The 115,343-nt window shown below is 44.8% G+C and carries 108 protein-coding genes, 1 pseudogene and 1 riboswitch (2 of these 110 only partly in view); of the genes and pseudogenes, 41 read left to right on the plus strand and 68 right to left on the minus strand.

Features of this window, described 5'->3' with window-relative positions; translation table 11 throughout:
• From mnmG to rpmH, 6 genes are all read right to left on the minus strand, one after another.
• Nucleotides 1-7, minus strand: partial view of a tRNA uridine-5-carboxymethylaminomethyl(34) synthesis enzyme MnmG gene (mnmG, locus tag NW199_RS04065; RefSeq protein ID WP_258333699.1) — the start only. It extends 1,895 nt beyond the left edge of the window; only the first 7 of its 1,902 coding nucleotides appear in the window; it begins with the start codon at nt 5-7; its stop codon lies off the left edge, out of view.
• Between the two features lie 61 nt (nt 8-68).
• Nucleotides 69-1,454 carry a tRNA uridine-5-carboxymethylaminomethyl(34) synthesis GTPase MnmE gene (gene mnmE, locus NW199_RS04070; RefSeq protein WP_258333700.1) on the minus strand — a complete coding sequence of 462 codons (1,386 nt, stop codon included), beginning with the start codon at nt 1,452-1,454 and terminating at the stop codon, nt 69-71.
• 456 nt (nt 1,455-1,910) lie between these two features.
• Nucleotides 1,911-3,620, minus strand: coding sequence for a membrane protein insertase YidC (gene yidC / locus NW199_RS04075; protein ID WP_258333701.1), 1,710 nt, complete (start codon nt 3,618-3,620; stop codon nt 1,911-1,913).
• 36 nt (nt 3,621-3,656) lie between these two features.
• Nucleotides 3,657-3,911, minus strand: coding sequence for a membrane protein insertion efficiency factor YidD (gene yidD / locus NW199_RS04080; protein ID WP_249091657.1), 255 nt, complete (start codon nt 3,909-3,911; stop codon nt 3,657-3,659).
• Nucleotides 3,908-4,363: a ribonuclease P protein component gene (locus tag NW199_RS04085; protein WP_258333702.1), complete on the minus strand. Its 456-nt coding sequence runs from the start codon at nt 4,361-4,363 to the stop codon at nt 3,908-3,910. The genes yidD and NW199_RS04085 overlap by 4 nt, the downstream gene beginning before the upstream one ends.
• A gap of 29 nt (nt 4,364-4,392) precedes the next feature.
• Complete coding sequence (rpmH, locus tag NW199_RS04090) at nt 4,393-4,533, minus strand: 50S ribosomal protein L34 (RefSeq protein ID WP_205049323.1); 141 nt, start codon at nt 4,531-4,533, stop codon at nt 4,393-4,395.
• A 654-nt stretch (nt 4,534-5,187) separates the two neighbouring features.
• On the opposite strand from rpmH, the gene dnaA reads away from it, so the two are divergent.
• The 8 genes from dnaA (at nt 5,188) to NW199_RS04130 (ending at nt 15,155) form a co-directional block, all read left to right on the plus strand.
• On the plus strand, nt 5,188-6,531 hold the full coding sequence (gene dnaA, locus NW199_RS04095; RefSeq protein ID WP_258333703.1) for a chromosomal replication initiator protein DnaA: 1,344 nt from the start codon (nt 5,188-5,190) through the stop codon (nt 6,529-6,531).
• A 116-nt stretch (nt 6,532-6,647) separates the two neighbouring features.
• Nucleotides 6,648-7,766 (plus strand): DNA polymerase III subunit beta, encoded by a 1,119-nt coding sequence (gene dnaN, locus NW199_RS04100; protein WP_022472444.1) that lies wholly within the window; start codon nt 6,648-6,650, stop codon nt 7,764-7,766.
• Nucleotides 7,767-7,888: 122 nt separating this feature from the next.
• Nucleotides 7,889-10,378 (plus strand): DNA topoisomerase (ATP-hydrolyzing) subunit B, encoded by a 2,490-nt coding sequence (gene gyrB, locus NW199_RS04105; protein WP_258333704.1) that lies wholly within the window; start codon nt 7,889-7,891, stop codon nt 10,376-10,378.
• Nucleotides 10,379-10,427: 49 nt separating this feature from the next.
• Nucleotides 10,428-11,393, plus strand: coding sequence for a 5'-nucleotidase (locus tag NW199_RS04110; RefSeq protein WP_249091653.1), 966 nt, complete (start codon nt 10,428-10,430; stop codon nt 11,391-11,393).
• Nucleotides 11,394-12,016: 623 nt separating this feature from the next.
• Nucleotides 12,017-12,718: a BON domain-containing protein gene (locus NW199_RS04115; RefSeq protein WP_258333705.1), complete on the plus strand. Its 702-nt coding sequence runs from the start codon at nt 12,017-12,019 to the stop codon at nt 12,716-12,718.
• A gap of 27 nt (nt 12,719-12,745) precedes the next feature.
• On the plus strand, nt 12,746-13,492 hold the full coding sequence (locus NW199_RS04120) for an ABC transporter permease (RefSeq protein ID WP_258333706.1): 747 nt from the start codon (nt 12,746-12,748) through the stop codon (nt 13,490-13,492).
• Nucleotides 13,489-14,199, plus strand: coding sequence for an ABC transporter ATP-binding protein (locus NW199_RS04125; RefSeq protein WP_022472292.1), 711 nt, complete (start codon nt 13,489-13,491; stop codon nt 14,197-14,199). Before NW199_RS04120 ends, NW199_RS04125 begins: the two co-directional genes overlap by 4 nt.
• Before the next feature lie 11 nt (nt 14,200-14,210).
• Nucleotides 14,211-15,155, plus strand: coding sequence for an ABC transporter substrate-binding protein (locus tag NW199_RS04130; RefSeq protein WP_258333707.1), 945 nt, complete (start codon nt 14,211-14,213; stop codon nt 15,153-15,155).
• 43 nt (nt 15,156-15,198) lie between these two features.
• Here the strand turns inward: NW199_RS04130 and menA are convergent, their stop codons facing one another.
• From menA to NW199_RS04145, 3 genes are read right to left on the minus strand one after another with little or no spacing between them, the layout of a single operon-like run.
• Nucleotides 15,199-16,125, minus strand: a complete 927-nt coding sequence (gene menA, locus NW199_RS04135; protein WP_022472290.1) for a 1,4-dihydroxy-2-naphthoate octaprenyltransferase — start codon at nt 16,123-16,125, stop codon at nt 15,199-15,201.
• On the minus strand, nt 16,125-16,391 hold the full coding sequence (locus NW199_RS04140; RefSeq protein WP_258333708.1) for a YbeD family protein: 267 nt from the start codon (nt 16,389-16,391) through the stop codon (nt 16,125-16,127). Before NW199_RS04140 ends, menA begins: the two co-directional genes overlap by 1 nt.
• Before the next feature lie 7 nt (nt 16,392-16,398).
• Nucleotides 16,399-17,574, minus strand: coding sequence for a D-alanyl-D-alanine carboxypeptidase family protein (locus tag NW199_RS04145; protein ID WP_249091647.1), 1,176 nt, complete (start codon nt 17,572-17,574; stop codon nt 16,399-16,401).
• A 138-nt stretch (nt 17,575-17,712) separates the two neighbouring features.
• Between NW199_RS04145 and NW199_RS04150 the strand changes: the two genes are divergently transcribed.
• The 3 genes from NW199_RS04150 to NW199_RS04160 are packed head-to-tail and all read left to right on the plus strand — an operon-like array spanning nt 17,713 to nt 20,041.
• Nucleotides 17,713-18,465 (plus strand): biotin--[acetyl-CoA-carboxylase] ligase, encoded by a 753-nt coding sequence (locus tag NW199_RS04150; RefSeq protein WP_258333709.1) that lies wholly within the window; start codon nt 17,713-17,715, stop codon nt 18,463-18,465.
• Complete coding sequence (locus NW199_RS04155) at nt 18,462-19,226, plus strand: type III pantothenate kinase (RefSeq protein ID WP_022472286.1); 765 nt, start codon at nt 18,462-18,464, stop codon at nt 19,224-19,226. Before NW199_RS04150 ends, NW199_RS04155 begins: the two co-directional genes overlap by 4 nt.
• Nucleotides 19,223-20,041, plus strand: coding sequence for an SPOR domain-containing protein (locus NW199_RS04160; protein WP_258333710.1), 819 nt, complete (start codon nt 19,223-19,225; stop codon nt 20,039-20,041). The genes NW199_RS04155 and NW199_RS04160 overlap by 4 nt, the downstream gene beginning before the upstream one ends.
• Here the strand turns inward: NW199_RS04160 and NW199_RS04165 are convergent.
• The 4 genes from NW199_RS04165 to NW199_RS08755 are packed head-to-tail and all read right to left on the minus strand — an operon-like array spanning nt 20,038 to nt 23,264.
• Nucleotides 20,038-20,463: an HIT family protein gene (locus NW199_RS04165; protein WP_258333711.1), complete on the minus strand. Its 426-nt coding sequence runs from the start codon at nt 20,461-20,463 to the stop codon at nt 20,038-20,040. The two genes, NW199_RS04160 and NW199_RS04165, sit on opposite strands and share 4 nt — an antisense overlap.
• A 13-nt stretch (nt 20,464-20,476) precedes the next feature.
• Nucleotides 20,477-20,731: a hypothetical protein gene (locus NW199_RS04170; protein ID WP_258333712.1), complete on the minus strand. Its 255-nt coding sequence runs from the start codon at nt 20,729-20,731 to the stop codon at nt 20,477-20,479.
• An 11-nt stretch (nt 20,732-20,742) separates the two neighbouring features.
• Nucleotides 20,743-22,140 carry a M20/M25/M40 family metallo-hydrolase gene (locus NW199_RS04175; RefSeq protein WP_258333713.1) on the minus strand — a complete coding sequence of 466 codons (1,398 nt, stop codon included), beginning with the start codon at nt 22,138-22,140 and terminating at the stop codon, nt 20,743-20,745.
• 11 nt (nt 22,141-22,151) lie between these two features.
• A complete protein-coding gene (locus NW199_RS08755; protein ID WP_309148113.1) occupies nt 22,152-23,264 on the minus strand; it encodes a septal ring lytic transglycosylase RlpA family protein in 1,113 nt (370 codons plus the stop codon).
• Between the two features lie 227 nt (nt 23,265-23,491).
• Between NW199_RS08755 and gatC the strand changes: the two genes are divergently transcribed.
• From gatC to gatB, 3 genes are read left to right on the plus strand one after another with little or no spacing between them, the layout of a single operon-like run.
• Nucleotides 23,492-23,779, plus strand: coding sequence for an Asp-tRNA(Asn)/Glu-tRNA(Gln) amidotransferase subunit GatC (gatC, locus tag NW199_RS04190; RefSeq protein ID WP_022472280.1), 288 nt, complete (start codon nt 23,492-23,494; stop codon nt 23,777-23,779).
• The gene (gene gatA, locus NW199_RS04195; protein ID WP_022472279.1) at nt 23,779-25,239 is read left to right on the plus strand and encodes an Asp-tRNA(Asn)/Glu-tRNA(Gln) amidotransferase subunit GatA; all 1,461 of its coding nucleotides are present in this window, start codon (nt 23,779-23,781) and stop codon (nt 25,237-25,239) included. Before gatC ends, gatA begins: the two co-directional genes overlap by 1 nt.
• A gap of 14 nt (nt 25,240-25,253) precedes the next feature.
• Nucleotides 25,254-26,699, plus strand: coding sequence for an Asp-tRNA(Asn)/Glu-tRNA(Gln) amidotransferase subunit GatB (gatB, locus tag NW199_RS04200; protein ID WP_022472278.1), 1,446 nt, complete (start codon nt 25,254-25,256; stop codon nt 26,697-26,699).
• A gap of 52 nt (nt 26,700-26,751) precedes the next feature.
• Here gatB and pyrE read toward each other — a convergent pair whose 3' ends face one another.
• Nucleotides 26,752-27,429, minus strand: a complete 678-nt coding sequence (pyrE, locus tag NW199_RS04205; protein WP_249091779.1) for an orotate phosphoribosyltransferase — start codon at nt 27,427-27,429, stop codon at nt 26,752-26,754.
• Between the two features lie 69 nt (nt 27,430-27,498).
• Here pyrE and NW199_RS04210 point away from each other — a divergent pair, with 69 nt between their 5' ends.
• The 3 genes from NW199_RS04210 to NW199_RS04220 are packed head-to-tail and all read left to right on the plus strand — an operon-like array spanning nt 27,499 to nt 30,343.
• Nucleotides 27,499-28,266: an exodeoxyribonuclease III gene (locus NW199_RS04210; protein WP_022472276.1), complete on the plus strand. Its 768-nt coding sequence runs from the start codon at nt 27,499-27,501 to the stop codon at nt 28,264-28,266.
• Nucleotides 28,267-28,268: 2 nt separating this feature from the next.
• Nucleotides 28,269-28,958, plus strand: a complete 690-nt coding sequence (locus NW199_RS04215; protein ID WP_258333714.1) for a pseudouridine synthase — start codon at nt 28,269-28,271, stop codon at nt 28,956-28,958.
• 2 nt (nt 28,959-28,960) lie between these two features.
• Nucleotides 28,961-30,343, plus strand: coding sequence for an AmpG family muropeptide MFS transporter (locus NW199_RS04220; RefSeq protein ID WP_258333715.1), 1,383 nt, complete (start codon nt 28,961-28,963; stop codon nt 30,341-30,343).
• A gap of 4 nt (nt 30,344-30,347) precedes the next feature.
• Here the strand turns inward: NW199_RS04220 and NW199_RS04225 are convergent, their stop codons facing one another.
• Nucleotides 30,348-31,019: a YecA/YgfB family protein gene (locus NW199_RS04225; RefSeq protein WP_258333716.1), complete on the minus strand. Its 672-nt coding sequence runs from the start codon at nt 31,017-31,019 to the stop codon at nt 30,348-30,350.
• 66 nt (nt 31,020-31,085) lie between these two features.
• Here NW199_RS04225 and NW199_RS04230 point away from each other — a divergent pair, with 66 nt between their 5' ends.
• A complete protein-coding gene (locus tag NW199_RS04230; protein ID WP_258333717.1) occupies nt 31,086-31,412 on the plus strand; it encodes a DUF1840 family protein in 327 nt (108 codons plus the stop codon).
• On the opposite strand, the gene NW199_RS04235 is transcribed toward NW199_RS04230, so the two are convergent.
• Genes NW199_RS04235 through fmt form a run of 7 tightly spaced genes read right to left on the minus strand, consistent with a single transcriptional unit; the run spans nt 31,409 to nt 40,033 of the window.
• Nucleotides 31,409-32,881, minus strand: a complete 1,473-nt coding sequence (locus NW199_RS04235) for a TrkH family potassium uptake protein (protein ID WP_258333718.1) — start codon at nt 32,879-32,881, stop codon at nt 31,409-31,411. The genes NW199_RS04230 and NW199_RS04235 overlap by 4 nt on opposite strands.
• Nucleotides 32,882-32,892: 11 nt before the next feature.
• On the minus strand, nt 32,893-34,290 hold the full coding sequence (gene trkA, locus NW199_RS04240) for a Trk system potassium transporter TrkA (protein ID WP_022472270.1): 1,398 nt from the start codon (nt 34,288-34,290) through the stop codon (nt 32,893-32,895).
• Nucleotides 34,291-34,331: 41 nt separating this feature from the next.
• On the minus strand, nt 34,332-34,979 hold the full coding sequence (locus NW199_RS04245; RefSeq protein ID WP_022472269.1) for a response regulator: 648 nt from the start codon (nt 34,977-34,979) through the stop codon (nt 34,332-34,334).
• A 29-nt stretch (nt 34,980-35,008) separates the two neighbouring features.
• Entirely contained in the window at nt 35,009-37,162 is a 2,154-nt protein-coding gene (locus NW199_RS04250) for a sensor histidine kinase (RefSeq protein ID WP_258333719.1), read from the minus strand.
• On the minus strand, nt 37,159-37,752 hold the full coding sequence (locus NW199_RS04255; RefSeq protein ID WP_258333720.1) for a DUF4390 domain-containing protein: 594 nt from the start codon (nt 37,750-37,752) through the stop codon (nt 37,159-37,161). Before NW199_RS04255 ends, NW199_RS04250 begins: the two co-directional genes overlap by 4 nt.
• A gap of 14 nt (nt 37,753-37,766) precedes the next feature.
• Nucleotides 37,767-39,074 (minus strand): 16S rRNA (cytosine(967)-C(5))-methyltransferase RsmB, encoded by a 1,308-nt coding sequence (rsmB, locus tag NW199_RS04260; RefSeq protein ID WP_258333721.1) that lies wholly within the window; start codon nt 39,072-39,074, stop codon nt 37,767-37,769.
• Nucleotides 39,071-40,033, minus strand: a complete 963-nt coding sequence (gene fmt / locus NW199_RS04265) for a methionyl-tRNA formyltransferase (RefSeq protein ID WP_258333722.1) — start codon at nt 40,031-40,033, stop codon at nt 39,071-39,073. The genes rsmB and fmt overlap by 4 nt, the downstream gene beginning before the upstream one ends.
• Before the next feature lie 114 nt (nt 40,034-40,147).
• On the opposite strand from fmt, the gene NW199_RS04270 reads away from it, so the two are divergent.
• A complete protein-coding gene (locus NW199_RS04270; RefSeq protein WP_258333723.1) occupies nt 40,148-41,044 on the plus strand; it encodes an alpha/beta fold hydrolase in 897 nt (298 codons plus the stop codon).
• Here NW199_RS04270 and def read toward each other — a convergent pair.
• Nucleotides 41,041-41,562, minus strand: a complete 522-nt coding sequence (gene def, locus NW199_RS04275; RefSeq protein ID WP_022473455.1) for a peptide deformylase — start codon at nt 41,560-41,562, stop codon at nt 41,041-41,043. The two genes, NW199_RS04270 and def, sit on opposite strands and share 4 nt — an antisense overlap.
• 77 nt (nt 41,563-41,639) lie before the next feature.
• On the opposite strand from def, the gene NW199_RS04280 reads away from it, so the two are divergent.
• Both NW199_RS04280 and NW199_RS04285 read left to right on the plus strand, forming a co-directional pair.
• Complete coding sequence (locus tag NW199_RS04280) at nt 41,640-42,503, plus strand: DNA-processing protein DprA (RefSeq protein WP_258333724.1); 864 nt, start codon at nt 41,640-41,642, stop codon at nt 42,501-42,503.
• Between the two features lie 110 nt (nt 42,504-42,613).
• Nucleotides 42,614-45,085, plus strand: a pseudogene (locus NW199_RS04285) (DNA topoisomerase III); the annotation flags it as partial.
• A gap of 40 nt (nt 45,086-45,125) precedes the next feature.
• Here NW199_RS04285 and paeA read toward each other — a convergent pair.
• Nucleotides 45,126-46,469 carry a polyamine export protein PaeA gene (paeA, locus tag NW199_RS04290; protein WP_022473458.1) on the minus strand — a complete coding sequence of 448 codons (1,344 nt, stop codon included), beginning with the start codon at nt 46,467-46,469 and terminating at the stop codon, nt 45,126-45,128.
• A 227-nt stretch (nt 46,470-46,696) separates the two neighbouring features.
• On the opposite strand from paeA, the gene NW199_RS04295 reads away from it, so the two are divergent.
• The 6 genes from NW199_RS04295 to NW199_RS04320 all read left to right on the plus strand — a co-directional run bounded on the left by NW199_RS04295 (nt 46,697) and on the right by NW199_RS04320 (nt 54,240).
• Nucleotides 46,697-47,722 (plus strand): amino acid ABC transporter substrate-binding protein, encoded by a 1,026-nt coding sequence (locus NW199_RS04295; RefSeq protein ID WP_258333725.1) that lies wholly within the window; start codon nt 46,697-46,699, stop codon nt 47,720-47,722.
• Between the two features lie 27 nt (nt 47,723-47,749).
• Nucleotides 47,750-48,961: an amino acid ABC transporter permease gene (locus NW199_RS04300; RefSeq protein ID WP_258333726.1), complete on the plus strand. Its 1,212-nt coding sequence runs from the start codon at nt 47,750-47,752 to the stop codon at nt 48,959-48,961.
• A gap of 9 nt (nt 48,962-48,970) precedes the next feature.
• Nucleotides 48,971-50,047 (plus strand): amino acid ABC transporter permease, encoded by a 1,077-nt coding sequence (locus NW199_RS04305; protein WP_258333727.1) that lies wholly within the window; start codon nt 48,971-48,973, stop codon nt 50,045-50,047.
• On the plus strand, nt 50,040-50,525 hold the full coding sequence (locus NW199_RS04310; protein ID WP_258333728.1) for an AtaL-like protein: 486 nt from the start codon (nt 50,040-50,042) through the stop codon (nt 50,523-50,525). Before NW199_RS04305 ends, NW199_RS04310 begins: the two co-directional genes overlap by 8 nt.
• 46 nt (nt 50,526-50,571) lie before the next feature.
• A complete protein-coding gene (locus NW199_RS04315) occupies nt 50,572-52,848 on the plus strand; it encodes a Tex family protein (protein ID WP_373691792.1) in 2,277 nt (758 codons plus the stop codon).
• A gap of 108 nt (nt 52,849-52,956) precedes the next feature.
• The gene (locus NW199_RS04320; RefSeq protein ID WP_022473463.1) at nt 52,957-54,240 is read left to right on the plus strand and encodes a M20/M25/M40 family metallo-hydrolase; all 1,284 of its coding nucleotides are present in this window, start codon (nt 52,957-52,959) and stop codon (nt 54,238-54,240) included.
• Nucleotides 54,241-54,318: 78 nt separating this feature from the next.
• Here NW199_RS04320 and NW199_RS04325 read toward each other — a convergent pair whose 3' ends face one another.
• Nucleotides 54,319-55,623 carry a solute carrier family 23 protein gene (locus tag NW199_RS04325; RefSeq protein ID WP_022473464.1) on the minus strand — a complete coding sequence of 435 codons (1,305 nt, stop codon included), beginning with the start codon at nt 55,621-55,623 and terminating at the stop codon, nt 54,319-54,321.
• 134 nt (nt 55,624-55,757) lie between these two features.
• On the opposite strand from NW199_RS04325, the gene NW199_RS04330 reads away from it, so the two are divergent.
• Entirely contained in the window at nt 55,758-57,362 is a 1,605-nt protein-coding gene (locus NW199_RS04330; RefSeq protein ID WP_022473465.1) for a peptide chain release factor 3, read from the plus strand.
• Between the two features lie 44 nt (nt 57,363-57,406).
• Here the strand turns inward: NW199_RS04330 and hydE are convergent, their stop codons facing one another.
• From hydE to NW199_RS04435, 21 genes are all read right to left on the minus strand, one after another.
• Nucleotides 57,407-58,519 carry a [FeFe] hydrogenase H-cluster radical SAM maturase HydE gene (hydE, locus tag NW199_RS04335; protein ID WP_258333730.1) on the minus strand — a complete coding sequence of 371 codons (1,113 nt, stop codon included), beginning with the start codon at nt 58,517-58,519 and terminating at the stop codon, nt 57,407-57,409.
• Nucleotides 58,520-58,530: 11 nt separating this feature from the next.
• Nucleotides 58,531-59,775: a [FeFe] hydrogenase H-cluster maturation GTPase HydF gene (hydF, locus tag NW199_RS04340; protein WP_258333731.1), complete on the minus strand. Its 1,245-nt coding sequence runs from the start codon at nt 59,773-59,775 to the stop codon at nt 58,531-58,533.
• Between the two features lie 92 nt (nt 59,776-59,867).
• Nucleotides 59,868-60,533, minus strand: a complete 666-nt coding sequence (locus NW199_RS04345; RefSeq protein WP_022473468.1) for a cytochrome b/b6 domain-containing protein — start codon at nt 60,531-60,533, stop codon at nt 59,868-59,870.
• Nucleotides 60,533-60,880 carry an iron hydrogenase small subunit gene (locus NW199_RS04350; protein ID WP_022473469.1) on the minus strand — a complete coding sequence of 116 codons (348 nt, stop codon included), beginning with the start codon at nt 60,878-60,880 and terminating at the stop codon, nt 60,533-60,535. Before NW199_RS04350 ends, NW199_RS04345 begins: the two co-directional genes overlap by 1 nt.
• A 17-nt stretch (nt 60,881-60,897) precedes the next feature.
• Complete coding sequence (locus NW199_RS04355) at nt 60,898-62,253, minus strand: [Fe-Fe] hydrogenase large subunit C-terminal domain-containing protein (protein WP_022473470.1); 1,356 nt, start codon at nt 62,251-62,253, stop codon at nt 60,898-60,900.
• A 227-nt stretch (nt 62,254-62,480) separates the two neighbouring features.
• On the minus strand, nt 62,481-63,776 hold the full coding sequence (locus NW199_RS04360; RefSeq protein ID WP_022473471.1) for a coproporphyrinogen III oxidase family protein: 1,296 nt from the start codon (nt 63,774-63,776) through the stop codon (nt 62,481-62,483).
• A 39-nt stretch (nt 63,777-63,815) separates the two neighbouring features.
• Nucleotides 63,816-65,657 carry an AMP-dependent synthetase/ligase gene (locus NW199_RS04365; RefSeq protein ID WP_258333732.1) on the minus strand — a complete coding sequence of 614 codons (1,842 nt, stop codon included), beginning with the start codon at nt 65,655-65,657 and terminating at the stop codon, nt 63,816-63,818.
• A gap of 85 nt (nt 65,658-65,742) precedes the next feature.
• Nucleotides 65,743-66,528, minus strand: coding sequence for an ABC transporter permease (locus NW199_RS04370; protein ID WP_022473473.1), 786 nt, complete (start codon nt 66,526-66,528; stop codon nt 65,743-65,745).
• 2 nt (nt 66,529-66,530) lie between these two features.
• Entirely contained in the window at nt 66,531-67,436 is a 906-nt protein-coding gene (locus NW199_RS04375) for an ABC transporter ATP-binding protein (RefSeq protein ID WP_258333733.1), read from the minus strand.
• Between the two features lie 5 nt (nt 67,437-67,441).
• On the minus strand, nt 67,442-68,167 hold the full coding sequence (locus tag NW199_RS04380; RefSeq protein ID WP_258333734.1) for an energy transducer TonB: 726 nt from the start codon (nt 68,165-68,167) through the stop codon (nt 67,442-67,444).
• Entirely contained in the window at nt 68,164-68,568 is a 405-nt protein-coding gene (locus NW199_RS04385) for an ExbD/TolR family protein (protein ID WP_258333735.1), read from the minus strand. The genes NW199_RS04380 and NW199_RS04385 overlap by 4 nt, the downstream gene beginning before the upstream one ends.
• A complete protein-coding gene (locus tag NW199_RS04390; protein WP_258333736.1) occupies nt 68,569-69,213 on the minus strand; it encodes a MotA/TolQ/ExbB proton channel family protein in 645 nt (214 codons plus the stop codon).
• Nucleotides 69,214-69,224: 11 nt separating this feature from the next.
• Nucleotides 69,225-69,734 (minus strand): flavodoxin family protein, encoded by a 510-nt coding sequence (locus NW199_RS04395; protein ID WP_258333737.1) that lies wholly within the window; start codon nt 69,732-69,734, stop codon nt 69,225-69,227.
• An 18-nt stretch (nt 69,735-69,752) separates the two neighbouring features.
• The gene (gene hutX, locus NW199_RS04400; RefSeq protein ID WP_258333738.1) at nt 69,753-70,250 is read right to left on the minus strand and encodes a heme utilization cystosolic carrier protein HutX; all 498 of its coding nucleotides are present in this window, start codon (nt 70,248-70,250) and stop codon (nt 69,753-69,755) included.
• Nucleotides 70,243-71,739, minus strand: a complete 1,497-nt coding sequence (locus tag NW199_RS04405; RefSeq protein WP_258333739.1) for an ABC transporter ATP-binding protein — start codon at nt 71,737-71,739, stop codon at nt 70,243-70,245. The genes hutX and NW199_RS04405 overlap by 8 nt, the downstream gene beginning before the upstream one ends.
• Before the next feature lie 17 nt (nt 71,740-71,756).
• Nucleotides 71,757-72,530, minus strand: a complete 774-nt coding sequence (locus NW199_RS04410) for an energy-coupling factor transporter transmembrane component T family protein (RefSeq protein WP_258333740.1) — start codon at nt 72,528-72,530, stop codon at nt 71,757-71,759.
• A gap of 3 nt (nt 72,531-72,533) precedes the next feature.
• Nucleotides 72,534-73,076 carry an MptD family putative ECF transporter S component gene (locus tag NW199_RS04415; RefSeq protein WP_258333741.1) on the minus strand — a complete coding sequence of 181 codons (543 nt, stop codon included), beginning with the start codon at nt 73,074-73,076 and terminating at the stop codon, nt 72,534-72,536.
• 21 nt (nt 73,077-73,097) lie between these two features.
• Entirely contained in the window at nt 73,098-75,206 is a 2,109-nt protein-coding gene (locus tag NW199_RS04420; RefSeq protein ID WP_258333742.1) for a TonB-dependent receptor plug domain-containing protein, read from the minus strand.
• Between the two features lie 52 nt (nt 75,207-75,258).
• Nucleotides 75,259-76,662 (minus strand): heme anaerobic degradation radical SAM methyltransferase ChuW/HutW, encoded by a 1,404-nt coding sequence (gene hutW, locus NW199_RS04425; protein WP_258333743.1) that lies wholly within the window; start codon nt 76,660-76,662, stop codon nt 75,259-75,261.
• 177 nt (nt 76,663-76,839) lie between these two features.
• A complete protein-coding gene (locus NW199_RS04430) occupies nt 76,840-78,672 on the minus strand; it encodes an ATP-binding cassette domain-containing protein (RefSeq protein WP_258333744.1) in 1,833 nt (610 codons plus the stop codon).
• Between the two features lie 7 nt (nt 78,673-78,679).
• Complete coding sequence (locus NW199_RS04435; RefSeq protein WP_258333745.1) at nt 78,680-79,963, minus strand: penicillin-binding protein activator; 1,284 nt, start codon at nt 79,961-79,963, stop codon at nt 78,680-78,682.
• A gap of 1 nt (nt 79,964) precedes the next feature.
• Here NW199_RS04435 and rsmI point away from each other — a divergent pair, with 1 nt between their 5' ends.
• Complete coding sequence (rsmI, locus tag NW199_RS04440) at nt 79,965-80,873, plus strand: 16S rRNA (cytidine(1402)-2'-O)-methyltransferase (RefSeq protein WP_258333746.1); 909 nt, start codon at nt 79,965-79,967, stop codon at nt 80,871-80,873.
• Here the strand turns inward: rsmI and ttcA are convergent.
• From ttcA to NW199_RS04460, 4 genes are read right to left on the minus strand one after another with little or no spacing between them, the layout of a single operon-like run.
• Nucleotides 80,870-81,772, minus strand: coding sequence for a tRNA 2-thiocytidine(32) synthetase TtcA (gene ttcA / locus NW199_RS04445; RefSeq protein ID WP_258333747.1), 903 nt, complete (start codon nt 81,770-81,772; stop codon nt 80,870-80,872). The two genes, rsmI and ttcA, sit on opposite strands and share 4 nt — an antisense overlap.
• Nucleotides 81,765-82,148 carry a dihydroneopterin aldolase gene (locus tag NW199_RS04450; RefSeq protein WP_258333748.1) on the minus strand — a complete coding sequence of 128 codons (384 nt, stop codon included), beginning with the start codon at nt 82,146-82,148 and terminating at the stop codon, nt 81,765-81,767. The genes ttcA and NW199_RS04450 overlap by 8 nt, the downstream gene beginning before the upstream one ends.
• Before the next feature lies 1 nt (nt 82,149).
• Nucleotides 82,150-83,226 carry a tRNA nucleotidyltransferase/poly(A) polymerase-related protein gene (locus tag NW199_RS08760; protein ID WP_309148114.1) on the minus strand — a complete coding sequence of 359 codons (1,077 nt, stop codon included), beginning with the start codon at nt 83,224-83,226 and terminating at the stop codon, nt 82,150-82,152.
• Nucleotides 83,227-83,228: 2 nt separating this feature from the next.
• The gene (locus tag NW199_RS04460) at nt 83,229-85,352 is read right to left on the minus strand and encodes a lytic transglycosylase domain-containing protein (RefSeq protein ID WP_258333749.1); all 2,124 of its coding nucleotides are present in this window, start codon (nt 85,350-85,352) and stop codon (nt 83,229-83,231) included.
• A gap of 35 nt (nt 85,353-85,387) precedes the next feature.
• On the opposite strand from NW199_RS04460, the gene NW199_RS04465 reads away from it, so the two are divergent.
• Nucleotides 85,388-85,948 carry a 5-formyltetrahydrofolate cyclo-ligase gene (locus tag NW199_RS04465; RefSeq protein WP_258333750.1) on the plus strand — a complete coding sequence of 187 codons (561 nt, stop codon included), beginning with the start codon at nt 85,388-85,390 and terminating at the stop codon, nt 85,946-85,948.
• Nucleotides 85,949-85,956: 8 nt separating this feature from the next.
• On the opposite strand, the gene ahcY is transcribed toward NW199_RS04465, so the two are convergent.
• Both ahcY and NW199_RS04475 read right to left on the minus strand, forming a co-directional pair.
• On the minus strand, nt 85,957-87,351 hold the full coding sequence (gene ahcY / locus NW199_RS04470) for an adenosylhomocysteinase (protein WP_249091605.1): 1,395 nt from the start codon (nt 87,349-87,351) through the stop codon (nt 85,957-85,959).
• A gap of 29 nt (nt 87,352-87,380) precedes the next feature.
• A riboswitch (S-adenosyl-L-homocysteine riboswitch) is annotated at nt 87,381-87,458 on the minus strand.
• 41 nt (nt 87,459-87,499) lie between these two features.
• A complete protein-coding gene (locus tag NW199_RS04475) occupies nt 87,500-88,873 on the minus strand; it encodes a tryptophan--tRNA ligase (protein ID WP_258333751.1) in 1,374 nt (457 codons plus the stop codon).
• Nucleotides 88,874-89,027: 154 nt separating this feature from the next.
• On the opposite strand from NW199_RS04475, the gene NW199_RS04480 reads away from it, so the two are divergent.
• Complete coding sequence (locus tag NW199_RS04480) at nt 89,028-89,681, plus strand: nitroreductase family protein (protein ID WP_258333752.1); 654 nt, start codon at nt 89,028-89,030, stop codon at nt 89,679-89,681.
• A gap of 56 nt (nt 89,682-89,737) precedes the next feature.
• Here the strand turns inward: NW199_RS04480 and metK are convergent, their stop codons facing one another.
• A complete protein-coding gene (gene metK / locus NW199_RS04485; RefSeq protein ID WP_258333753.1) occupies nt 89,738-90,910 on the minus strand; it encodes a methionine adenosyltransferase in 1,173 nt (390 codons plus the stop codon).
• Between the two features lie 145 nt (nt 90,911-91,055).
• Here metK and NW199_RS04490 point away from each other — a divergent pair, with 145 nt between their 5' ends.
• The 5 genes from NW199_RS04490 to dksA all read left to right on the plus strand — a co-directional run bounded on the left by NW199_RS04490 (nt 91,056) and on the right by dksA (nt 95,750).
• A complete protein-coding gene (locus NW199_RS04490; protein WP_258333821.1) occupies nt 91,056-91,961 on the plus strand; it encodes a lysophospholipid acyltransferase family protein in 906 nt (301 codons plus the stop codon).
• A gap of 9 nt (nt 91,962-91,970) precedes the next feature.
• Nucleotides 91,971-92,867, plus strand: a complete 897-nt coding sequence (locus tag NW199_RS04495) for a lysophospholipid acyltransferase family protein (RefSeq protein WP_258333754.1) — start codon at nt 91,971-91,973, stop codon at nt 92,865-92,867.
• 10 nt (nt 92,868-92,877) lie between these two features.
• Complete coding sequence (locus NW199_RS04500; RefSeq protein WP_258333755.1) at nt 92,878-94,083, plus strand: class I SAM-dependent rRNA methyltransferase; 1,206 nt, start codon at nt 92,878-92,880, stop codon at nt 94,081-94,083.
• 48 nt (nt 94,084-94,131) lie between these two features.
• Nucleotides 94,132-95,136 (plus strand): CobW family GTP-binding protein, encoded by a 1,005-nt coding sequence (locus NW199_RS04505; RefSeq protein WP_022473498.1) that lies wholly within the window; start codon nt 94,132-94,134, stop codon nt 95,134-95,136.
• 191 nt (nt 95,137-95,327) lie between these two features.
• Nucleotides 95,328-95,750, plus strand: a complete 423-nt coding sequence (gene dksA, locus NW199_RS04510) for an RNA polymerase-binding protein DksA (protein WP_022473499.1) — start codon at nt 95,328-95,330, stop codon at nt 95,748-95,750.
• Between the two features lie 73 nt (nt 95,751-95,823).
• Here the strand turns inward: dksA and sppA are convergent, their stop codons facing one another.
• The 7 genes from sppA to gpmA form a co-directional block, all read right to left on the minus strand.
• Nucleotides 95,824-97,629 carry a signal peptide peptidase SppA gene (gene sppA, locus NW199_RS04515; protein ID WP_258333756.1) on the minus strand — a complete coding sequence of 602 codons (1,806 nt, stop codon included), beginning with the start codon at nt 97,627-97,629 and terminating at the stop codon, nt 95,824-95,826.
• 26 nt (nt 97,630-97,655) lie between these two features.
• Nucleotides 97,656-98,411 (minus strand): pyrimidine 5'-nucleotidase, encoded by a 756-nt coding sequence (locus NW199_RS04520; protein WP_258333757.1) that lies wholly within the window; start codon nt 98,409-98,411, stop codon nt 97,656-97,658.
• A 35-nt stretch (nt 98,412-98,446) separates the two neighbouring features.
• Complete coding sequence (locus NW199_RS04525) at nt 98,447-99,370, minus strand: FtsK/SpoIIIE domain-containing protein (protein WP_258333758.1); 924 nt, start codon at nt 99,368-99,370, stop codon at nt 98,447-98,449.
• Nucleotides 99,371-99,443: 73 nt separating this feature from the next.
• Nucleotides 99,444-100,571 carry a metallophosphoesterase gene (locus tag NW199_RS04530; RefSeq protein WP_258333759.1) on the minus strand — a complete coding sequence of 376 codons (1,128 nt, stop codon included), beginning with the start codon at nt 100,569-100,571 and terminating at the stop codon, nt 99,444-99,446.
• A gap of 28 nt (nt 100,572-100,599) precedes the next feature.
• Nucleotides 100,600-102,075, minus strand: a complete 1,476-nt coding sequence (locus NW199_RS04535) for a S41 family peptidase (RefSeq protein WP_249091593.1) — start codon at nt 102,073-102,075, stop codon at nt 100,600-100,602.
• Nucleotides 102,076-102,084: 9 nt separating this feature from the next.
• Nucleotides 102,085-103,506 carry a murein hydrolase activator EnvC family protein gene (locus NW199_RS04540; protein ID WP_258333760.1) on the minus strand — a complete coding sequence of 474 codons (1,422 nt, stop codon included), beginning with the start codon at nt 103,504-103,506 and terminating at the stop codon, nt 102,085-102,087.
• Nucleotides 103,503-104,252 carry a 2,3-diphosphoglycerate-dependent phosphoglycerate mutase gene (gene gpmA / locus NW199_RS04545; RefSeq protein WP_249091592.1) on the minus strand — a complete coding sequence of 250 codons (750 nt, stop codon included), beginning with the start codon at nt 104,250-104,252 and terminating at the stop codon, nt 103,503-103,505. Before gpmA ends, NW199_RS04540 begins: the two co-directional genes overlap by 4 nt.
• A gap of 183 nt (nt 104,253-104,435) precedes the next feature.
• Between gpmA and NW199_RS04550 the strand changes: the two genes are divergently transcribed.
• From NW199_RS04550 to NW199_RS04565, 4 genes are all read left to right on the plus strand, one after another.
• Nucleotides 104,436-104,840 (plus strand): rhodanese-like domain-containing protein, encoded by a 405-nt coding sequence (locus tag NW199_RS04550; RefSeq protein WP_022473507.1) that lies wholly within the window; start codon nt 104,436-104,438, stop codon nt 104,838-104,840.
• A 36-nt stretch (nt 104,841-104,876) separates the two neighbouring features.
• Nucleotides 104,877-105,389: a protein-export chaperone SecB gene (secB, locus tag NW199_RS04555; RefSeq protein ID WP_258333761.1), complete on the plus strand. Its 513-nt coding sequence runs from the start codon at nt 104,877-104,879 to the stop codon at nt 105,387-105,389.
• Between the two features lie 82 nt (nt 105,390-105,471).
• On the plus strand, nt 105,472-107,373 hold the full coding sequence (locus NW199_RS04560; RefSeq protein ID WP_022473509.1) for an ATP-binding protein: 1,902 nt from the start codon (nt 105,472-105,474) through the stop codon (nt 107,371-107,373).
• Nucleotides 107,373-108,071: a response regulator gene (locus NW199_RS04565; RefSeq protein WP_022473510.1), complete on the plus strand. Its 699-nt coding sequence runs from the start codon at nt 107,373-107,375 to the stop codon at nt 108,069-108,071. Before NW199_RS04560 ends, NW199_RS04565 begins: the two co-directional genes overlap by 1 nt.
• Nucleotides 108,072-108,086: 15 nt before the next feature.
• Here NW199_RS04565 and trmL read toward each other — a convergent pair whose 3' ends face one another.
• Genes trmL through rsmD form a run of 7 tightly spaced genes read right to left on the minus strand, consistent with a single transcriptional unit; the run spans nt 108,087 to nt 113,714 of the window.
• Nucleotides 108,087-108,557: a tRNA (uridine(34)/cytosine(34)/5-carboxymethylaminomethyluridine(34)-2'-O)-methyltransferase TrmL gene (gene trmL, locus NW199_RS04570; RefSeq protein WP_258333762.1), complete on the minus strand. Its 471-nt coding sequence runs from the start codon at nt 108,555-108,557 to the stop codon at nt 108,087-108,089.
• The gene (gene rpoH, locus NW199_RS04575; RefSeq protein ID WP_258333763.1) at nt 108,550-109,482 is read right to left on the minus strand and encodes an RNA polymerase sigma factor RpoH; all 933 of its coding nucleotides are present in this window, start codon (nt 109,480-109,482) and stop codon (nt 108,550-108,552) included. The genes trmL and rpoH overlap by 8 nt, the downstream gene beginning before the upstream one ends.
• 32 nt (nt 109,483-109,514) lie before the next feature.
• On the minus strand, nt 109,515-110,426 hold the full coding sequence (locus tag NW199_RS04580) for a cell division protein FtsX (protein ID WP_258333764.1): 912 nt from the start codon (nt 110,424-110,426) through the stop codon (nt 109,515-109,517).
• The gene (locus NW199_RS04585; RefSeq protein WP_258333765.1) at nt 110,423-111,118 is read right to left on the minus strand and encodes a cell division ATP-binding protein FtsE; all 696 of its coding nucleotides are present in this window, start codon (nt 111,116-111,118) and stop codon (nt 110,423-110,425) included. Before NW199_RS04585 ends, NW199_RS04580 begins: the two co-directional genes overlap by 4 nt.
• 12 nt (nt 111,119-111,130) lie before the next feature.
• Nucleotides 111,131-112,603 (minus strand): Ppx/GppA phosphatase family protein, encoded by a 1,473-nt coding sequence (locus NW199_RS04590; protein WP_258333766.1) that lies wholly within the window; start codon nt 112,601-112,603, stop codon nt 111,131-111,133.
• The gene (coaD, locus tag NW199_RS04595; RefSeq protein WP_258333767.1) at nt 112,600-113,088 is read right to left on the minus strand and encodes a pantetheine-phosphate adenylyltransferase; all 489 of its coding nucleotides are present in this window, start codon (nt 113,086-113,088) and stop codon (nt 112,600-112,602) included. Before coaD ends, NW199_RS04590 begins: the two co-directional genes overlap by 4 nt.
• The gene (gene rsmD / locus NW199_RS04600) at nt 113,085-113,714 is read right to left on the minus strand and encodes a 16S rRNA (guanine(966)-N(2))-methyltransferase RsmD (RefSeq protein WP_258333768.1); all 630 of its coding nucleotides are present in this window, start codon (nt 113,712-113,714) and stop codon (nt 113,085-113,087) included. Before rsmD ends, coaD begins: the two co-directional genes overlap by 4 nt.
• Before the next feature lie 6 nt (nt 113,715-113,720).
• Here rsmD and ftsY point away from each other — a divergent pair, with 6 nt between their 5' ends.
• The gene (gene ftsY / locus NW199_RS04605; RefSeq protein ID WP_249091583.1) at nt 113,721-114,647 is read left to right on the plus strand and encodes a signal recognition particle-docking protein FtsY; all 927 of its coding nucleotides are present in this window, start codon (nt 113,721-113,723) and stop codon (nt 114,645-114,647) included.
• 36 nt (nt 114,648-114,683) lie between these two features.
• Here ftsY and NW199_RS04610 read toward each other — a convergent pair whose 3' ends face one another.
• On the minus strand, nt 114,684-115,343 hold the 3' end of the coding sequence (locus NW199_RS04610) for an AsmA family protein (protein WP_258333769.1). 1,587 nt of this gene lie beyond the right edge of the window; only the last 660 of its 2,247 coding nucleotides appear in the window; its start codon lies beyond the right edge, outside the window; its stop codon occupies nt 114,684-114,686.

The following is a 115,343-nucleotide window of genomic DNA, read 5'->3' on the forward strand; positions in this document are numbered from 1 at the left end:
AATCCATTTTTTCCTCGTTTCACGTGAAACAGATTATTATTGATTTACAATTTATTTAATAAAATCAATTACTTACCAATACAAAATCTACTAAAAATCATTCCCAATAAATCATCAGGGGTAGTTTCACCAAGAATAAATCCTAACGATTCATTACAAAGACGTAATTCCTCTGCCAATAAATCTAATGGGGGATTTTCAAGATTAACAAATTGATTGGCTAATTTTAAGTGTTCATAAGCCTCTTTAAGCGCTTCTAAATGACGTTCTCTCGCTAAAAATGTCGATTCAGGTTTATTTTCCCAACCAACAAGAGTAAGTAATTTTTGTTTTAATTCAGGAATACCTTCACCCGTTTTAGCAGAAATACCGATCCACTCCCCTTTCCAATTAATTTCGGCATTTAAATCACACTTATTGAAAACCTGCAGAACCGGAACACCAGCTGAAACCCTCTGCATCACTTGTTTTAGTATTTTTTGCCCTTCTTCATCGGAATTTTCATTCGTCGCATCAATTAAATGCAGCACAATATCAGCGCTTTCTACGGCTTGTAGAGTTCTCTCAATACCGATTGATTCAACCTTATCGGTCGTTTCACGCACGCCAGCCGTATCAACTAGTCTTAAAGCCACCCCTTCAATTGAAATCTGATTCTCAATTTTGTCCCTAGTGGTACCCGCTACATCGGTCACAATAGCCACATCCGAACCACTCAACTGATTCATAAGGCTCGATTTTCCTACATTGGGACTGCCCACCAAAACTACTGTTACCCCCTCTCGCAGGATGGAGCCTTGCTGTGACTGGTGCATAAGCTCCTCAAACTCTTTTGTAATACTCAAAAGACGTTCACGAGCCTGTGTACTTTGGATAAAGTCAATTTCTTCCTCTGGAAAATCCAAAATAGCCTCAATTAAGGCCCTAAGTTCAATAACTTTATCCCCCACCTTATGAATACAAGACGAAAAAGCTCCACTTAATGAACGAGACGCTGCCCGAGCTGCCCCCTCTGTTGTGGCGTCAATCAAATCAGCAACGGCTTCGGCCTGTGATAAATCAATTCTCCCGTTTAAAAATGCTCTCTTGGTAAATTCGCCAGGCTCTGCTAAACGTAATCCTTTGCTTTTACCGACACGTAAAATCTCTTGAAGAAGTAACTTCAAAATGACAGGGCCACCATGAGCTTGTAGCTCTAATACGGACTCTCCAGTGTAAGACTTAGGCGCAGGAAAATATAAGGCCAACCCTTCATCAATCTGGTTTCCATTGCGATCTTTAAACGGACGGTAATGAGCATATCTAGCTTTAAAATGCTCTGAAGGACCAAAAAAATCTTTGATAAAGCCCTCAATAAAGCTATCATCTGCTGATAGTCTCACAATGCCAACACCACCTCTTCCGGAAGCGGTAGCAATTGCAACAATAGGATCTTTGTCAGAATAAATTGGCATATAAACCTCTGAAAATAAGGCTAATTATCGCACCGTACTGTTCGTCTTTATCAACTCAATGATAAATTTTGCTAAATTTTTACCATGAACAATTAATTTCCAATACCTATGTCACTTAAAGATAATGAATCCCCTTTTTTTGGCAACGCCCTGATTGGGGCCTGTTTCGCTATTGCTGCATCAGTACCCGTTTCTGCTTACGTCGCTTCTTTTATTGGTGATAGCTATGAAGTACGTGTCATGGTATATGGGGCCATTTTGCTTTGGGTTATTTCAGGCGCTATTACTATCTTTTTCAAGACGTATAAATCCGAGAAAAAACGACTTTCATTAAGGTTCATATTGTTGTGGTTCGCCTCTGTCTGGCTGTGGCCTCTACTGGTGTTTTTGGGTCAATCAAGGCAATAAAAAAGAGGCCCGTCCAGAGCCTCTTTTCATCATCAAAAGACCTTATCTTTAAGAGATTGTTCTCTTGATTCTTTCCTTCTCAATCTGCTTGTTGACGTACCATTGTTGCCAGATGGACAAGACGTTATTCGTCAACCAGTACAGAACCAAACCAGAAGCAAAGAAGAAGAACATCACACCAAAGACAACAGGCATAATCATCATAACTTTAGCCTGAGTCGGGTCAGTCGGACGCGGACTGATCTTCATCTGAATGATCATTGTAGCGACCATCAACAGCGGAAGAATCAAATACGGATCCGGGCTGGCCAAATCATTGACCCAAAGCAGCCAGCTAGCCCCACGCAATTCCACTGTGGCCAACAGCACCCAATACAAGGCCAAGAACACGGGAATTTGAAGCAAGATCGGGAAACAACCGCCGGCAGGGTTAATCTTTTCGCGACGATACAGTTCCATCATTGCTTGATTAAGCGCTTGCTTATCATTGCCATATTTCTCTTGAATAGCCTTCATACGCGGAGCGACATCACGCATACGAGCCATGGACTTGTAGCCAGCAGCCGAAATCGGATAGAGAATTGCCTTAACTAACACGGTCAACAAAACAATAGCCCAACCCCAGTTACCGACCAGTCCTTGAAGGAAAGCCAACAACCAATAAATCGGCTTAGCCAAGAAAGTCAACCAACCGTAATCCACCACCAAATCAAGGTTCGGAGCAATGTACTCTAAACGGCGCTGATCTTGAGGACCGACATAAAGCGTGCTGTCAACCACTTTTTCAGCTCCCGGAGCAACTTCTCCCACCGCAACGATAGAACCGATGGCATAAAGATGCTTATCAAGCTGACGAGTATAAAGTTCACGGTTAATGTCTTGCTGAGGGACCCATGCTGTTAAGAAATAATGTTGCAACATGGCAATCCAACCTTCATTCGACTGAGAAGGAAGATCGGTGTCATTATCCGCGATGGAATCAAAATCAATCTTTTGGAACTTTTCAGCTTCTGTATAAGCAGCAGGCCCCGTAAACGTATTGTAGAAAGCGCTATCGCTAGCCACTTTACCGTCGTCACGTGTCAACTGCATATAAACAGACGGAGAAATAGCCACATTGCCCTTGTTACGCACTTCGTGCTTAACGTCGATACCATAATGTCCACGATGGAACACATACGTTTTAATCAATTCAACGTTGCCTTGAGAAGCAGCAAAACTCACATTAAGAGTATCCTGTCCCTCTTTCATATCCAACGTGTCACTGATTAAGCGGAAGGCTGTGCGATGGTTCGGGAAGTTGCCACCGACAAGACCGGTCTCTGCCTTATAAACATGCTGCGCAGAGGTGTCAAACAAAACCACATTACCAGCGTCTTGTTGCTCTTCCTCACCCAAAATTAAGCCAGGCAAGCCCCGCGTTTTCCAATCCGGCGTTTGACGTTCCTTTAATAACTCTGCACGAGCTACTGAAGCGCCATTAGCATCAAAAGTGATTTTGAAAAGATCAGTGGTCACAACTACCGGTTGGGTAATCGTTACATTGACTTCAGATGCAACCGCTTTGCTGTCAGCAGGAACCTTTACATCCCCAGCTGCTGCCGTGGTGTTTGCATTTTCAACCACTTGTTCCTGAACGGCTTCAGGAGTTCCAAAGAAGGATGGATTACCGTTGCGCACCTGCCATGCATCCCAAAGCATGAAAAGGGCCAACAAGAAAATCATCCACAAAAAAGCACGTTGTAGTTCGCGTCCCATATGGACTCTCTTATCTATCGTTGAAATAATGAAAAATCAGTTATGGTGTCTCCAAGGAAACCATTGAAAAGACGCCGGCACCGGGTCGTAACCATGGCCCCCAAAAGGATTGCAACGAACAATCCTCGCCACCATTAACCAACTTCCTTTTAAAACTCCAAAACGTTCAATGGCCTCTATTGAGTACTGTGAACAGGTCGGATGAAACCGACACTCCCTGCCGATCCAAGGTGATAGCACGAGTTGGTAAAACCGAATACATGCAATCAGTACGGACCTCGGGGCATTCACTTTGATTCCCTCGATGAGACAGACACTTTGGACAAAAAATACCCAAAGAGTTTTTCAATGTCGTTTCGAATTAAAATTTTTCTTGCCTTCTTACTTAAGTCTTGTTGACTGCAATCTGGCAATTTACGCTTCAATCGGCAATTAATATCTAAACCATATTGTCGATCTGCAAGCGCTTGAATAAGTGTTTGACGACTCGTTCGGGCTTTTTCTCGCAACAATCGTTTCACTAATGCCCTTTCGACTGATAAATGAGCATTTTGTTTACCAACGGTAAACCCAAAGCGGACCAATCCGATTTGATCAGTCTTTAAGGCACTAATTGTGAAAAAATCCGAATAGCTTCGGATTAATTTCGTTTTGTTTGCAGACAAAACCGCCCCGAACTCCGCCGATTTTATCAAACGGATACTTCGAGGCAGCCCATTCGGTTTATTAACCGTAGCATTCACGGCCAACTTCCGCCGTGAGATTCTCTCAATTAGAGAGCGAGAACGTGACGTCCCTTGGCGCGGCGAGCAGCCAAGACACGACGACCGCCCTTGGTACGACTGCGAACCAAGAAGCCATGCGTACGAGCACGCTTGACCTTAGACGGTTGATAAGTACGTTTGGTAGCCATGACGACAATCCTTAAAAAATATTGGATAGTAAAAATCTTACAGAGATCACTGTAGGGATCCCGAACACAGACCCCTCCCCGGCCTTTCACTTCGGCCTTGGTTGTTTCAGATCCGTGAAAAACATGGTATTACACATCAAAAACCTATGTTTTGTCAAGTTTTTTAATATCTTAGGGAATCTTTTCACTAGAACAAGTGAATCTGAATTTGTTAGTAGGAAAAACACTAGGTTTAGGTAAAAAAATTTTTTATCCAATATCTAGTGTTTTTATTAGTAGTGGTAAAAATATTTTGAGTTATCCACAGTTGACTGCCTATTATTTAAGCAACCTCAACAAAACAGAGCCTTTTTTTTATCAGTACAATGACTCAAAGCTTCCTACATCCGGGAGGCTTTTTCGTCTGAAAGTTATCTTTTTTTATATAAAAACAATTAATAATTATTTGTTTTTATTGGAATTTGTCAATTTGACAAATTAAAAGACTATTTTTCTAGTCGCTGAATCTTTAAATCATTAGCTTCGACGGCTATTGGTGTGGCGCTCTTACTTTCTCTAGCGTCTACGAATATGTGAGGGGATACGGATGTAGTTTTCCCCGTTGTTATTCTTACTTTGTTTATAAAAAATATAAAAGTTGCTCGGAGTGTCTTTATGAATTTCTGGGAACAATGTTTAATCCAGCTGGCCAATATTATTGACCAACAAGATTTTGAGCGCTGGATTAAGACTCTCGTCTGCATTAATTGGGACGAAAAAAATCGTACCCTCATTTTAGGGCATAGAACTTTGCAAGCTATTGATACGATTGAGACTCACTTCAGTACAAGGATCTCTTCGGTTGCATCAGCTATTGCCCACGATGCCGTAACCGTTCAGTACCACCAAACAGAAGGAATAGTGGAAGCGGCGCAGGCACAATTAGATTTAGTCCCGGCAGAAAATACTCAGGAAACGCTTTCTGAGCAAGCTTACGCTTGTGGTTTGCGTTCACAACAAACATTTGAGAACTTTGTTGCCGGTTCATCTAATCAACTAGCCTACGTTGCCGCGAAAAGTGTAGGGGATAATCCTGGAAAAAATTACAACCCGCTCTTTATATATGGGGGAGTGGGGTTAGGAAAAACGCACCTTATGCACGCAGTAGGGAACCAAATGTTGAAAAACAATCCCGAGGCCCGTGTGCTTTGCGTGGGTACACAGACATTTATTAATGATTTCACCACTGCTGTTAGGGAAAATAACTACGCTCCGTTTGATCATAAATATCAAAATTTGGACGCTCTGTTTATCGATGATATTCAGTACCTTGGTGGTAAACGACAAATTCAACAAAAACTTTTTGAAGTTTTTGAAAAATTGGTCCCCCACGGCAAACAAATCATTTTTACGAGCGACACTTACGCTAGAAGCCTAAAGGATATGGACGAACGGCTAATTTCTCGCTTTACTTCCGGCTTATCGGTCGAGGTGGAGCCCCCGGAATTAGAAACCAGAGTCGCAATTTTGCAGAAAAAATCCTTTGCTCAACGCTTCGACTTGCCCGATGATGTTGCCTACTTTATTGCACGGCATCTCAAAAGTAACGTCAGAGAGTTGGAGGGGGCTCTCAACATTGTCATCGCCTTTGCTAAGTTCAACAATGAAGGACGAGTTACTGTTGATAAAGCAAGAGAGGCCTTACAAGGAATGCTCGTTGCCTCAACAGCCCAATTAACCGTTGAGCGCATTCAAGGTATGGTGGCTGAATACTTCAAGATTTCTTTAGCGGAAATGTATTCCAAAACTCGTGTTAAGAAAGTGGCCGTCCCCAGACAAATTGCAATGTACCTCTGCAAAGAATTGACTAAAAGCAGTTTGGCCGAAATAGGGGAGCGTTTTGGTAAACGTGACCATACAACGGTTTTGCACGGTGTTAAAAAAATTACCGATGCTCGAGCTAAGGACAAAGATCTGAATTACCAAATTCACGTTCTAGAACAAATGCTTAAAAATTAAGACGAATTAGGAAATTTCGTCCTCCCAAATCCTTATAAAATCCACTAAAATTGGGAGGTTAAACGGCAGGTGATTTGCCTGTTGAAGATGGTTTACTTGTTTAAAAGGATAAGGGAATGTTGATCATCAAGAGCCCGCGAGAAGCTTTCGCAACTCCGGTTCAGGCTGTCAGTGGGATTGTCGGAAAGCAACGCCAAACGCTGCCCATTTTGTCCAATATTTTGATTTCTAAGGTTGGCACACGCGTTGACTTTACTGCAACTGATTTAGACATTGAAATCAAAACTTTTGCCGACATTGGAGCAGAAGGTCCGGATATCAGTGTGACAGTGGATGCCGCTAAGTTACAGAGCTTGATTAGTGCACTTAATCACGGCTCTGAAGTGACGTTGTCTCAGCCCAGTCAGTCTGACCCGACAGTTGAGCTCAAACAGGGAAAGAGTACATTTAAGCTCAACACATTGCCGGCAGACGAGTTCCCGAATCGTCCTGAAGCTCAATTCACACAAAGCTTTGCTATCCCTGCCAATCAAATTCGTCATCTTCTCCAGTTGGTTCATTTTTCAATGGCCCAACAAGACATCCGTTATTTCTTAAACGGTATGCTGTTATCTGTAGAAGGTGATGTCATTCGTGTGGTCACCACAGATGGTCACCGTCTGGCTTACTGTGAAGGCAAATTAGAATCTGCACTGACACAAAACATTCAATGTATTGTTCCCCGCCGCACAGTCATGGAAATGCTTCGTTTGATTCCTGATAGCGATGAGTCCATCACTATTGCTATCTCTGAAGCAGAAATTCGAATTACCTGGGGCAACATTACCTTGTCTTCAAAATTGGTGGAAGGAAAGTTCCCGGACTACAACCGTGTCATTCCGGTCAATAACACCAATATCTTTGTTATTAAGCGTGATGTCTTACTCGGTGCTTTAAAGAGAACCGCTATTTTGGCTAATGCCAAGCTTCGCGGTGTCAAGTGGGAACTTAAAAATAACACCCTGACAATTCAAAGTACCAACTCTGACCAAGAAGAAGCCAAGGATGTCTTGGACATTGAATACAACGGCATTGACATCGAAATTGGTTTCAACCTTTTGTACTTGCAAGATGTTTTGAATAACTTGCGCAGTGAAGAGGTTCAATTTGCATTGCATAGCAACACTGGTGCAATGCTTGTAACCATGCCTGATAATTCTTCGTTCAAGTATGTTGTTATGCCGATGCGCACCTAATGCGCGTGCGTAGCGTGATTTCATGTATAACACACCCGCTCTGGATACCTTCAGAGCGGGTGTCCTGACAATTAAGAGAAGCAATTTTTAGACTGTTTTTAAGTTTTTAAGAGAAAAAATTTATGAGTGAAGCTGATAAAAAACTCAATCCGAATGACTATGGTGCAGCCTCTATCGTAGTATTGGAAGGACTAGAAGCCGTTCGTAAACGTCCCGGTATGTATATTGGTGACACCGCAGACGGATCTGGTCTTCACCATCTAATTTATGAGGTTGTCGATAATTCGATTGACGAAGCATTAGCCGGCTTTGCTGATGAAATTGTCGTCACATTACACACAGATGGCTCTGTCTCCATTGAAGATAATGGTCGTGGCATTCCGACTGACATCAAGATGGACGATAAACATGAACCTAAACGCAGTGCAGCTGAAATTGCTTTAACCGAACTGCATGCAGGCGGAAAGTTTTCTGAAAATAGCTACAAAATTTCAGGCGGACTTCACGGAGTCGGCGTCTCTTGCGTTAACGCATTGTCTACATGGTTGAAGTTGACCGTTTGCCGAGAAAATAGAGCTCACTTTCTCGAATTTGAACGAGGCAAGCTGATCAATCGACAAACCGAAATTATCCAAACGGTCAATGGCCCGGTTGAAGTGTCGCCTATGATTGATTTGGGACCGACTGATAAACGCGGAACGCTGGTCCATTTTTATCCTGATAAAGAAATCTTCAGCGACATTACCTTTAGTTTTGAAAGACTCTCTGAACGCTTGAGAGAACTGTCGTTTTTAAATTCCGGCGTCAATATTCTTTTACTGGATCAAAGAACCGGAAAAGAAGAACGTTTTCATGCACAAGGCGGCGTAAGAGGCTTTGTTGAATACATCAATCAAAATAGAGTTGTTTTACATAAAACACCGTTTTATGCCTTAAAAACCGTAGAGTCTCAAGGCGTACCGGTTACGGTCGAAGTGTCAATGCAATGGAATGACACTTATAACGAACGCTTGACTGCTTATACCAATAACATTCCCCAAAAAGACGGGGGAACGCACGTCACTGGTCTTAGAAGTGCAATGACCAGAGTCATTAAGAATTACGTTTCTAAGGAAGGCTTGGATAAAAAACTTAAAAATGACATTGATGGTGAGGACATGCGAGAAGGTTTGACTTGCATCCTTTCTGTCAAGGTACCGCAGCCAAAATTCAGTTCGCAAACGAAAGATAAACTGGTTTCAAGTGAAGTCAGACCCGCCGTTGAAGATGTCATTAATACGGAGTTAGCCAGTTACTTGGATGAGAATCCGGCTGAAGCTCATGCTATTTGCGAAAAAATCGTTGCTGCTTCCCGTGCGCGAGAAGCGGCTCGAAAAGCTCGCGACATGAGTAGAAAATCAGTACTGATGTCAGGGTCCCTGCCTGGAAAACTGGCTGATTGCCAAGAGAAAAATCCGGCTTTAAGCGAACTTTTCTTAGTCGAAGGTGACTCCGCAGGCGGTTCTGCCAAGACTGGTAGAAATCGTAAGAATCAAGCTATTTTGCCTTTGAGAGGCAAAATTTTGAATGTTGAAAAAGCTTCACACGAGAAGTTACTTGATAGCGAACAAGTCCGTACCTTAGCTTTGGCACTGGGATGTAGCATCGGTAAGGATTTTGATATCGAAAAATTGCGCTATCACCGCATCATTATCATGACTGATGCTGACGTGGACGGTGCACATATTTCAACATTGCTGTTGACCTTCTTCTACCGTCAAATGACGCCTTTAATCGAACGCGGTTATGTGTACATTGCTCAGCCCCCGTTGTATAAGATCACGGTCAATAAAAAAGATATTTATGTCAAAGATGACCATGAATACAACAAGGTTATCTTAGAGATTGCTCTCAAAGACGCTGAGCTTTATAGAAATGAAGAAGCGTTCCAAAAAGGAGAGAAAATCTGGGGAACTGAGCTTGAAAAATTAGCCGACAGCTACATTCAAAGTTCTGAGGTTCTTCAACGTTTGAGTTTGGTGATTGATCGATCTGTACTCCTAGCAATCACTGCTGGTGTGAAGATTAATCTTGACACATTTGAGAACGCACAACGTTCGGCACAAGCCCTTATGGATCAAATTCGCGATAAACACTTAAAGGTGATCGCCAAACAAGACGAAGAAACTCACCGTGTTTATCTGGCTATTGAAAGAATGGTCTATGGGAATGTCCGGCACTCCAGAATGGACGCTCATTTCCTAAATACAGCGGATTACTCTTTGTTGGTAAAAACCGCTCAAGATTTACAGGGAATTGTGGCTGAAGGCGCCTGTGTAGTTCGTGGAAATAAATCCCATCCCGTTAAAAACTTTGAAGAAGCTATTCAGTGGCTGATGAATGAAGCAAGTTCTGGATTGACTCGTCAACGCTACAAAGGTTTGGGAGAAATGAACGCTGAGCAATTAGCCGAAACAACGATGCAGCCAGAAAATAGACGGTTGTTGAGAGTTCGTTTGGAGGATGCGGCCAGTTCAGATAATGTCTTCTCCATGTTGATGGGAGACAATGTTGAACCAAGAAGACGTTTCATTGAAGATAACGCGCTCTTTGTGAATAACATTGATATTTAATACACTTGCGGGAGATTAAGTCTCCCGCTTTTTTTTAGGATAAACAACAATGCCTGATACTACACACGAAAAATTAGTTGTCGCCGTTTCCAGCCGAGCATTGTTTGATTTAGAGGCTGAGCACAAAATATTTGAAGATCAAGGTATCGAAGCTTATAGAGACTACCAAACTCAGCACGTACAAACGCCTTTAAATCCTGGTGTTGCCTTTCCTTTTGTCAGGCGTTTATTGAGTCTAAATGAATATTTTCCAAAAGAGGAAGAACCTTTCAGAGTTATCGTTTTATCCAGAAATAGTCCCGAATCCGGCCAACGTTTCTTTAATTCTTGTAAATACTACAAACTGCCCATCCGAGGAGGGGCTTTTACCTCTGGACAGCCAACATTTCCCTACATGAAGGCTTATGGAGCATCGTTATTTTTAAGTGCCAATAGTAAAAGTGTTTTAGAAGCCACTCAAATGGGGTATCCGGCCGGTTTGGTGCTTCCTTCAAAGGCCAAAGATGATCAGGAAGATAAAGGATTACGAATTGCCTTTGATTTCGATGGGGTTGTCATTGATGACGACAGTGAAAAGCAATACAAACAATCAGGGTTAGAGGGTTTCCAAGATTATGAAAGTAAACATGTTGACTCACCTCATAACGCCGGCCCTTTAACCGAACTTTTTAAAAAGTTAGCCTACTTTCAACAATTAGACATGCAGAGAAGGGGAAAAGAAGATCCTTATTATCAGCCGGTTATTAGGATCTCGATTGTCACATCCCGAGGAGCACCAAGCGAAGAAAGACTGATTACAACACTAAAAAGCTGGGGAATGAATGCCGCAGAACTTTTTCTAATGGACGGTATGCCCAAGCAGTTTGTCCTTGAACAGCTTCGCCCTCATATTTTCTTTGATGACCAAATTCAGCACTTACAGTCTGCAGCTCATGCTGTTCCAAGTGTATTAATTCCTTTTGGTGTAACGAGAGAAAATTCTGTTAAAACATTGTTAGAAAAACAATCAGACTAATTAAAAGATTTATCCACAAAGTTATCCACAAAAAATAAAGGTCCTCAATCCCGCTAGTGTCAGGGGATTGAGGCTTTATTATCAATATTCTGAGTATTATCAAATTTACACTTTTTATTTATAAATCAAATAGATATAACATATACGCATAATTTTGCGAATTATAAATTTTTGTCCGAAATAACAAAGACTTAAATAGGTTATCCCAAATAATCCACAAAGTTATCCACAATTTTTTAGTAAGAAACAAGGGGGATTGATGACATTTGTGATGAAAAGTTATTAATAAGTCATATTTTTATTTTTAATTAATAGTCATAATAATAAGCGAAACTTTTTCGGTGGATAAGTTCTCTTTTGTTTTATTTTTCAATTAATTAGACTGTTTATTATTTGATTGATTTGTCTGTGTACATCGTATGAATAAAATGTGAGTTTTTGTGGATAACTTTTAAGCTTCTATCTTTTTTGATTGTTATCCACATTTTTAAATAAATATTCACAAAGATATCCAGGCCTTTTACACAAGAGCAATAAATCGTGATAACTTCTCAAATAATTAAATCATTCTCATTGATGCGTAATGCTACTATACTGAGTAGACACGTAAAGGTTGGATAAATATGCGTATTAAATCTATTATTTTGTCGCTATCTGCAGTTACTCTCGGTGTTACCGCTTTGAGTGGTTGTGTTCCTGTTTTGATCGGCGGTGCAGTCGGTACAACGGCCTTTGTTACGACCGATCGTCGTACAACCGGTGCTCAAATGGCCGATGAGGTGATGGAAAAGAGGATTCATTATGAAATTTCTCAAGCCATTCCAAATAATCTTCACTTGACTGTAACTTCTTACAATCGTCGTATTTTATTAACAGGTGAAGTCGGAAGTGAGAGTGACAAACTAACAGCTCAGCGCGTGGCTCAGAATAGTTTAGAAGTCAGTTCTGTTGTCAATGAATTAATGGTGGGGCCTGTGTCCTCTGTGACACAAAGAATGTTTGACTCTACATTGGCCGGTAAGGTAAGAACACAGTTGATCACCACATCAGGAGTATCTTTAAATCAAATGAAGGTAACTGTTGATCGTGGCATTGTCTATCTGATGGGCCTAGTCACTCAGGAAGAAGCACAAAAGGCTGCTGATATAGCTTCCCGTGTTCCGGGTACTAAATCAGTCGTCACAGCGTTTGAAGTGTTAAGTACACGAGAAGTCCAAGAACGTCTCAAATTATTGTCTCAGCCTCAAGCTGAAAAACCGGCCTACACGACAACGAATAACATTGTTGAAGAACCAGTTTCTTCTACGGAAGTGCGTTTGCAATAACGGTTTTTATCGTTTGCGGTTAGCGACGTGCGTTCAGTGATTCTATCTTTATGGATGCCTGTAGCGCTTTTTGCGCTATGGTGGTTTGCGTCCGCTTTTTCGTGGGTTAATCCTTATCTATTGCCCCGCCCGGAGGCTGTTTTTGCGGCGTTTATAGAGCTTTGTGAAAATGGTCTTCTTTGGGTGCATGTTCAATCCAGTCTAGGAAGAGCATTTGGGGGATATATCATTGCTGCATTAATAGCACTACCCATGGGCTATTTTTTTGCAAAGTATGAAACTCTTCATACTCAATCCCGTTTGATTCTTGAAAGCTTGCGGATGATTCCTCCTCTTTCCTTAATTCCTTTACTCATTTTATGGTTGGGAATAGGGGAAACTGCTAAATTAACCATCGTCCTTTTAGCCAGTTTTTTTCCTATTTATCTAAATGCTTATAGTGGATTTAAGCAATTAGATTACCGTTATGGGGAATTAGCTGAAACTTTGAATTTAAGTACTTTTGAGAAAATTCAACACATAGAGTTTCCAGGGGCTTTGCCTGCAGTTTTTACCGGGTTGCGCCTTGGATTCGGCTACAGTTGGAGAGCATTGGTCAGTGCTGAATTAATCGCCGCCTCTTCTGGGCTTGGTTATTTAATTTCTGATGCCTCCGAGATGGCTCGTACCGATCAAGTGTTTGTTGGCATTTTTATGATTGCCATCTTGGGTATTTTGGGAGATTTCCTTTTTCAGAAGGCACTCTTTAAAGTCGCTCCTTGGAGTAAAAAATGACGATAGCAAGCGTGCAAAATGTCAGTTTTCGCTACCCGGGGTACGAACATTGGATTCTTAAAGATTTTTCTTTAGAACTGTACGATCGTGAAGTGTTGGCCATTATAGGAAAAAGTGGCTGCGGTAAAAGTACTTTGATTCGTTTGATCTCTGGTTTGCTCATGCCAACAAAGGGGCAAATTCAAATTGAGAGCAATAGAAGAGTTGGGGTCGTTTTCCAAGATCATCGGTTATTGCCTTGGAAAACGGTTTTCGAAAATGTTGCGTTGCCAATTCGAAAAGAATCTCGAGAAAAACAGAGAAAAACCGTTTGTGAGGTGCTCGAGTTGGTGGGATTAAGCCACACAGAAAATTATTATCCTTCAGAATTATCAGGTGGGATGGCTCAAAGGGTTGCTCTGGCTCGTGCATTAGTGCAGTCCCCAGATATTTTATTGATGGACGAGCCTTTTGGTGCTCTAGACGCTATAACCCGAGCGCAAATACAAGTCGACTTTGAGCGAATCCAACAGCAAAAGAAAATGTCCGTTGTTTTGATTACTCATGAGGTCAATGAAGCAGTTCGTTTAGCTGATCGGGTAATGGTTTTGTCTCAAGCAAAGGTAGTGGATACGCTGAATATAGATTTACCGCATCCCCGAACAGTAACCAATATGCACGTTGTTGAATACGCAGCAAAAGTTTTGAATCTTTTAACTCATTCTTAGTGAGGCAGGAAATGACATTGAAAAAATTATTACTCGTTACCGCGATGGTCTTGGCAGGATCGTTGTCAGCAGCACAAGCAGCTACATCTGAAATTAATGTTGCTTACGTGAAGTCACCTTTTAATCTTCAAAATATTGTGATGAAACAAAACCAGCTTTTGGAAAAAGAATTTCAAAAGGACGGTATTAAGATTAATTGGGTATCCATTAATTCAGGAGCTCAACAAGCTCAGGCTATGGCTGCGGGGTCGCTTGATGTAAGTGCTGTTATGAATACAGCATCATTATTGATGGCTAATGGGGCAGGCAATAAGATCTACATAGCCACTGGGGTTGCTCGTCCGACCCAAGTATTTGCTGTAGTGGGTAAACCCGGCAAGCAGATGAAAATCGAAGATTTAAAGGGAAAGAAAGTAGCAGGACCCAAAGGAACAGCGTTACATCAAATCTTGGTGGCTGCCCTGAATTCAAAAGGCATGAATATCAAAGATGTTGAGTTTCTCCAAATGGATCCTGCCAAAGCACAAGCAGCCTTGTTGGGTGGGCATGTGGACGCCGCTCTGCTAGCAGCAGGATTGGTTATTAAGGCCAACGCTTCTGGGGCAAAGACCATTGTTACGGCAGACGGTTATGTTAATCCTTTATTGGTCATGGCTGCTAGCGAAAAGTTTGTTAAGGAAAATAAGCCCTTGCTAGAAAGAATTGTCAAAGTTCATAGACAAACCACTAAGTGGATTGGTGATAACTATGAACAGGCTATTGCCATGGGAGCAAAAGAAGAGGGCGTGAGCTTGGATGACGCAAAGAAGTTAGCACAATGGAGTCACTACTTTGATGTCATTACCGATAACGATATGAATAGCCTTAAATTAGATCAAACTTTCTTGATTGAAAATGGCATGATGCAAAATAAGGTCAATACTGATCAATTAGTCCTGCCTATGGCCCGCCAATAATCATTGAGGCAAGCGCTGAAATCTAAATAGGTTTCAGCGCTTGTTACACGAACCATTTCAAATAAGCATGAATCAAAGCACCACAGGTTAAAGTGAGTGCAAAAAAGACTTCTAATTTAACGGTCGCAAACAAGGTACCGTTTAACTCATATCCTGTTTTATTTGTGAGTTCCTGTGGTAATTTCCACGCTTTCCATAAAGAAATAAAAACTAAAAGATAGGGATAGCGAGTCCAATCCATGGCGACAATGCATAAGATTAAACCATAGGGAACAAATAACATTAATCGGTATGCAGCAACGGTAAGCGATTTCCCTAAAACAACTGCCATGGTGTAGCGATGGATAGATTCATCATGCTCACGGTCTCTGAAATTATTAACACATAAAACCGCAGAGGCAATGAGTCCAAGCGCACACCCAACGATAAGAATAGTGACCGAGATATCTTGGACCTGCAAATAATAGGTGCCAATTGCAGCTACCAATCCAAAAAAGATAAAGACAACAATTTCACCATAGGGAGTATAGGCAATCGGGCGAGGTCCTCCCATGTATAAGTAAGCGGCAGCAATAGAAGCGACTGTTACTAATAAAAAGAACCAATGCGTCAGGTAAATGAAATAAATAGTAATCGCAACGCCAATAAGAGAAGCGATCAAAATTCCGATTTCTACCTCTTTAATACTTAAGAGTCCCAATGAAGTCGCTCTTGGCAAACCTTTTCTGTTTGTTCTTTCCGCCTTTCTCTTGGTATACCCAGAGTCGTTTTCCATGTTGGTAATCGCTTGCATAACAATGGCCAGTAATGCCGTTAATGCAGCCGTAACCGGATTAATGAATCCAGTGTCAGACAAGCAAACAGCTAAAGATGCCAACACAGGAGCGACGGCCACGCCAAATGTCTTTGGGCGTATGGCTAGTAACCAAGCTTTTACAGAGTGGGCGGAGACGTTCTCAACATCAGTCATTAGAGAACAACCTTGACCATCGGATGATGTGTTAATGCCATATAAATTGAATCGAGTTGTTCTCGTCCAGTGGCATGTACGACAATATGCAAAGCCTCATAACGACCTTGTTTACTCGGCCTTCTCGCTATTGTTTCCGGGTTAAACAAAGGATCAAATTCCTTAACTAACCCCCCGATGGTACTGGCAAATTGGGGATCAGCAAATCCCATAACCTTAATGGGGAAATCACAAGGAAATTCAAGCAATTCTTTTTCTTGTTTCATAATAGCTCTATTGTAATCCGACCAGTGCTTTTAGGCGTTGATATTGCCGACGCCAGAAGTTTGATTTTTGAACATCATGTAATGCAACTAATTCACTTTTAGCCACTATTTTCTTGTTGAAGTATACGGTTATTTCGCCTATGCGTTCTCCTTCTTTTATCGGAGCAACCAGAGGATCCAGACGAGATACTGTCGCCGAAAAACCCTTCATTCCTTTTTGAAGAATAGCGTCACGCGGAAGCGTAACATAAACGTTTTCTTTCACACCTACACGGACTTTTCCATCATCGGTTAATTCAACCGGCAAACGGTCAATCGTTTCGAGAGCAGGGTAAAGCAGTAAAGTTTTATAGTTATCAGCACCCCAATTGACCAGTTTCATTGTGTCATCGGTATTTTGTCGGTCGCTTTCAGCTCCTAACGTTACAGCTAACAATTCACGCGAAAATCGTGTATCTGCCTCAACATAATCACGTGAGTAATAGATAACACTATCCCATGATTTCATCTGAAAATGTGAACGGTGTAAGCCGCGAATGGACTCGGTTCGCCACAAAAAACTGTTGCTGTTATTGTGGTTCAATACACCATTATTGAGACTTTTAATCGTCCAAATATCACTGAGTTCCGGACAATCGTTTAACAGGGCGTTGGCCAAAATCAGTGTGTCGCGAGCGGTAGAGTATTGATTTTTATCGTTGGTGCCAATTAAAGAAGTGTAATGAGTGTTTTTCATGCCTAGCTTTTTGGCATTTTCATTCATTTTCTCAACGAAGCGATCAATCGTTTGGTAAATCCCCTCGGCTAGCGCTACCGCCGCATCATTAGCCCCCATGACTGCAATGGCTTTTTCAAGATCCGATACTGTGACGGATTGGTTGGGCTCTAAATAAAAACGAGCGGCATTTAATGGAGGAATAGACAGTGCATCGTTATTTACGGTAATAGAAGATGTGCGACTGATGATTTTTTCATTTATCGCTTTTTCTGCTGTATACAGCACCATCAGTAAAACGGTATTTCCCGGATTGGTACGGACATCTGCATTTTTATTAGCCAGCGTAGTGTGCGTTAACCGATCGACGAGAATCCAGGATTGAGATTTCAATTGTGGTGCCGCCGCATTCGCTACACTCACGAAACCCAATAAAATACAGAGGAAAGAAAAAAACAGTCTTATCATTCGCTAAACGTCAGTGAATTCTTAAATGGAGTCAACCGTCGATATTTTAAATGTAAGCGGGTAATTTTAAAGGCTTTTTAAATCTTTTGTTACGCTCATTAGCAGTTTTTTCATTGACTTATTAAAGGATCAACAACCATGGAAAATACTTTAAGTATTCAATATGAATGTGTGCCGGAGACGGGGTCAACGAATACAGATCTGCTAAACAGAGCAAAGAAAGAAATTTTGTCCGCTATTGTTGTTCGCCGAGCAATCAATCAAACAAATGCGAGAGGAACCAGGGGACGACACTGGGATGGAGGTGATCATTGCCTGATGTTCTCTGTAGCCGTGTCGATTGGACGAGATTTGCGTGAGATTAGTGGTGTGACGCTGGCAATTGGTACAGAAGTAGCTGAAAGTTTGCGAAAACAAGGAGTCAAGGCTGAGGTAAAGTGGCCCAATGACATCCTTTTAAACGGAAAAAAGTTAGCAGGCATTCTTGTAGAAACAACCAAAAGTCCGGATCACCGTTTTGTGCTGGTTGTCGGGATTGGATTGAATTTAAAGGACGGCTTAAGAGATGATGGGTACGGCCGCGCTTGTCTTGCTGATGCACTGCCTGTATCTGACATTGAAAAGACTGAGTTTTGGTTAAAGCTTTTATCTTCAGCAGTCGTTTTTGCCATCAATAACGTCCGTTCTGAAGGATTAAAACGAACACAAGCGCTCTGGGATACAATTGCAGCTTATAAAAACCAAACCGTGAGTGTCCTTGAAGAAGGTTGTGAACCTTACGATGCTCTTGTGTTGGGAATTGATGAGACAGGTCATTTGCTGGTCCGTACCAATCAGGAAATAAAGGTCTTGCAATCGGGCAGCATCAGTATTCGGTCTAAGAAGAAATGAATTTATTAATTGATCTTGGCAACACGGCGCTCAAGTGGGCGACAACGGATGATCCGGAATCTCCCCATACCATTGTGCATGGTGGAACACATAACTTTTCAGAGAAGTTATTGTCTTCATTGGAAAAAATTCCTTATAAGCATGTCTATGGTTGCTCTGTGGCTTCCAGGGACCTGACGTTATCTGTAACTCGTCTGATTGAGTCTTTGGGTTCAAAAGTTACTTGGTTAAAAGCTCAAGAGCGCTATGACGGTCCATTTTCTTTAATTAATTCCTATAAAACAGCAACACAATTAGGGTCAGACCGTTGGCACGCAGCTATTGGTGCCATTTATTTTTTGCCAAACAGGCCCCTTTTAGTTGTTCATGTTGGGACGGCAACAACTGTGGATTGCGTCTTTCCTAAAGGTGAAGCAATGGTCTTTGCGGGTGGAAGAATTGCTCCTGGTGTTGTTTTAATGAGAGACAGTCTTGTTACAGGCACCGCTACGTTACCGAAAGCAGATGGAGAGTATGAGGATTTTCCAACCGATACCATGACCGGAATTGTGACCGGTATTGTGGATTCTCAATTAGGATTAATCGAGAGGGGAATGAGAGTAATGCAGCAACACGGCTTTGAACCGACTTTGGTTTTGGCAGGTGGTGCTGTCAGTCGTTTTGCACCCTATCTACAAAAAGAATTTCCTAATAGCATTATCAAACACAATTTAGTGCTGAGGGGTTTAGCACTACGTGCCAATGGCGAGTTTGTAAGATGAGAGCATTGGCAATAATCCTGTGTCTACTGTGTGTGGTCATCTATGCTTGGGATGGTCTTAAGGATTGGGTAATAGAACCGCAGGAAGTTTCCGCTCATTACACTGATCGTGCTCAGCAGGAGGTTTTTCCTGAGGCAATGGGCAACATTGAGCCCGTTCAAAATCTGCAAGATTACATTGAGCAATATCAGAAGAAAGCTCAAAAAATATCGGCTCCTGTGGTCCTAGAGAAGCCCGATCAAGAGAAAGAAAAAGATTTGATCGAAGATTCAGCCGCACAGAAAAATTTTGATTCTTTGTCTCAAAATCTACCAATTGAAAAAGTCGGATCTAAGGTTGTTTTAACCGATCAACTACCGGTTTGCTACAAAATGGGTCCCCTTTCCAGACGTGTCTTGCCTGCCATCAACCGCTCAATCGAATCCGCTAAGCTTTTGGAAGTGGTCCGTGTTGAGTCCGTTTTATCTGCCGACTCACATGTTGTTTTTATTATTCCGACTACTACCCAAAAAGGGGCGGCAGCATTAGCTGATCAGGTGAGAAAAAAGGGTTATCGTTCAGCAAGCGTTATTCATTCTGGGCCTCTATTAAATGCTGTTCAATTAGGCAGTTTTTCAACACAAGAACAAGCACAGCAATTTCTTGAAAGCGCAAAGGCTCGGCTTAAAATGAACGACCTTCGCATGACTCGAATAATTGGCAGCCCAACCGACAAAGTGAATTTGATTTTTGCAGCGCTGTCAGATGAACAAATTGATGCGCTGAAAGGACTTGCCAAAAAACATGGGCAAGTCCTCAGTGAGTGTGGCTCTTAAAATAGTCTGTTCAGACGATTTTGAATTTCAACTGCGGCGTTGTTAGCTTTAATTTTTAGCTGTTGTACTTTCTCCTCAGCCACTTTTCTTTGTTTCAACCCCCAAATTGACTCAGGAAAATGAGAATCGTCCCGATACCGGGCAATGATGTGCCAGTGTAAATGAGGAACCATATTGCCAAATTGTGCCCAATTGATTTTATCGGGCTGCATTTGTTCTCGGACTACTTTTTCCACAGTTAAGAGAACTTTTTCCAACAACTGCCGCTCATCATCGGTCAGATCCGACATTTCAGCAATATGTTTATTCCAAATAACTCTGAAGTAGCCAGGAAATAGAGGGTCATCCACCTGAATGACTCTTAAATCTTTATTTTTCCAAACAACATTTTCCTTTTGCGGATGACATAAAACACAATCCATCGTAATCTCCACATTAATGAATCGGTCGATAATATGAACCTGATTTCACAGGTTCTCCGGCAACTAACTCAACTCCGCCAGCTCCGTCATCGATTATTTGAAAATCCCATTTTTTACGACCGCTTGAATCTTCAAGCCAGGCAGCCAAAGGCCAATCCAGTTCATCTAAATTGCCGTTGATAAAATCTGTTGCTTCCAACACGGTGGCAAAGTTTTCAATAAATTCACCATAATCAACGATAACCTCTGTTACAACGTCCCGTCTCATTGCCTTTTCTCCTAAGGACAGCGATGCAGAGCTTCGGCAATTACTGCGGATAGCTTTTGGGTGTACTCAATATCAAGGGACTCGTCAGGGGCGTGAGCATTCGATTGGGGTCCCAAAACACCGGTTAAAACAAAGGCACCAGAGGGGAAGAGTTCTTCAAAAGTATTAATAATGGGAATAGATCCTCCTTGACCTAAGAAGACAGCTTCTTTGCCGAAAATTCTTTTCGCTGCGTCATCAAAAATGTTTTCTATTTCTTCTGAATTACCCTTGGCTGACCAGCCCGGGTGGTTCTCTGGGTATTGCCAAGTCACCTGACAGCCATAAGGAATATTGGTTGTTAAAGTCTGTGCAATATCATTTTGAGCCTTTTCAAAATCAATATCTGGAGGCAAGCGCATGGACAGTCTGAAGGCAACAGAACTCTGAATTACATTTCCGGCATCTTCGATTTTCGGCATGCCGTCAACTCCGATTATCGTCAAAGCAGGTTTCCACGTTTCTTGAATGAGGATTTCATGGTTAGTGGTGCACTTTGTTTTGACGGCCGGCAATAACGGAGCGTGATTCCAAGAAAGATCGCCCAACACATCACTTGCTTTTTTCAATTGCTCAAGGCGTCTTTTAGGAATATCCGTATAACACGAGGAAATTTTCACAAATCCGGTTACTGGGTCGTGAAGACGGGCCACTAAAGCATGTGCAATTGAAAAAGGATCGGGAACCATGCCGGAGTAGGTACCGGAGTGCACTCCGTAATGCATACTTTGTACCCGTAATGTTCCGGAAATTACTCCTCGGACAGATGTGCTGAGCCAAACATGATCGTAGTCACCGCAATGATTATCCAAAATAATGAAAAATTTAGGCTCTCCAAACCGGTGTTTGAGCTTACGTAAAAAATACGGTAAATCGTTTGATCCCGATTCTTCTTGTGTTTCAAAAATACCGATAACTCTCGGGTGAGCTAGATTGAGTTTTTCTAAGGCATAGACTGAAGTCACCATTGAAAAAAGGCTGTAACCGTCATCAGCCGCTCCTCTGCCGTATAACTTTCCGTTTTTGACAACAGGCGTCCAAGGACCTAACCCTTCACTCCAGCCACCAGCTTCTGGTTGTTTATCTAAATGCCCATAAAAGACAACGCTTTCGGCAGAGTTGTCCCTTGTAGCGGGAATATCTACAAATAAACACGGCGTTCTGCCTTCCTCTCTGATAATTTCAGTTTGGGCTTGCGGTAAGCATTCCTGTACCCACTTTTGTCCCAACTCACAACATTGTTCTAAAAAACCATGCTCCTGCCACAATCTGTCGTAGGCCGTTGATTTAGCCGGAATTTTTATGTATTCCATTAAAGCGGGCTGGGCTTTTAAATTCCAGAACTCGTTGACTGTTTTTTGCAATTGCATTTTGTGCTCTCCTATTGCAGTTGTACCGGCACTAGCTTTTTGCCCAAAATTTCACCTAGTGATTGTGCTTCCAAAGAGGCGGCGTCTTTGGAGGAAAATTCACCGATAACCACTCGATACAAACTGCCGTCTTGATGAACGTTGACGCTTCGTCCTATTTTTTGTTGAACCGTTTGAGCATAGTTTCTAGCATTGCTCTCAGAACCAAATGCTCCGGCTTGAATACTCCAATGATTGGAGGCGGTTGCTCCGATCGCAGCGGAAGATAAATTAACTTCAGTGCTTACCATGTCGTGTTTTGCAGCTTCCGTTAAATTGACGGCACCTTGCAAGTCATTAGGAACATCGTCCAACGTAAAGGATGTGGTTGAAGAGGGTTCAATCACAATGGTATTAGGAGGTGGAAGCTGCTGAACTTGTGTTTGTTTATGTTCTTCCTGCTTTTGTTTAACGGTCTTAACAACCGTGGCTGCGGTACCGATGACGCTAGCAATAGCAGCAATGTCAGCACTGTTTTCGGTGATTTTTGAATCATCAATCAGTTGAATAATTCCACCTGCGGTGGCCGGAACTCGTCCGTTTTTAATATCAGCCATGCGGATTCGCTCCACTTTGACAGGAGCGGTTCCATTTTTTACGTATCCCAGTTTGCTAGCCGCGGCGTACGACAAGTCAATGATGCGGTTGTCGACAAACGGTCCACGGTCATTCACTCTCACAATGACACTTTTCCCGTTATTCAAGTTGGTTACTTTGGCATAACTGGGAAGTTCCATGGTTTTGTGAGCTGCGGTCATGGCGTACATGTTGTATGTCTCGCCGGTCGAAGTTTTTCTTCCATGAAATTTTTTCCCATACCAAGAAGCGGTGCCACGCTGAGTCATGGGTTTATCACCAGTGATTGGCACGTACCGCTTTCCGCCGACGGTATAGGGTTTATTTGCTCCGCTATGCGGTTTTTCATATTTTGGGGTGGCATCAGGGAGATTGCTGAAATTGGAATCAGCAAAAAATCCGGAAGGAGGGCCATCATCTTGAAAATATCCGCCGCCTCCGGAACAAGCTGACAGTAAAACAGCAGAGGCGATAATGGTAAATCCTGATAATAAACGGTGCTTTAACATGACTGTTGAGTATTGAAATTGTGAAATGATTATTGCCCAAGTTTTTCGTAAAAGCAAAGCAGCGAAACATCGTGAAACTTTTCTTGTCAATATCATGAACTGAAAAGAAGGAGAGTTATGAGCCAAGGCTTCATATTGAATTCCTAAATACATTAAAAAATCATTAGAATTCACAGGTTAGCGTGGCCCTATTGAGGGCTTTATGAACTGTTTTATTGGATTAATCTATGACACTGGCTCTTGAAGATATTCGCCGAATCGCCAACCTCAGTCATTTGGAACTAAATGACGAGGAGGCTGTGCGCATGCAGGGCGAATTAAACAATATTTTCAAAATGATTGAACGCATTCAGGCTGTAGATACCGATGGGGTTGAACCGATGCCGCACCCTCATGATGGTTCTCAGCGTCTTCGTGAGGACATTGTGCGAGAGGTCAATGATCGGGAAAACAATATGAAGAATGCTCCCGAACAAGCAGATGGTCATTTCTTGGTACCGCAGGTGATTGAATAATGTCGAACGAACTTTTTCATGCTTCAGTGGTTGAGCTCAGTGAAAAGCTCGCCAAAAAAGAAATTTCAGCCGTGGAATTGGCCAAAGTTTATTTGGATCGTATTGAACAAAACAAAGATCTGAATGCTTTTTTGGATGTTAGAGCAGAGGCTACGCTGCAACAGGCTAAGCAAGCGGACGCCAGGATTGCATCTGGTGATGCGACTCGTTTAACGGGTATTCCTATCGCGCATAAAGATCTTTTTGTGACAAAAGAGTGGGCCACGACCGCTGCCAGTAAGATGCTTGATGGGTACATGAGCCCGTTTAATGCGACCGTTGTTGAAAATCTGAATCGAGCCGGCATGGTTTGCCTCGGTAAACTCAATTGTGATGAATTTGCAATGGGCGGCGGTAACGAAAATTCTGCCTATGGCAAGGTTTTGAATCCTTGGAATAAAAACTGTGTTCCTGGAGGATCGTCTGGCGGCTCTTCGAGTGCTGTGGCTGCAAGTTTAGCTCCGGTGACTACTGGTACGGACACGGGTGGCTCTATTCGTGAACCGGCGGTTTTCACCGGTGTGACAGGGTTAAAACCAACCTATGGACGTCCGAGTCGTTGGGGTGTTATTGCTTTTGCCTCAAGCCTTGATACCCCGGGGTTATTGGCTCGTTCTGCAGAGGATTGCGCTTGGGTCATGAACGAGATGATCGAGTTTGATCCCAAAGACTCTACTTGTGTAGATCTGCCTAAAGAAGATTTCACCCGCTACCTGAATATGAGTATGGATGGGGTGAAGATCGGTGTGCCTCGCAGTTGGTTTGCGAAGGGCTTGGACGATGAATTAGCTGGCAGTATCGAAGAGGTGATTAAGACCTACGAACGAATGGGAGCCAAAATCGTTGATATCGAGTTGCCGACGGTCGATTTAGGCGTACCTGTTTATTACGTGGTGGCCTGCGCTGAAGCGTCTTCTAACCTTAGCCGCTACGATGGCGTGCGCTACGGTTACCGAGCCAAGCACTACACCGATATTCAAGACATGATTAAGCGCAGTCGTTCAGAAGCGTTGGGTGCTGAACCTCAGCGTCGAATCATGATCGGAACATACGTTCTTTCTCATGGCTACTATGACGCCTACTACATTAAGGCTCAACGTGTGCGTCGTCTGATTGCCAATGAGCTCAACGCAGTTTGTAAGGATGTCGATGCTATTATCAGCCCGGCGGCAACCGGTCCTGCTTACCGTTTCGGAGAAAAGAGTGACCCGGTTCAAGCTTACTTGAGTGACCTTTATACAGTGCCGATTTCTTTGGCTGGGTTACCGGGCATGGGACTGCCTTGTGGAATTCACTCCAACGGTTTGCCGTTGGGTTTCCAATTGGTCAGTGCCCGCTTCAATGAAGCTAAGCTTTTGGGTATTGCTCATCGTTATCAGTGCGAGACGGATTGGCACAAACGCATTCCGGCCGGTTACTAAAAAGGAAGACAGTTATGCAATGGGAAGTTGTGATCGGTCTTGAAACTCACGTTCAGCTTTCGACCAAAACGAAAATCTTTTCAGCCGCTTCAACAGATTTTGGTGCGGAACCCAACACACATGCTTGTGTTGTGGATTTAGCCTTACCGGGAACCCTACCTGTTTTAAATAGGGGAGCTGTTGAAAAAGCTATGAAGTTCGGTTTAGCGATTGGAGCTAAGGTTGCTTCCCGCTCCATCTTTGACCGAAAAAACTATTTTTACCCTGATTTGCCCAAGGGTTATCAGATCAGTCAGTTTGAGTGGCCAATTGTCATCGGCGGTCAAGTATCTTTCATGGTTACACCCAAGAAGGGTGAACCGTATATGAAAACACTCAATTTGACGCGAGCTCACCTTGAAGAAGATGCCGGTAAGAGTGTGCATGGTTTGGAGGTCGGACAAAGTGGTATCGACTTAAATCGTGCTGGGACTCCCTTGTTGGAAATCGTGACGGAGCCGGAACTGCGTTCTGCAGAGGAAGCCGTGGCTTATGCAAGAACTTTGCATGCGCTGGTTGTTTGGCTTGGCATCAGTCACGGAGATATGCAAAACGGTAATTTCCGTTGTGACGCCAATGTCAGTGTTCGCCCTGTTGGACAAAAAGAGTTCGGCACGCGTTGTGAGATTAAGAACCTGAATTCATTCCGATTCTTGCAGGAAGCTATTGAATATGAGGTTCGCCGTCAGATTGAACTAATTGAAGACGGCGGAAAAGTTGTTCAAGCCACAAGACTCTACAATCCAGATACCGGTGAAACGCGTGAAATGCGTTCCAAAGAAGATTCAATGGACTATCGTTACTTCCCGGATCCGGATTTGCTCCCGTTGGATATTTCCGACGATTGGCTTGAGCAGGTTCGCTCTGAGATGCCGGAATTGCCCGAACAAATGCGCGCTCGTTTGATCGGAGAATTCGGCTTGTCTGAATACGACGCTTCCATCTTAACTTCTTCGAAGGCATTAGCTGACTATTACTTGTCAGTGGCAGATAAAGTTAGTGATAAGAAGATTGCAGCCAATTGGGTGATGGGAGAAGTATCAGCTGCATTGAATCAGTCAGAAATGACTGTTGAGACTTTACCGGTTACCCCGGAGAAGCTTTCTCAATTGATTACCCGTGTGTTGGACAATACCGTCAATAATAAGGGAGCTAAGAAGATCTTTGCCGCTATTATGGATGGTAGCGAGGAAAGTGTGGATGCTCTGATTGATCGGTTGGGCTTGAAGCAAATTTCGGATACTGGAGCAATCGAAAAGATTGTTGACGAAGTTATTGCTAATAATCCCAAGAATGTTGAAGAGTTCCGCGCCGGTAAAGAAAAGGCTCTCAACGGTTTGGTCGGACAGGTGATGAAGGCCAGTAAAGGTAAGGCTAACCCCGCTCAGGTCAATCAACTGTTGCGTAAAAAATTAGCCTAATAAAAAAAAGCCTCTTGGTTATCAGCCAAGAGGCTTTTTTCAAAATTGTTTGTTAGGCACCGTAACGATCCCGGTAGTCTTGGACCGCTTTTTTATAGGCCCTGGCCTGTTGAGCCATGGGGGTATCTTCGTCCATAAAGGCCAATAAGTCTTTCAGATTGATGATAGAAATAACGGGCATATGGAATGTGTTAATCACATCCTGAACCGCTGAAACTTCTGTCATTTGTTCTGCATTTCCACCTTTTTCCATGCGATCAAGCGCAATCAGAACGCCGCTGGCTTGAGCACCGGCCGCTTGAATTAATTTGACGGATTCACGAACGGATGTTCCGGCGGAAATAACGTCATCAATAACGATGACTTTGCCCTTAAGAGGAGCACCGATGATCATGCCGCCTTCCCCGTGATCCTTTGCTTCTTTGCGGTTAAAGGCATAGGGGATGTCACATCCCATCTCTGATAACTTTACTGCAACGGCCGCAGCCAAGGGGATGCCTTTGTATGCTGGGCCAAAGATCATATCAAACTCAATTTTGCCTTCTTTGCGAGCGGTAAGAAGAGTTTGAGCGTAAAACTCAGCTAATTTTCCCAATGTTTTACCGGTATTAAAAAGCCCAAGATTGAAAAAATAAGGCGAGAGACGACCGGCTTTGGTTTTGAATTCACCGAAACGAAGCACATTTGTATCAAGAGCAAATTCAATAAATTGATGTTGTAAAGACATAATAGAAGTCCGACAAAAATTCTAACGATTAAGGATAATTACCCCAACGTTCAAATTTTAATGAGAAAAAACATGTTACGCATAATCACCTTCAATGCAAATGGCTTGAGATCGGCTGCAAAGAAAAATTTTTGGCAATGGTTCGATCAACAACAAGCCGATGTATTGTGTGTGCAAGAACTCAAAGGACAAACCTCGGATTTTAGTTCGGAGGTGTTGCATGATCAGGGCTATCACCTCTATATGCATACAGCACAGAAAAGAGGGTATTCCGGCGTAGCGCTTTATTGCAAACAGGAGCCTATCTCGGTTCAGATTGGATTTGGAAATGAAGAATTTGATGCTGAAGGCCGCTATGTCTGTGCAGAGTTTGATCATTACAAAATTGTTTCGGTCTACTTTCCCTCAGGCACAAGTTCTTCTGAACGACAGTTGGCTAAATATCGTTTCTTAGACGCGTTTTGGACGCATCTCCAAGAATTGAAAAACAGTGAAAAAGACATCGTATTTTGCGGTGATGTCAATATCGCTCACAAAGAAATCGATCTTAAGAACTGGAAAGGCAACTTAACTCATTCGGGTTTCTTGCCCGAAGAAAGACAATGGCTGACGAATCTTTTTTCAGAAGGCTGGGTAGATGTGTTTCGATTGTTGGAACCAACAAAAGAACAATACACATGGTGGAGTCAGAGAGGACAGGCTCGTGCCAAAAATGTTGGTTGGCGAATCGATTATCAAATCGCAACAAGTGATCTGGCTCAAAAAGCTCGTCGTACGTCGGTTTATAGTGAAGAGAAATTTTCTGACCACGCGCCTCTGATCGTTGACTATGAGGTGTGAGAATGCGGCTCGAACAGATTCTTTTTACGCAAGGTTTTGGCACACGTCATGAATGCAGGGGACTCATCGTAAACGGTCACGTAACGATTAATCAAACGGTTGTTGAGGATCCCCAAAGTGATTTTGACGTCAATGGTCTGGTTTTTAGTGTGGATGGAGTGAATTGGCCTTACGTTGAAAAAGCGATTATTGCGATGAATAAACCAACCGGTTATGAATGCTCGCGAAAGCCATTGCATCACCCTTCCGTTTTATCACTGCTGCCTGCTCCTTTAAGAAATCGGGGAGTACAACCGGTTGGACGTTTAGATGAAGATACCACCGGTCTTTTAATACTGACGGATGATGGTGCCTTGATTCATCGTTTGACACACCCCAAAAAGCATGTCTCCAAGATCTATCGGGTGACTGCTAAACATGCGATGACTCAAGAGATGTTCGAGCGTCTATTAGAAGGGGTTATGCTCGATGGTGAGCGTGAGAAAGTAGCTGCGGATGATCTGGTCCAAATTGATGATTATGTTTTTGAAATGCAAATAACTCAAGGGAAGTACCATCAGGTTAAGCGTATGGTGGCGGCCGTGGGCAATCGTGTCAGCGCCCTTCATCGGGTAGCTTTAGGTAACTATCATTTGCCTGATGATCTCACAGCTTCGAAATGGCGCTTTATTCGACGAGAGGAACTGATTTAAAGATGTTTTTACTCTCTAAAGCCTCGCAACATCCTTGGTTGGCAGCTTTACGCGTATACACCAAAGCGCCGGCTCTGAGAATGTTTTTTCTGGGCTTTTCCTCTGGTTTGCCATTGCTTTTGGTTTTAGGAACGCTGTCGTTTTGGTTAAGAGAAGCTGGAATCGAACTCAGTACAATCGGTATGGTCACTTGGGTGGGATTGGCTTACGGATTTAAATGGCTGTGGGCGCCCCTCGTCGATAAGCTTCGTATCCCTTTTTTGACCTCTTTAATGGGGCGAAGACGATCCTGGCTTTTATTCTCCCAATGTGTGGTTTTATGCAGTCTACTGGCAATGGGTTTTACAGATCCTCAGAAGAATCTGTCGTTAATGATTGGTTTTACAGCGCTGACAGCCTTTGCTTCAGCTACCCAAGATATTGCTTTGGACGCCTACCGTATTGAAAGTGCTGACTTATCGGAGCAAGCTGCATTAGCGGCAACTTATCAAACTGGCTATCGACTGGCCATGATATGGGCCGGAGCAGGAGCCCTAGCCTTAGCGGCCTTTTTTACAACGGTGGAAAGTGGTTACGACCCGCAGGCCTGGAAGGCTGCCTACTGTGTAATGGCTTTGAGTATGGCTGTCGGTGTTGTGACGGTTGTATTGTCCCCGGAACCAAGAAACAATGTAAGAGAAATAACCTCAGAGCAGACCGTTAAACATCGCTTGGAATGTCAACAGAAGCATCCTCATTGGTCTGAACGGATGGTTAATCTGTACGTGTGGTTTTATGAAGCAGCTTGTATGCCGTTTATGGATTTTTTCATTCGTTTCCGTTGGCACGCTGTTATTGTTTTGTGCTTGATTGCAACGTACAGGATCTCAGATGTTGTAATGGGTGTAATGGCCAATCCTTTTTATCAGGATTTGGGATTTACAAAAGAAGAGGTCGCCGCGGTTTCTAAAGTGTTTGGTGTTGTGATGACGTTGTTAGGCGCATTTCTGGGCGGACTTATCAGTGCCCGTGTGGGCGTCATGAAAACTTTATTTTTAGGCGGATTGCTCTCAGCTTTGACCAATTTACTCTTTTCATGGTTGGCAACCCAAGGGCATCATCTTCCTTATTTAGTATTAACAGTGAGCGCTGATAACCTGGCGGCGGGAATCGCATCAGTGGCTTTTTTAGCCTACCTGTCGGGTTTGACCAACGTAGCCTACACCGCCACACAGTATGCTTTATTCAGTTCAATCATGTTGTTGTTGCCGAAGTTTTTAGCTGGCTTTTCCGGTTTTGTTGTAGAAAGTGTCGGCTATAACTTATTTTTTATCGGAACCGCTGTTATCGGTATCCCTGTCTTAATATTGGTCGTTTGGGCCGGTCAAATAAACAATAAAAGGTAAGTTATTATCGATGTTTTGATCGACGATATGGTTTTTCGGTTTTGTGAGTTCTTTTTTCAGAAAAGCCTCGGGTAATGGCCGCTATTTGTTTGATGCAAACGGCAATATCTTCAATCGCATCATCGAGATTTTCTAAGGGTGATTCAGATAAAAGTTCATCTCTTACGGAGGCAAAATCTCCGATTTCCTCATCAGGCAGGTGACGCCATATGCCAACAAGACAGGAGCTGATTGTTGAGTCCTCTGAGTCCAATAGACCACTCCAATTTTGCGCGGCAGCTAAAAAACCAGAAGCAAACGGTTGCAAGGCAATAATTTCGTCTTCACCCTCTAAAGGCTGACCATTTTCATCTTCCGGTTCGAAAACGATCGGATCGATAGGTTTTAATTGACTAAGACGTTGGTTTATTTCACGATAGCGTCTGTAAACGAGTTCTTCGAGCCGAGTCTGTCGTTTTTCATCCAACTTAGAGGCTTTAGCCGATGGCGCAGTGAAAATCATGGGCATCCACTCTGCAGGGCTTACTTCTTTTGGTAAAAGACAAAGAGCGGTTAGGAAACCATCGGCTTGAGAAGCATCCATTGGCATGCTCTCTTCATCGAGTTGAGCAAGTAATTCGTCAAGCTCAACAAATTCTTCTTCTTTTAATGGGGATGAAAACGCAGGACGTGTCATGTGGATCACTTAGAATAATGAGTTTAGAAGCATTATAGTGAAGCTAATTTCCTAGAGGAGAGTGAGATGGCGGTTGTTGTTTTCCGTTCTAAAGTTAGTGGCGAAGTCATCATGATGCGAAATCATGTTGAACCAGTGTTTAAAGAAGCAGGGATTATTTTCCACGAAAGAGGAGCCTTTTTAGCGCAAGATCTGCCTTCAATCATTGCCTCATTGGAACAAGTTATCGAATCCATTGCTCAGTCAGAAGTGCCGGAAGACGAGGATGAAGCTAAAGAAAAGCCCGCAATGTTAGCTTCTGTTGCCATCAAAACTCGGTTTTATGCACTTTTGAAACTATTAAGAAAGGCAGCCGATAAGGGGGTCAACGTTCACTGGGAACCGCTTACCTAGCTTCGCCAGAAAGATCTCGTAAAGATTACAAAGACAGTGAAAAGTTCCAAACGGCCGACAAACATACAAAATGATCCCACCCACAGATGCATGGGATTGCACGATGCGTAATTGCCGGCGGGGCCCACTGAGCCAAGGCCTGGGCCGGTGTTGGCAATACAGGCGAGAACGGTTGAGAAGGCTTCAGTTAAATTGACGCCAGAAAACATAATCAGCAGGGTGCACACAAGAACGACGGAGACATGTAGTGCAAAAAAGGCCGATACGTTAGCGGCTAAATTATTGGAAATGGTATGTTTCCCCAGTCTTAACGGCAGAAAATCTCGCGGTCGAAGTAATGTGTGAAGACAGAGGATAGCTTGCTTTACAAAAATGAGCATGCGAATCATTTTGACACCGCCGCCCGTTGATCCGGAACAAGAAGCAAAAAGACTGCCAATTAAGAGTAAAAATCCCAACGATGATGGCCAGAGTTCATAGTTTTCGGTTGTATAGCCTGTTGTTGAGAAAAGGGAAGCCACATTGAATACGGCATGTCTTAGTGTAATTTCCCACGTCGGATAAACGTGATTAAAAGTTAATACGCCAAAAACAATAGAAATACCGATCAATAAAACAAAAAGCCAAGAACGCGCTTCAATATCGGTGAAATAGGCGGAAATAGAACGTTGTCTCCAAGCGGTGAAATGCAAAGAGAAGTTAAAGCCGGAAAAAACAATAAAAGCGACGGCAACCATTTCAATAGCTGGAGAATTAAAGTAGCCAATACTTTGATCGTAAGGTGTAATTCCGCTTAGGCTCATGGTTGTAAACATGAACATAACCGCATCATCCCAATTCATACCGGCCCAGTGATACGCCGTTACACAAGCGGCCGACGCAAGGATGTAAATGCCGTAGAGAGCCTTGGCTGTATCTGCAATACGGGGTGTGAGTCGATCGTCTTTGAATAGATTGGAATTCTCGACTTTAAATAGCTGAGCTCCGCCGACACCCAATAGAGGCAAAATGGCGACAGCTAAAACGATGATCCCCATGCCTCCTAACCAAGAGAGCAAACAACGCCAATAGTTAAGAGAAAGAGGTAAATCAGCCAGATTGGTCAGAGCTGTAGCTCCTGTTGTGGTCAGACAGGAAACTGCTTCAAAAAATAGTCGGTAATAGGGGACTTCAGGTAACAACAAAACCAATGGGATGGAGCCGAAGACGGCGGCTGTGAACCACGAGAGCGTCACCAGTAGAAATCCGTCCCTGGGTTCGAGTTCACGCTTAAAGCGCTTGGTTGAAAAAAGAAACAACAAGCCGACAAGCAAACTGATGGCAGCAGAAGTAAAAAACTCCGAAAGGACGTTTTCTCCATCCCGGTAGGCAATAGCAATGGGCAGCAGTTGAGCGGCCGCTAAAATGATGAGCAGAGGCCCTAACGCATTAAGTACCGGGAAGAGGAGGCGTTTTAAAGTTCGGAGCATGGTGAACTCTCTTAGAAGAAGCCAACGTCCACTTCAAATAAGTGTTCAATGCGTTGGATCACTTTTTTGTTTGGAACAAACAAAATCAAATGATCATCGTCCATAACGGTAAGATCGGGTTCGGCCATGAGCACGTTGGCATCATCTCCTTCTCCCCGAACAATAGCTCCCACAGAGACACCTTTCGGAAAGGCAATTTCTTTTAATGCTTTGCCGACAACCTTTGAACTCTTCTTGGTGCCGTGGGCAATAATTTCCAAAGCTTCGGCCTTGTCTTGGTAGAGCTCTTGGGCATTAACAACATCGCCATAACGAATATGTCTTAATAATTCACCGAGTGAGGCCTGGGTAGGTGACACTGTAACATCAACCTCGGTTCCGCGTACCAAGTCAGAATAGACTTGATTTTCCAACAAAACAATGCTGCGCTTTGCTCCCAGACGCTTAGCCAGTAGCGCCGCCATGATATTGGTTTCGTCATTGTTCGATAATGCAACCACGACATCGGCCTGATCAATCCCTTCTTGCATCAAGGTCAACGTATCATCATGTTTGACAAGAGATACGGAGACACGGTTGCTGGTGAGACGATGAGAGAGGTCTTCAGCAATTTCTTTTTTCCCTTCAAAAATTTTGACTCTTCTTTTTGAGCGGGTGGGCTCAAGTTTGTCGGTTAACAGCGCCGATAACTCTCCTCCATTGATTAGTACGATTGTCTCGGCTTTTTCGAAAGGATGAAACGCTTCAATCACCGTTTCAGCGCAGTCACTGGAAACCAAAACAGTGATCTCATCATCCGCTTCAATGACAGTGTCATTCCGACATTCCAACCTTCTATTGCGGCGATATATGGAGATAAAACGCATCTTCGCCTGAGGCAATAACCGAAAAGCTTCTTCCAGAGTTTTTCCGGTAAGAGGGGCGTTTTCGATGGAATTGACTGTAAAGAGGGTTAACTTGTCATCGGCAAAGTTAAGAACCTGCTGGGCAGCAGGGAAGGTAATGAGCTTCGAAAATTGTGTAACGAGAGCCAGTTCAGGCCAAATAACACTAGTGGCCCGAAAACCTTCATCACCTAAAATTCTGGGGTAATGTCTGAGTTCGCTGTCTCTGACTCGTGCAATGCGCATAGGAATGTTAAAAATTTGCGCTGCCAAAGTACAGGCCACGAGGTTTGTTTCGTCGTTGGCAGTCACGGCGATCAGTAAGTCAGCATCCATTGCGCCGGCACTGCTTAATACTGACGGTGAACTGGCGTCTCCGACAATACCTCTGAGGTCGAACCGTTCCTGCATCAAAGCAATGCGCTCGGCAGATTCATCAACGATCGTAATATCGTTGGCATCACTGACCAGTGTTTCAGCAACGGATCGGCCAACGCGGCCGGCTCCCAAAATCAAAATCTTCATAAGTTATGGTTACAAGCTTAGTCTGCGTCCCCAAGAAAAAATCAAGACTCTTCCTTTGTCCACTCAATGCCCAATTGTCGTAGCTTTCTGTAGAGATGCGTACGTTCAAGTTGAGCTTTGGCAGCAACACGGGTCATACTGTAATTTTCTTGTTCGAGAAGGTGTGCAAAATAAGCACGTTCAAATTGATCCCTTGCTTCTCTTAGGGGAAGTGAAAAATCAACTAACTCTCCAAGAGTATGAGAGAGTGTTTTTTCTTTGGCAGCCTTTTTCTCAGCGGAGTCCGAAGCAGCCTGTTTTAAAGCGGCTGTTCTTTCCATCGTTTGCTTTGCGGCCAACGCAGCCCTTAAGGCTTCCGTCAACGTTTTTATGGAAGTGGGTTTCTCTAAAAAAGAATAAGCCCCGAACTTCGTAGCTTCTACAGCCATGTCGATGTTGGCATGTCCCGACATCATGATGACCGGGCAAGGAAGAGGTCCTTGAGAAGCCCATTCTTTAAGCAACGACATGCCATCGGTATCTGGCATCCAGATATCGAGCAAAATCACATCGGGGGAACATGAGCGCAATGCTCGTCGGGCTTCGGCACTATTGGCAGCAACAGTAACGGTATAACCCTCATCGGAGAGAATTTCACTAAAAAGTTCTCTGATTCCGACTTCGTCATCTACAACAAGAATGTTTGCCATTTAAATAAATAAGAGTCTGAGAAAAAAGGTCAGGCTAAATTGACAAAACCAATTGTAACTATAGCACCATTTGATTTCTGCTCATTGGAATCGGATCCATTAGCCAACGTGATCCAACCTCCATGTTCTTCAATAATTTTTTTCACCATGGGTAAACCTAAGCCGGTACCAGTGTCTTTGGTGGTGATGTAAGGCTCAAAAGCGTGTTCCAGTATTTGCTCGCTAAAGCCCGGTCCATTATCCCGAATTGTGAGGATAACAGTTTTCTCCTTACCATCACGTTCTAAATGCGTGGATAGGTAAATTTTGCATTCGGCTTCATTTTTAGAGGCTTCTTTGGCGTTTGATAAAAGATTGTGAAGAACTTGTAGTAACTGGGCGCGATCCGCCAAAATTTCAGGAATGTTATCCTCTAAAGATAACGACACAAAACCCCCAGCCTGTCGATAAAGTAATGCAACATCATCGAGCACAGCGTTTAAATTTAAAGGCCTTAATGTGGGTTTAGGAAGTTTTGCGTAATCCCGGAAGTCATTGACCATCTGCTTTATGGAAGAAACCTGCTCAACGATCGTGTTGGTATAGCGATTTAATAAAATGATGTCTTCCTCTGGCAAATGTTTGGAAAGTTTTATTTGCATGCGTTCGGCCGCTAACTGTATGGGGGTCAATGGGTTTTTGATTTCATGAGCCATACGTCGAGCGACCTCACCCCAAGCAATAACTCGTTGGGCGGCAACAGCTTGTGTCATATCATCAATCACGATCAGGTAACCGGGACCATCATTAAGAGGAACGGACGAAGTCCGAAGCATGAGCGTGAGTGGCTCTTTTTTGCTGTCTACCGATAGCGAAGCGTTTTCCTGCTTAACCGTCCGTGAGTTTTCTGAAAGCATCGGTAATATCAGATTCGCAAGATCGGGATTTGCCTCTTGGAGCGAAACGCCAATTTGTAAAACGCTATTGCCAAGGATTCGAACGGCTCCCATATTGGCAGAACGCAAACGTTTTAGATGATCCAGTACGATGATGCCTGTGGAGAGATTTTCCAAAATTCTTTCCCGGAAAATATTGGATTGTTCCAACCTCTCTCTTCTGCTTTCTAATGTGTCCATCGCATCATTAACACGTCGAACCATCACATTGAAAGCACGTGTTAACTCATTAATTTCATCGGCTCCGGTGAACTCTTTAATGGGTTGGAAGTGGCCACCGGTTACTCGACGTGTACCTTCCGCCAGTTGCCGAATCGGCGCAGTCATTCGGCTGGCGAAGGAAAATGCCGCTAAAACAGCGCAGAGAACAGCTAGGATCAACGTTAAAATCAACGACCAGTGGTAGATAGTTTGCAACCCACTTCTTGAGAAAATAATCTGTTGATAGTCTCGAAGGCCATTTGTGACGGCGTTAATGTTATGGGCAACGGATTCCGGAATTTCAATACTAACCTGCAGAAAAAGTTCATCGGGAGATGAGTGATTATTAATGGGGACAATTGTTCTGATTCTGAGCAGGTTTCGTTGAAGATCAGTTGAATCGGCGTCCTCCTCCAGATTAGAAAAATAGCCCTGTTGCCGTACAGTCTGAAGATCCCTTATTGATATAGCAAGATTAATAGAACCCAAAGGAGAAGTTTGAGTAATGATTTGCCCGTTGCCGTCAATTAAAAACAAAATGGCCGAATTCGTCAGATCGCTCATACGCATCAACTCATCACTCATCTCCTCAAATGAAATGGTGCTGAGCCTATCCGCAATGGTGCGGGTGGTGACAAGTTGATCATTTTGGATTCTCAATAAAGAATTTTGTGCAAGAGCTACGCCAGAATCCAAAGCGGTTTCCACTCTTGAATCAACACCAGAGTCAAAAGCTTGCGAGATTAGGTGCGTGGAAATGGTGTAAATCAGCAATGACGGTAAAAGGGCGACCAGAGAAATGGTGCAGACAAGCGATGCCAACATTCGTGAGCCGAATTGTTTTTGGCGAAACCGCTTAATGAGTCTGGAAATTAATGAGATAACGGCAACCAATAAGCCGAAAACAACCAAAGCATTGATGACTAAAAGCAAGGGGAAATAAGGTTCAAGCTTGTGGGAGGTAGAACCGGCGGAGGTTAGTAAGAACAATAAAACCACCACTATGGCAAGACCGATACTCGCACCGTATCTTAGGCGATATTTCATTGCTCGCTATCCTTCTGGGGATTCGTGACACTTTGGTCAAAATCAACCGTATGCCAATCAGAAGTCAGATCCCAATCGTTTTCTCCAATTGTCACCTGCATCGGCAGGGGGAGTTGTTCGGTGTCTAATCTGACCTGGACTTCGGCTACACAATCCTCAGGACTATCAATAAAAGGATTCTCGGATACACGCCATCCGTGCAGTGATTTAAGAATGGTCAGAGTTTCAGACAGAGAATCAAAAGATTGGGAGAGACCACCCCGAGACAAGCGATATTGTCGTGTCAGTGGACTGTATGAAAGGCGGGTCATTAATGAGGCCTCAATAATTGGCTTATTGACCCAATACCAACGTTGATGTTCAATAGAAAACTCTGTGATGAAATACAGAGGAATTCCCCTATTTAGTGCGTCTTGAACACTTCTAGGAAGATCAAATTCAACGTTAACGTCCAAGTACAACCCCTCGGGAGGAGAAGTGCGGGAGGATAAGGACGATGACATAATCGTAATGTCATTGGCCCAGGCTGGCACGACAACGCCCAACCCCAAAATAAGGGGCAGTATCAGATTGATAACGTGTCGAACCATTTGCATCACTTTCCTCACCCTCTTTTTGTGAGTAGTGCATAGAAGAACCCGTCATGGTTGGTTGGCAAGTTCTTATCGGCCTCTTGCTCTGTTGGGAGAAGTCTTAATACTCCATCTGGCGCTAGGGGCGTTCCTTTTAAATGAGCTTCGGGGTGTTTTTCTAAGAAACACTTAATTTGTTCAGGCCCTTCTTCTGGAAAAACAGAACAAACGATATACAACAAATCTTTGCCAGATGGCAGTCTCTTCCAGAGAGTTTCCAAAATTTTCCTCTGTCTTTGAGCCAGAAGTGCAACGTCCTCCGGTCTCCTAGACCAGACAATGTCAGGATGTCTGCGAACGATGCCAGAAGCTGTACACGGAGCATCCAACACAATTGCATCGAAATCGCCAAGTTTTTCAACGCAAGACTCATCGCTGGCATCTCCAACAACAATTTTAGCGTTGAGATTAAGCCGTGAAAGAGTGTCCTTAATTCGGGGGGCTCTTTTCGGATCAATTTCCATTGCCGTGAGGTCGAGCTTAAAGGTTTCGAGCAACTGAGCGCTTTTTCCGCCCGGAGCAGCACAGGCGTCTAACACTCGATCTCCTTCTTTAAGTGTCAGCAATTCAGTTACCAGCTGACTGCCGGCATCTTGAATGGAACATAGTCCCTCGAAAAATCCTGGAATCTTGTTAACAGGGCAAGCTGGCTCAATAACGACAGCCCAAGGACCTACCTGTTTACCAGTCAATCCATTTTGTTCTAATTTCAGTAGAAAATCACTCACTGAGATTTGGGATCGATTGACGCGTACTGTTAAAGGTGGTTGTTTATTTTGAGTACTCAGAATTCCTCTCCATTGGTTCGGATATGCTTTTCTTACCTTGGATATCCACCAACCAGGAGCATTGAATTGAGCCGAAAGATTTGTTTTGAAACCAGTCGTCAGTTGAGAGCGACTGCGTAAAAAATTTCTCAGAACCGCATTAATAAATCCGCTGCTCCAAGCTGTCTCAGCGTTCATCTTAGCGGCATCGACAGCCTGATTGACGACTGTAAATGCCTTTTCTTTTCCTTCAAGAAGTAACGCCAGCGCGATGTACAGTAAAGCTTTTGTATTTTCTTGGGGCGGCTTTTTAACGAGTTTGCCTAAGAGCAGCTCTACTTTTGCCCGATGTCTTACGGTCGTATAGAGCAGACTCTGTACTACCCCTTTCATTTCGTTTGGCTGTCCGGCAAGACACACTTCAAGCGCCTTTTCCAATGAGCAGGACTCGGACAGCATTTTCTGCCATCCGATGGCACTAATAGCGATGGCTTTACTGAGCGAAGTACTCATTTAAAGTACTCCCCAGCTGATATTGCATAGCCTTGTAGGAAACTTTGTGCAGGCATTTTTGGTTTTCCGGGACGTTGCAGAACGGTTGCACGAATGGCTCCACTTCCGCAGGCAACAGTAACACCATTCTTATCAGCTTCAACGACTTCGCCCGGTTGTCCGCTGATCTCGGGACACAACTGGGCTTGCCAGAATTTAATCAACGTTCCGTTATGCTCGGCAAAAGAAGACGGGAAAGGAGAAAAGGCTCTAATCTTTCTTTCGATTTCTGAAGCCGGCAGCGAAAAGTTCAAACGCCCCTCATCTTTAGTAACTTTATGAGCATAAGTTACGCCTTCCCCAGGTTGAGGCGTTATTGAGATGTCTTGAGGGGCTGACAATAATTGCACCAACATATCCGCTCCCAGTTCAGCGACGGTTTCTGTAAGAGAAGCGGTCGTTTCATCTCCTTTTAAGGGGAAGCTCTTTTGCAAAAGCATGGGGCCCGTATCTAGTCCGGCCTCCATTTTCATGAGTGTTACACCAAAAGAAGAATCTCCGGCCTCTATAGCCCGCGTAATGGGAGCGGCTCCTCGCCAACGGGGCAAAAGACTGGCGTGAATGTTGATGCATTTAACGGAATTATCCGGACCGATTCCCTTAGGGATATCCAACACGGATTGCGGCAACAGCATACCGTAGGCAGCAACAATCATTACGTCAGCGTTAGCGGCGAGTAAAAGCTCATGCATCGCCGAAGCTTCCAGAGGGTCTTTTTTATGCGATAAAGTTCTGGGAGTTTGAACGGGAATACCCTGTGAGGCAGCCAAAGCTTTGACTGCTGACGGGGTAAGTTTCATGCCTCTGCCGCTAGGGCGGTCAGGCTGCGACAATACCAGGCAGACATCATGACCGGCCTTAATTAAGGCATCAAGAGCTTGTGCGGCAAAAGGGGGTGTTCCTGCAAATACGATTCTCATGTTTTTAATTTTAGTGTTTTCAATTTAGGGTGCGCTCGATTTAGAGGCTTTTTTCTTCGCCTATTTAAAACTTGTTGGTAAAGCGATACACTTTTTAGACGCACGAGGAAAGCTATGCATACGTTTAAAACAATTGACAATATCCGTATCGCTTATGACGTTTACGGCGATGATTCAGCCCCTGTGATTTTACTGATAATGGGCTTGGGAATGCCTTCTTGTGCTTGGCCACGACGGTTAATTGAGCAATTGGTTAGACAGGGATTCCGTGTTGTTGTTTTTGATAACAGAGATAGCGGTTCTTCTACCAAAATTGATCGACCTATAGGCTTTTTTACAGTCTTTGGGGCGATTGTAAAAACGCTTTTAAAACGTTCGATTAACGGTTGTTATTCCCTTGAGGACATGGCGGCAGATTCCATCGCTGTTCTCGATAAGTTGAATATTAAACGAGCCCATATCCTGGGAATTTCCATGGGAGCGATGATTGCTCAGGTGGTTGCTTATTTGTATCCGCAGAGAGTGGCTTCCTTGATTTCAGTTATGAGTGCTTCCGGTAATCCTCGCACAGGCTTGGGAAAACTGGGGGCTATCAGGGGATTGCTTAGTAAGCCGTCAGACAACTCAGCGCACGCAATGCAGGCTTATCTTCAAAAAATATTCAAAGCTATTGGCTCGCCTGGGCAGAGCTATTCCGATGAACAAATTAAGGAAGTAGCCGAAGAAATGGTGAAAAATGGTTTTGATGTGACTTGGAGTTACCGTCAATTACTAGCGATTCTGGCATCGGGAGATCGCTCTAAAAATCTCAGGCGTATCATGGCGCCGGCTTTGGTCATTCATGGTCAAGAAGATCCGTTGTTGCCATTGGCGGCCGGAGAGGAAGTTGCGCGCCTGATTCCAAATTCCAGAATGATGGTTGTCAAAGCAATGGGACATGACTTGCCGGATGCGATGATTGACCAAATCGTTCCGGCAATAGCCAAGCACTGCCACCGTTATAAAAATTAATCGTTCTTATCTCGCTTTTCTTGTTGACGGCGTTTTTTGAGTTTGGAGCATGCACGGTCGTACTTCAGGCGACTGAGATGATCGATAAATACAGTACCGTCCAAGTGGTCAAGCTCATGCTGGATGCAGATGGCGAGTAGCCCCTCGGCATGAATTTCTTGAGATTGACCGTCTAAATCCGTGTATTGAACAGTTATTGCAGTGCTACGAGTGACTTTTTCCCAAATGCCGGGAAGAGAAAGGCATCCCTCCTCGCCGGTTTCTTTTTCATCGCTATATTCGGTAATGACTGGGTTAATTAATGTCAGCAGATTATTTTTTTCTTCACTGACATCGATAACGACCATACGAATGGGTTCACCAACTTGCGGAGCCGCCAATCCGACTCCGGGAGCTTTGTACATCGTTTCTCCCATGTCTGCAGCAAGACGGCGAATAGTATCGTTGACCTCACTGACAGGTTGACACTTCATCGCCAAAACAGGATTGGGGAATTGCACAATCGGTAAAATAGCCACAAGCGGTCTCCAAAAAGAGATTTAGCAGAAGTTGGAAATTCTAACGCAATTAATAAGATTTCGAGGATAGGGCAGGTATGTCTCTGGAAAGTCAACGAAAATGGTTGCATTTGGCTTTAGTGCCGGAGATGGATTTTGAGAACTTTTATAGGCTGTTAAAAACATTTGGTTTGCCAGAGAATATTTTTTCCCAAACTTTTTCGGCTTTGTCTTCTGTGGTTCCACAATCGATTGCTCTTTCAATTCGGGGTTCATTGAGCGAGTCGCGAGAGCAAAGACTAACGGAAATTCTTAAACTGCTTGATACCATTCCCACTGCAAGACTAGTGGTCCCGAGTGATGAAGATTATCCTCAAAAGTTTTTATCAATCGCTCGTCCGCCACTGGTGACGTTATCCGTTGGTCAGTTATCTTTATTGAATCGTCCGACAGTTGGTTTTGTGGGCAGCTCTCACCCGAGCAAAGAAGGGCTAGCCATTGCCAAGTCGTGGGCTCAAGCCATTCTGAATAATCCGGTCAGTTTGATTCAGGGCGACAGTGAAGGAATTGAAAATATTGCACTAAAGTCAGCAATCCAAAAAGATGCTCAGTCGCTAGTGATCGTTACAAAAAATATTCTTTCAGATCCTCTGTGTGAAAAGAAACTTCGTTTTGCCTCTGAAAATGGACTGCTTCTTGCCTCGCTGGAAAATGAGGATAACCCCTGGGCTTCCCGTCAAAAATTGATGATTTCTTGTATTGAACATTTTGTCGTCATTGAGGCTGGTATTCGCTCTAAAGTGTTGTCATTAGTTAGAGAAGCCGCCGATGAGGGTAGAGACGTGATGGCTGTTCCGGGGTCGATTCATTCACCGTTATCCAAGGGATGTCATAAGTTGATCCGTGAAGGGGCAAAACTGGTTGAATCAGTGGACGATATAGTCGTAGAAATGCGTAATTAACATTCCAAAAGCAAACAAATGATAGAAAGTTGTTAATTTTTTCTCTTTTAGTGCTACTCTAAAAAAGCAATTTGAGGAATGGCCTCAGAAATTTTGTTTTAAGAATTCAAATGACCGAAAAAGTTTTAGTTATTGCAGAAAAACCATCCGTTGCATCAGATATTGCCAAAGCTCTTGGTGGACTGAAGCGGGAAAAAGACTATTTTGAGGGAGAACACTACGTAGTCAGTTCTGCCGTTGGGCATCTTTTGGAATTAGTAGTTCCCGAAAAATACGATGTAAAAAGAGGAAAGTGGACTTTTGCCAATTTGCCGGTTTTACCGCCTGTTTTTGATTTAAAACCAATTAAAAAGACGGAAGATCGCTTAAAGTTACTCAAACGTCTGTTAAAACGTTCAGATATTACGACAGTTATTAATGCTTGTGATGCGGGACGAGAAGGTGAATTGATTTTCCGCTATATCATCCAAGCTAGTAAGTGTAAGAAAACAATTAAACGCCTGTGGTTGCAGTCAATGACCCCGGCGGCTATCAGAGAAGCGTTTGATCATTTAAGAACAGATGAGGAAATGCAGCACTTGTCAGATGCTGCACGTTCTCGTTCCGAGGCTGACTGGCTGGTTGGAATCAACGGAACTCGAGCGATGACGGCCTTTAATAGCAAAGATGGCGGTTTTTTCCTTACGACAGTTGGTCGAGTTCAGACCCCTACTTTGGCCATTGTGGTTGAAAGAGAAGAAAAAATTAACTCTTTTGTCAGTCAAAAGTATTGGGAAGTTCATGCTCAAATCAAAGCCAAGGCTGGTCATTATGATGCTGTTTGGTTTGATCCTGCGTTTAAGAAAAGTGAGGATCGTCCTCATGAGAAGGCTGAGCGTATATGGCAACAGGATCAAGCGCTGGCAATCTGTCAGAAGCTTAATCAGTCTTATGGTCAGGTTCAGGACAGCTCAAAAAGAACAACGCAACTTTCGCCCCTTCTTTTTGACCTGACCAGTTTGCAGCGTGAAGCCAATAACCGCTTTGGTTTTTCTGCGAAGACAACGTTATCTCTAGCACAGGCTTTATACGAAAAGCACAAAGTTCTTACTTATCCGAGAACGGATGCACGGGCGCTGCCGGAAGACTATCTCGGCACGGTGCGTGAAACACTCGGCGTGCTTTCAGATTTGCCTCAGTATGCCAATAGTGTGAGTGAAATTCTCTCAAATAAATGGGTTAAACCCAGTAAAAGAATTTTTGATAATTCAAAGATTTCAGATCACTTTGCCATTATTCCGACGCTTCAGGCTCCAAAAAAATTATCGGAAGCTGAAGAAAAAATTTACGATTTGGTCGTCAAACGCTTCTTAGCTGTCTTTTTCCCGGCGGCTGAGTATGACGTGACAACACGGATAACGACTGTTAAAAATGAGAAACTGAAAACAGAAGGAAAGATTCTGGTTAAAGCCGGCTGGCTTGCAGTGTATGGGCGAGAAGTAGAGGCAGAGGCGACCTTGCCTGCCGTTTCGGAAAAAGAACAAGTGTTAGTAGAACAATCTACTGTAGAAGAGAAAGCAACAAAAGCTCCTCCGCGATACACGGAAGCGACCTTGCTCTCAGCAATGGAAGGCGCTGGTAAATTGGTAGAGGAAGATGAACTACGGGAAGCTATGGCAGGAAAGGGGCTTGGAACCCCGGCGACCCGTGCTGCCATCATTGAGGGGTTATTGCTTCAAAATTACTTAAGAAGAGAAGGCAGAGAACTAATTCCTACCTTCAAAGCCAGACAATTATTTGCTCTCCTTAAGGGATTGGGAGTCTCAGAACTTTCTGAACCCGAATTGACGGGGGAATGGGAATATAAATTGGCACAGATTGAACAGGGTAAATTATCTCGAGATATTTTCATGAAAGAAATTCGAGATATGACCGTTGAGATCGTTGACTCGGCCAAACGCTACGAGGGCGATACTGTACCGATCGAAAACCCTGCTCATCTTAGTAATCCCTGTCCGAAGTGTGGGGGTGAGATTGTTGAAAATTACCGTCGATTTGCTTGTACAAAGTGTGATTTCAGTCTTCCAAAACATCCGGGTGGGAGGACTTTTGAAGTTTCAGAAGTAGAAGCTTTACTCAAGGATGGGGAAATCGGTCCTCTTGATGGTTTTATCAGCAAAATGGGACGTCCATTTTCTTCCAAGCTTCGTTTAAATGATGAATTCAAGTTGGAATTTGATTTCGGTAATGATGCAAAAGAAAGCGACGAACCCGTAGATGTTTCAAAATTATCTGTGGTTGGAAAATGTCCGAAGTGCGGCTCAAATGTCTATGACAGTCCTAAAGGTTATGTCTGCGAAAAAACTTTAGAAAAGGCCTGTGACTTCAGAATTGGTAAGACCATTCTGCAGCAACCGATTTCTGCCGAAGAAGCTGCAAAAATACTGACTGAAGGAAAAAGTAGTGAATTGCAGGGATTTGTTTCGAATCGAACGAAGCGTAATTTTTCCGCTTACCTAGTTTTGGGGAAAGACGGAACGGTCGGTTTCGAGTTTGCTCAGCAAAAAAGCAAAACCAGCAGACGAAAAACAACTGCAAAGAAATAAACTAAAACTGCCGCAAAAGCGGCAGTTTTTCTAGAAATTAAATCGTTTTCGTAGCAGTTAATGGATCTTGAGGACTATTTTTAACTGATTCAGGTTTAATGAGCGATACCAGTACCTGATCGACTTTGTTGTTATCGGTGTCGATAACTTCAAAGCGATAACCGCCATAAACAACCTTGTCTGTTCGTTTAGGGATTTTTCGTAACATATACATCATAAATCCCGCAACCGTTTCGTAGGTGGAGTCTTCCGGCAAACTATCGACATTGAGCAATCGCTCCAAGTCGTCTACCGGGGTGGAGCCATCTACAAGCCAAGAGCCGTCTTCACGTTCGACAATCTGAGACTCTTCTTCGGTTGTTACCAAGTCTCCCATCACAGTACTCATCACATCATTTAACGTGATGATTCCGACAACTAATGCATATTCGTTGATGATAACGGCAATATCACTGTTGGTTCGTTTGAATGTGTCAAGAATCTCAGAAAGGGTTAGTGAGTCTGGAACCAATTGAACAGGGTGCACCAAACCATCATCTTTCAAAGACAATGGGTGATCACTCATGATTCGGCCCAAAAGTGCTTTAGAGTCAATGACTCCGACAACGTTATCGAGGTTTTCGTTACAAACAATGTATTGATTATGCGGAGAGTTGACAACCTTTCTGCAGATTTCTTCTTCAGAGTCGCTGAGTAAAAAGTAAATAATATTTTCACGAGATGTCATTGAACTGGGAACCGTTCGACTTTCCAGCTCGAAAATATTTTCAATGGCATTTTTTTCTTCGTCAGCAATAACTCCGGCGGCGGTACCGGCATCAACTGTCGCGATGATATCCTCAGATGTAATTTTGTCCTTGGTTCGTTCCGGCAGACCGAGTCGGCGAATAATGACATTGGCCAACCCGTTGAAAAACCAAACAAAGGGTCTCAATATTTTGATGAGAAAACTCATTGGCCCGATAACAGCCATTGCAATGGATTCGGGGGCAACCAAAGCCAGTCTTTTGGGGATTAAGTCAGCAAATAAAATAAATAGGGTTGTTGACGTGATGAAGCCGCACCAAAATCCAACATTGTGCGCTAAAGCCGGTTCATGGATAAACAAAGAAACTAAAGAGGTGAAATTGGGGGTAAAGAGTCTTTCACCCAAAATACCGCCGGCCAGTGACAGCGCATTAACGCATATTTGAATAACCGTAAAAAAATGCCCCGGGTGTTCTTGAAGAGCGAGAACTCGGGATGCTTTTTTATGGCCTTCGTCGGATAGGGCACGTAAACGGATCTTTTTGGCGGCAGCCAAAGAAATTTCAGAAATAGAAAAAAAACTGCTGGTGATTATCAGAGCAATTAAACAGAGGAATAGTACAGTAAAAGACATAAAAGACAGAAAAAGTGAATGGGCTCTAAGTATAGCAAAAATAAGGAGTTTTTCCTAAAATGGAAGAAAATAGTCACACTTTAATATTGTTGTTTTAGTCAATTTGGGTAACAATACGATAATCCCGAAAGGGTTAGTTATGATTCTGCAATCTTGAGAGCGTGGAAGACGGTTTTTTGTTTTGCAGAAAACGGCATTACCGAAGAAACAAAACTGTGAGGAATTTTATGAATAAGACTTTGATTGCCTTATCTGTTGCCTGCTTAAGCATGACCTTAAGCGCTCAATCGATGGCAGCTTCCAGTACTCTTGAGACAGTTAAGGCCAGAGGACAATTAATTTGCGGCGTCAACACAGCGGCACCGGGTTTTGCTTCTGTCGACAGTAAGGGAAACTGGACTGGTCTTGATGTGGATGTTTGCCGTGCGGTTGCTGCCGCTACCTTGGGCGATGCCAGCAAAGTGAAATTTGTTCCGTTGAGTTCCCCCCAGCGCTTTACAGCTTTGCAAGCGGGTGAAATTGATATGTTGGCTCGTAACACGTCTTGGACGATGAACCGCGATACGACGACCGGGGCTCTTTTTACGGCTGTGACCTACTATGACGGTCAAGGTTTTATGGTGCCGAAGCGTTTGAATGTGAAAAGCGCTAAACAGCTCAATGGAGCAACGATTTGTGTGCAATCCGGTACTTCTAGCGAAAAGAGCTTGGCCGATTTCTTTACAACGAACAACATGAAGTTTAAGACGGTGGTTTTTGATACGACTGAAGCCACTCAAGCCGCCTTCTTCTCCGGTCGTTGCCAGGCTTATACAACTGATATGAGTGACTTGGCTGGGGCGCGTACAAATTCTGCCAATCCCGCCGACTACGATATTTTGCCTGAAGTCATTTCCAAGGAACCGTTGGCTCCGGCTGTCCGCCGCGGTGACGATGAATGGTATTCCATCGTGCGCTGGTCGATTTTTGCCATGATCAATGCTGAAGAATTAGGTTTAACGAAAGCCAACATTGATCAAATGAAAACGACCGATAAGCGACCGGATGTCCAACGTTTGGTGGGGGCTTCCGAAGATATGGGTAAAATGCTTGGGTTAGATAAAGACTGGAGCTACCGAATTATCAAACAAGTGGGTAATTACGGCGAAAGCTTTGAGGCTAACTTAGGTCCCAACTCGAAATTGGGATTGCCCAGAGGAAACAACAATCTGTGGACTCAAGGTGGTTTGTTGTACGCCCCGCCAATCCGCTAATAATCAGCGATAAAGAATTAATGGCGGTTGTCTCCAACCGCCATTTTGGTAAAGATGCAGGCAAATAACGAAAATCCGGCTTCTGTTGTAAAAGGCGATGCCGCGTGGCGAAAGCGTGAAAGTTATCGTCGCCGTCGGGAGTGGTTCTGGCAGTGCATTGTTTTTGCAGCTGTCATAGGCTTGCTTTACCTTTTTGGTCAAAACATTTTTGAAAATCTACAAGCTAGAGACATCCGTTCGGGTTTTGCTTTTTTATCAGACAGAGCCAGCTTTGAAATTGGTGAATCGATGATAGCCGTATCATCGAACGACAGCTTCGCCCGAATGTTTTTGGCGGGGATGCTCAATACGGTGCGAGTCGCTGTATTGGCAATCATTACCGCTACTGTCTTAGGTGTCATTGTGGGACTAATGAGGCTGTCGCAACATCCTCTGGTTCGTTTTTTAGGAATGGCTCACGTAGAGGTTTATCGCAATATTCCTCTGCTGATTCAGCTTTTCGCCATTTATTTGGTTATTACAGAATTTTTACCGGATTCCTTCGATCCCATTCATTTCGGTTCCTGGGCCATGCTGTCGAAAGCGGGATTGCAGTTTTCAGTTCCGGAACACTTGTGGCAAGTTAATACCGCCAGCTTATTGTTCGGTTTGATCGCTTTTTTTATTTTGAAGCGTTATTGGCGCAAACGTTTAACGAGTCTTGTTGCAACCTGCAATGCGATTGTGTCGGCAGTGTTGCTGGCATTGGTTTTATGGTTGGCGGCTGGAGCAGTGTTAGGGTGGAGTCAGCCCCATCAGGAAGGTTTTTTGGTAACGGGGGGTGCCAGCGCGACTCCTGAATTTATTGCTTTGTGGGTGGGATTGACGACATTTACTTCGGCTTCTATCGCAGAAATTGTTAGAGCCGGTGTTTTAGCCGTCCCCTCCAACCAATGGAGCGCTTCTTCAGCGCTAGGAATGACGAGGTTACAAACCGTCAGTTATGTAATTTTGCCGCAGTCTCTTCGTTTGGTGATCCCCCCAATGGCCAGCCAGTATATGAATTTGACAAAGAATTCTTCTTTGGCTGTCATTATTGGTTATCCCGATATCGTCAGTGTTGGAAATACATCCATAGTGATTATGGGACAAGCTTTAGAGGCTATCGTCATTATCATGATGGTTTATTTGTTACTGAATCTCATTATTGCTGTGATTATGAATCGTGTGAATGCCGGCGTAATCGCCGCTCCACGTTAAAAAGGAGGCATGAAGTCAATGGTGAATGCTTCCTTATATCGGACATTGAGAAGAGATTATTTTGGATCGCCCGTTCGTTCTGTTTTGACGGTTCTTATTGCCGGTGTTCTTATTTGGTGTGTGGCTCTGTTTTGGGATTGGGGCGTTTTGAGTGCGGTTACACAGCCGGATCTTGCTCTATGTCGCTCAAGCGATGGCGCCTGCTGGGGATTTGTTGCTGAAAAGTGGCGTCTAATTTTGTTTGGCCGCTATCCCTATGAAGAACAGTGGCGACCGGCTCTGGCGACGGCATTGATTGTTTTAATGTTAGTGGCTACCTCATTGCCAGTTCTTTGGACAAAGAAGGGCTTCAAGATACTCTCGCTCGGTTGGCTGGTCGCTTTTGTTGTCTTTTTTGTTTTGATGGCTGGCGGTCTTTTTGGCCTTGTTTCGGTGGACTCTGATGCCTGGGGTGGTTTACCGTTGACTGTCATACTGACATTAATTGGAATGACTTTCTCTGCCCCGATAGGCATTTTGTTGGCTATTGGGAGGCGCTCTTCCCTACCTGTCGTGCAGGTTTTATCAACAAGTTATATTGAACTTGTACGAGGCGTTCCGCTTATTACGGTGTTATTTGTCGCTACCTACATTTTCCCTTTGTTGTTACCCTCTGGTTGGGTGATTGATGGTTTTTGGCGTATTGCGTTTGGTATTGTTTTGTTTCAGGCGGCTTACATGGCCGAGACGGTAAGAGGGGGGCTGCAAACAATCGCAAAGGGACAGTTTGATGCCGCGGCTTCCTTGGGATTTAAGTCTTGGCAGGTTTATCTTTACATCATTTTGCCTCAAGCATTAGTGGCAGTTATTCCTGCGCTGGTCAATAGTTTATTGTCAACTTTTATGGATACGTCTTTGGTTACGGTTGTCTCCATGTATGATTTGACCGGTGCGCTACGTTTGGCCTTGGGTGATCCCCAATGGAGACAATTCTTTGTTGAAGGCTATCTCTTTGTGGCAGCAATTTACTTCTTTGCAAGCTTAATAATGTCTCGTTACAGCATTTGGCTTGAGCATCGAATTAAGGAAGGCAGTCGTCATGATTAAAGTGCATGAACACACGGTTGAAGTGGTCAATAAAAATGATCCGCTGTTCGAACAATTGACGATGTCCAATCTACTTCGCCATCTTGAACGCTATGCGAAAGAACCTCACAAGTACTTTGAACCACTTGAACGCTCAGAAGTACAGGAGTCATTTGAAAATGGAGAGCATGTTTTACACAGAATTCTGCATTTTGGGCAGATGATCGTAAGAGATAAGGTGGTTTTTACCGATTCTCAAACGATGGTAACGGAAGTAGAGCACACGGAAGATTATCCTGACAGTCGTTTTACGGTCAAAATTGAAACATCAGAAAATAATGACTCCATCCGTTTGCGTTTCCTTTATGAAGAAGATACTGATGAAGCGCCGGCGGAAGATATTTTTCTATCTTTAAGACGAAAAGCATACGAGCAAAAAGATAAAGATATGGTTGAGCAAATTAGGCAGCGTGCTCGAGATTTATCAGCCTTATCCTAAGTTTTCTTTATTTCCCATTCTTTTTTAGAAAGATTTATCCATGACTTTGACTCAAGAAGCCAATAATCGGATTGTTTTAACTCTATCAAATGAAATTCACGCTAAAGATACGCAGGTAGAGGCAGCCGTTAATCTGCTTGATACGGGAGCGACGGTTCCTTTCATTGCGCGTTACCGGAAAGAGGTAACGGGAGGCTTGGACGATTCCCAGCTTCGTCTGTTACAGGAGCGATTGGTCTATCTGCGCGATATGGAAGAGCGTCGAGCTGTTGTGATGGAATCCATCGCTGCACAGGGGAAATTGACAGAGGAGTTAAAACAGGCGCTTTTGCGAGCAGAAACAAAGCAGCGCATTGAAGATTTGTATCTTCCCTATAAGCCAAAGCGTCGGACTCGAGCACAAATTGCCAAAGAGGCCGGGCTTGAGCCGCTAGCCAATAGTCTTTTTGAGAACCCGACACTTACTCCTGAGACAGAAGCTGCCCGATTCCTCAATGAAGAAAAAGGCATTAAGAGTATTAAGGATGCTTTAAACGGCGCGCGTGATATTTTGGCAGAACGTTTTAGTGAAGATGCTGAACTTTTGGCCCAGTTGCGTTCTTTCCTCACTAAGCATGGCTTCGTTGTTTCTGAACTTATAGAGGGAAAGGAAACAGAAGGCGCAAAATTTAAGGACTATTTTGATTTTGACGAAGAGTTAACGGCCATTCCCTCCCATCGAGCGCTTGCTCTTTTCCGGGGACGTCAAGAAGGTGTTCTGTCAGTCAAAATTGCATTGAGTGAAGAGGAGGAAGCTCAAAAACCTCATCCTTGTCAGAGTCTTATTGCCGAATACTTTGGGATAAAAGATTTAGGGCGGGCAGCGGATTCGTGGTTGCAGGAAGTTTGTCGTTGGACATGGCGCGTTAAAGTCAACCTAACCTTGGAGACAGAGCTATTTGAGTCTATTCGGGAAAGGGCTGAAGAAGAAGCTATTCGAGTGTTCGGTATTAACTTGAAAGATTTACTTTTAGCGGCTCCCGCGGGACAAAAAGGTGTGATCGGTTTGGATCCTGGTTTACGAACTGGCGTTAAAGTGGCGGTTATTTCTGCCACGGGCAGTGTATTGGAAACGGGCGTGATTTACCCTCACGAACCAAAAAAGGAATGGGATCGATCAATTGAGATTTTGGCCGCATTAGCCAAACGTCATGGTTCTAAGCTTATCAGTATTGGAAACGGTACAGCTAGCCGCGAGACAGATCGCTTAGCCGCAGATTTAATTGCTCGCTATCCGGAATTGGGTTTAATAAAAGTGGTTGTCAGTGAAGCGGGTGCTAGCGTTTATTCAGCAAGTGAATTGGCGGCCAAAGAATTCCCCGATATGGATGTCAGTTATCGTGGAGCGGTTTCCATTGCCAGAAGACTTCAGGATCCATTGGCAGAGTTGGTGAAAATTGATCCCAAAGCGATCGGAGTTGGACAGTATCAACATGATGTCAATCAGATTCATTTGGCACAAAAGTTAGACGCTGTCGTTGAAGATTGTGTGAATGCCGTGGGTGTAGATCTCAACACAGCTAGTGTTCCGCTTCTAGCAAGAGTTTCTGGCTTAACAAAAACCGTTGCTCAGTCCATTGTGACGTATCGCGATGCACACGGTGCTTTTAAGAACAGAAAAGATTTAATGAACGTGCCTCGTTTGGGTGAGAAAACTTTTGAACAAGCGGCAGGCTTCCTTCGTATCAGCGGAGGAGACAATCCGTTAGATACTTCTGCTGTTCATCCGGAGGCTTATCCTGTTGTTGAGAAAATTTTGGCTAAAACCGGCTGTGATATAAGCACATTGATTGGTAACCATGAGGTTTTAAAGGGATTAAAAGCCTCAGAATTTACCGATGACCGGTTCGGCATTCCGACTGTGAAGGATATTTTGTCTGAATTGGAAAAGCCGGGACGAGATCCTCGCCCAGAATTTAAAACCGCTGTGTTCCGTGAAGGTGTCGAAACAATCGCTGACTTAAGAGTGAATATGGAATTGGAAGGCGTTGTCTCTAATGTGGCCGCTTTTGGAGCATTCGTGGACATCGGCGTACATCAAGACGGATTGGTGCATGTCTCCGAATTAGCAGATCATTTTGTAAAAGATCCCAGAGAAGTCGTAAAGGTTGGACAAATCGTTAAGGTAAGAGTGATTGATGTGGATATCGCTCGAAACCGTATCTCGTTGTCAATGAAAAGTGGGAAGCAAAAAGATTATCGGGTTAAACCAACGCAATCTTTGCCTCAACGAAATAAACCGATGGGAGCAATGGCTAGTGCTTTTGCAAAATTAAAACGCTGATAAGAGATTGAGAAAAATAAGGCGTTGTACTTAGCCGAAACTGCTAAAATCAAAAGAATGCGAAAACGAAAGTTTTCGGTTTTCTCTCTAACTGATAAGGAGTTGAATATGGACAACCCTAAGGACGCCAAGCCTTTGGAAATGCCCCCCGTTTTAGCACACGTTCAGGCCGCTGTGGATAAATTGGCTGCCTGCGAAACGATTAAGGCTGCTATTGAGGCCGTTAAGCGTGATGACGAAAAAACGCTTGCTGATCAAATTGCTATTACTGAGGTTGAAGCCCCTCCTTTCCATGAAGAAGTTCGTGCCAAAGACTTTGTTCGTCGTTTGGAAGAACTGGGCTTGAAGGCATCAATTGATGAAGAAGGCAACGTGGTTGCCCGTCGAGCCGGTAAAGGTAATGGTCCGACGCTTGTTTTAGCTGCTCACTTGGATACGGTGTTCCCTGCTGGAACAAATCCCAAGGTTCGTCAAGAAGGCAATCGTTATTTAGCTCCTGGTATCAGTGATGATGCTCGCGGTTTGGCCGCTATCTTGCAAGTTTTGCGTACGTTGCAGGAATTTAAGATTCAAACCATCGGCGATATCCTCTTTGTTGGCAGTGTCGGTGAAGAAGGTAACGGCGATTTGCGTGGCTCGAAGTATCTCTTCAACAAGAGCGGTATTCACATTGACGGCTTTATTTCCGTTGATGGTGTGAATGTCAATCGCGTTTTGTGCGGTGCAACGGGTTCTAAGCGTTATCGCGTTCATTTTGATGGTCCTGGCGGACACTCTTGGAACGCTTTCGGTACGCCGAGCGCCATTCATGCTATCGGTCGTGCCATCGCTAAGATTGCTGATTTGCAAACGGTTAGCGATCCGAAGACGACTTTCACCTGCGGAACGATCAAGGGTGGTACAACGGTTAATTCCATCGCTGCTCACGTGGAAATGGAATTGGATATGCGTAGTGCCGGTGCCAAGGAATTGGACGAACTTGAAGCCCGCATTCTGCCGATTTTTGAACAGGCCGCTAAGGATGAAAATGCCCGCTGGGGTTATAAGGATGAAGATGGCGTGAAGCTTACGCTTGAGCCGATCGGTCATCGTCCCGGAGGCGGTCAGAAGGATGAGGTCAGCGTTTTGCAGGCTGCCCGCGGTGCCATGGCTGCATTGGGTATTCCGCTTTATTCTTATGCCTTTGCCTCTACCGATCACAATGTGGCGGTTAATAAGGGTATTCCGGCCACGACGTTGGGCGGCGGCGGAAAAGAAGGCTTTAACCATAATGTTAAAGAATGGTACGAGCCGGTTGATGCTTACCAAGGTCCTCAGTTAGCTATGTTGACGAGCTTGGTCTTGGTTGGCGTCGAAGGGGTCAGCGAACCTGTACTCGAAAAACGCGCTTAACTCCATGAAAAAAAGGCGGAATCTTTTGGACTCCGCCTTCAGTAATATGTCCCGCCTAATTTAGGCGGGATTTTTTGTTTAGCGTTCGATTAGGGGTTCTCCGTCACGAGCGCTACCCTGATTCATTAGGGCATTTAACAAGATGGCACCAAAAGTGGCCGTACCGATACCACCCAGTGTAAAACCGGCGATATTAATCGTGAAGTCGCCTGCACCTAAAATTAAGGTCACAGCAGCAACAATCAAATTGCGGTTATTGCCAAAATCAACCTGATTGACAACCCAAATTCGAGCACCAGCGACAGCAATCAGACCGAAAACAACGATAGAAACACCACCCAGCAAAGGTTGGGGAATAGTCTGAATAATCGCTCCGAATTTTGGTGAAAAACCTAAGACAATCGCAAAGCAAGCCGCAACAACAAAAATCAGAGTCGAATAGACGCGTGTAGCAGCCATCACGCCGATATTTTCGCCGTATGTTGTCACACCAGTGCCACCAAAACTAGCCGCAAACATCGTTGCAAGACCGTCTCCTAAAAAGGCTCGGCCCATATAGGGATCTAAATTTCTGCCGGTCATAGCGGTCACAGCTTTGACGTGGCCTAAATTTTCTCCAATCAGAATAATGACGACAGGAGTAATCAAGAGGATGGCGTTGAAATCAAAGCTTGGGCTGGAGAAATGTGGCAAACCGAACCAAGCCGCGTTGGCAATGACAGAAAAATCGATGGCTGGTCCAAAATGCAAAATATTCGCTAGGACAAAGTAAATAACATAGCTGAGTGCGATGCCGACGAGAATCAATAATTTTTGTACGAGTCCTCTCGTATAAACAGCGACGGCTCCAACGCACACCATGGTGATGATAGCGATGCAAGCGTTAAACGTACCGGTTCCCACACTCTTACAGGCCGTTGGCGCAAGATTTAAACCGATGACGGCCACCACAGCGCCGGTGACAACCGGAGGCATCAGTTTTTCAATCCACTTAACTCCGGTTGACATAACAATGAGACCTACAAGGGCATAAATGAGACCGCAAGCAATAATCCCGCCTAAGGCGACACCAATGTTTGCATTCAATCCCGAACCTGCCGTATAGCCTGTTGCAGCAATGACAACACCGATAAAGGCAAAACTAGAGCCTAAATAACTTGGAACATGGCCGCCGACAATGAAAAAGAAAATAAGTGTGCCGATACCGCTCATTAAAATGGCGACATTCGGGTCAAAACCCATTAGCAAAGGGGCCAAGATGGTTGAGCCGAACATGGCTACTACGTGTTGAACACCCAACGCAAGCGTTTGTCCGGTGGGTAATCGTTCATCGGGTGCAATAATGCCGTCTTTTTTTAATTTCCATTGCGGGAAATAACTCATTTTTCATGCTCCAAAAATTATTTCGAGCATTTTAACGCCAGATAGTTTGAGTCAGGGAAAATTAATGAAATTAGGTACAATAACCCCCTTAATTGATGACTTTATTCGTTGAATTGTCGAAAGAATTTTAAAAAATGGCCACTTTAGATACCCAATTGGCAAGGGATGTGAAAAAGCGTCGTACTTTTGCCATTATTGCTCACCCGGATGCGGGTAAAACGACATTGACTGAAAAGTTACTGCTTTTTGGCGGAGCTATTCAGATGGCTGGTGCTGTTAAAGGAAGAAAGGCAGCCCGTCATGCCACCAGTGACTGGATGGAGGTCGAACAGCAGCGTGGTATTTCTGTGACTAGTTCTGTAATGCAGTTCGAGTATGACGGTCATGTCATTAATTTGCTAGATACCCCGGGGCATGAAGACTTTTCGGAAGATACATATCGGGTGCTGACAGCGGTGGATGCCGCTGTGATGGTTATTGATGCTGCCAAAGGCGTAGAAGCTCAAACAATCAAGTTGCTGGAAGTGTGCCGTCTGCGCAATACCCCGATTATCACCTTCATCAATAAGATGGACCGTGAAGTTAGAGACCCGATTGATCTGCTCAGTGAAATCGAGGAAATTCTCAAACTCGAATGTGTTCCTATTACTTGGCCTATTGGAATGGGAAAGACATTCCGTGGAGTATTTTCTTTAACAAAAGATCACTTGGTCCGTTTTACGCCCGGTGAAGACCGCTTGTCTGGTAACGAGGAACTTATCGAGGGGTTGGATAATCCTAGACTCGATGAGCTCTTCCCAATGGAAATGGGTTATGTGCGTGAAAGCATCGAGTTGATCAAAGGTGTCAGCAACCCGTTTGATATTGAAAAGTTTCTTGCGGGTGAACAAAGCCCCGTCTTTTTCGGTTCCGGTGTGAATAACTTCGGTGTGAAAGATGTTCTGGAAGCCTTGGTTCAGTGGGCTCCGGAGCCTCAACCTCGTGATGGTGGTGTCCGCTTGGTGGAACCTACAGAAAAACCGTTTACGGGGTTTGTTTTCAAGATTCAGGCCAACATGGACCCGAAACATCGAGACCGCATTGCTTTTTTCCGAGTATGTTCAGGCCGCTACACGCCGGGCATGAAAGTTAAGCATTTGCGAGAAGATCGGGAAATGAAGATTCCCAATGCTTTGACCTTTATGGCCAATGACCGCGTAACCATGACAGATGCGGTGGCGGGTGACATTATTGGGATCTATAACCATGGTCAGCTTCATATTGGGGATACGCTGACGGAAGGGGAAAAATTAGGCTTTACGGGCATCCCGTATTTTGCTCCGGAATTGTTCCGCTCGGCTAGACCTAAGGATCCTTTTAAGGCTAAGCAGCTGCATAAAGGCTTGAAAGAGTTGGGCGAAGAGGGAGCTATTCAGGTATTTGAAAACGACTTGGGACACCTTTTCCTTGGCGCGGTTGGATTCTTGCAATTTGAAATCGTTGCACAGCGTTTGGCAACAGAATACAAGGTGGATGCTTTGTATGAAAATACGGACGTCTCGACTGCTCGATGGTTGTCATTTCCCGATGAACTAACGCAAAAACAGTTTATGGATGAACAGGCCTCCAGGCTTGCTCGTGATGCAGACGGTAATTTGGTGTATTTAGCGACATCTATTTACAACCTGCAAACCACTCAGAAGCACTGGCCCCAAGTTCAGTTCCATACGACTCGGGAAAAGAATCAGTCCTTCGCCTAATTTTGATATCGGCCGCATTAGCGGCCGATGTCAAAATAGGAGTATTAAAGTCCCGTTCTAAGCTTCCAATGTTTAGAACTTCCCAAAACATTCAAAGCGACCGTTCGTCCGGTTTTTTGAATGCTTTGCTGCAGGTATAGATTGGTATCGCTAGGCTCTTGTTCAATAAAAGGCTTATTGGCATAGAGCTGGTAATTCTTCCGAACGATTCTAGGCGTAATGTTAGGCATGATGACATTACAGCCGTGTAAGATACCTTTTTCTCGACCGTTTTCTTCTAGAGCGTGCAAAGCCGTAGCGGCTGCAATATTAATATCAGGAATAACAAGGCGTGTAGTAGCGATCATATTAAGAGAAAGTCGCATTAATGCTTTTTCTTCCATCATGCCTTCGCCCAACATATCACCGCCTTCGCTAGTGATATAGGGCCCCATTCCGATCATATCCAGATCTAATTTTTGGAACGTGCGTATATCTTGACAAAGGTCTTGCAATGTCTGCCCAGGGATGCCAATCATGACACCCGAGCCAACCTGATAGCCCGCGCGGCGCAGATCAGCCAAAGCTTGATAGCGTCTTTGAAGCGCTTTTTCGCGTCCCGGAGCGTGATGCAGGTGATCAAACAATTTTGGGTTGGAAGTTTCAAATCGTAGCAGATAACGTAAGCCAATAGGATTTCCGCTCGCTTGAGCCCATTGCTTGTAGACCTCAAAGCTCTGCTCACCTAAAGAAAGAGTAATTCCAAGACCATTGGGTAATTCGGGGCTAACCGTTTTCTCGTGAATAGTTTTTAAGACATCTGTGACGAAAGCGATAAATTTCGGATCCCGACGCTCGCCCGATTGCAGACAAATTGAACCGTAGTGGTTGGTAGCCGCCCAAAGAGCCGCATTGACAATCGTTTCTTTATCTAGCTCATAACGGGGAACGTTATGATTGGATTTACGTATCCCACAGTAACGACAATCCAGCGTACAGATATTGGAAAATTCAATAAGTCCCCGATAGTAAACATTATTGCCAACCGTATGAGTTGCTCTGTCATAGGCGGCTTGTCGCAAAATTTCTGCTTCCGTTGGGTCTGTTATTGCCAGTAAACGAACAATATCCTCGTCGGAAAATTCGGTTTGTTTAACGATCTCGGTGATGCTTTTCATGAACATGATCCTTAGAGCGTTTTCAGTGCGTGGTCGAAGGCTGCTTTAGCATCGGGATGACAAGCCAACACCCGTGGCAATACCCCTTGTAAATAGGAAATCGTGACACCATAGTTTGTCATGGGAACACCTTGCGCTTTAGCCTGGCGCAAACGAGCTAACATGTGTCGACGCGTGACAATGCAGCCTCCACACTGAATGATGACTTTGTAAGGCGTCAAATCCGTGGGGAAGTCCTTACCAACAGCAATGTCAATATTCAAATCACCAAAAGTTTTTCTTAACCAATTGGGGATTTTTACCCGACCAATATCATCTTTTAACGGATGATGCGAGCATGTTTCAGCAATTAAAACTTTGTCTCCCGGTTTCAACTTTGTCAGTGCCGCCGCACCGATGGCCATTTCTAAAAGATCACTTTTTGAATAAGCCATTTGGATAGAGAAAGTTGTAACGGGAATAGGCTCGGGAACTTCCTTTACAACACGCAAAACAACTTGGCTGTCTGTGACAACCAGCTGAGGAGGCTGCTTAAGCTCGTTAAGCGTTTCGGTAATTCGATCTTCCTTGATGACAAAGCATTTGGCGCCGGCATCAAGCAACTCGCGAATGGCTTGTACTTGAGGCAGGATTAAACGTCCTTTCGGAGCTCCGGTGTCAATCGGTGTAACAAGTAAAACCGTGTCTCCTGCCTTTGCCAATTCTCCCATTAGGGGGCGGTCCGGTTCGGTTTTTTCCAATACTGTCTGAATGATGGCATCACGCAAATCGGAAATACCTTCACGATTGGCGGCGCTGGTTTCTATGACTTTATAACCTCGAGAGCGAAGAGCCTGTTCGTGTTCTTTAGTGGGTTTGCACAGATCGGTCTTATTAAAAACAACAATGGTGGGAGTGCCATTATTTAAAGTTTTTTTCAGAATATTTTCTTCGTGACTTCCCCAAGTTCCCGCTTCGCAAACAACAATGGCGATATCCATCCATTCCAAAACAGACAGACTTTTCTCCACGCGAGCCAGTCCCAGATCCCCCTCATCATCGATACCGGCCGTGTCCATGAAAACAACTGGCCCAATGGGAGACAATTCAAAGGCTTTTTCAACCGGATCGGTTGTTGTTCCAGCAACGCTGCTCACAATAGAAATATTTTGGTTGGCTAGGGCGTTAATAAGGGAGGATTTCCCGGCATTACGTTTTCCAAATAGGCCGAAGTGCAGGCGAAGGCCTTTCGGGGTTTCCATGCGGCTGGTTGCCATGATATTGATTCCTAATAAGCAAAAAGGGACTCGCCTAATGATAGCGAATCCCTTTTAATCAGACGTGTATCAAAAAGATACTTTTGTACAAATTATTTTTCGAGATTTGTACGGATAACGTCCTTTTCAAGCCACTTCGGAGAGTGGTGCTCGGCAGCTTCGTAAGAGATCGTGCCTTCGCCCGGACCCCAAATGCCCTTGAAGTGTTCCCAAGAGAGCAAAGCCAAGGGGATGTGAGCACACACAACCATCAACGAGCAGATGATGGAACCCCAAACATGGAAGATATACATCCACCAGAAGGCACCTTTCGGAATCGCAGGAGCGAAGTAGAAAAGCATCCAACCGGTAACGGCGAGGCCATACATCATGAAGAAGAAAATGAGATAGCTCATCTTTTGGCCGCCGTTGTAACGACCTTGCGGCGGAACTTCAACCGGACCGAACGGGATCTTGAAGAAACGACGCGGGTAACCGCCAAAATTGCGGAACCACTTGATCGTATCCATATCCCAAGTTAACAAGGCATTCAACGTCGCAGCGAAACGATGCGGAGCGAACACCAAGTAACCGATCAAGTTAAAGGTATACACAACGGCAATCCAGATGTGCCAAATCATCAAATTGTTAGCGGTTTCATCGGAGAGGTTGCAGAAATACACAGCCGCACCGGTGAACAGCAATGCAAACCACGTCACCGCATTAACAGCGTGGAATACTTTGTCAGCGGGGTGGAATCGTAAGATACGTTCAGCCATTAGTGTTTACCTCCCAAAGCCGCTAATTGCGTACGCGGATAGTAGCGGGTATGCAACAGGTGGTGAGCCAATTCACCGGTGGCCGGTTGCGTGTGCATGTCAGCATAAAAACGCAACACAGACTTGTTCTGGTGAGAACAGGTAAGGCCATTTTCTTGGCAAATCTTGTCATCACGGTACAAGCCGGCTTGACGAGCTTTAATAACGTCAGAGCGACGTTGGATGAGGTCAACAACGGCGTAGCCCGTGACACCAATTGCCAAAGCCGTCACACCGACAACTTTCAAAAAGCCGCGGCGACCGAGCATAGCAACGGTTTGTCGTTCGGTATATTCATACTTGCGCATTTATTGTCTCCATCCAATTAAATTTGCACAGGAACGGGCAACGTGGGGTTTAGCCATGTTGCACTGTCAGTGCGAACCGGTTGACCACCGCCATTGACGCAGCCGCCAGGGCAGTTCATCACTTCGATGAAGTGATAACGGTTCTTGTCTTCCTTGATGCGACGCAAAACACCTTCGAGGCCTTGCAAAGCACCATTGACGACGCAAACGCGGACTTCGAACACCTTGCCGCCCAATTTCTTGATGGGCACAGGAATCGTTGCTTCCACAACTGCATCGGTATGACCACGGACGATCTTAATATCCGGATCCTTTAATTCTTCGCCGGCCAACACAAAGTAAGCCGTACGCAAAGCAGCTTCCATCACACCGCCGGAGGCACCGAAGATGGTACCGGCACCGGTGTAGATTTCCATCGTGCTGCGTTCACGAGTCTTCGGCATTTCCAACGGATTGATGCCTTTACGACGGAAAATTTCAGCAATTTCGCGAGCCGTCACAACAGCATCGACGTCTTGGAAAGAGGGGGTGTTAGCCGGGATCTTGCCGGTTTCAACCAAGTGATGCCAGGCGGCATTCATTTCCGGACGGGCAGCTTCAAAGATCTTGGCGGTGCAAGGTGTCACAGCTACGACATAAATGTCGCGGGGATCTTTCTTCCAAACGTATTCAGCAGCCCAGGTCTTAGCAACCGGACCACCCATCTGAATCGGGCTCTTAGCCGTAGACAAGTGGGGCAGCAAGCCCGGGTGGAACGTTTCAACGTTCTTAACCCAAGCAGGGCAGCAGCTCGTGAAATGCGGGAAGGGGTGCTTGGCAGCTTCTTCGAGTTCAGGGCCGCGTTCGCCCAAGACCCAATAACGGATCTTGTTGATGAACTCAAAACCTTCTTCCATGATGGTTTGGTCAGCCGATTGGTTCACGTCATAGGTGGTGAAGCCGGCCTTTTCCAAAGCGTTCACGAATTGTTCGGTGACCAATTCACCGGCCTTAGCGCCGAATTCTTCACCGACGGAAACACGAACGGCAGGAGACGGGTGAGCAACTACGAGCTTGTTGGGGTCATCGAGCATCTTCATGACTTCATCAACAAAGCTCATTTGTTCGATCGCGTTGAAGGGGCAAGCGATCAAGCATTGGCCGCAGGCCAAGCAAGCGTCTTCACGGATGGAGTGGACAACACCCAGACCACCGGAGATGGCGTGCACCGGGCAAACTTTACGGCATGTGTCGCAACCAACGCAGTTGTCCTTGTTGATCTTGATCACACCGCGCAATTCACCGCGACGGAGGTTGCCAACGTATTCAGGTCCGTTTTCTCCGTGCGCATTGGGCGGCGGAGTAAACGTATTGACCATAATCGTTTTGGACATGTTTAAATCTCTCCCAAGATTTACTAAAAATGGAATCTCTGAGTGGCAAGTGCCTTGTGCACAGGTCCTCTTGAAACTCAGGGATTGTACGTACAATTCCTGTCGTCATAGGCACGCCTTGGTCCCGGCATACCATCCGACAACGGTGGAACTATAAAGAATTTTTACAAAAAATAATAAAAAAATAGGTAAAAAATTACTACCCCATAAGAGGTAGAAATCTCTTATTACATGTCGATGCTTGACAGAGGTTTGCGCAATTCAGCGCGTACGTTATCCATACCGGAGTAAAAAGCTTTCATCATTACAAGCCCTAAGAACTTGCCGGCATCGGTCACGATAAGATTGTCCGGATTGCTCGGATTTTCTTTGATGGCGCCTGCCAGTTTAAGCCCCAGCATTTCCTTAAAGAGCGCCTTATCCAAATCAACGCCGTGCACATCACGGAAATATTTGCGGGACAGACGCGCTGCAAAAAGTCCCAGCAACAGGCGATACTGTAAAACAGAGTGCTTATCGAAGCGTTTTCGTCTTTCTACGCCCATTTTGCCTTGGCTGATTCTTTCGTTGTAGCGGCGAAGGCTGAATGTGTTGACGTATAAAGAGTCTCCAAGGAAGCTAAAGGCGCCGGAACCTAAACCCAGATATTCATCATGGTCAACGACATACTCATCGAAACCTTCATCGTGAGAGCGGCCGAAGGTCCAGGATGTCAGCTGATTGTAGTTTTTGCCTAACGTATCCAGGATGATGCGGTACTGTGCAGCAAGATCGGCGCTCGGAGCAGCGATGGTGTTGCGGACGCTGGCTTTGGTTTGCGTGGTAACCATCAAAGGATAGGTCGTAATTTGACGAGGATTTAACTTCATCAGCAAGTCCACATCACGCTGAAGAATTTCCTCGGTTTGTCCTCTGAACCCGAAAATCATGTCAACATTCATGATCGGGAAGAGTTCCTGAGCGGCCTGAATGCGTTCGAAAATTTGTTCACCGCTGCCAAACTTTTCGTAGCGGTCGATCATTTTAAGGATATTGTCATCAAAACTTTGAACGCCGACCGACATACGGTCCACAAGTCCCTTCAAATGTTTGAAGCTTTCAGTGGCAAGGTGTGCAGGATCTGTTTCGCAGGAAACTTCTTTCATGGACGGAAAGAGCTTGCGCGCCAGTTCAATAGTTTTAATGAGCTCATCCTCGAGAATGGTTGTTGTACCGCCGCCGATATACATAGACGTGAAGTCATACCCCATATCACGGGCCATCTGCATTTCTTTGCGCAGACTTACAAAATACTCACGAGCTTTGTATTCTTTAAAAATAAAGCGGTGAAAAGTGCAATAAGAACACAACGTATGGCAAAACGGAATATGGGCATACATCATGTACTGATGACCTTCCTGCGGAGCAGGATGCCGATCCAATATGATCGGCTCCACATTGAGTTCTCGGTCAATGTAGTACTTCATGATGCGGTCGGTTAATCCGATCATCCAATCCGGTAATAATTTGTCGTGTTCAGCCATAGTGTTGTTCTTCTAATATCAAGTGCGAAAGGTCGTATTTTAGCGATGACCTGCGTAAAGTGCTTGAATTTGCGGAGCAAATTTTTCCGCTAATACCTTTCGTTTGAGTTTGAGCGTCGGGGTCATCAAGCCATTTTCAATAGTCCAAGGTTCAAGCGTCATATGGACATTTCTCGGCAAGGCATACTGCGGGAAATCTTTGACGGCAGTCTTTATGCGTTTCAAGACGGCATTGCGCGTTACCGTAGCCATTAAACTTTCCGGGTCATTGGGATCCAGATCCAAAGTTGCGGCTAACTTTGACCATTCTTCTTTGTTTAAGACAACGATGGTGGAAATGAAGGGCCGATTTTCACCGATAACGTAAGCTTGGTCAAAAAGAGGATCAATTTCAATCGCCAATTCCAAATCGGCAGGTGGCACCTTTTCGCCAGTGCTTGTAACAATAATTTCCTTGATTCGACCAACGATTCGCAAAAAGCCCTCATGGTCAAATTCTCCGACGTCTCCGGTCTTTAACCAACCGTCATCGGTGAAGGCCTCACGAGTGGCTTGTGGACGATTCCAGTATCCCTTCATGATAGAAGGTGATTTAACCTGAATTTCGTTTTCTTCACTCAAGCGAACATTCGTTTCGGGTAACGGTTTGCCGACTGTGCTTGGGTGATTGTAGGTAAGAGAATTACCAGCGATGATGGGGCTGGATTCTGTCATTCCGTAGCCCTGAATGATAGGCAGACCTAATCCGCAGAACGCCTTGGCGACTTTAGCGTTGAGTGCTGCACCACCGCTGATGGCGATTCGAAGTTGTCCTCCGAATTGATTCAAAAGTGTTTTTGAAACCAATCGTTCAAGAATCGGCCAAATGATGGGATCAAGTACGGTTACGCCGCCTTTTTGAGCAGGCAATCCGTATTTTTTACAAAAGCGTCTCCATCCGACATCAACTGCCCAATTAAATAAGAATCGAACGAAGCCGGATTCACGAGCTAATTTATTTTGAACTTTGGCAAAGATTCGCTCGTAGATTCGGGGAACAGAAATGATGACATTCGGGCGCACAATTCGGAAGTCTTCAGCAAGCTGTTGGATGGATCGGGTAAAAACAATGGTGCAGCCCATACCGAGCGCTAAGTAGTAGCCGGCCATGCGTTCAAAAGTGTGAGACAGCGGTAAAAACGACAGGAAAACGTCGCCGGGCTTCGGTGAAACAGTCTTCAGAGTGTTGATAACGTTACTGACAACATTCTTATGAGTGAGCATGACGCCTTTAGGCCGTCCGGTCGTTCCCGACGTGTAAACAATGGCAGCTAAGTCATCTTCTGTGGGCGGCTCAGGCAACTCTTCTACACCGTGGCCCGTTGCAAGCCAAGACTCCAGATCCCAATGATGCACACCGTCTTGTCGAGGTTCGGGGGCGGACTCTTCCGTAAAAATCACATTGCGCAAATCCGGCATAACAGTGTGAGTGAGGTAGATGGAGTCCCAGCGGCTCTGCCGGTTTGTAACGAGAACGGTTGCTTGGCTGTCAGCGATGATAAAGGCACTGGATCCCGCAGTATCAATGGCATGCAGCGGGACCGGGACGTGCCCATTGGCAAGCACGGCCTGATCGCAGCAAATGGCATCAACGCCGTTTGGCAGCAAAATAGCGATGCGGTCTCCGCGCTTGAGTCCAAGCTTGCTGAAAGCCCGTCTCCACTGTTGAATACGTTCGTAGAGGTCTCTGTAAGAAATGCGTTCCCACGTATTGGAACGACGGTCAAATTGTCTCAGTGCCTCTGTGTGGGGAGCAATTTTGGCTCGAGCGGGAACGAACTGATCAAGTGTCTTCAATTGGCTGAGTGCCTGAAAACGAATTTCGGTGGAATCAATAGCCACAATGAACCTCAAAAACAATAATTTTCTTAACCCGCTTATTGTAAGACGAAAGGGATTTCTTTAGGCAAGGTTCGATTTGTGTGAGTTAGTTTTTCGTTTTGTAGCCCGTTTTCAGGAGCCAGATGCTGACAGAAAAAACCAACGCACAAGCACCTATACCCCAAATTGAAGCCATAAAGGGATTTGTTTCAAAATGACCTAAAAAACCGCCTCTGAAACCATCAATTAGGTAGTAAAGAGGATTAAAAGCAGTTAAATCCTGCCATGGGTTTGGCAGTGCTTTGCAAGAATAAAAAACACCCGATAAAAAAGTGAGGGGCATGATGAAAAAGGTTTGGATCACCCCCATTTGTTCATACCGATCTGCCCAAATGGCAGTGATTAAGCCCAAGGCGGCCATAATGAAAGCCCCCAATAGTGCAAAGCTAAAAATCCAACCGACAGAGTAAAGCGTGGGTGTAATCCAAATAGCAGTGCCCGCCCAAACACAAAGCCCGACAATCAGTCCTCTTAATGTGGCTGAAAGAATGTAGGCAGCAGCGATCATGGTGCTTCCCATCGGCGTGACAAGTAAAAAAGTGAGTGTCCCCGATATCTTTGATTGCACAAAGGATGAAGAACTGTTAGCAAAGGCGTTTTGCATAACAGCCATCATGACAAGCCCGGGCACAAGGAAGTCTAAATAAGGGGTCTGAGTGTCGGTCGGTACTCGACCCTGCAGAGCTACCCCGAAAACAATCAGGTAAAGCAACGAAGAAAGTACGGGGGCCGCAATTGTATGAAAGGCTACTTTTTTGAATCGAATAATTTCCTTTTTCAATAAAGTGAAAAAGGCATCACGGGCACAAAAAGTTTGAGAGCGGACAGTCATTTTTAAAAGGATTGAGTGACTTTAATAAACAGATCTTCCAAAGTAGCACGAGAAGTTTGAAGATTTTCAATGCAGCAGTCTTCTTCCTGAAGGGCCGCAAGAATAGTGCCAAGATCCTTGGCATCCGAAAATCCCATCACAAAGGTTTGTGCTTCAGAGTGCAAAATACGGGGACGAAGTGTTTCGGGCACAGTGCCTTTTACCAAGCGAAACCGAACGGTATTTTGTTCTACAGAATTGAGCAGTTGGTCAGTTGCTCCGCTTGTGACGATTTCCCCGTGATTGATAATGGCAATCTCCGAGCACAGATTTTGGGCTTCTTCCAAATAATGGGTAGTCAGCACAATGGTATGGCCTTTTTTGTGCAGTTTTTCGATGAATTGCCAAAGCTGATTTCGAAGCTGAACATCCACGCCGGCTGTCGGCTCATCGAGCACAATGACGGGCGGTTTGTGCACAAGAGCCTGTGCGACCATAACGCGTCTTTTCATGCCGCCGGAGAGCAAGCGGCACGGGGTCTGCATCTTTTCACTCAGTCCCAGACTGTCAATAATTTCTTCAATCCAGGCGTCATTATTTTTGAGTCCATAGTAGCCGCTTTGGAAGGCGAGCATTTCATAGACGGTTAAAAACGGATCGCAGAGAATCTCCTGAGCAACCACACCGATGTTCATCAGAGCATCGGCAGAATCTTGAGCGATGTCAAAACCCGCAATTCGGATATGCCCCGAGGTAGGTCTGACCAGTCTGACCATAGAATTTATTAATGTGGACTTACCGGCGCCGTTCGGACCTAAAAGACCGAAAAAAGCACCTTCTTGGATTTGAAGAGAAATGCCTTTGAGTGCTTCAAATCCGTTTGCGTATGTTTTGTGCAAATTTTCAATATCAATGATGTTTGAACTCATACCGATCAATCAATTTCATATCGAACCGGAATTTCTAAAGTAGCCGCACGGCGTACCTGGGTTTTTAAACCTTTCAAATGTTGGGCAGCCGACAGAGTTGCTCGTCTAAAGAGTGCGTTTCCTCCATCCTTAAGACGATAATCGGTCACCAGTCCTGAGGCATCAATGGTGACGATCAAAAGTGTTTCACCTTCAAGACCGATATCGCGGGCACGTTTGGGATAACGCTTGTGCTGCTCAATGACTTGTACGATTTGCAGGAGTACATTGGACATTTCATTGTTTGTTTGTCCTGCTCCGCTTGTACTCGGCGCCTGCTTGGCACTGCCGACACTTTTTTTCACCGCTTTCCGCGGTGCAGTTACCGGCTTTTTTTCAACCTTTGGTTTTTCTTTGGGCTTGACTTCAACGGGTTTCGGTTCTTCTTTTACTTTTTCAATGACAGGCTCGGGCTTTTCCAAATGAATTTTCCAAGCACTCGAGGGGACAGTCATGATCACCCAGCGAGGTTCTTTTTTCAACGGTGTTGCAACATTTTCAATGGGCTTAACGGGATTCTGTTCAACACTGGCTTTTTGAGGCATGGCCAGAGGATCAGAAAACTGCAGAAAAGCCAGAGTCAGCAAACTCATTGAAATAACACTTGTCAGCAGTCTGGCCGTAAAGGTCGCCTGCCGATCGTCCGGCCCCGGTTTGAGCGTGTTATAAGCGATATGTTTTATCGGTTTCATTGCTTGGCTTGGGTGCTGATCACAAAGCGTCCCTCATTTTTTTCTTTTGCTAAATCCACAAGTGGAACAAAAGAGTCAAAGGAGGCTTTCCCGTCCATATGAATATTCAAAATAGTATTCGGGGTGGCAATAAGAGCCCCTTCGATTTCAGCCAGAGTTGCCGGTCGGTTGTTCATCCAGTAGGAGCCGTCTGCACGCACGTTGACACTGACCTGGCGATCGGCACGTTTGACTTCAGCTGTTTCACTTTCTGGCAGCATGATTTCCAAAACAGGTTTGGAAAAGCTCATTGTGACGACAAAGAAAATGATGAGCATGAAAAGACAGTCAATGAGAGGCGTCAGATCAATTTGCGGATCGTCATCAATAGGCGAAAGACCGGGCGGCACAAAAATACTCATTTACATTTCCTCGTCGTCATTGATCGCATGGGAGTGATTTTTGCCACGGATGCGATTCATAATCTCAAGGGCACGGTAGCTGTGTTCCACCGCTTCAATATGAAAACCTCGGAATTTCAGCATTAAGCCGTAGTACACCATCAACACAGGAATCGCGATACAAAGTCCCATTACGGTTGTGATCAAGGCTTGCCAGATACCGGCGGCTAAAAGTTCAGTGGAAGGCACTTCTGTAAAGGACAGGGTTTTGAAAACTTCCACCATTCCGAATACGGTTCCAAGCAGACCGAGCAGAGGCGAAATGACGCTGATGAGCTTGAGCCACACCAAGCCGTTGCTAACCCGTTTGAAATTTCGATGAAAGAGGTAAGCAACCTCTGCTCGAATGTCATCGGAGTGGGAGCCGTGCGTGGCGACGATGTCGTAGATGATGCGAATGAGCGGATTAGCGGTGTCCGGATCAATATTTCTCAAACAGCGGTCTTTACCGTTTTCAAGATCCAGAAAGTCGCGTCGGAAGTTTTTCCAGACACGATTTAAATAAGCAACAAGCCACACGGAGACGTACAAAGCGTATAAAGCCACAAAAATCAGAGCAACGCCAGCCGGACCAACTAATGTGTAAAGAGACTGTAAATTTTCCATGACAAGTGACCTCATGCCAAAAATTCGCGGAATGTTTCCGCAGCGGCTCGATAGTCCTCTTCATTGGGATGCTTAGCCGCTTCTTCTCTGCGGGCAACCGATTCCGGCGTTTCTTTATAGCCGGGCATTTTTTGCATTTGTTCAATCAAAACAGGATTAATTTTTCCCTGACACAAGAAAGTCACTTCCAATCGATTGTCACGATCCTCTCCGACAATCGTTTTGCACTGGCGGCTAAACCAGTCCTTTGCCCGTTCGCTTTGCGGGTTGCCGCCCATTGTGGCGTAGATAGCCAGGGATTTTCCTCGGATATAAGGAACAAGTTGGGCCAAATCCGGAGGAAGGCCGCCTTTGTCACACCAAAAACCAACAATGATGCGGTTGTATTTATCCAAGAGTTCAGTGCACTTCAAAACGTCGGTTGTTCGTTTGAGTGAGCACTGGGGATAAGCTTCAGTGAGAGCTTGGCCTACTTTCCAGGTGTTTCCGGTGATTGAGCTGACAATGATGAGCGCAGACATTCGTATATTCCTTCTCGGTTAGCAAAATTGGGCCTTAGCTTTTAAGAAGCCTTCTTTGACCGATTCGATGAGCTGATGATTTTCTCTGCCGACGTAGATACAGAAATGCAGCTTTTGATCTTTTCCGAAAAACGCAACGTAGTGGGATTCGCGTCCCATAAAAGGCATTGAAATGAAAGCCGCGGTTTCTAAGGAATCCGGATTGATATGACCGCCGATGACAGCATCCTTGGCCAAAATGTTGTAATAACCCATGGCGCGTTTTCCGGCAGAAAGTTTGGATTGAATTTCAAAGACATGGCCTTCATGGATAATGAAAAGCGTGACTTTTTCCCACTGACTCATTTCAGACCAAAGGTCATCAAACATATTGATATCTTTGATAAAGGAACAATTTTCAGATGGCAAAGCCTGGGCAGCTTCCAAATCAGAGCAATCCAATTCTCGAGCGATCAACCCCAAAGTAACGGGCTTTTTAGCATTCATCAATTCGTTAATCTTTTCTTGTTTATCCATTGAGATTCTCCGTATTAAATAATTCTTTTCTTTTTAAAGTGTTCATTCGCAGAGCTTGGTCGGCACACAATGTCAAGAGCTCTAAATCGTGGGTAATCAGCAAAACAGCTTTGCCCTGATTGGCTTGCTCCCTCAGAGCATCGGCAACACGTTTCATGTTTGCGCCGTCTAAACCGCTGGTGGGTTCGTCCAAAATTAAAATGTCGGGGTTTTTAGCCATGGCACAGGCAATCACCAGTCGCTGTTTTTGACCGCCTGAAAGTGATTGGGGATGACGATCGGCAAGCTCCTCAAGTGAGAATGTTTTCAATAAAACATCGATTGTTTCCTCACTGGATTGAGATTGGCCGGCAGCAAATAGGCAGGCATGAATTTCTTCGCGAACGCTTTGCATCTGTAACTGATGATCTGCGTTTTGAAGCACAAGACCTGTATGTTTTAACAATTGATTGGCAGAGGTTTGCTGACCATTAAGGTAAAGCGCGCCTGTTCCGACATTTAGTCCTGTAATTAATCTGGCAAGCGTTGTTTTACCGCTGCCGTTTTCACCGATAAGGGCTGTAATGCCGGAGCCCACTTCAAAATGAATATTTTTGAGAAGAATATCGTTTGTATTCTTCGAATTTCCTTTGAATAGTTTTTTGAACTTTGCCAGTTTTGAATGATGGTTGGCCTTCTCGTAATCAAAGGTCAAATCCGCAGTCTTCAATATGGGAGACGGCACATGTTTTTCAGGCAGCGTATTGCGAACATCTTCTACACGGGCTTCGCGCAAACCGTAGCGCTTTCGCATACCGGCGTCTTCAAGAATTGCAAAGGGCCCTCGCTCTTTAATCTCTCCGTGCTGCATCACAATGACTTCATCGGCGACATGGCTTAACCAGTGAAGACGGTGATCCACAACAAGGATGGCAAAGCCTGCTTGTTTCAGACGAAGCAGTTCCTGGGCGAGCCGATCGGTTGCTTCCGGATCCAAGTTGGCCGATGGCTCGTCCAGGATTAAAGCCTGAGGTTCAGAGACTAAGATTTCTCCTAATGCCACTCTCTGTTTTTGTCCTTCTGAAAGGGCAGAAATCGAGTGGGATAAAAGATTTTCAATTGATAATCTCTGAGAGACTTGCTCTATGCGCTCGTTTACAACGGATGGTGCAGTTCCGGATACTTTCAGAGCAAATCCCATTTCATCTTTGACATTTAAAGCGAAGAATTGATCCTCGGGATCCTGAAACAGAGTACCGACTTTGTCTGAAATGGCTGAAACAGAAGTTTTTTGCGAGTCTTCACCAAAGACTGTGACGTGCCCTAAGATTTCGCCTGTGTAGTAATGCGGACACAAGCCGTTAGCGAGCCGCATCAGCGTTGTTTTCCCGCAGCCGGAAACGCCTGTCACTAACAAAACTTTGCCGGGCAGAACCTCCAGATCCAGGTTCTTAACTGCCCAAGTCTTTTGAAACGGATAGCGGTAAGAAACGTTATCGAATTTAATCATGTCGAAAACTCCCGCTATCAAGGCATTCTCGGGACATTAGGGTTTAGGCCCCAGTCGCCCAAATAAATTTCAGCCATCAAGGCAAGGATGATGGTGCAGACACTCAAACCCAATGCCAGCCAATCTTTTTTATCGAATGTTTGTTCAGAAGAAAAAGCACGGGCGGCGTGTTGGCCCAGTCCCCGATCTAATCCCTTTAGTTCGGCGGCAACACCTAACGCTTCACTGCTTTTGAGCGCTCTAAAGAGAATCGGCGTAAAGATGAGCCTTGCGCAAAGCAGTGGATGAAGGCAGAGCATTTTGAAATTTAACTGCCAGCCTCTGATTTTTAGCGTTTCCCAGACTTGGGAGACATCATGGGCAAAAGTTGGAATAAAACGGATCATTACCGTTGAGGGGAGTGTGATGACAAAAGGCAGCCGAAGCTGTGAAAGCGCTGCCATAATATTTTCAATCTTGGTTGAAAGGGCCAGTCCCATGACGAGATTCATCATGGTGAGACCGCGAAGAAAGGGGATGAGTAAATTCTGTACTGTCATCTCTCCCAGAGCAGGGATGAAAAACGTTATAACAAGCGTGCACCCGATAGCCAATCCCATCATGAGCGCCATCAGTAGGTACAAAATAAGAATAAGTGAGATTCTTTTAATCATCAGAGCCATGATGAGACTCATGGCAAAGAGCACTAATTGAGCAGCTAAACTCGAAAAGGCAACCGTTGTAATGGCGCCAAGCAGAGTCAGCAATAATTTAGTGCGTGCGTCGATCTGTGTCAGGATAGAAGTATTCATGTGTTAGCTCCTGACAAGGCCTGCGTGGCGTAATTCTTTCAGGGCTCGGTAACCTGTAAAAAGTCCCAGAAGACAGCCTGAGTATCCAATGAAAATAATCGGTAAGACAGACAGCACCAAGGCGGGTGTTTCACGCATCATGAGATAAGAAACAGCTATCGAGAAGATTTTTGTTCCTAAGTCGTAAACCGCTACACCCACGTATGTTGTCCAAGAGTGTTTAAAACCGCCCGTAATCAAAATAGCTAATTCAGCCGCAAGAGCGCCCACGAGAGCGGCCGGCAAAAGCGTAATGCTGCCGCCCATTAAAAGGACACTCACGATCATTGAAACGGCGGTAAATAACAGAAGTGTTCCGCTTTTTTTGACCTTAGCGAGAAGGACAATTAAGAGTGTTGTAAACACGAGGTTTTTAAGCATGAGCGTGACCGGGTTCATGCCGCCGCCCGCCAAAGCTATTAGGAGAGAGGATAGCTTGATGGCGGCGGCAAAAACTCCGATCATGACGAGTTCTTGCGATTTCCAATAGGCCGGTTTAGCGGTCATTTTCATCACTCGTCAAAGGGCTTAGAACTTAGCATTTAACTTAACCGCGAAGTGCCGTCCGGCTTCGTAGGTTGAACCGTTGTTCTGATACTTTTTATCAGTGATGTTGTAGAAGCCAGCATCTAAGCTGTAAGCATTTTCAGGACCAAATGAAACACCTCCCGTTAAATTGAATGTGGTAGCTCCACCATAGCTTGTAATAGTGGGTTCATCAACACTCATATTGTGACTTTCTGTGGCACTTTGGGAAATTGCGAAAAGGTCTGTACGGAAGAAAGCTCCATCGTACTCACGTTGATATCTGACCCCATAACGAGCAGTTACTTTAGGTGTACCGGATTTCGTTGTCTTAATCCCATTTTCCTGATATTCACGCCGTAAAAGAGTGAGAGTGGTATAGGGTTCAAAATTTCCTATGTTAATGCCCGCATCCAACTCAAAACCCAAAGTTTCTGCTTTAGCAACATTTTGCATCTGAGAATCTCTGTCATTTATATCAATTGCAGTAATGTAATCATCTGCATTGGTGTAGAAAACGGTTGCGTCTAAAGTTAATACCCCGTTTCCGTACCTTGCTCCAATTTCAAAATTGTCAGAAGTTTCTGGTTTGAGGTTTTCGTTTGCTAATTGAATGCCGCCATCCATATTACCCATGGCAGTATCTACATATAATTCTTGTAATAAAGGATAGCGGTACCCTTGTGCCCAATTTGCACGCAAGCTCAAATTCTCAGTAGCTTTCCATGTTGCGCCGAGATTGAACACTGCCTTTCCATCGCTAGAGTCATACTTTTCTTTTCCGACTTTGAAGCGATCGTTATTCAGCACACGATTAGTGCGAACATCCATATCGCTTTGTACCCATGTGTACCGAACTCCATAATTGAAAATAAAGTCAGTCAGCAGGGAACTTTCCATGGTTGCAAAAACTGCATGCCTGGTTTGACTGCCGTTAAAATCCTGATCCTTAAAGGTAGGAATAGTCGTCATAATTGGTGGACGAAATGACACCATTTTTGGTTTATGTCCCTGGGATATGCTACTAGCATCGAGATCATCATTCGAGAATTCGTAACCAGTGATTAAGTAGTGGTTATCTCCCAGTTGCCAGTCAGCTTGAGCGGAAAAACTGGTTGTGTTAGTAACATTGTCTGCACTATTGTCCGATAGAACAGAAACGTTCATAGCAGGAATATCTTGGAAAACATGATTAACCATTTCCTTATGGTTTCTCTCGTAGTATGCATCCAGTCTTAACCGAACCAATTGCTCCGAAAGATTTTTGAATTCTCCGAAAATGGCGCCTTTTGTACGTTGCCACTTTGGTACTTCTACCCAAAACTCATTTGGAGCTACGGTAGATATGTCTGTTCCCTCATAGTCCAGGTCAAAGTGGTTAAAGCTAAAGCCGATTGTTTTATTCGGATCGATATCGTATGAAAGGAAAAGATCTGCGGCTTTGGTATTGGATGCAGTATGGTTCAATTCTCCAACAGGGGTGTCGAGATCATCATTATTTATCGTTGAGGCGCCAATTCTGTAGTTCCAACCGTTGTGTGTGCCAAAAATACTTGCTGATGCACTCTTTCCATTTGAGGAAGAATCAAATCCTGCAGAAACAGATGCTTCAAAAGGCTTTTTCCCACCCTTTTTAGTGATGATGTTGATCGCTCCGCCAATAGCATCAGAGCCGTATAAAACAGAGGCCGGTCCGCGAATTACTTCAATTCGTTCAACTTGAGACGGATCAATGAGCAATGGAACACCGGACATGGATTTTTGTTCCGACATTCTTTGTCCATCAATCATGACAACGGTTCTAAAGGTCCCTTCACCACGAATAGATACACGGTCAAGTCCCTGACCTCCGTCGTTAGTAACGCGGACGCCCGGAACTGTGGATTCCAATAAGTCAGCAATAGTTTTCGCGCCAGAATTTTTCTCAATCTCCTCGCTGGTAATAACAGAAACACTCATATTGACATCAGCAAGTTGCTGTTCAACACGGGAAGCCGTCACAACAACGTCTTGAGCTTTATAACTTTCAGCAGCTTGAGCGCTAATGACAGGGAGAGAAAGGGCCACAGCTAATGCGAGGCTTGTTTTTTTGAAAGAGAGACTTTTTGTCATCTTAGTCAGTAGAGAAACAGTTATTAGCTTTTCTCTTTGGGTTGAAAAATCTTTACTTTGCTTGGGCTAGTCGCTTGCCTAAAACGTTGACCAGTAATTGGGCCATCGTGGTGTGCCAGAATTGACCGGCAATGGTCTGTACCATCCAGTCTCCTACCGGAGTGATCAGTCCGGCTTGGGTCCATTGATCAAAGACATCTTGACTGAGCTGTTGAAGAGGCAGTGAATAAACATCACTAAGGCAACGCATATTGATACGTCCGAGTTCCATTTCAGAAGAGACAGTGCGTAAGGCATGCCAGTGCTTGCTCGGCGCACTTGCAAAGGCAATCGGTTTAATGCCCGCTTCAATTTTCTTAGCCCATTCGTCGTACTTTCGTTCGATCATGAAACTAAAGCCATTGAGTTTCCCGCCGGCCCCGCTACCGAATGCCAGGCAGTCTGCGGCGCTTTTACCGAAGCGGTTGTAAATATTGCGTTCGCGGGAGGTTTGACACCAGTGATTGTTGGACAAACGGCGCCACTGGGCTTTTGTTAAAAGGTCAACAGAACGGGCAAACATCTCGCCTCGTTCTTCTTTGTCAGCTCCTGCAGGCAGTTTGCCGTTTGCGATGAATTTTCCAAGAGGGGACTTTTCGAAGACATTCAGTTGGTAACAGTCCACTCCGTCCAAAGGCAAAGAAATGGCGGTTTTGACGTCATCTTCCCAAACAGCCATATCTTGATAAGGAAAGCCATAGATTAAGTCACAAACAATGCTGGCTTGATTGAACGAAGCGAGTTTTTCGATGGATCGAATCATGGAGTCTCGATCATCGACACGTCGCATGGTTTGACGCACTTGAGTGTTAAAAGTTTGTACGCCTAGGGAGACTCTGTTGACACCAGCTTTAAAGGCAGCCTCCATTTTTTCTTCGGGGAAATGGTGAATCCGTCCTTCAAGAGTGATTTCACAGTCGTTGGCTAGGGGAAGATAGGTTCTGACGGCTTTAATTAAACGATAAAGGTCATGGGGTTCAAGCGCAGTTGGTGTGCCGCCGCCAAAATAAACAGCATGGATTGGCTCATGATTTTGAGCGGCCAAATCGCTCCAAAGTTGTAATTCTTTGATTAAAAGATCTGTGTAATGAAGGCTGGATTCTGGTTGTAGGGGATTTTGGTAAAAAAGGCAGTACAGACAACGCGTTTCGCAAAATGGGATATGGATATAAGCCAAACTTGTACCTTGTCGACTATATCTGTATTGATTCTTAATTACAGAAATAGCCTCATCTCCAACGTAACTTTGTCCAGGAATATGAGTGTGAACGGTAGCTTTTCCACGGAAAGCGTTCTTTAGGGGATTATCAGTGATTTCTGCTTCAAAGTTAACCATGTCCTCAAGCGCAGAGACCTGGCTTCCCATCATGGAACGTTGGGAAGATTCAAAGGATTTATGAAGGCTTTTTAACTGCATTACCAGCCCTTATCAAAAAGATTAGACTAAGAAAATCATTATTAGAAATGATAATCATTATCAATGGAAGTCGAATAATAAGGATCTATTTGATAATTTTCAATAAATCCTAATTATTGGATAGAGAAAAACTATCGAAAATTAAATCTTGATAGTTTTTATAAATGATATAGATTCTTATTTAGTGCTTTCGGCAAGGGCTCTTTTATTTTCTAGCTCTTCCCAACGTTGGTAGCCCTGATTAATTTGCGTTTCTAAGTTTTGAAGGAACTCCGTTTGTTCTTTGATCTCTTGAGCATTATGGCTCGTGTAATAATCTGGAGCATTCATTGACGAAATTAACTCGTCTCGCTCGGCTTCCAACTGCATCAGGTGTTCAGGCAAGGTCTCCAATTCTTTATTTTCTTTGTAGCTTAATTTGATTTTGGTCTGTTTAGGCTTTTTTGGTACAACTTTGTCAGCGATCTCAGCCTTTTTAACAGCTGACTCTACTTTCGGTTTGTAGTGTTGCCAATCTGAGTAGCCGCCAACATATTCTCGCCAAAGGCCATTGCCTTCGGGAGCCAAAACTTCCGTTACAACATTGTCCAGAAATCTTCGATCATGACTGACAAGAATCAGAGTGCCGGGATAGTTTTGGAGTGTTTGCTCAAGTAACTCCAAAGAATCGATATCCAGATCGTTAGTCGGTTCGTCTAACACAAGCAAATTGGCTGGCAGAGCGAATAATCGAGCGAGAAGCAGACGGTTGCGTTCGCCTCCGGATAAATTGGAAACCGGAACATTGGCTCTTCTTGGCGGAAAGAGAAAATCGCCAAGGTAGGCCATGATGTGTTTCTTTGAGCCGCCCACTTCAATCCACTCACTACCCGGTGAAATGGTTTCGGCCACGGTTTTATTGGGATCTAATTGGGCTCGCAATTGGTCAAAATAAGCGATTTGCAGGTTGGTTCCCAGTTTGATTGTTCCGCTGTCAGGCTGGCGTTTCCCCAAAATAAGAGAAATCAAGGTACTTTTACCAACACCGTTGTGACCGACTAAACCTAAACGGTCTCCTCTTAATAACCTGAAATTCAAATCTTTGACAATGATTTTATCGCCAAAAGCCAAGCTGACCTTTTCCAACTCAGCCACAATCTTGCCGCTTTTCATGCCGGCATCAATATTGAGATTGATTTGTCCCAAACGATCTCGTCTGGCGGCACGTTCTTCACGCAAGCGCTCCAGTCGCCTTACCCGACCTTCGTTTCTGGTTCTTCGCGCTTCAATCCCTTTTCGTATCCAGACTTCTTCCTGAGCCCAAAACTTATCAAATTTTCTGCGAGCAATATCTTCAGCCGCCAGTTCCTGCTCTTTTCGGTTTTCATACGCTTCGAAATTTCCGGGGTAACTTCTGAGAACCCCTCGATCCAACTCAATAATGCGGGTGCTGACAGAGTCCAAGAACGCTCTGTCATGAGTGATCACCATTAAGGATTTAGAGCCTCGATATTCTGATTTAATTAACTCTTCCAGAATCAAAATGGCATCAATATCCAAATGATTGGTCGGTTCGTCCAAAAGAAGGAGATCTTTGTTTTGGGTAAAAGCGAGTGCTAAAGCGGCGCGTTTTTTCTCTCCTCCGCTGGCTCCCTGCAGAGGTCTGTCACCGTCAAGTTCAAAACGATGTAAGTACTCATCAAGCCGTGCAATTTGCCGCCACTTTATCTGCTCATCATTTTCTTCGTTAAGTTTTCCACGCAAAATGAGAGATTCTCTGAGTGTATTGGCTTCAGGTAAAAAGGGTTCCTGCTCAACATAGGCAATTCCCAGTCCATCCATGACCGTTTTAGAGCCATCATCAAGTTTGTCTGCTCCGGCGATAACGCGCAAAAGAGAGCTTTTTCCCGTGCCATTGCGTCCAATGACACCAATTCTCTCACCGTCCATCACGGTGAGGTTGGCGTGATCCAAAAGGGGCTGATCGCCGAAAGCCAATTCGGCGTCCTGAAGTGTCAACAAGGTGGTCATAAATGATTTATGGGCGTTGTAGAGGTTGGGCAAGTTGCTCAGCGGTTAGCGTTTCAATTTTCCCATTTAAAATCATGGCAGGCTGGGCAATACGTTCAACATTGGCCGTTAGTCCTTGTCTGAACGATAACGTGCCCGTCGTTCCATCCATATGGATGTCTGGTTGCCACTTCATCCAAACGCAAGCTAAACGATAGGCATCAACACCAAAAGCAAAAAGTCTGCGTTCAAGTAAAGAGGCGGGCGGATTAACACCAAAACTTGCCTTGAAATCAGCATCGTTGTAACGAACAACCAAAGGGGAGTCGACAAAACCGGCGTTTTGAAGGTCATAGGTCAGCGAAGCTGTAACGCTTTGTTCCGTATTGCCGGGATTAATCATGCTTGTGCCCCATACTCGTGTTGTTCGTGGAAGGCGGGGCTTTACGAGAGCCGCCGTTCGAGCATCCATGGCCAAAAAAGCGGCCTGATAAGGTGCTTCTTCAAATTCGACTTTTGCTCTGTATTGTGCCATCAAACGTTCATTGCGCAACTTTACGCGTTGGTAACCATAAGGATCTTCAGTCGCATCCGGCAACTTCTCAAGAGTTGGTTTGGGAATAGAGCTGTTTTCGATGCTGTAAAACTTAGATTGAGCCATGAGCTCTTCAGTTAGTGTCTGCCGAGTAAAGGGGATATTGGCTGCCTGTAATTGTTTGGCATACGTATCGGCGATTCGATGCTCCAGCGGAGAGTCTGCTTCAAAAATAGCGACACTGGGAATAACGCCATCGGTACCGATGGGAAGAGCTTTAATGGCGATGGATGTGATTTGTTTAGCCTCTTCTTCTTGTGAAAGAGAGTAATTCATCATCAATTCCGGTGAAGAGACGCCATTTTGCGGCAAATTTAATGAAACGACCGGAAGCGGCAAAAACGGCAAAAGAGAAATTTCATTGACATCATCGCGACTCACTGGTCCTATCGCTGCTACTGCACCCATCAAAGCGGCATCCTGCAAGTGAGATAAAGCGCTTTGCCCCGCTTTTCTCGGCAACAGGATGATTTCATACGGAGAGGATTGTTGCGAATTCTCGGCCTTGATACCGTTGACAATTGAATTGGCAAAGACGGTTAGAGGATTATCAACTTGCGGCATTAATACGGCTATCTTCAACTTTTGTTCTGAGGTTGTGGGAACAAAGCCTGATTCAGAAACAGCAAAAGAGACAGCTTGTTGAGCTGAGCTCAGCGAACTAAAGCTCGCTACAATAGCCAAACAAAGAAAACGGATAATAGAACGAGTTCTCACGATGCAATCCAAATCTAATCAATGGTCGGAACAATTATTAATGCAAATGGCTGGTCTCGAGTCACAGACCCTCCCTGACTCCACATTGTATGTTGTGGGTCTTCCGATAGGAAATGCCGCCGATATTACTCTCAGGGCACTATGGGTACTCGCTGGCGCAGATATTATCGCAGCCGAAGATACACGAGAAACCAAAAAACTTTTAGAGCGATTTTCTATTTCTGTTCCGACTGTAAGTGTTCGGGAACACAATGAAATTGCTCAGTCCCATATGATAATTGAACGACTGCAAAAGGGCGAAAAAGTAGCTATGGTGACGGATGCGGGAACACCGGCGGTTTCAGATCCGGGAGCCAGACTCGTTCGAGAAGTGATTAAACATGGGTTCCGCGTCATTCCGATTCCCGGAGCAAGCGCTGTTATTACTGCTTTGTCAGCGGCAGGTTTAGAGCCTGCAGGTTTCCATTTTGTGGGTTTCTTGCCACCACAAACCAAGGCTAGACATGAGGCATTGACTTCTCTTGTCGGACAATCGGATAGTTTTGTTTTATATGAAGCGCCTCACCGAATTAAAGATGTTCTCAATGATTTAGGAGAACTGGCACAGCCTGAGAGGCGTATTGTTGTGGCAAGAGAGTTGACTAAAAAATTTGAAACCTTCTCTGTGATGCCAGCCAAAGAACTTTGTGCATGGTCGCAACATCATGAACCGAGGGGCGAATATGTGATTTTGGTTGATGTCGCGCCTCAGTCAGAAGCCTTTCAACTTAACGAAAAGGACAAAAAATGGATCCGTGCGCTGGCTTCGGCAATGTCAGCATCCAAAGCCGCTGCAACAGCGGCCAAAATCGTCGGCAGTACACGTGATGAAATCTATCGCTGGCTTTTGTCCGAAAAGGAAAATGCCTAGAGTTCCTCAACAGATTTGTCTTTCAAAGCATCTGGGATCAGTGCTTTGAAGTCGTAGATGGATTTATCCATCAAATGAGAAGGGGCTACGCGAGTCATACTCATAAGAATGTTGTAGATTCTGCTGTCGTATTTTTGATCCCATTCACGCATCAGAGCCTTGATTTCTGCTCGTTTTTTATTTTCAATTTTCCTACAAATTTCTTTAGAAATAATCGGGTAGTCACGGTACTTGATCCAACGTTCGATTTCATATTCCCGAACATAGGCTAGCGGTCGAATGATGACGTTTTGGCCGTCATCACTTCTTAAAATGGGAGGCATTCCTTTGAGTCTTCCACCGTAAAACATGTTCAGCAGTAATGTGCTGACGATATCATCCATGTGGTGACCCAGTGCGATTTTTGTAACCCCAAGTTCTTTGGCAACTCGATAAATAATCCCCCGACGAAGGCGTGAACAGACTGAACAGACATTTCTTCCTTCCGGTATGACGCGCTTGACAATTGACCACGTGTCTTGATCTTCGATATGGTAGGGCACACCAATCTTTTCCAGATAGTTGGGAATAACCTCTTTGGGAAAGTTCGGCAGATGTTGATCAACATTTAGGGCGATTAATTCAAAAGGAACAGGAGCCCTTTTTTGAAGTTTCATCAAAACGTCAAGCAACACGTAACTGTCTTTGCCTCCGGACATGCAAACCATGACTTTGTCGCCGCCTTCAATCATGCCAAATTCTGCGATAGCTTTTCCGGCCAAGCGCATGATGCGTTTTTCATTCTTTTTTTCGGCGACAGATTTTTTGGTCTTTTTTTCTTCATTGACAGGTGTATCCAAGTCATTTTCAATGACAATGGCGCTGTCTTCGATGATGGGGATAATTTTTTTATCAGTCATGTCGAGTCCTGAAGATTTCTACTGCAGCACTTTTTACATTGGGATAGGCTTGGGTTTTCTCACTTCTGACGAGAACGGCCAAAACAAGCTGATTATTTAAAAGTTTATTGGCAATCTTGTCAATTAGAGTTTCTTGCAGACAAATGTGACCGCTTTGTAGGACCGCGTCAATAGTCTGAATCACTTCATCATAGTTGTATGCATTGTCCAACTGATCTTTTTCGTTTTCTGTCTGCACAAACACTTCGACATTGATAATGACGGGTTGTTTGCCATGCATTTCATGTTCATACGCCCCTATAGAGATATTTTTTTGAATATCTTTGATGACGATATGACGACAAGTTTTAAGCAATGGATCTGTGTACCAACACATCTCAGTTGCACTCCTCAATTGCAAGTAATCGTGCTTGATGTATAGCCTCTCCTATCTTGGATTTATCCAAACAAGAGGCGGCAATTTGTGCGTAGTCTATATGCTTGATTCGATCAAAGGCGTTTTGCCAAACATCAATTTTTAAGTCATAGACAATTTGAGCCAAATGCAAAACGTGATTTAATCTTTCCGGTCTTCTCACCGCATCGCACATTTCAATGAGTTTCAAAACACTTTCAGAATCTGTCTTAACGAAACAACCTTTGAGTTTATTCCAAAGGTTAATCAAATCAATGATTTCGGCCGGTGGTTTCAATCGAGTGATAAAAGCTTTTATCTGTGCGGGATTGTCTTCGCAATGGGTCAGCAATACAAATTTTTCCGATTCCGGAATATCAGTGTTTTGATCCAAACGATCCAAAATATTTTGGCTGATAGGTAAATCGAAGAAAAAACGTTTCCATAATCCACAGGAACGTAAAACAGTCACGAATTGAGATGGTGACTTTTCTTTTAATGTTTTTCGCATTTCAAGAAACACTCGTTCTGCAATCAAGCTGTCAGCCTCACCATTGGCTACCATTTCATTGAGCAATTGTTGTGTTTCTGTAGCGATACTGAACTCCGGCAACTTAGCCTTGAAGCGAGCGATCCGCAATATGCGGACGGGGTCTTCTTTAAAAGCCTCGGACACATGCCGCAATGTTTTTGTCCGGATGTCGGTAAGGCCACCGTAAGGATCTATCAATGTTTTACCATCAAGCGCCATGGCATTAATCGTCAGATCTCTTCTCTTAAGATCCTCTTCAAGCGTGACGTCCTTGGATGCGTGAAACGTAAAGCCGTGATATCCCGGAGCTACTTTTCTTTCTGTGCGGGCCAGCGCGTATTCTTCGTGTGTTTGGGGATGTAAAAATACTGGGAAATCTTTTCCGACCGGCAGAAAGCCTCTATCCAATAAATCCTGAGCGGTAGCGCCGACAACAACCCAATCTCGATCTCCTTTCGTTTCGGGATAACCGAGTTCCTGAGTCAAATACAAATCGCGGACATAACCGCCAACAAGATAAATATGCATAACTAAATTTTTTCTTCAGTGGTAGTGTCTGCCTTGGGATCTATTTCACCAAGCCATCGTCTAAATGAGGTGATTTTTTGATCTTGTTCATAGGCGTATTCAACCGTATTGGCCAGTACATTTTGCACGTAGTGGCGTGTTTCCGTAAAGGGGATGGTTTCGATAAAGATGGCCCCTTCGGAGACTTGCGGTAAAGATTGTTGCCAGCGGCTGGCTCGATTGGGCCCCGCATTGTATCCGGCTGTAGCAAGAATAAGCTTATTGTCCAAGCGATTTAGCAAAGAACGAAGGTACGAAGTTCCAAAATAGATGTTGGTTTCAATCTCGTAAATTTTTTCAGGCTTGAAGTCCTCGATTTCCAATTGTTTGGAGATCCATTTTGCTGTAGCGGGCATGATTTGCATCAGGCCGTTGGCGCCGACATTGGATTTGGCCGCAGCGATAAAGCGAGATTCTTGACGCATGAGCCCGTATACCCAGTTATCATCAATTTCGGCTTTTTCCGCGAATTCCTCGATTTCATCTTCAAAGGGGCGAGGGTAAAGCAACTCGTGTTCGAGCGGATAATGCTCTGCGACTTTAATGGCGGTATTAATAGCGCGGTGCAAAAGAGAATGCTTTTCAGCCCATTGTGCGGCAGCCAATAGTTCTGGAGCGTTCATTGTACGGATTCCCCATTGCCACTCTCTATTTCCTTCGACAAAAAGTCCTATGTCATAAAAGTATTTTGCTCTCTGCAGGCTGGGATTTTTACCCATGGAATCGATTGCTTCAGGTGTAGCCTCAACCGTTTTGTTGCCTGAGTAGTAAAAGGATTGCCCCAGTGCTTCTGAAGCCAATTTACCGTAAAAGGTTCTCTTGGTAGAAATGCTTTGCCAATATTGTGGAGCCTGTTCCGGGTGACCGATTTCAACTAACGCGCGTCCTCGCCAATAGGCCCAATTTTCTTGTTTGGCCATATTGGCCGGCATGTTTGCAATAAAGTGATTGAGTTTTTTCCAGTCCCTAATTCTCAGTGCCGCTCTGGCTTGCCATTGAATGCAGTCACTGGGCAACGCACTGTATGGACCTGAACAAACGGATTGTCCGCCTTTGGCGTACCACTGAAGTGCGTTTGGGTTGTGATTGATGGCTCCCACGTAGCCTAATCGTCCCCATAAAGCGCTTTTTTCTGCCTTATTGAGCTTACCGTTTAGGGAATTGGCTACGCGAACTGACTGATCGATGTCAACGGATGTTAGACGATAGGCGGCAATCAGCCGAACATGTTTGTTTTGAGTAGCCAATTTGTTACGGTAGGTTCGATACCATTTGGCGGGGCTATTAAACGCTAATCGCGAAGCTCGTGCCGGCAGACGTTTTTTCTGAATAAGTGTGTTTAAAACACTTCTTGCCTCTGAGATTCGGCCTTGCTGGATTAGGATTACGAGACGTGTAAAAGCGGTAGAAGGAACTTTCTTAATTAAGGCACTTGAAACCTTTCGGCAAATATTATTGCCCTTGTATTGGGGAGCGTTGATAATTGAAAGCGCTTCATTAGCCAAATTTTTCGAAATAGTTTTTCTGCTTGAAATGGTGTGATACAGATCCCAACAGACAATATTGGGGTCGGATTTGTTCCATAGCAATTGCTTGCGCTCGGAATTAAATGTTTTCCATTGGTTGTGCTCGTTCCAATAAGAGGCCATGACCAGTAACCAATCGGTTCTAAGCCACTCGGCAATGTAGTCATTTTTGTGTTTGATGAGGAAATTTTGAATCTCGTTTTGGGTGTTTAGGTCCTTTGGCTGCTGTTGAGCTTGAGACAATAAAAACCATGCCTGAACATAGTCAATAAGGGGAAACTCTTCGTCAAAATACTGTGTTGGATTTTTAAAAAGATGAATTTTTTGTTTTTCAAAAGCTTCACGGAAAAAAAGAAACTTTTCCGAGTCGTTAGCTTCTTGTAAAAACGAAATAAGTTCAACGTTATTTTCCGGTTTTGGTGACTTTAAAATTTTTGCACTGTCAATGGAATCAACCGTTTGGGCAAGAACTGCTGATTGGCACACAAAAAGACTGCCCAATAAAAATATTGAGTGTCGGATGACTGTCAGGTAACGGGTCAAAATTGTTTTAAACTGCATAAACGATACTTTAATCAAAAACGAACTGATCAGTCATGTTTGAAAAATCTTTTTTCAGAAAAGAGTGTCTAAGAAAGCGTCGTGACATGGATTTAAGGGATGAAACTGAGAAAATCAGCGTTTATCTTTACTCTTTTTTCAAACAAAACCGTTACGACTGTGTAGGGCTATACTATCCAATTAAGAATGAAATTGATATCCGGTCGGTTCTGCTTGAGTTGCAAAGTGAAGGCGCGATTAAAACATTGGCCCTCCCCAGGATTTTAAATAATGACATGACCTTTGCATCTTGGCGGTTTGGTCAAAGTTTATCTCCGGATCAATACGGAATCCCTGCCCCTTTAGCCTCTGAGGTTCTTTGTCCTCAGTGTTTGTTAATTCCTTGTGTTGCTGTCGACCTCGATGGGTACAGATTGGGATACGGTGGGGGATGGTACGATCGGATGCTCAGCAGTCAGCATTTTGAATTAACCATAGGGGTTGTGCCGGCTTCCTTTATTTGTAAGACTTTTGTGCACGAAACCCATGACAGAGCGTTATCCGGTTGGGTATGTGAAAACGGCTTCACGTGGGTGGTGAAGCCGTCTTGCAGATAGAGAGCTAGTTAGTAGCGGTATGCATCGCTCTTATAAGGACCTTCCTTCGGAACGCCGATATAGGCGGCTTGTTCATCGGTCAGCTCAGACAATTGAGCATTGAAGTTTTTAAGCTGCAGACGAGCCACTTTTTCATCCAAAATCTTCGGCAAAACATAAACGCCCACCGGATATTTATCTGTGTTGGTAAAGAGCTCAATTTGAGCCAACGTTTGATTGGCAAAAGAGCTCGACATCACATAACTCGGGTGACCTGTGGCGCAACCTAGGTTCACGAGGCGGCCTTCTGCTAACAAAATAATCTTGTTGCCGGAGGGCAGAACAATGTGATCAACTTGGGGTTTGATATTTTCCCACTTGTATTGGCGCATACTGGCGACATCAATTTCGCTGTCAAAGTGTCCGATATTACAAACGATGGCTTCGTTTTTCATTCGAATCATGTGATCGTGCGTGATCACGTTGATATTGCCGGTGGCTGTTACGAAAATATCGGCCTTATCGGCAGCCCAATCCATCGTTACAACACGATAACCTTCCATGGCCGCTTGGAGCGCACAGATGGGATCAACTTCAACGACCCAAACTTGGGCAGCCAGTGCGCGAAGTGCTTGAGCACAACCCTTGCCCACATCGCCGTAGCCGACGACGACCGCCACTTTGCCGGCGATCATGACGTCTGTTGCACGCTTAATGCCATCAACGAGTGATTCACGGCAACCGTAGAGGTTGTCGAACTTGGATTTCGTAACAGAATCATTGACGTTCATAGCGGGGAAACGCAACGTGCCTTTGGCAGCCATTTGATACAAACGGTGCACGCCGGTGGTCGTTTCTTCGCTCACACCTTTAATGTGGACAATACGTTTGGAATACCAATGCGGATCTTCTTTTAGATGGCGATCGATAGCGGCAAAAAGAGCGGTTTCTTCATCACTCTTCGGATGTTCAATGACAGAATGATCCTCTTCTGCTTGAGCGCCTAGATGCAAAAGCAATGTGGCATCACCACCATCGTCTAAAATCATATTGGAGTAACCGCCGTCATCCCATTCCATGATCTTATGGGTGTATTCCCAATAATCGTTTACGCTCTCACCTTTAACGGCAAAAACAGGAACGCCATCGGCTGCAATAGCGGCGGCTGCATGATCTTGAGTTGAGAAAATGTTGCAACTGGCCCAACGAACTTGAGCACCCAATGCCACCAGTGTTTCAATTAAAACGGCGGTTTGGATCGTCATGTGAAGGGAACCGGAAATGCGCGCTCCTTTTAAGGGTTGGGCGGCTGCATATTCTTCACGAATAGCCATCAATCCGGGCATTTCCGTTTCAGCGATTTGAATTTCTTTTCTGCCCCAGTCGGCCAAGCCGATGTCGGCAATAATGTAAGGCGTACTCATCAAAAAGTCTCCAACTTTAAAGTATTTACGTTGTGTGAGCGCCGTTAGGATTTGTCTCAAGCCTGGGAGCTATCAGTGCTGATAGTCTCGCAACGCTCCTTGAGAAAAACAATAGAGAAAGCCTTTTAAAGGCTTTCTCCCTTAATTGTTACTGTGCATTCTTTTTTTGTTTTTCTTCTTCAGCGGATCGAATGGCACATAAAGCGCTTTGAATTTCTTCACGGCTTACACCAGGACAAAGCTGCACGCACTTTACCGTAACGCTTTCACCATCCTTGATAACCGCGATGACAGAAGAGTCATCACAAAGACCAGAGCATTTCAAAGAGGCAACCACGCGACCGCAGTCTTTACCGCTATCGAAAGCGATACTCTGCAAAAGTTCTTTACCCGAGGCACTCGTCAGCTTAAAGTAGAACTTGCCGTCTTTCTCACGATATTGTTTAAAAACAGGTAAAGAAACTTTTTTCTTTTCGGTGGTTTTACGTTGCATTTCACCAAAATGAGCAAAATTTCTGAGTCCGACGGCTTGCCGAACCTTCTGCATAAAGGGAACGGCAATTTCACGGGCTTTACGAGCACCTTCTTGCAAAATGGCTTCGATTTGTTCCGGATGCTTCATTAGCTCTTCATATTTGGTACGCATCGGACCAATTTCGGATTCTATTTTTTCAAAAAGTTCTTGCTTGGCCTCGCCCCACCCGAGACCTGCTTTAAGGCGTGAGCAGAATTTTTCGTATTCTTCAGGCGTGGAGAAAGCTTCATAGATGGCGGTCAAGGATGTTGACGTCGGGTCCTTCGGCTCGCCAGGAAGTTTTGAGTCTGTTTTAATTCCAGCAATAGCTTCTTTCAACGCTTTACTGCCGCCTTCAAAGAGAGGAATAACGTTGTTATAGCTCTTACTCATCTTCCGACCGTCAAGCCCAGGGAGTACTTCGTGCGTTTCATCTACGACAGCTTCCGGCATCACGAAGAAGGGGTGATCTTCTGTGGCATACAGATAATTGAAGCGCGTTGCAACGTCACGAGCCATTTCCAAGTGTTGGATTTGGTCTTTGCCGACGGGAACCTTGTGAGCATTGAACATCAAAATATCGGCTGCCATCAAAATGGGGTAGCTGTAAAGTCCCATGGAAATACCGGCGTCAGGGTCTTCTGCATTTTCTACATTGGCTTCCAATGCAGCTTTGTATGCATGAGCTCGGTTCATTTGACCTTTGGACGTAACACAGGTGAGCATCCAACTCAGTTGCGGGATTTCAGGAATGTCACTTTGGCGATAAAAAATGACGTGTGAAGGATCCAAACCAGCGGCCAACCAAGTCGCTGCAATCTGAAGGCGGGAGCGTTCAATTCGATCCGGATCTTGGCACTTGATGAGCGCGTGCAGGTCTGCCATGAAGAAAAAGCTTTGAACGTCCTTATTGTGGCTAGCTTGAATGGCCGGACGTATAGCACCGACGTAGTTGCCGATGTGTAACGTGCCGGTCGTATTGATTCCTGTTAATACTCGAGTGGTCATTTTTATCCCAAATACAGAGAAATTTAAAATCTCTAGATTGTATGGCTCTGTTTGGCAAAGGTCAAAAGCCATCAGTAAGCAAAAGAAAAAAGAGTTCCCAAAACGTTTAACGAAAGTTAAACTGAAATCAGTACGCTATTGGGAGGACTGAACAATGTCAATGGAAAACAAAATGCTCCAAATCGCTCAGGAGCGCTACACGACAAAACATTACAGTGGGAAAAAAATTCCACGGGAACAATTCAATGAATTGTTAGAAATCCTACGCTTAGCTCCTTCATCGGTGAATGCTCAATCCTGGAAATTTATTGTTGCCAGCAGTAAAGAAGCTAAGGATAGGATTATGGAGGGCTTTTTAGACTTTAACCAGGAAAGAATAGCGAAGGCCAGCGACATTATTGTTTTCGCTGTTCCTGAAAAAGTTTCAGAAGAGCACTTGCAAAAGGTACTTAATAAAGAGATTGCCGATGGTCGTTATGCAAAAGAGTCTGTAATTGAGGGCTTGGATGCAGGGCGCCGGCATTTTGTAGGGCTGCACAGTCATTCTGTCTCAGATACTTTAGCTTGGGAAACGGCTCAAGCCTATATTGCCTTGGGATTTATTCTTTTTGCCTCTGCCGGTATGGGAATTGATTCGACAGCTTTGGAAGGGGCTGATTTTGATAAGCTTGATGAGATATTAGGTTTACGCAAACGCGGTCTGAGAAGTGTTGTGGCGGTAAGTCTTGGGTATAGAGCTGAAGATGACAGCAATGCCAAACGACCCAAATCACGTTTAAGTAAAGAAGACCTATTCGAAGAGATTTAAAAAATTGCCTCAATCTGTTATCGGATTGAGGCAATTTTCAGCAATGCACTAAGTGATTAGAAGGCATCGGCCTTTAAGAGTTCGGCTTTGTCTGTACGTTCCCAGGTAAATTCGGGTTCTTCTCGACCGAAGTGACCATAGGCGGCCGTCTTGGAATAGATAGGACGAAGCAAATCCAACATTTGGATAATGCCGCGCGGACGCAAATCAAAGTGACGGCGAACCAATTCAGCGATCTTATCATCAGCGATCTTACCGGTGCCGAAAGTACGCACTGTGACGTTGATCGGTTGAGCAACGCCGATAGCGTAAGAGACCTGAACCTGGCAGCGGGAAGCTAAACCGGCGGCAACAATATTCTTGGCTACATAACGGCAGGCGTAAGCTGCAGAGCGGTCAACCTTGGAAGGATCTTTGCCGGAGAAAGCGCCGCCGCCATGCGGGCAGGCACCGCCGTATGTATCCACAATAATCTTTCGACCGGTTAAGCCGCAGTCGCCTTGAGGACCGCCTACGACAAAGCGTCCCGTCGGGTTGATTAAAAAGCGAGTGTTTTTAAGCCACTCTTGAGGCAGAACAGGCTTAATAATGTGTTCGATAACGGCTTCGATGAATTCGGGCTTCATTTTGTTGCCGTCGCTCATACGAGGATGATGCTGGGTGGACAAAACGACGGTGTCAATCGCAACAGGTTTGCCGTTTTCATAGCGAAGCGTTACTTGGCTCTTTGCATCCGGGCGCAAGAAGTCAAGTGTGCCGTTGCGGCGGACGATAGATTGTTGTTGAACCAAGCGATGAGCGTAGTAAATGGCTGCAGGCATCAAAGTCGGCGTTTCATCGCAGGCATAACCGAACATTAAGCCTTGGTCTCCGGCGCCTTGTTCAAGGTAATCGTCGCTTGCACGATCAACACCTTGAGCAATGTCGTTGGATTGTTTGTCGTAACCGACTAAAACTGAGCAACCCTTGTGATCAATGCCGTATTCCGAGTTGTCATAGCCAATGCGTTTTAATGTTTCACGAGCAATGTCGATATAGTCCACATTAGCTTGAGTGGTAATTTCACCGGCCAAAACGACTAAGCCGGTGTTGCAAAGCGTCTCAGCTGCTACACGGCTATAAGGGTCTTGAGCCAAAATGGCATCAAGAATGGCATCGGAAATTTGGTCTGCAACCTTATCCGGATGGCCTTCAGAGACCGATTCGGAAGTAAATAAATAAGAATCCATGGTGCTACATTCCTTTTGAAGTGAGATCCTGTGGAACGAGCGTCCACCGCGGAAAGATCCGGAATGCGGCTGACGCTTTAGCGGTATTTGTTACGCCCCGCAAGTTGTCCTTAACTCGGCGTGATCCGATATGCTACTCTCGCTGATGGAAAAATCAAGTCTGTTTCCCGAAAAGTTTGGCAAAATCCTTCTCATGGAATTCTTAATTTATTTAATCTCACGTTTGCCCCTTAACTTTTTACGTTCTGTCGGGCGGTTGGTCGGTACGCTTATTTATCGGTTTGATAGCGCTTACCGAGAGGAAATTCGCCGTAATCTGTCAAGAGCCGGGATTTATTCTCCCGAAATGGCTCGAGTTGTGGCACGTGAACAGGGCGCTCAGGCTGTAGAAGCGCCTTGGGTGTGGGGGAGAAGCCGTCAAGAGGTCCTTGCTAAATGCACAATAGATGATGAATCTATTCCACTTTTAGAGGAAGCACTGGGAAGCGGGCGTCCTATTGTCTTTTTGACTCCTCATATTGGTTGCTACGAAGTAGGACCCATGATGATTGCCGAGCGCTGGCTTAAAGGCACAGATCGTCAGTTCGCAATTCTTTATCGAGTTCCTAGGAAAAGCTACTTGCGCAATATTGTTGGACAGGGGCGCGTCTCGGAAAATATTGTCCCCGCTAGCGCAGATCTCAAGGGTGTTCGTCAAATTCTTAGAATCATGAAATCTGGGGGAATTGCCGGTGTATTGCCCGACCAGGTGCCTTCTCACGGCGAAGGCGTCTGGGTTCCATTATTTGGTGAAAAGGCTTATACCATGACTTTTCCTTTGAAGTTGGCAAAACAGTTCAAAGCACAAGTGATCATGGCGAGGATGCAAAGAGAGAGCGAAGGTTGGAGTATGCACGTTGAAAATTGGGATTATTCTCTCACCGGAGATGAAAAGCAGGATGCTACAGCGATGAATTGTTTGATTGAAAAGACGATATTGTCTTGTCCAGAACAGTATTTATGGTCATATAAGCGTTATAAATGTCCCCGTGGAGTCCAACGTGAACAATAAGAGAGAAGAATGCAGCCGATTTTGAATTTTTTCACTCACATTTGGTTAGCCGTCGTTGATATGATGGCCAATTGGTCACCTTCTTCCAGAGCTAAGGCTGCAAGGGTTGTGGCTTGGCTTTTTTGGCATGTTGTGCCTAAGCGAAGAAAGGTGGCATTGACCAATCTGAAATTGTGTTTTCCGGATTGGAGTGAAAGTAAACGGGAACAGGTCGCTAAGCAATGTTTTTTCAGATTGGCCAGAGCAGCTTTGGATCATAGCGTTTTGTGGAAAGGAAGTGCCGAGCAGGTTCGGCAATTTGTTCGCTTTGATGATGGTGTCATTGAAAGAATTACGAATACAGAAAATCGTCCTTTAATCGTAATCGCCCCGCATTTTGCTGGACTTGATGCGAGCGGGATTGCTCTTAACCTTTACGTTAGAGGTGTTTCCTTATATCAGCGTCAGACCAATCCTGTTTGGGATAAGGCGGCTTTTGACGGTAGAAAACGTTTCAGTGATCCTATTTTGATTGCCAAGGGAACTCATCACGATTTGCGTCCGATTATTCGCGCGATGCGAGATGGTTTCCCGTTTTACTACTTGCCGGATATGGATCACGGCAAGCGAAATAGCATTTTTGTTCCTTTTTTCGGTATTCCTGCGGCCACGCTTCCGATGGCTTCAAGATTGGCCAAGCTTACTAAGGCTAAGGTCATCATGCTTGTGGCTGAAATGACAGAAACTGGCTATCAGGTACATTCAACAGATCTTTGGGAAAACTTTCCGACGGACGATTATGAAGCCGATACGTTGAGAGTGACACAAGTACTGCAAGAGTGGATTAGAAAATATCCGGACCAGTACATGTGGACTCATAGGCGCTTTAAAACTCGCCCTGAGGGAGAGGCTTCTTTATATCAATAACGAGATTGAAATGACGGATTTAATTTTAAAAAAGGGAAAGGAGCGTTCGCTTTTGCGTCGTCATCCGTGGGTTTACGATACTGCGGTTCAAAAGTTAACGGGAAAAGCGGTTAGTGGAGACACGGTTCGAGTCTGTTCCTATGATGGGCGTTTTTTAGCTTGGGCCGCGTATTCTAAAGATTCCACTCTGAGAGCTCGTTGCTGGTCATTTGACGAAAGCGAGCAGATTGATGCTTTGTGGATAGAGACGAAAATAAAAAAAGCGTTGATCGCAAGACAATCCCTTTTTGCAAGAACAAGCGCGGTGCGGGTGATATTTGGAGAGGCAGATCAATTGCCGGGATTGGTCGTTGACCGTTACGGAGATTGGTTTGTGACGCAATTCCAAGCGGCAGGCGTTGAGGCATTTCGAGATGTTATTGCTGATGTCTTGATGAGTGTTCCGGGAATAAAGGGAATTTTTGATCGCTCTGATGCTGCCACCCGACACAGAGAGGGATTGGCTGAACGAGTAGAACTTCTACGTGGACAAGAACCACCTCAAGAAATTGAAGTGGTTGAAGACGGCGTCCGATATGGTGTTGACGTTCGGAAAGGGCACAAGACAGGTTTTTATATTGATCAACGAGAAAATCGTTTTTTGGCCCAGCGCTTGGCTCATGAGTTTAAAGCTCGTACGGGGCGAGGCATGAGGGCTTTGAACTGTTTCTGCTACACCGGTGGTTTTTCGCTTGCATTATTGGCTGGAGGAGCCGATGAAGTGATATCAGTGGATTCTTCTGCGGAGGCACTCGCGATGGCTGCTCGTAATGCTGCTCGAAATGGTTTCGATGACAGCAAAGCAAAGTGGGTACAGGCCGATGTATTTGAATATCTGAGAAAGGCTCGCGAGGCTGGTGAAACGTTTGATTTAGTTATTCTTGATCCACCGAAGTTCGCATCAAGTCATAGGCATATTGATCGTGCCGCCAGAGCCTACAAGGACATTAACCTCAATGGACTTCGGTTAGTTACGCCCGGGGGAGACTTGTTGACGTTTTCCTGTTCTGGAGCAATGGACGTGGATTTATTCCAGAAAGTCATTGCTGGAGCGGTTATCGATTCAAAACGCGAAGCCTGGATGATTGCCAGACTGGGGGCAGGAGCGGATCACCCCTTAATGATGACTTGTCCTGAAGGCGAATATTTGAAAGGACTACAATTAACGCTTCGTTAATTAAGCGACCGAAAAGCCGCACTTTGAAAAATGAGTTAGAGGCTGAAAATGGATGTAATGGATATGGTTCCTCAAATTCCGGTGACAATTCTCACGGGTTTTCTTGGGGCGGGTAAAACAACATTGTTGAACCGTATTTTGCGTGAAGATCATGGGCACAAGATTGCTGTGATTGAAAACGAATTCGGTGAGGAAGATGTTGACAGTACGCTGCTAGTGCAAACGGATAAAGAACAAATTGTTCAGATGAGTAACGGTTGTATCTGCTGCACAATCAGAGGCGATTTATCTCGGGTTTTAACAAATCTTCGTCACCGTCGGGATAAAGGGGAAATTGCATTCGACCGTGTGATTATTGAAACAACGGGGGTGGCCAACCCAGGTCCTGTTGCTCAAACATTCTTTATGGATGATGCGGTTGCTGCGTTTTACCGTTTGGACGGGGTTGTTACGGTTGTGGATGCCAAGCACGGTAACGACACCTTGGATAAGGAGTTAGAAGCTCAGGCTCAGGTCGGATTTGCCGATAGGATATTTTTGACAAAGACTGATTTGGTGACTCCCGAAGAGACAAAAGCGATCAGAGCCAGACTTCGTGCGATGAACCCGCGGGCTCCGATTAAAGAAGCTCACATGGGTGAAGTGGCTATCAGTGACGTTTTGGATATTGAGGGATTTAATCTCAATACGGTATTGGATATTGATCCGGAATTCTTAACGGACACCGGTCACCATCATCACCATGGTGACGAAATTGGCTCGTTTGTCTTTACTTCATACACTGCTTTTGATCCGTTCCGTCTGGAGCGTTTTTGGGGAACCATTACACAGGTGTATGGTCCTGATCTTTTGCGCTACAAGGGAGTTCTTTATCTAGAGGGGACTGATCACAAAATGATCACCCAAGGGGTTCATATGCTAGTAGCGGCAGACTTGGGTCCCAAATGGGCTGCTGATGAAAAGCCGATGAGCAAAATTGTTTTCATCGGACGAAATCTACCGGAGCAAGCCATTATTACGGGTTTGGAAACGTGTCTAGTTGATGCTCCGTAGGTTTATGAAAAATTTGACAAATTATCAGAATTAAGACACAATTTGCCCTCCTTCTTGGAGGGCGTTTTATTGCCCAGACTTTTGAGTTTTAACAACAAGTTTTGGGTCATAATTTCGTTTATACTCCGAAGAGTTTTTTGATGTAACAAAGACGGTGCTGGGTGAAAGTTCAGTACTGCGATTGAAGATATATGGCCACGAAAAAGAAGTTGTTGACAGAGCAAGAATTGCTCGCGATGTCCGAAGATGATTACATGAATGATCGTCAATTGGCGTTCTTCCGTCATCGTTTGGAGGAAATGGAAAAAGAATTGCGCAGCAATGCCGGTCAGACGACTGAACATTTACGGGAAACGACAGTCGTGCCCGATCCCGCAGATCGAGCAACAATTGAAGAAGAGCATGCTTTGGAATTACGTACACGAGATCGTGAACGCAAGCTCTTAAAGAAAGTCCAAGCAGCTATTCAGCGAATTGATAATGGTGAATACGGTTGGTGTGAAGAAACCGGTGAACCGATCGGTGTAGCCCGTTTGTTGGCTCGTCCGACGGCGACGCTTTCCTTGGAAGCTCAAATGCGTCGAGAAATTCGCCAAAAAATGTACGGCGATTGATATTTAAAGTCGACTTTATCGTCTAAGTCTTTAGCTATTAAAAATCGCGGGCGTTTTGCGCCCGCGTTTTCTATTACTGAAGGGGCTGTAGCAAACTATGCACGAAAATTAGCTGGGAGCGTCCTTCAGCTTTTTGTAGCAAAGAGTGTCCTTGCTTCAGTTCCTTTTGAACGGATTCAGGTACACCAACCAATCCCAAAGGATTGAACCAATCTCCAAAATTTTCACGAATCATTGATCCAAAATCGGGCTTGGAGTCAATTAAATAAACGGCGCCAGCATTAGTATCCATTTTCGCTAATGAGCGCGCTAAGGAAAGAGCATCCCCGAAGTTTCCGATTTGATCCACTAATTGACGAGATTGAGCCTGTGTTCCGGTCCACACTCGTCCTTGTGCAACCGATTGCACGTATTGAGTGGACAATTTTCTTGATTGAGCAACAACGTTGATGAAATTGGAATAAGTTCTTGCCACCGACTGAGTCAAAATACTTTCCATACGAGGATCCATCGGTTGACTTAGCCGTTCAGCATTAGCTAGCCATGTGGTTGTCACCGCTGCTTGGCCGATTTTTGCCAGTTGCAAAGTGCGCTCAAAAGTAGGTGCCAGCCCAAAAACACCGATTGATCCGGTTACCGTGGCCTCAGAGGCCAACACACGAGAGCCTCCCATGCTGATCCAATAGCCACCCGATGCGGCCATATCCCCCATGCTTACGACAACAGGTTTAACAGCTTTGGTTCTTTCCAGAGCGTGTCGAATCAGTTCACTGGCTACAGCGGAACCTCCCGGAGAATTGACTCGCAAGACAAGTGCCTTAATGTTTTTATTCTCTCTGGCCCGATCAATAAGTTTAACCAGTGACTCCGCCCCCATGACGCCGGCTTGTGATTCGCCTTCCTGAATTTCTCCCTCGGCAATGACAACGGCAATTTCACCGCTTTGGGTGTTGAGCCGAGCGGCATAATCGGCGTAACTGACAAGATTAGCTTCCCCTTTTTGCTTCGGTCCCAGTTTATTTTCGATGGTTTTGATCATTTGATCGAAGGTCTGCGTGCCGTCGATGAGATTGGCATTTAATGCCGTCGTCGCTAAATCACCGTTAGCATTTTGCAGTCTTGTCGGTAGTGTTTCAATGTACTGTGTTATTGAACCGGGCATCAGACCCCGAGAATTTTCAATCTCTCTTGCAAGCGTTTTCCAGGCATCATCAAGCCAAAAGCGCTCGCTTTCGATCCATTCTTTGGAAGGTTTGTTGGCAATGAAACTTTCAGGGAAACTCTTGTAAGCGCCAGCCTTGAATACGTGAACATTCACTCCCAGCGCTTTTAAAAGATCACCATAGTACAGACGATTGGAGGCGAGGCCTTTTACAAAAACTTCTCCCATCGGGTGCATATAGATTTCATTGGCGTGGGCAGCAATAGCGTATTGTGCTTGTGAAAAGTTGGTTCCCCAAGCCCAGATTGGTTTACCGCTTACCTTGTAGCGATCCAAAGCTTTACCAATTTCAATAGTGGAGGCTAATCCCACTTTATCCAGACCATCAAGCTTTAATAACACACCGGAAACTAAAGGATCTTTTGCCGCCTTATCAATCGTGGCCAATAATTCGTGCAGAGACACGGACGAATTGGCCGGAGCCAGTGCTAGCGGCAACGCAGCTTCATTGGTTGGCGACTCTTTCACTGTTCCTTGCAAATCCAACAGTAAGATTGAATTAGGTTGAATTTGCGGGGTGTGGAAAAAGGAAAAAAGTCCTGCGACAAGAACAACAATGACAATCAGCTCCAAAACATAGAGCAGGGTTTTGTTGAAATATTTCAGGCAAGTAGCAACGAAGTGAAAAGCTTTGCCAATCCAGCGAAAGATAAACAAAATAACCTCGAATAATAGAGTGATGGCTAATTATAGGGATTCAAAAAAATTGGTCGCCTATGTTTTTGCTTTTTAGGTGTTGGTGAAACCAAGATTTTTTTGATATCACGAATATGAGAGATAAAGGCATCAACATAAGGAATAGGTCGAATGACTTCGAGTCCATGATGATGCCAACCTTTGCAAAGAACCGTTTGAATTCCTACGGTTTTCGCGACTTTAAGATTGTTCAGATTATCGTCTACTAGGCAGCACTCATGAGGTTTTACATGGTGGCAAGCCAATACATTTTTGAGCATTTTCGCAGAGGGTTTGGGACGCCAGTGTCCAAAGACTTTCATGTCTTCGGCTCGGTATTGATCGACGAAACAACTACTTAAATTAAGCCGTTCTAACACTTGATCAACAAAAGAGTTAGGGGCGTTGGTAAAGAGGATTCGTTGCCCCTTTAAAGACATAATGGCTTCGCGCATTCTGCCTTGAGTGTGAATGCTTGAGGTATCAACTTTATGTGTTGCAGTCAAAAAATCGTGGGGATCAATTCCATGATGCAACCAAAGGCCGTAGTAGGTTACTCCGTATTTTCGCCAATAATACTTTCGCAACTCGTTGGCTTGTTCCGATGTTAGTCCGAGTCTTTCAACAATGTAGGCATCCATCAGAACATGGATGTCATGAAACATACCGGCAGAGGCTGAGTAGAGGGTGTCGTCCATGTCCAGAAGCCAAAGTTTCGGCTTTGTGATCTTTCCACCGGAGGGACAAAACTTGAATATGCTCATCGTCGAAAAGAGCGCCTGTTGGCGCTCTGTTAAAGTTAGCGGTCTTCGGCAACCCGGATTGCGGTCACCATTCGTTCGGCGTCTTCATCAGACAGCCAAGGAACCCAGCAGTAGATCGGAGATGGTTCACCAGCCAAAACAGCCAGCATATGACCTAAATCCGTTAACGATTCCGCCCCTTTAATGCCTAATGCATACTCGGACATTTCAGCCGTCGGCAATTTCAGGGAAATACGATTGCCGAAATGATCCCGAACTTCTTTAGGCAAGACACGAGGATCCGGCCACTGGGTCGCCAAAATGAGGTGATAACCCGTGCTCCAACCTTTATTGGAAATCGCGTTCAAGGCTCTCAGAAGTTTTTCTTTGAAGTCATCATCAATCATCCAGACAGCCACTTCATCAATGATGACAAAAGTGCGTAAAAGACGCTTTTTGAGTCCCAATACTTTATTGCACTCTTCCAGAGTTTTGACTCCCAAGGTCTCGAAAAGCCGTTCGTGGGCCTCAATGGATTTTGTAATGCCATCTAGATAGCTTTTCGCCGTTTCAATGTTGGTTTCCACACGCATGCGGTGCAGACCTTTCAGGCTTTCAAAAGCCCAACCACCATTGGGATCGAACACTTTAATGGCGGCCAAGTCAGGAGTGTTGGTAATGGCAATGTCTAAAATCAAGTTTCGCAGGAAAGAGCTTTTACCACTGCCAGTCATCCCTGTCACTAAGGTGTAAGGGGCGTGGGCAGCAAATCCTTCAAAAGCAGATTCAAAGTTGAGGTAAAAAGGCTCGTCTTTATCAGCAGTGCGGCCCAATACAAAAGAATAGTTTCCACCATAGGCATTATGATTGACCTGACGTTCACGCCAGACACTCCACATACTATCACTGCCTTCATTAGCGTGTTTTTCGATTAGTGCCTCAATGGCAGCGGAATAACGAAAACTGTTTTTATTAAGCATACTTCGATCCTTAAAAAACGGATACCTCTGTACTTATATTAATCACTTTTGAAGCAGAGAAACATTTCATAAATCAATTTTTCTTTTTTAATGTCACAAGCGTAATTTCACTGGGGATGCCTAAACGGATGGGGAAGCCATACCAAAGTCCAGTTCCGCGGTTGACATAAAGGAGCATATCGCCGATCTGATATTTATCTTTTACAAAACCTTTATTAATAATTTGAGCAAGCCAGTGCATGCCGAAAATTTGTCCGCCATGCGTATGACCGGACAATTGCAGTGCAATCGGGTATTTGGCGTAATCCCGACTGTATTTAACTTGATGAGACAGTAAAATGGAGACGGTTCCTTCGGGTATCCCGCTCATAGCTTTTTTAATATCTGGATACTCACGGTGATAGCGGGCGGCCATGGGGTCGGTAATACCGACAATGGCAAGTTTGGCTCCATTAACGTCAAGAATTCGGTGACTGTTATGCAGTACAGTCATATTTAATGTGGGATAAGTGGCCATCCAGGCGTCATAATCCACATAGTGTTCATGGTTGCCTTCAACTGCGAAAACACCATATGGGGCGTGAAGTTCTTTAAGCGGTGAAACGTCTTGCAGTCTTGCTTCTGTTTTACCGTCAACAATGTCACCGGTGACAGCAACCATATCCGGTTTCAAAGCATTTGTTCTTTCAACAACCTTAACCAGCCGGCTTCGGTCAAGCAGGGGACTGGCGTGAATGTCGGATAATTGAGCAATCGTAAAACCGTCCAGCGAATCAGGCAGATTTTTAATCGGAACGTCTAAACGGTAAATCGGCGGTTGAGACAGGGCGCTGTAACTGCCAAATGCGGCGATTAACATGGCTATGCTCAGTAAACTCACCGCCGTTGTTGTTGGGTGGGGAAGTTTAGTTTTGCGGACTAAACGGTAAATGAGTCCCACAAAGTCTTTGGCAAAAGTCGCCAAAACGAGTAGTAACTGGGTCGAAAATAACCAACAATACAAAACGATCCCTAAATGGGGAACTCGGTCATCATAGCCGACAAAAAAAGAACGACAAAACGCGGGATATTGGCAGGAAATAAGAAATAAAAAGAGCAAAACTCCGCGAATTGCCCAATGCAGGCGAGTCTTGTGAAACAAGCTCACGTACATATATAAGGCGAAAAAAATCGGAATGACATGAATGAGTACTTGTTGCATGATGTTCTTTTTCCTCTTTTATTGCCGGTTACTTTTTAGTTTGTCCCTCCGTTTTTTTTGGATTTTCTTTCGTTACCTCTGGCTTTTTCTCAAAACCGGTAATGTATTTTTCTCCTTTGAGAATCTTGACAGCCTGCTGCAATTGGAAGTCCTTATCATCACCAAAGAAATAGCGTAATTCCGGTTGCTTGGCGTCATCGAGTTGTTTTTCACTTTCTTCTTTCTGTTTTTTCTGGAAAGCTTTTTTCTCTTCTTCACTCTTTAGGTGATGTGCAAGATCAGCTTCTCGAATATTGAAAGTCGCGTAATTGCCTTCGGCGGTATCAGCGATTTCAATATCGGGAGTAATACCCTTAGCTTGAATTGACCGACCGTTAGGGGTGTAGTAACGCGATGTTGTCAGTTTGATGCCCGTTGTGGCTTCGCCTCCATCCAAGGGTCTTAAAGGTAAAACAGTTTGAACGCTACCCTTGCCGAAAGATTGTTGGCCGATAATCTTGGCACGCTTATGATCTTGCAAGGCGCCCGAGACGATTTCGCTAGCGCTGGCGCTGGCCGCGTTAATCAGGACCACCATGGGTACGGTCTTGGCTTCCTTGGGGACTTTTGCAACCCAGTCACTAGAGGGGCTTTGATCGAAATTAAGGTAGTCTGACGGTCTGGTGAGGAAGCTTCGGTTTGCTTCGGCTGTGCGTCCTTTTGTGCTAACGACAACTTTATCTTTATCAATAAAAGTTGATACAACACCGACAGCGGCATTAAGTAAGCCACCGGGGTCATTTCTTAGGTCTAAAACCAACCCCTTAAGATGATTCTTTTTATTCAGATCAATAAGGTATTTAGCAAGGTCATCGGCCGTATGTTCTTGGAATTGTGAGATACGGATGTAGGCGATGCCATCCTTTAGTTCCTTCATTTTCACCGACTGGACTTTAATAATGTCACGCGTGATGGTGAAGTTCAGCGGCTTATCCACTCCTTTTCGAGCAATGACGAGTTTGATTTTTGTTTTGGGTTTACCGCGCATGAGTTTGACGTTTTCAGAAAGCGTCATCGCTCGGGTCGCCTGTTCATCAATCTTGACAATAATGTCACCGGCTCGAATTCCTGCCCGGGCAGCAGGTGTGTCATCGATAGGAGCGATGACCAAGACACCAGAAGCATCCATCGTGACTTCAAGGCCAAGTCCGCCGAATTCACCTTCGGTTCCCTCTTTCATTTCCTCAAACGCTTCTTTGTCCAAATAAGCAGAGTGAGGATCAAGCCCTGAGAGCATACCAGCCAATGCATTTTCCAATAACTGGCGGTCACCGGTCTGCTTTTCATCGACATAAAAAGCTTTTACAGCCGCATAGACATCGGTAAATTGACGAATTTCCTGTAAAGGTAAAGGAGCTTTAGCGTTTTGAGCGTTTGTTTCAGCTGCCAAAAGAGCAGGAGTAAAACAAAGCGCCAAAGAAGCTGCAATTACTTTTTTACGTAAGGGAGATGAAAATATTGTCATGTTTTTCTTTTAATCTTTACCAATCCACGGCAGGGGATTGAAGGGTTGTCCGTTTCTGCGAAGTTCAAAATATAGGCCTGGGCGCTCTTCTCCGCCAGTGTTGCCGACTGAGGCAATCGTTTCGCCGCGCGTGACCTTATCGCCAACACTCTTGTAAAGGGATTCGTTATTTGCGTAAATGGAGAGATAACCGTCACCGTGGTCAACAATAATCAAATTGCCGAAACCACGAAGCCAATCAGAGAACACAACCTGACCATTCGCACAAGCCAAAACGTCACTGCCTTGGCGAGCTTGAATCATCAAACCTCTCCACGTTGTGCTCTTACCGGAAACATTCGCTCGAGCTTGTCCATAGCGTCCTGTGATTTTACCCAACGCCGGCATTAACAATTTGCCTTTTTGTTTAGCAAATACGCCGGAAGGAGTCTTTCCTCCAACGGATACTTTTCCGCTGGCCGGTTGTTTCTTGCGAGCCTGCTGAGCCCTGCGTTCTGCTTCTGCTTTGCGTTGGGCCAGCACTTTGTCAATATTGGCAACCAATTGTCCTAATCGTTGCTGATCTCGCTCCAACTTATCAATGGAGGCTCGTTGCTCGGAAATTTGTTTTTTCAGTTTCTCCAAAGTCTGTTTACGAGTTTGTTGTTCTCGCATCAGTTGCTCACGGCCTTTTTTTTCATTGGCTTCAATGTTCGCGAGCTCTTTGCGTTTGCTTTGCGTTTCCTCGGAGACTGAGTGAATACCGGCCTGTTGTTTGGACAGTTGATTGACGGCCTGTTGCTGAGCACGAGCAAAATACTGAAGGGAAGCGGCGTCTCGGGCTACTTCATGGGGATTATTTCCGGCAATTAATGTTTGCCAAGACTGACGCCGGGAATTCAGAAATTGGGCACGGGCAATCGCTCGACTTTGCTTTTCTGCGCTAGTCAATTGTCCGCTCACAGATAGCTCTTGTTCTCGCAATTCTTTTAGCCGTTTTTCAACTCGTGTACGTTCAGTGCTTAATTCACGAAGACGGCGATTGGCTTTTGAAATGGCTTCTTCACTGGCCGCTAAAGCATCACTTGCCTCATTTTGACTGGCTTCAGCTTGGGACAATTGTTTCTTTAAGGAACCGAGTTGCTCTTGCAAAGACTTCTGTTGACTTTGCAGTTCATTGCGGCGTTTTTCACTGACTTCGTCTGTACTTTTGGCAGCCGTTTTTTTAGTGGCTGTTTTTGAGTTGTTTTTTTGAGCAACTGTACGTTTTGTAGTGGTTTTAGCGGAAGAGCGCGTCGTTTTCTTGGTGTTAGTTTTTTTCTGAGTCGTTTGAGCATACACCTCTCCCACCCCGCAGTATTGACTTAGCGGGGAAACGCTCAGACAGAGCAAAGCGCTCGCTAGACCGAGCGCTTTTAAAAATACGCCTAAAGGACGCGCAATCAATCTCACTTCTTCGCTTTACCTTGAGCCGCAACAGCTGCCATTGCGGCTTCAATTTCCGCCTGATTACCGAGATAGTAGTGACGGATAGGTTTCATATTGTCGTCGAACTCGTAGACGATCGGTCGAGCAGTCGGAATATTCAAGTGAACGATATCCTCATCGCTGATATTGTCAATGTACTTGATCAAAGCGCGAAGAGAATTGCCGTGAGCAGCGATCAGTACGCGCTTTCCTGAACGAATCGTCGGTTCAATTTCTTCCTTCCAATACGGAATAACACGGGCAACGGTATCTTTTAGACATTCAGTAGCCGGGATTTCTTCCGGCTTCAAACTTGCGTAACGGGGATCTCTGCCTGCCCAACGTTCATCATCGGGAGAAAGGGGATTGGGCGGAATAGCGTACGCGCGACGCCAGATCAAAACTTGATCATCGCCGTATTTGGCAGCCGTTTCAGCTTTATTTAGGCCTTGAAGTGCACCGTAATGTCTTTCGTTTAAGCGCCATGAGTTTTTAACCGGCAGATACATACGATCCATGGCATCCAAAGCGATCCATAACGTACGGATGGCACGACGTAACACGCTTGTATAGGCGATATCAAAATCATAGCCTTCGGCTTTTAACAATTCTCCGGCTTTGCGGGCCTCTTCGCGTCCTTTTTCTGTCAGGTCAACGTCGGTCCAACCCGTAAAACGGTTTTCCAAATTCCACTGGCTTTCGCCGTGTCGCATCAGTACGAGCTTAAACATAGGATCAATCTCTATAAAAATGAGAAATGGGAAGTTAACCCCACAATTTTAAAAGAAAAGGCCAATTCGGAGAATCGCCAATGCACAAAAAGTTGTAATTTGTTGTACTATCCCAAATCAAGATGCGATTGGGCTTTTTGTGACCGACCGCTTTTTCTTTGACTGATCAGTAGCGAGAACATCGTGTTTGAATTTTTACTTGACAATATTGTGTTGGTGGCCGTGATTTTGGTATCCGGCGCCTTTTTGCTCGAACCCGTTATTCGTAAGCGTAGCATGGGTCCCAGTCTTAGCAACGAAGAGGCTATCGACTACATTAACAAGAAGAACGCCTTCGTGTTGGATGTGCGTGCCACGAAAGATTTCAAGCGTGGAGCCATTGCCAATTCAAAGAGCATCCCTATGGAAGGTTTTGAAGGGCGCATCAATGAAGTTCCGAATGATCGACCGGTCATCGTGGTCGATACCGTGACATCGTCGAGCCAAAAGGCAGCAAAGATTTTGCGTGCCAAGGGCTATAAAGATGTTTTTGTCCTTGAAGGCGGTATTAAAGGTTGGGTAGACGCCAAGTTGCCCTTTACCCGCTAGAGATCAATTTAACTGAAACACCGAAAGGATTTAAAAATGGCTGAAGAAAACAACAGTGTTGCCCAGCAAGATCAACAACAAGACGCTTCTGCTAATGCGTTCCAACTTGAACGCTGCTACATGAAGGATGCTTCTTTGGAAATGCCGCATGCTCCGGAAGTTTTTGTGACTCCTCTTCAACAACAACCGACGGTTGACATGCAGTTTGAAGTTAGTTTAAAGAAGCTTGATGATGCGCATCGTGAAGTAACGGTTCGTGCCACAGTGACGATCAAGGCTGCAGAAAATGTCATGTTGATTGCCGAAGTCAAACAAGCCGGTATTTTCCAAATTCGCGGCTTTACGGATGAACAAATGGCTCACATCGGTAATGTTATTTGCCCGACCATTGTTTACCCGTATTTGCGTGCCAATGTTGCTGACTTGATCACCCGTACGACAATGGCTCCGGTTAACTTGCCGGAAATGAATTTTGAAATGTTGTATCAACAACGTTTGGCTCAAGCAGCAGCCGCTGCCGATCAAGCAAAGGCTGAACAACAAAACTAATTCGGATTCATACAGACCGTTGAAGGGGAGAAGACATCAGCAAAGGTGCTGAGAAGCTTTTCCCCTTTTTTGTTTTATGACAATGAAAAACGTTACAGAAGCTCCGCAACTTTCCAGCCGTCTGTTGAGATTGGCGCTGCTTTGGGTGATTTTGCTCATCGCCTCGGTTGTTTATACGCTTTTTTTGTCTAAACAAATGGAAATCACAACGGAAGTTATGCGCCGAGCAGGTGATATTCGTGCGGAGTTATACCAAGTTGGCTACGACCTGACCACGGTACATTCGAAGAATTTAACTGTCGATATCCAAGGGGTTGTTTGGCGTGTTGACCAGACGCTAAATTTGGCTATTTTGGATGACGGATCTACCTACCGCGTGATGGCTCGTGATGAGCGAATTGACAAAATTTTGAGCAGAATCGACGAAACATGGCGCCAAAGTGTCAAACCTTTACTTTTAAAGTGGAATGAGACTCATAGTGTAGGAACCAGCAGCAGACAGGAAATATTGGCAGGCCTCGATTCTCTAAACAGTGAACTTGATGAGTGGCAAAACTTAACCGATGCAGAAGTCAACCGTAATATCGTCGTATTGCGCTATACACAGGTTGCCTTGGGAGGTTTGTCGATTCTGAGTGTCATCGTTGTGATGTGGTTTTTGTTTGCTTCTGTACTAAGGCCGCTGAATCAACTACAGGCTGGAATCGAGCGCTTGAAAGCAGGTGACTGGAAGACAAGGGTGCATGCGGAAGGAACTCAGGAATTTTCTGAAATTTCTGCAGGTTTTAATGAATTGGCTACCCACTTGGATGATATTTACTTCAATTTGGAAAGTAGAGTTGAAGAAAAAACCGCTTCTTTAGCAGAAAAAAATGCCCACTTAACCGCTCTATATGGTTTAACGGCGTTTTTGGGTGAACAACATTCCGTTGAAGAGATGTTGGAGTCTTTTATTGCCCGTGTTTTAACTTTAACTGGGGCTCCGGCAGCGCAAGTTTGTTTTTGGAACGAAAACCGCAACCAATTGGAAAGCGTCTTGAAAAAGGGCCTTAGTGAGAGCGGAACTAAGGAATGTGAAAAAATCTCTGAACAATTCTGCCAGCAAATATTTGCCAGTCCTTATCCGGTCAGAATTGAAGAGCCTGATCAGTCTGTCAACCTGGACGCCTCCCATAATCGTTTCATATTGAAGGTGGTTTATCACATTCGCTATCGGCAAAAAAATATCGGTATTTTTGCCCTCTTTTATCGTGACAAACTTTCCGAAGACAGAGCACTAGATATGCTTCTTGAAAACTTGGGTCGTCACTTTGGGGCCGCTATTGAAAATATGCGCTTGGCGGCTTTGGACCAACAAATGGCGGTTGCTCAGGAACGCAATATATTGGCGCAGAATTTACACGACTCCATTGCACAGACCTTGTCTTTTGTTAATCTTCAAGTGCAGATGTTGGAAGGGGCATTGAAGGATCAGAACTCCGAGCAAATTGATGATGGCATTAAACAAATTAAAGCCGGCGTTCAAGAGTGCTACGACGATGTAAGGGAGCTGCTTCTTAATTTCCGAACACGTGTTTATAAAGAGGAATTGGGTGAACTTGTTCAAAGTGTGTTGCAACGTTTTGAGCGACAGACGAATGTGAAAACGCATTTAAATATTCAGGATGACGGAATGACATTGTCTTCAACCCAAAAGTTGCAAGTCATCTTTATTTTGCAAGAAGCCCTATCCAATGTTAGAAAGCATGCTCGGGCGCGTACGGTCATGGTTAACATTCGCAATGATGACAGTCGTTTTGAAATGACGGTGATGGATGATGGCATCGGAATTGATCCACAATTGTTGTCCGAACGAAAGCAAAGCCACGTCGGATTGTCTATCATGCGAGAACGTGCTCAGAAAGTAAACGCTCAGATTGAAATTGAATCTGAAATTGACCAAGGCACTACTGTGAAATTGATTTTGCCCAAAGAGGGACGCTGATGAGTATTCGGATTTTATTAGTAGATGACCACACTTTATTTCGGTCTGGTTTGAAGGCACTGTTGAGCAGGCAGGCAGATTTCGAAATTGTGGGTGAGGCTTCAGACGGATTGGAAGGGGTGAAGTTAGCCGAGCAGCTGAAACCGGATCTGGTGCTTTTGGACTTGGATATGCCCGTGATGAACGGGACCGAGGCACTCGCTCAGATGTTGGCCGCTAATCGCGAACTTCCGGTCGTTATGTTGACAGTCAGTGAAGATGCCGAGGATTTGAAAGAAGCATTTGTACTTGGAGCCAGAGGTTATCTAGTCAAAAACATTGATGCAGAGTATTTGGTTAATGGCGTGCGTCAAGTCGTGGCTGGCGAAAGCGTGATGTCTCCGGAGATGACCAGTAAATTTGTCAATGGAATCAGAGCTAAACATCTTTCATTAATGCCCGAGGTTCGTCCGGAAACGGTAAAAAGTCTCACTGAACGTGAACGCCAGATTTTGGGTTGTTTGGCTCAGGGAGCTAGTAACCGTGAGATGGCTAATTTGCTGAACATGTCTGAAAGCACTGTCAAAGCTCATTTACAGCGCATTATGAGACGGTTTGATTTCAGCTCTCGCGTACAGGCTGCTGTTTTCGCAGCAGAGCGGCACATGGACCGCTATTTACTTGAGAGCCTAAATCAGAAAAAGACAAATAACAGTTAAATTCTCTAAGGGCGGCTATAAGCCGCCTTCGTAGTTATTCTGTCTCCAAGCTTCATATACGGTAATGGCAACGGTGTTGGAGAGATTCAACGACCGATTGTGAGGACGCATCGGCAAGCGAATGCGCTGTTGTTCAGGGAAACTGTTTCGAATGTTATCGGGAAGCCCGTGTCCTTCGCTACCAAAGACAAACCAATCTCCGGGCAAGAAGTGAGAGTCCGCAAAAGGATGAGAGCCCTTTGTGGTCATGGCAAACATGCGGTTACGGTTAGGATGCTCACTTTCTAAAAACGCATCAAAACTTTTATGCACTTTTACTGTTGCATATTCGTGATAATCCAGTCCGGCTCGGATCATATGTTTGTCTTCTAATGTAAATCCTAGAGGTTCAACGAGGTGTAGTTCACAGCCCGTGTTGGCGGACAAACGGATGATATTACCGGTGTTAGGCGGAATTTCTGGAGCAACGAGAACAATTCTAAACATACTCATCTGACGGCGCAGTTAGCGCTTTCCTCATTTTCGTTAAAGCATTTTTTTCTATTTGTCGAACCCGTTCAGCCGACACTCCCAACTCTTGAGCAAGTTCCTGCAATGTCTTGGGAGTGTTATTGCCATTTTCATCGACATTGAGCCAGCGGGCCATAATCACATGGCGGCTGCGTTCATCAAGGCTAGCCAGCGCTTGGCGGATGCCTTCTTGCTGCATTCGCTCTTCGTCTTTTTGCTCAAGGATGGTGGTAGGTTCATCGGCTGTTGAAGACAACCATTGGATCGGAGCGCTGCTGTGATCTTCATCATCAGTATTGTCTGCAGGCAAATCAATGGGCGTTTCATTGCCATACATCCTCTGTTCCATCTCGAGAACTTCGGATGGTTTAACATCCAATTCTTGAGCGATTTTGTCTGCCTGTGAATAGGTAAGCGCATTTTCTCCCCGCATGGAGCGGAGATTGAAAAACAATTTTCTTTGGGACTTAGTTGTGGCCAATTTCACTTGGCGCCAATTTTTCACAATGTAGTCTTGGATTTCAGAGCGGATCCAATACTCTGCGAATGTCATTAAGCGGGCGCCGTGAGTGGGGTCATAATGTTTAATGGCTTTCAATAAACCGATGTTGCCTTCCTGAATCAGATCCGCGTGTGGAATTCCGTATCCAAGGTAGGAACGAGCAATAGCAATGACCAGTCTCAGGTGGGCCATAACCAAAGTACGGCCAGCATTCATGTCATTATTTTTGTGTAAGCGTTCCACCAGATCCCGTTCCTGTTCATACGACAGAATAGGGAAGCGATTGGCTGCCTGAATATAGGCATCTAAGTTCCCTAAACTAGGGATGACACTAGGAACCTTGCTCTGATAAGGAACAAGGGCATTAGCGCCGGAGGAAGCTTTTTTGATATCAGCCATGTAGATGCCTAAAAAGATGGGGAGGACTTGTATCAGTCAAAGCGCTCAATTTTTGCGATTGCGCGTTGAGTAATGATACTCGCGATTAATCCGCCAAGCAGAGCGCAAAAAACGATGAAGCCCGCGTTAAATTGCCAAGGTAACGGAGAAATGGCTATCTGAGTGCCATATTGTTCACCAACGGCCAAAAGAGCTTCATTAAGGTAGCCGGTAGCAAAGGACGATAAGGCAATGGCAATCACAGCCGCCAGACCCATCGTCAGAAAACCTCGCCATGCATAAGGTCGAATGGAAAAAGACGGGGTCGCCCCAAAAAGATAAAGCATATTGAGCTCAGTCTTTTGGGTGTCGGCAGCCAGTCTGACACTAGCGGCAATAACACAGACGATCAGCGATAGAGTGATAACAACAAATATCCAGCCTAAGTTACTGATTGTGTGAGAAATTGCATCCAACTTTGTTAACCATGTGCTGTCATAGGCAACAAGGCTGACGCCTTTTAACTTTTCAATATTTTTTGCCGTCCGCTCAATGTCGGCAGCTGGCATTTGAGCATCAAGTGTCACAATAATCAAGTCAGGCAGCGGATTGGCAGCCTTATCTTGAGAAGTTTGCTTGATACCTAAGTTTTCATTGAGAGATTTAAAAGCTTCGTCTTTCGGAATCGTCGTAATTTTCATTACGTGTTCGTGCCTGCCAATTCGCTCCCGCAGATTATCCATTTGCGCTTTGTTGAGGTCTTGATACGTAAAGACCGTAATTTCCGGCGCCACAGGAATTGCCCTGATGGGTTCAGAAAGACTGTAGAGAACACTTGCAACAAAAACTGGGATTGTTAAAGACAAACTGGCGAGCATCAACGCTAGGAAAAAAACACCCTTAGCATTTTTAATGCCTCGAAAAACTTGCTGTAAGGCCCAAGCACGAGAAGAAGTAAAGCTCATGGCATTCCTCCGTGTTGAGAGGCAAATTTGACTTCCCTGTAGGCAATGCCACGTGGAGCCAAAAGAAGGTGAGAGGCTACAATAACGGTCACCCCAGCGCTGGCAAATTCTCCCAGAAGATTGATGACCGTTTGAGCATTATTGGCATCTAAATGTGCCGCCGGTTCGTCAGCCAAAATTAAAACAGGCTGGTTAACCACGGCTCGCGCAAGACTGACTTGTTGTCTTTGACCGGAAGATAAATCAATCGGATAGTTTTGAGCCCAGTCGGACATGTGGCAGCGAGAAAGGGCTGCCAATGCTTGTTGTCTAGCTTGATCAGTACTGGCATCGGCGGCCAAAGCGGGCAGCATTACATTTTCTAAAATGGTTCTGTCTTCCAGTAAAGGCGAATTTTGGAGCATCAGTCCGATCGCTCTTCGAAGCCAACGACGTTGAAGGGTAGAAAACTCTTGAACATCTTCCCCGGCCACCCTGACCGCACCCCGAGTCGGGTTCAACAGGCCGGCGATTAGCCGCAAAACGGTTGACTTCCCACATCCTGTATCTCCGTGCAGGACAACAAATTCCCCTCGGTAGATATCTACCGATACGTCGCGAAGTACTTGCAATTGGTCAAATTCCACAAATACATGTGATAACTGAACCAAAGGCTCTTCTTGAATTTGGGCAGGTAGGGAAGTGTCAAACATCAATAAAAAAAATTATTTCTCGAAGTCAAACTGATATTGTACGGCTTTCCAAGCATCAACTTCTCTTTGTAGGAGAAAATGTGTTAGAGGATGTTTATTGAGCCAACTTGAATCTTTAAATGATAAGCGCCAGTGACGCTTACCTTCTTGAGTCAATGAGAAATCAGGCAGTTCAATATCCTCGCGTTTATGTGCAATGATGCTTGCTAAACGTAGCGCCAATAGCGATTTCGCCCACGTCTCATTGTCTAGTTGAGACTCAATTTTGTAGAGTCTGCCTCTGTGGCCGAGAACCAACTGCGAAACCCAATGACGATCATTAATGGAAAAACCCTGCAGATCAAAATGTTCAATCAGGTAGGCACCTAGTCTGTGAAAACGGTTATGGCTAATGAGATTGCCTGTTTCATGCAACAGTGCAGCCCAATGAAGGCGTTTTTTTGTGTCCTCCGTGGCATCGGGGAAAAGGCGTTGAAGAAGCTTTTGGGCAAGCAGATCGACCCGTTTGGCCTGCGCTTCGGAAACAGCGCTGTAACGCAATAGTTCCCAAGCGCTAGATTCTCTTAAATCGTTACCATTCAGGCGGGAAAGTTGCTCATAAAGCAATCCGACCCGCAAAGCGCCAGCCGAGAATTTTATGCTCTTAATGTTGAGCGCGTCGCAGGCGGCATGAAGAACCGCAAGCCCACCGGTGATTACTTCTTTTCTTGAACGATGCAGATCCGGGAAATCTAGTTTATCAACGTGTCCCTTAGCAATCATTGCATCACGAATTTCACAAAGTCTTTCCTGAGAAATCGTGTAAGAGTCCATACCAAAAGATTTGGCAAGACTGCAGATTGCTTCCATAGATCCGGATGAGCCGTAGGCTTCATCCCATAGGGTTGAATTAAATCGTTCACGACCTTCTTGAAACTCAGCCATCGCAGCTAATTTTGCGGCTTCATAGCCTTCACGCGTAATTTCTCCATTCGGAAAATAATGTAGAGATAAATTGACGCAGCCGACGTGGAATGATTCACAACGGTCAGCATGAAGTCCCGATCCTGTAACAAGCTCTGTTGAACCACCACCGATATCAATGACCAGACGTTTTTTATCAGAAAGAGGCAAGCGATGGGCACAACCTTCAAAAACCAGTCGGGCTTCTTCTTGTCCGGGCAATATTTCAATAGGAAAACCTAGTACGTCTTGAGCACGCCGTAGGAACGCTTTGTTATTTTGGGCAATTCTGATCGTTTGGGTGCCTACGGCTCGCACATGTTCCGGTTTGAAGTCTTTAATTTTTTCTCGAAAACGGGCTAAGGTATCAAGCGCTTTTTGTTGAACTTCTTCAGTCAGATAACCGTTGCTATCAAGTCCGGCAGCTAACCGAACACCTTCTTTACCGTAGTGTTCGCAGATAATCTCGTTACCTTCAATGCGACCGATTTCTAAGCGAAAACTGTTGGATCCTAAATCTATAGCTGCCAGACGGATACTCATTGATTGGCTCCTAAACGCTTGGCTTCCAGTGCTTGCGAAACAATGGGGCTGACAAAAGCGGAAACATCGCCGCCCAGACGATGAATTTCTCTGACTAATGAGCCGGAAATAGACTGAGTGCCGTTAATAGGCGGGAAAAATATTGTTTGAACATTACTGTTTAATGCATGATTGACACAGGCCATGCGCGTCTCGTAGTCGAAATCGCTTCCGTTTCGAACACCGCGGATAAGGACTGAAGCACCGGTTGCTTTGACAAATTCACTCAACAAGCCTTCAAATCCAACGACTCTGACGCCTTCGATACCCGCTAAAGATCGGCGGGCTAAGTCGACTCTTTCTTCAAAAGAAAAGAAGGTATTTCTTCCAGTATCAGCAGCGACTGCCACAATGACTTCATCGAAGATTTGACGGGCACGATCAAGCACATCTTCGTGTCCAAGGGTAAAGGGATCAAACGTACCTGCATAAATGGCAATTGTCATTTTTCTTCCTGTGTAGGACTAACCAGTCGAAAGGCCACCGCTCCGGTCTCAGACTCTCTTACAACTGCTAATTTTAAGTCAGCCAAAATTTGGGTATCCCATTCTTTTGGTGACTCGATGTAAATGAAACCGTTCTCTTTAAGAATCGAAAGCGCTAATTTAATGGCCTTTTCGTGTAAATTCAGTGCAAATGGGGGGTCGATAAAAATAATGTCGTATTTTTTATTGAGGGAGCGAACATCGGCCAGAGCGTCTGCGCAACGAATATCCAGAATGTCTTCTGCCCGTAATTTGGTTCGTGAAAGACAGAGCTTTTCATAAACACGACGATTTTTCTCGAGCAAAGTAACGCTGCGCGCTCCTCGGCTGGCTAATTCAAAACCCAGAGCGCCGGATCCGGCAAACATATCCAGACCTTCAATTTCAGAATAATCACCGAGAAGGTAGTTGAGCCAATTAAAAAGTGTTTCCCGAATCCGATCACCTGTCGGACGTAAGCCGTCAAAGTCCGCGACAGCTAAAGGCGTACGACGCCACTTGCCAGAGATAATTCTGACAGTACCTGCTGCGCGCGCTCTTGGTAAACTTACGCTTTGTGATTGATTTTGTTTCTTTAATGGACGCATACGCTAATGATAACGACTGAAAATAAAAAAGCGGGATGGTTAGATCGGTTAAAAAACGGTTTACATCGAACTCGAGTCAATATTATCGGACTTTTTACCGGTGGTAAGGTCGATGAGGATTTTTTAGAGGAACTCGAATTCGCTTTGATTTCTGCCGATATGGGCGTTTCAACGGTATCGGAGTTACTGGGAAAGTTAAGAGATACTATTCAACTGAAAGGGCTGAAAACACAGGAAGAAGTTCGTGAGGCCCTAAGAGAGGAAATTGTTGCTCTTTTAACACCAGCGCAAGGTCGAATTAACCTAGATAGAACCAAGCCACTTGTGATGATGATGGTTGGGGTAAACGGCGCAGGTAAGACAACATCCATTGGGAAAATCAGTAAATGGCTTTCTTCGCAGGGTAAAAGTGTTTTGTTGGCAGCAGGCGATACTTTCCGCGCTGCTGCTCGCGAACAATTGGCTGTTTGGGGAGAAAGAAATCGTGTAGAAGTTATTTCCCAGACAGGCGGTGATCCGGCGGCTGTAGCTTTTGATGCTGTCAGTGCAGGCAAGGCCCGAGGAAGCGATGTTGTCATTGTTGATACGGCAGGTCGCTTGACAACGCAGACTCGACTCATGGAGGAACTCAAGCGAATTGCTCGTTCGCAAAATAAATCATTGGAGGGTGCTCCTCATGAAGTGATTCTGGTCATCGATGGAACGAATGGTCAAAATGCTTTGGCCCAGGTGAAAGCTTTTGATGAGGCGGTTCCGCTAACCGGATTGATCATTACTAAATTAGACGGGACGGCCAAGGGAGGTGTTTTGGTGGCTATCAGCCGCATGCGCGCCGATAACCCCATCCCTATTTATTTTATTGGTGTCGGCGAGTCCATCGAGGATTTGCAACCGTTTGACGCGCAAGAGTTTGCCAAAGCTCTTATTGGTTAAAAGCAGAAGGAGTGGTTTGGCCACTCCTTCTCGTTATTAGAAACGATTTCTGAAGAAATCTTTCAATTTGTCCCAGCCGGACGGTTTCTTTTCTTCCTTCGGTTGCGGTTTGGCAACAAGATTATTCGCCTTGCGGATTTGCTCAGTATCTAACACCGCAATTGGTGATTGCCATTGGCCGGCCAAATTAATAGTCAAATCCAGTCCATTGCTTCTGCCCGTTAATTGTCCAGTTAGTGAATGGTTGTTTAAATCAACTTGAGCTTGTCCCCGGGCGCGTGAAGATCCGAAATTCACCCCTAAATTGTCAATAACTGCCCGACCATCGTGTATCGTCACAACACCGCCAAAATGTTCTGTTTCTGTAAAAAGATCATTCTTCTGCTCGGGTTCCTTATATTGCTTTAAGGCAACTGTCGCGTCTTCGAGATTAAATCCAAAAAGTTTGGCCTGTGACGCAGAAAAACCGATTTGCCCATTTAAAGCTTGCTGCGTAAAGCCTCCGCCATACAAATTGGCCTGCAGGTTCAATATTCCTCCCACCTTACTATTGCCGCTTGCATCATTGAGAAGAGAGGACAGGTTAATGCTTTCGCCTCGATAAACTACATTCCAGTGGCCTTGGGCATTCAACTGAACATCTAATTCGGTCTTACCATCGTATGTTAGAGCTTTGGCTTTGGGGAGTTTTAAAAC

Origin of the sequence: Parasutterella secunda (assembly GCF_024733725.1) — a bacterium.
GTDB classification, from domain to species: domain Bacteria; phylum Pseudomonadota; class Gammaproteobacteria; order Burkholderiales; family Burkholderiaceae_F; genus Aphodousia; species Aphodousia faecalis.

What these genes read in the sequence shown, in the direction of transcription:
- mnmE (WP_258333700.1), bottom strand. Translation starts at nt 1,454, where the DNA reads ATGCCAATTTATTCTGACAAAGATCCTATTGTTGCAATTGCTACCGCT.
- yidC (WP_258333701.1), bottom strand. Translation starts at nt 3,620, where the DNA reads ATGGGACGCGAACTACAACGTGCTTTTTTGTGGATGATTTTCTTGTTG.
- rpmH (WP_205049323.1), bottom strand. Translation starts at nt 4,533, where the DNA reads ATGGCTACCAAACGTACTTATCAACCGTCTAAGGTCAAGCGTGCTCGT.
- dnaA (WP_258333703.1), top strand. Translation starts at nt 5,188, where the DNA reads ATGAATTTCTGGGAACAATGTTTAATCCAGCTGGCCAATATTATTGAC.
- dnaN (WP_022472444.1), top strand. Translation starts at nt 6,648, where the DNA reads ATGTTGATCATCAAGAGCCCGCGAGAAGCTTTCGCAACTCCGGTTCAG.
- gyrB (WP_258333704.1), top strand. Translation starts at nt 7,889, where the DNA reads ATGAGTGAAGCTGATAAAAAACTCAATCCGAATGACTATGGTGCAGCC.
- NW199_RS04110 (WP_249091653.1), top strand. Translation starts at nt 10,428, where the DNA reads ATGCCTGATACTACACACGAAAAATTAGTTGTCGCCGTTTCCAGCCGA.
- NW199_RS04115 (WP_258333705.1), top strand. Translation starts at nt 12,017, where the DNA reads ATGCGTATTAAATCTATTATTTTGTCGCTATCTGCAGTTACTCTCGGT.
- NW199_RS04125 (WP_022472292.1), top strand. Translation starts at nt 13,489, where the DNA reads ATGACGATAGCAAGCGTGCAAAATGTCAGTTTTCGCTACCCGGGGTAC.
- NW199_RS04130 (WP_258333707.1), top strand. Translation starts at nt 14,211, where the DNA reads ATGACATTGAAAAAATTATTACTCGTTACCGCGATGGTCTTGGCAGGA.
- menA (WP_022472290.1), bottom strand. Translation starts at nt 16,125, where the DNA reads ATGACTGATGTTGAGAACGTCTCCGCCCACTCTGTAAAAGCTTGGTTA.
- NW199_RS04140 (WP_258333708.1), bottom strand. Translation starts at nt 16,391, where the DNA reads ATGAAACAAGAAAAAGAATTGCTTGAATTTCCTTGTGATTTCCCCATT.
- NW199_RS04145 (WP_249091647.1), bottom strand. Translation starts at nt 17,574, where the DNA reads ATGATAAGACTGTTTTTTTCTTTCCTCTGTATTTTATTGGGTTTCGTG.
- NW199_RS04150 (WP_258333709.1), top strand. Translation starts at nt 17,713, where the DNA reads ATGGAAAATACTTTAAGTATTCAATATGAATGTGTGCCGGAGACGGGG.
- NW199_RS04155 (WP_022472286.1), top strand. Translation starts at nt 18,462, where the DNA reads ATGAATTTATTAATTGATCTTGGCAACACGGCGCTCAAGTGGGCGACA.
- NW199_RS04160 (WP_258333710.1), top strand. Translation starts at nt 19,223, where the DNA reads ATGAGAGCATTGGCAATAATCCTGTGTCTACTGTGTGTGGTCATCTAT.
- NW199_RS04165 (WP_258333711.1), bottom strand. Translation starts at nt 20,463, where the DNA reads ATGGATTGTGTTTTATGTCATCCGCAAAAGGAAAATGTTGTTTGGAAA.
- NW199_RS04170 (WP_258333712.1), bottom strand. Translation starts at nt 20,731, where the DNA reads ATGAGACGGGACGTTGTAACAGAGGTTATCGTTGATTATGGTGAATTT.
- NW199_RS04175 (WP_258333713.1), bottom strand. Translation starts at nt 22,140, where the DNA reads ATGCAATTGCAAAAAACAGTCAACGAGTTCTGGAATTTAAAAGCCCAG.
- NW199_RS08755 (WP_309148113.1), bottom strand. Translation starts at nt 23,264, where the DNA reads ATGTTAAAGCACCGTTTATTATCAGGATTTACCATTATCGCCTCTGCT.
- gatC (WP_022472280.1), top strand. Translation starts at nt 23,492, where the DNA reads ATGACACTGGCTCTTGAAGATATTCGCCGAATCGCCAACCTCAGTCAT.
- gatA (WP_022472279.1), top strand. Translation starts at nt 23,779, where the DNA reads ATGTCGAACGAACTTTTTCATGCTTCAGTGGTTGAGCTCAGTGAAAAG.
- gatB (WP_022472278.1), top strand. Translation starts at nt 25,254, where the DNA reads ATGCAATGGGAAGTTGTGATCGGTCTTGAAACTCACGTTCAGCTTTCG.
- NW199_RS04210 (WP_022472276.1), top strand. Translation starts at nt 27,499, where the DNA reads ATGTTACGCATAATCACCTTCAATGCAAATGGCTTGAGATCGGCTGCA.
- NW199_RS04215 (WP_258333714.1), top strand. Translation starts at nt 28,269, where the DNA reads ATGCGGCTCGAACAGATTCTTTTTACGCAAGGTTTTGGCACACGTCAT.
- NW199_RS04220 (WP_258333715.1), top strand. Translation starts at nt 28,961, where the DNA reads ATGTTTTTACTCTCTAAAGCCTCGCAACATCCTTGGTTGGCAGCTTTA.
- NW199_RS04225 (WP_258333716.1), bottom strand. Translation starts at nt 31,019, where the DNA reads ATGACACGTCCTGCGTTTTCATCCCCATTAAAAGAAGAAGAATTTGTT.
- NW199_RS04230 (WP_258333717.1), top strand. Translation starts at nt 31,086, where the DNA reads ATGGCGGTTGTTGTTTTCCGTTCTAAAGTTAGTGGCGAAGTCATCATG.
- NW199_RS04235 (WP_258333718.1), bottom strand. Translation starts at nt 32,881, where the DNA reads ATGCTCCGAACTTTAAAACGCCTCCTCTTCCCGGTACTTAATGCGTTA.
- trkA (WP_022472270.1), bottom strand. Translation starts at nt 34,290, where the DNA reads ATGAAGATTTTGATTTTGGGAGCCGGCCGCGTTGGCCGATCCGTTGCT.
- NW199_RS04245 (WP_022472269.1), bottom strand. Translation starts at nt 34,979, where the DNA reads ATGGCAAACATTCTTGTTGTAGATGACGAAGTCGGAATCAGAGAACTT.
- NW199_RS04250 (WP_258333719.1), bottom strand. Translation starts at nt 37,162, where the DNA reads ATGAAATATCGCCTAAGATACGGTGCGAGTATCGGTCTTGCCATAGTG.
- NW199_RS04255 (WP_258333720.1), bottom strand. Translation starts at nt 37,752, where the DNA reads ATGGTTCGACACGTTATCAATCTGATACTGCCCCTTATTTTGGGGTTG.
- rsmB (WP_258333721.1), bottom strand. Translation starts at nt 39,074, where the DNA reads ATGAGTACTTCGCTCAGTAAAGCCATCGCTATTAGTGCCATCGGATGG.
- fmt (WP_258333722.1), bottom strand. Translation starts at nt 40,033, where the DNA reads ATGAGAATCGTATTTGCAGGAACACCCCCTTTTGCCGCACAAGCTCTT.
- NW199_RS04270 (WP_258333723.1), top strand. Translation starts at nt 40,148, where the DNA reads ATGCATACGTTTAAAACAATTGACAATATCCGTATCGCTTATGACGTT.
- NW199_RS04280 (WP_258333724.1), top strand. Translation starts at nt 41,640, where the DNA reads ATGTCTCTGGAAAGTCAACGAAAATGGTTGCATTTGGCTTTAGTGCCG.
- paeA (WP_022473458.1), bottom strand. Translation starts at nt 46,469, where the DNA reads ATGTCTTTTACTGTACTATTCCTCTGTTTAATTGCTCTGATAATCACC.
- NW199_RS04295 (WP_258333725.1), top strand. Translation starts at nt 46,697, where the DNA reads ATGAATAAGACTTTGATTGCCTTATCTGTTGCCTGCTTAAGCATGACC.
- NW199_RS04305 (WP_258333727.1), top strand. Translation starts at nt 48,971, where the DNA reads ATGAAGTCAATGGTGAATGCTTCCTTATATCGGACATTGAGAAGAGAT.
- NW199_RS04310 (WP_258333728.1), top strand. Translation starts at nt 50,040, where the DNA reads ATGATTAAAGTGCATGAACACACGGTTGAAGTGGTCAATAAAAATGAT.
- NW199_RS04320 (WP_022473463.1), top strand. Translation starts at nt 52,957, where the DNA reads ATGGACAACCCTAAGGACGCCAAGCCTTTGGAAATGCCCCCCGTTTTA.
- NW199_RS04325 (WP_022473464.1), bottom strand. Translation starts at nt 55,623, where the DNA reads ATGAGTTATTTCCCGCAATGGAAATTAAAAAAAGACGGCATTATTGCA.
- NW199_RS04330 (WP_022473465.1), top strand. Translation starts at nt 55,758, where the DNA reads ATGGCCACTTTAGATACCCAATTGGCAAGGGATGTGAAAAAGCGTCGT.
- hydE (WP_258333730.1), bottom strand. Translation starts at nt 58,519, where the DNA reads ATGAAAAGCATCACCGAGATCGTTAAACAAACCGAATTTTCCGACGAG.
- hydF (WP_258333731.1), bottom strand. Translation starts at nt 59,775, where the DNA reads ATGGCAACCAGCCGCATGGAAACCCCGAAAGGCCTTCGCCTGCACTTC.
- NW199_RS04345 (WP_022473468.1), bottom strand. Translation starts at nt 60,533, where the DNA reads ATGGCTGAACGTATCTTACGATTCCACCCCGCTGACAAAGTATTCCAC.
- NW199_RS04350 (WP_022473469.1), bottom strand. Translation starts at nt 60,880, where the DNA reads ATGCGCAAGTATGAATATACCGAACGACAAACCGTTGCTATGCTCGGT.
- NW199_RS04355 (WP_022473470.1), bottom strand. Translation starts at nt 62,253, where the DNA reads ATGTCCAAAACGATTATGGTCAATACGTTTACTCCGCCGCCCAATGCG.
- NW199_RS04360 (WP_022473471.1), bottom strand. Translation starts at nt 63,776, where the DNA reads ATGGCTGAACACGACAAATTATTACCGGATTGGATGATCGGATTAACC.
- NW199_RS04370 (WP_022473473.1), bottom strand. Translation starts at nt 66,528, where the DNA reads ATGACTGTCCGCTCTCAAACTTTTTGTGCCCGTGATGCCTTTTTCACT.
- NW199_RS04375 (WP_258333733.1), bottom strand. Translation starts at nt 67,436, where the DNA reads ATGAGTTCAAACATCATTGATATTGAAAATTTGCACAAAACATACGCA.
- NW199_RS04380 (WP_258333734.1), bottom strand. Translation starts at nt 68,167, where the DNA reads ATGAAACCGATAAAACATATCGCTTATAACACGCTCAAACCGGGGCCG.
- NW199_RS04385 (WP_258333735.1), bottom strand. Translation starts at nt 68,568, where the DNA reads ATGAGTATTTTTGTGCCGCCCGGTCTTTCGCCTATTGATGACGATCCG.
- NW199_RS04390 (WP_258333736.1), bottom strand. Translation starts at nt 69,213, where the DNA reads ATGGAAAATTTACAGTCTCTTTACACATTAGTTGGTCCGGCTGGCGTT.
- NW199_RS04395 (WP_258333737.1), bottom strand. Translation starts at nt 69,734, where the DNA reads ATGTCTGCGCTCATCATTGTCAGCTCAATCACCGGAAACACCTGGAAA.
- hutX (WP_258333738.1), bottom strand. Translation starts at nt 70,250, where the DNA reads ATGGATAAACAAGAAAAGATTAACGAATTGATGAATGCTAAAAAGCCC.
- NW199_RS04405 (WP_258333739.1), bottom strand. Translation starts at nt 71,739, where the DNA reads ATGATTAAATTCGATAACGTTTCTTACCGCTATCCGTTTCAAAAGACT.
- NW199_RS04410 (WP_258333740.1), bottom strand. Translation starts at nt 72,530, where the DNA reads ATGAATACTTCTATCCTGACACAGATCGACGCACGCACTAAATTATTG.
- NW199_RS04415 (WP_258333741.1), bottom strand. Translation starts at nt 73,076, where the DNA reads ATGACCGCTAAACCGGCCTATTGGAAATCGCAAGAACTCGTCATGATC.
- NW199_RS04420 (WP_258333742.1), bottom strand. Translation starts at nt 75,206, where the DNA reads ATGACAAAAAGTCTCTCTTTCAAAAAAACAAGCCTCGCATTAGCTGTG.
- hutW (WP_258333743.1), bottom strand. Translation starts at nt 76,662, where the DNA reads ATGCAGTTAAAAAGCCTTCATAAATCCTTTGAATCTTCCCAACGTTCC.
- NW199_RS04430 (WP_258333744.1), bottom strand. Translation starts at nt 78,672, where the DNA reads ATGACCACCTTGTTGACACTTCAGGACGCCGAATTGGCTTTCGGCGAT.
- rsmI (WP_258333746.1), top strand. Translation starts at nt 79,965, where the DNA reads ATGCAATCCAAATCTAATCAATGGTCGGAACAATTATTAATGCAAATG.
- ttcA (WP_258333747.1), bottom strand. Translation starts at nt 81,772, where the DNA reads ATGACTGATAAAAAAATTATCCCCATCATCGAAGACAGCGCCATTGTC.
- NW199_RS04450 (WP_258333748.1), bottom strand. Translation starts at nt 82,148, where the DNA reads ATGTGTTGGTACACAGATCCATTGCTTAAAACTTGTCGTCATATCGTC.
- NW199_RS08760 (WP_309148114.1), bottom strand. Translation starts at nt 83,226, where the DNA reads ATGCATATTTATCTTGTTGGCGGTTATGTCCGCGATTTGTATTTGACT.
- NW199_RS04460 (WP_258333749.1), bottom strand. Translation starts at nt 85,352, where the DNA reads ATGCAGTTTAAAACAATTTTGACCCGTTACCTGACAGTCATCCGACAC.
- NW199_RS04465 (WP_258333750.1), top strand. Translation starts at nt 85,388, where the DNA reads ATGTTTGAAAAATCTTTTTTCAGAAAAGAGTGTCTAAGAAAGCGTCGT.
- ahcY (WP_249091605.1), bottom strand. Translation starts at nt 87,351, where the DNA reads ATGAGTACGCCTTACATTATTGCCGACATCGGCTTGGCCGACTGGGGC.
- NW199_RS04475 (WP_258333751.1), bottom strand. Translation starts at nt 88,873, where the DNA reads ATGACCACTCGAGTATTAACAGGAATCAATACGACCGGCACGTTACAC.
- NW199_RS04480 (WP_258333752.1), top strand. Translation starts at nt 89,028, where the DNA reads ATGTCAATGGAAAACAAAATGCTCCAAATCGCTCAGGAGCGCTACACG.
- metK (WP_258333753.1), bottom strand. Translation starts at nt 90,910, where the DNA reads ATGGATTCTTATTTATTTACTTCCGAATCGGTCTCTGAAGGCCATCCG.
- NW199_RS04490 (WP_258333821.1), top strand. Translation starts at nt 91,056, where the DNA reads ATGGAAAAATCAAGTCTGTTTCCCGAAAAGTTTGGCAAAATCCTTCTC.
- NW199_RS04495 (WP_258333754.1), top strand. Translation starts at nt 91,971, where the DNA reads ATGCAGCCGATTTTGAATTTTTTCACTCACATTTGGTTAGCCGTCGTT.
- NW199_RS04500 (WP_258333755.1), top strand. Translation starts at nt 92,878, where the DNA reads ATGACGGATTTAATTTTAAAAAAGGGAAAGGAGCGTTCGCTTTTGCGT.
- NW199_RS04505 (WP_022473498.1), top strand. Translation starts at nt 94,132, where the DNA reads ATGGATGTAATGGATATGGTTCCTCAAATTCCGGTGACAATTCTCACG.
- dksA (WP_022473499.1), top strand. Translation starts at nt 95,328, where the DNA reads ATGGCCACGAAAAAGAAGTTGTTGACAGAGCAAGAATTGCTCGCGATG.
- NW199_RS04520 (WP_258333757.1), bottom strand. Translation starts at nt 98,411, where the DNA reads ATGAGCATATTCAAGTTTTGTCCCTCCGGTGGAAAGATCACAAAGCCG.
- NW199_RS04525 (WP_258333758.1), bottom strand. Translation starts at nt 99,370, where the DNA reads ATGCTTAATAAAAACAGTTTTCGTTATTCCGCTGCCATTGAGGCACTA.
- NW199_RS04530 (WP_258333759.1), bottom strand. Translation starts at nt 100,571, where the DNA reads ATGCAACAAGTACTCATTCATGTCATTCCGATTTTTTTCGCCTTATAT.
- NW199_RS04535 (WP_249091593.1), bottom strand. Translation starts at nt 102,075, where the DNA reads ATGACAATATTTTCATCTCCCTTACGTAAAAAAGTAATTGCAGCTTCT.
- gpmA (WP_249091592.1), bottom strand. Translation starts at nt 104,252, where the DNA reads ATGTTTAAGCTCGTACTGATGCGACACGGCGAAAGCCAGTGGAATTTG.
- secB (WP_258333761.1), top strand. Translation starts at nt 104,877, where the DNA reads ATGGCTGAAGAAAACAACAGTGTTGCCCAGCAAGATCAACAACAAGAC.
- NW199_RS04560 (WP_022473509.1), top strand. Translation starts at nt 105,472, where the DNA reads ATGAAAAACGTTACAGAAGCTCCGCAACTTTCCAGCCGTCTGTTGAGA.
- NW199_RS04565 (WP_022473510.1), top strand. Translation starts at nt 107,373, where the DNA reads ATGAGTATTCGGATTTTATTAGTAGATGACCACACTTTATTTCGGTCT.
- trmL (WP_258333762.1), bottom strand. Translation starts at nt 108,557, where the DNA reads ATGTTTAGAATTGTTCTCGTTGCTCCAGAAATTCCGCCTAACACCGGT.
- rpoH (WP_258333763.1), bottom strand. Translation starts at nt 109,482, where the DNA reads ATGGCTGATATCAAAAAAGCTTCCTCCGGCGCTAATGCCCTTGTTCCT.
- NW199_RS04580 (WP_258333764.1), bottom strand. Translation starts at nt 110,426, where the DNA reads ATGAGCTTTACTTCTTCTCGTGCTTGGGCCTTACAGCAAGTTTTTCGA.
- NW199_RS04585 (WP_258333765.1), bottom strand. Translation starts at nt 111,118, where the DNA reads ATGTTTGACACTTCCCTACCTGCCCAAATTCAAGAAGAGCCTTTGGTT.
- NW199_RS04590 (WP_258333766.1), bottom strand. Translation starts at nt 112,603, where the DNA reads ATGAGTATCCGTCTGGCAGCTATAGATTTAGGATCCAACAGTTTTCGC.
- coaD (WP_258333767.1), bottom strand. Translation starts at nt 113,088, where the DNA reads ATGACAATTGCCATTTATGCAGGTACGTTTGATCCCTTTACCCTTGGA.
- rsmD (WP_258333768.1), bottom strand. Translation starts at nt 113,714, where the DNA reads ATGCGTCCATTAAAGAAACAAAATCAATCACAAAGCGTAAGTTTACCA.
- ftsY (WP_249091583.1), top strand. Translation starts at nt 113,721, where the DNA reads ATGATAACGACTGAAAATAAAAAAGCGGGATGGTTAGATCGGTTAAAA.